The sequence below is a fragment of the Pseudoruegeria sp. SK021 genome, from assembly GCF_002119405.1.
GTDB lineage: Bacteria > Pseudomonadota > Alphaproteobacteria > Rhodobacterales > Rhodobacteraceae > Meridianimarinicoccus.
In genome coordinates this window covers 1-114,527 of the sequence record NZ_MTBG01000007.1, presented here as the reverse complement: position 1 = coordinate 114,527, position 114,527 = coordinate 1, and the positions used below count along the sequence as shown (strand labels likewise).

Here is a 114,527-nt window from a genome sequence, read left to right as displayed (position 1 = left end):
CAGTTCCGGCCCCAGCCGCAAGCCGCCCCCCGAAGGATCACTGATGATCAGCCCTTCGGTCGCCAATGCGCCGGTGATTCTTTGCACGGTGGATCGGGGCAGACTGACGGCCGCAGCGATCTGGCCAAGGCTCAGCCCTGAGCGGTGATCTTTCAGAACCCGCAGGATGGCCGCAGCGCGGGCGATGACCTGAATGCCGGACCGATCTGTTTTCTCTACCATGTCAACCATTCACGTCTGGGCCTCTGTTTGCAGGAACACGTCTTTGTTTGAGATTTCTTACCTTATGTACCGCAATGCGGTGCAAAGCAACCATAAGTGAAGTCTTTATTGACCGCGATGCGGTGGGTATGTATCACTATACGGGCTAGAGGGGAGGAGCTTCTCTGCAATTTCAGGACGCAAAGACGCCTTTCGGGCGAACAAGGGGATGTATCCAATGGTCAAAGTGCGCGGGATCGAGTTTCAGGGAAACACCGACAATGACATGGGGCTCGAGTTCTATAATCTAAGCCACCGCTTCGGCTTTCAGAACCCGAACTGGCCGTATTTTCAGGACACGAAAATCGAGCGGATCCATTACATGGCCAAATCCGGTGTGCTGAGCCAACGCATCACCACAACCATGCATGCCACCACCCATATCGACGCCCCTGCACATGTGGTTCAGGGCACGCCGTTTATCGATGAAGTGCCGCTGCCACATTTCTTTGGCACCGGCATCGTGGTCAGCTTGCCCAAAAAGAAATGGGAGCCGATCACCGGCGAGGATCTGGAAAAGGCATGTGGCCATGTCATCCGCAAAAACGATGTCCTGATCATCAATACCGGCTGGCATCACGACTACGAGGACGGTGATTATTTCGCCTATTGCCCCGGCTTCGTGGAAACGGCCGGCGAATGGATGGTCGAAAAAGGCATCAAGGTTGTCGGCCACGATACGCAGGCCAATGACCACCCGCTGGCCACCGCGATCGGCCCACAGCGCAACGGTCCGCTGCTGCCGCATCTGGAAGAAGAGTACAAGGAATGGTCCGGCGGCGTGGATTGGAAAGACGCCTTCCCGAAATGGGAACCGGTGCACCAGATCCTGTTCAAGAATGGCATTCTCGGCATCGAAAACGTCGGCGGCGATCTGGATGCGGTTACCGGAAAACGTTGCACCTTCGCGTTCTTCCCATGGAACTGGGACCGTGGCGATGGCTGCATCATCCGGCTCGTGGCGATGATCGACAAAAGCCAGAACTTCCGCATCGACGACGGCGCCGAGTTCTAAAGACCCGTTGACCGGCCGCCCGAGGAGGGGTGGCCGGTCTTCCAACCGGGGTGATCAAGGGAGGAGATACCATGCACCTGAAGCGATTTCAGGACGCACAGCCATACAACGCTGTGAACCATTTCGGCTGTCACGGTCTGCGGTTACAGGGTTTTGAGGACAACGGTCCAAAGAACCAGTGGATCGGCTTCAGTCAGTTTCTGCCCGGTGGCGGCGCAGGGCCGGATTCAACCCCGTTCGAGAAGGTCTATATCGTTCTTGAGGGCGAAATGACCGTGATCGTCGACGGCGTCGAAACCGTTCTGCGCAAGTACGACAGCTGCACCATCCCCCCGATAGAAGTGCGCAAGATCGAGAACCGCAGCAACGATGTCTGCAAGATGCTCGTCGTTATCCCCTACCCCTCGACAACCTGAACGGAGGCCAAAGACATGACTGCAATGGCAAACCCCCTTTCCATGTTCGAGGTGAAAGATCAGGTGGCGCTGATCACTGGCGCCTCTGGGGCCTTCGGCATGGTCGCGGCCCGAATTCTGGCAGGCGCTGGCTGTAAGCTGGTTCTGGTCGCAGGCAACCAAGCCGCCCTCACGGATATCGCGGAAGTATGCCGCGGCATGGGGGCCGAGGTCACGGCGATCAACACCCGCCCCACCGACGAAGACATCTGCGCCGATCTGGTGGCACAGGCGATCGCGGCCTATGGCAAGCTCGACATTCTGGTTGTGGCGTCGGGCATGAACAAAGTGGCGCTGATCAACGACATGACGCCAGAGACCTTCACCTCGGTCATGGATGCCAACGTCACCCAAAGCTGGCTTTTGGCCCGGGCCGCCGCCGGTCAGATGAAAGCGCAGGGCCATGGCGGCAAGATCGTTCTGGTGTCTTCGGCACGCGGGCTTCTGGGTCATCCGGCAGGCTATACTGCCTATTGCGCCTCAAAGGCGGCGACAGATGGCATGGTCAAGGCGCTTGGCTGTGAACTTGGTGCGACCGGCATTACGGTGAACGCCATTGCGCCGACGGTATTCCGCTCGCCCCTGACCGCTTGGATGTTTGAAGACACCGAAAAGGCTGCGGCAGTGCGCGCCGGATTTCTGGCACGCGTGCCCAAGGGCCGTCTGGGCGAACCCGAAGACCTTGCCGGGCCGCTGCTGTTTCTCGTCTCGAAGGCCAGCGATTTCTACACCGGGCACATTCTATACGCCGATGGCGGCTATACGGCGGGTTGATCCATGGACACGCACCTTCAGATCGCCGTGATCGGCGCCGGGCTAATGGGGCACGGCATTGCCCTGACGCTGGCACGGGCCGGGCACAGTGTCACTCTTACCGACCCGCATGACGACACCCTACACAGCGCCCCTGCCCGCATCTCGGCCAGCCTGAAAGCGTTGGGGGCGTCAGATGCTGAGACCGGCGCAGCGCTGGCAAACGTTACCCTTAGCGCCACGGTCGAGGCGGCAGTGGGTAAAGCGGATGTCGTGTTTGAAGCCGCGCCTGAAAAACTGGCGCTGAAGCAGGCGATCTTTGCTGAGATCGAGGCGTCTGCGCCAGCCGAAGCGATCCTTGCGTCCAACACCTCGGTCATCCAGATCACCAAGATCATGGACGGGCTTTCCGGTCGCCACCGCGCCCTTGGCACCCATTGGTGGAACCCGCCGCACATGATCCCCCTCGTCGAGGTGATCAAGACCGAGTGGACCGACGCCGCTGTGGCCGATCGGATGCTGGCACTGCTGGCTGACGCCGGCAAGACGCCGGTGATGGTCGAAAAGGATGTGCCGGGGTTCATTGGCAACCGCCTGCAACACGCGCTTTGGCGCGAGGCGATCAGTCTGGTCGAAAACGGAATCTGTGATGCCGCCGCTGTCGATACGGTCATCAAATCCAGTTTTGGCCGCAGACTGGCAGTGCTTGGCCCGCTAGAGAACGCCGATCTCGTCGGCACGGACCTGACGCTGGATATTCATGAGAACGTCCTGTTCGACCTTGAAAGCCGACAAGGCCCCTCGCCCTATTTGCAACAGCTTGTCACGGAGGGACGGCTGGGCATGAAATCAGGGGAAGGGTTCCGCACATGGACCCCGGAAGAGGCCGATGAGGTTCGTGCCCGGGTCGCGCGACACTTGACCCGGCTTGAAGGGATTCTGCACGACTAACGCAGGCACCGCCACAAGGTGCCACTTTCTGGGAGGAGAGAGAGATGAAGATAACATATCCATCGCGCCGCAGCTTTTTAACCGGGGCAACCGCCCTGATCGCCGCCCCGGCGATCCTGCGCAGCACACGCGCCTATGCCGCTACCCCGACCCTGCGCATCGGCCATGTCAGTCCGCGCACAGGCCCGCTGGCGGGCTTCGCCGAGGCGGACGATTACGTCCTCAGCGCCATTCAAGAGGCCTTTGCCGCCGGACTGGACAATAACGGCAAGACCTGGACGGTCGAGATCATCTCGAAGGACAGCCAGTCGAACCCGAACCGCGCCGCCGAGGTGGCCGCGGACCTGATCCTTGGTGATGAGGTTGATATCATCGTTGCCGCCTCAACCCCCGATACGGTGAACCCGGTCGCGGATCAGGCCGAGATTAACGACGTACCCTGCCTCACCACGGATTGCCCGTGGCAGCCTTATTTCTTTGGCCGCAACGGCATTCCGGGCGAAGGATTCCGGTCTACCTATCACTTCTTCTGGGGTCTTGAGGATGTCATCGGCGCGTTCCTTGATATGTGGGACGGATCGGGCGTGCCTAAGACGGTCGGCGGCCTGTTCCCGAACGACGCCGACGGCAACGCATGGGGCGACGCCGAGCTTGGCTTGCCGACACCGCTGGCAGCGGCGGGCTATACGCTGATCGATCCGGGCCGGTATCAGCCATTGTCGGATGATTTCAGCAACCAGATCGCGGCATTCAAGGCGGCTGGATGTGAGATTGTCACCGGCAACATGATCCCGCCGGACTTTGCCACCTTCTGGAGCCAGGCAGCCCAGCAAGGCTTCAACCCCAAGATTGTCACCATCGGCAAGGCGCTGTTGTTCCCATCGGTCATCGACAGCCTTGGGGCCCGGGGCAATGGCCTGTCGTCTGAAGTCTGGTGGTCGCCGAACCATCCGTTCGCGTCGTCGCTGACCGGGGCCAGTGCCCGGGAATTGGCGGAGGGATATACGCTCGCGACGGGGCGGCCTTGGACCCAACCCATCGGGTTCAAACACGCGCTGTTTGAAGTGGTGGCCGACGTGATCCAACGCGCCTCTGATCTGGAAGACCCCGAAGCCATCGTCGAGGCGATTGCCACGACCAACCTCAACACCATTGTCGGGAACGTGGATTGGGCAACCGGTCCGATCAACAACGTCACAAAGACCCCGCTGGTGGCTGGACAATGGCAAAATGACGGCGACGGTTTCGATCTGAAGATCGTGGCGAACGCCTTGGCCCCTGAGATCCCGCTGACCGGTGAATTGGTCCTGCTCAACTGATCGTCGGCGGGCACCGGCCGTTCCGGTGCCCGCGTCACAACCTCCGAGGACCGAAATGTCGACGATTTTGAAATTGGACAACGTGGCCAAGTCCTTCGGCGCGGTCACCGTTGCGGACAATCAAAGTTTTACCTTGGCGCAAGGCGAAGCGCTGGGCGTGATCGGACCGAACGGTGCGGGCAAGACCTCCATGTTCAACCTGATTACCGGCACGTTGATGCCCGACAGTGGCCGGGTGCAGTTCGATGGCCGCGATGTCACCGGCCAATCGGCCGCTACCCGCAGCCGCGCCGGGATCGCGCGCAGCTTTCAGGTGCCGCAACCGTTCTCTGGCCTGACGGTATTCGAGAACGCGATGGTGGCCGCAACGCAGGCGGCGGGCCTCTCCGGCGCGGCGGCAGAGCGCCTTTGCCTTGAGGTGCTGGACCAGACCGAGCTGTTGGCCAAAGCCAATACGCTGGCCGGCAAACTGACGCTGCTTGATCGCAAGCGGCTGGAAATGACCCGGGCGCTTTGTGCCAAGCCCAAGCTGCTGTTGCTGGATGAAATCGCCGGCGGACTGACCGAGGCGGAATGCACATCGCTGGTCCGCACCATCAAAGACATTCACGCATCCGGCGTGTCGATCATCTGGATCGAGCATGTGGTGCATGCCTTGCTGGCGGTTGTCGATCGGCTGATCGTTATCGATTTCGGCAAGAAGATCGCCGAGGGCGATCCCAAAACTGTCATGGCCAGCCGCGACGTGCAGGAAATCTATCTGGGGATTGAAATTGATGCCTGAGCCCATTCTCGACATCCGTGGGCTGGATGCCCATTACGGCGATTTTCAGGCGCTCTATGGGCTGAACCTGACACTTGCCCCCGGCGAGGTGCTGGCGATCATCGGATCGAACGGCGCGGGCAAGACCACATTGCTGCGCTCGATCTCAGGCCTGATGTCCAACGGGGCAGCGCAAATCCGGTATCGCGGCACGCCCATTGGTGCGTTGCGGGCCGATCAGGTGGCCAGTCTTGGCATCGCCCTTGTCCCCGAAGGCCGGCAGCTTTTCCCGTCACTGTCGGTCGAGGAAAACCTGCTGATCGGTGGGCGCGTCAAACGGGCTGGCCCGTGGTCCTTGTCCAAAGTCTATGAGTTGTTTCCGATCTTGCAAGACCGGCGGCATCAGGCCTCAACCTCGTTGTCCGGCGGGCAGCAACAGATGGTGGCTATCGGTCGGGCGCTGATGGCCAATCCGGACCTGATCCTGTTCGACGAGATCAGCCTTGGCCTTGCGCCGATTATCATCCGGGACATTTACGCCGCCCTGCCCGGCATCGTTGGCGGCGGTATGAGCGCGGTCATCGTCGAGCAAGACATCAGCAAGGCGTTGTCGGTATCGAGCCGCGTCTATTGCCTGCAAGAAGGCCGAGTCTCGCTGGAAGGTGACTCTGCAACTGTATCGCGCGACGACATCAGTCGCGCCTATTTCGGGATCGCATGACATGGACTGGGTAAACGCTGTCATTCAAGGGGCATTGCTGGGCGGGCTCTATGCGTTGTTTGCCGCCGGGTTGTCGCTGATCTTTGGGGTCATGCGACTGGTCAATATTGCTCATGGCGATCTGATCGTTATGGCGGCCTATCTTGGGCTGACCACCTCGGTCGCGCTTGGCGTGCATCCGCTTCTGGCGCTTGTGCTGGTGATCCCAATGATGGCCGCCATTGGCTATGTCCTGCAACGGGGCATCCTGAACCACACGCTGGGCGATGATCTTTTGCCGCCGCTTCTGGTTACGTTCGGTCTGTCGGTCATCATCCAAAACGTGCTTTTGGAAGGCTATTCCGCCGATCCGCAAAAGATGAACGGCGGCGCCTTGGAAACGGCCAGCGTGTCGGTCGGAAGCTTGTCGCTGGGCCTGCTGCCGATCTTGACATTCGTTGTCGCTGTCGGGGTGATCGCCGGATTGCAGTGGATGTTCTACCACACCGCGCTTGGTCGGTCGTTCCGGGCGGTTTCTGACAATCAGGACATCGCCCAACTGATGGGGCTGAACAAACGGCACATCTTTGGTCTGGCCATGGCACTGGCGCTGGCAGTCACCGCGATTGGCGGGATTTTTCTGGGTATCCGCACCAGCTTTGATCCGTCCATCGGCGGCGGGCGGCTAATCTTCGGGTTTGAAGCGGTGATCATCGGCGGCCTTGGCAATCTGTGGGGCACGTTGGCGGGTGGCGTCATCTTGGGGGTCGCGCAGACCGTCGGGGCCAAGATCGATCCCGGCTGGCAAATATTGGCGGGCCACATCGTCTTTCTTCTGATCCTTGCGGTGCGTCCCAATGGTCTGTTCCCACGGGTGTCGGCATGAGCGTGCAAGGCTATCGCGTCACGCGCGGATCCAACGCCTCCCGGTTGGCGGGGCTGCTTGGCCTGATCATCCTGCTGATCCTGATCGCCGCCCCGTGGTGGGCAGGCCGCGCCGATATGCGCTTGATGGGTGAGGTATTCTTGTATCTCGCGCTGGCAAGCTTGTGGAACCTGATGGCCGGATATGCCGGATTGGTGTCCGTAGGCCAGCAGGCCTATGTCGGGTTCGGCGGCTACATGTTGTTCGCGTTGACGATCTTTGGCGGGTTAAACCCGGTGGTAGCAATTGCGATTGCGGGCCTGTTGGGGGCGGCGATCTCGGTTCCGGTGGCGGCACTGATCTTTCGGTTGCGCGGGGCCTATTTCGCCATCGGCACATGGGTGATGGCCGAGGTTTTCCGCCTGAGCTTTGCCCAAGTGTCCGCGCTTGGCGGCGGATCCGGGACGTCGTTGCCCGCAAACATCGTTCGCGCCATGGCCGATGGCCGCGACGCGCGTGAGGCGCTAAGCTATTGGCTGGCACTGGGCATGGCCGTTCTGGTGGTCGCCGCGGTCTACCTGTTTCTGCGGTCGCGCAACGGGCTTGCCCTGACCGCGATCCGTGACAACGAACTGGCGGCGCGCAGCCTTGGTATCGACATCTTCCGCACCAAGTTTCTGGTCTATATCGTGACCTCTGCGATGACCGCCATGGTCGGCGCGTTGATCTTTCTGCAAAAGCTTCGGATCTCGCCCGACGCCGCATTCAGCGTCAATGACTGGACCGCGTTCGTGATCTTTATCGTCGTCATCGGCGGCATTGGCACCATTGAGGGTCCGATCATCGGCACCTTGGTGTTCTTTGCCCTGCGCGAGACGCTGGCCGATCTCGGGACGATCTATCTGATGGTTCTGGGGCTGGTCGCCATCGTGATCATGCTGAAGGCGCCCAAGGGCATCTGGGGCCTGATCAAAGACCGGTTCAACCTTCAACTCTTTCCGCTCGGGTATCGCGTTGTGCGCCCCGACAGCACCCGCGACGACCAAAAAGGAGCCTGACCATGGCACGCCAGAAAACAATCATCACCTGCGCAATCACCGGGGCCATTCATACCCCAACGATGTCAGACTCCCTGCCCTATACCTATGATGACATCGCCAAACAGGCGATTGAGGCTGCCGAGGCTGGCGCGTCGATCTTGCACCTGCACGCACGCAATCCTGAGACCGGCGCGCCTTCGGTCGATATCGCGGATTTCTCGCCCTTCTTGCCACGGGTCAAACAGGCGACCGATGCGGTGATCAACATCTCGACCGGGGGTTCGCTTAGTCTGTCGATTCAGGATCGGATCACCCCGGCAAAAACCTTCAGCCCTGAAATGTGTTCGCTGAACATGGGGTCAATGAATTTTTCGTTCCATCCGCTTGCCAACCGCTACAGCGACGACGATTGGAAGTTTGACTGGGAAAAGGATTACGTCAAGAATTCGGACGGCAACATCTTCCGCAATACGTTCCGCGACATCAAGGAAGCCGCCGATACGCTGGCCCCGCATGACATCAAGTTCGAACATGAATGCTATGATGTCGGCCATCTCTATAACCTGAAATTCTGCATGGATATCGGGCTGTTCAAAGCCCCGGTCTTTATCCAGTTCATCTTTGGCATTCTTGGTGGCATTGGCCCTGAGGTCGACAATTTGGTCTTCATGAAGCGCACCGCCGACCGGCTGTTCGGCACCGATTATCGCTGGTCGGTGCTGGGTGCAGGCGGCGCGCAAATGCCGCTTGCCACCACCGCCAGCCAGATGGGCGGCAATGTGCGGGTCGGGCTGGAAGACAGCCTGTTTCTGTCGCGGGGCAAACTGGCTGAAAGCAACGCAGCGCAGGTCACCAAGATCCGCCGGATTGTCGAAGACCTTGGCTGCGAGGTCGCAACCCCAGACGAAGCCCGCGACATCCTTGCGCTGAAGGGCGGCGATCGCGTGGCGTTCTAAGCATCAACGTTCCACATCTCTGGGAGGAGAACACCAATGACACTGAGAACAACTGTTGCGATCGCTGCGCTTCTGGTCGGCGCAAACACCGCTTCGGCCAATACCCGCCTGTTGGTCAATTGCTTTTGGCCGTCGAGCCATTTTGCCTGTAGCGAAATCCTGCCCGGTTGGCTGGATGAGGTTGAGCGGGTGACCGATGGCCGGGTGAAGGGCAACATCCCGCCCAATTCGGTTGCGCCGCCACCGGATCAACTGTCCTCGGTGGAAAATGGCATCGTCGATGTGGCCGTGCAGTTTAACGGCTTGATCGCCAATCGCGTACAAGGCCCACTGGTGGCGATGCAGCCGTTCATCGGCACACATGACGCCGAGCAGATGTCCCGGGCGCTGTGGGCAACCAACCGCGCCTATTTCCCGGACGAGTTTGACAGCGTGCAGTTGCTGTCGCAGTTCGTGATTTCACCGGGCGAGTTGTACAGCCAGACCTCGGCGCCGATTACGTCGATTGCGGATCTGACGGCGCGCAAGATGTGGGCGCTGCCGGGGCCATTGGCCGAGATCCTCAAGCAACTGGGGTCCGGTGTCGTCTCGACCCCGGCGGTTGCGGCAAGCGAGATCATCTCGCGCGGGGTGGTCGACGGCCATATCGGGCTGGACCCGCAGGCGCTTCAGGCGTTCCAGTTGATGCCCTACACCAAATCCAACACCGCATTTGAGGCTGCGGTTTACACCACGTCCTTCTCAGTGGTGATGAACGCCAATACCTGGGCCAGCATTTCCCCCGAAGATCAAGAAGCGATCATGAGCATCTCCGGCGACGTGTTGGGCGCATCTTTCGGGGCGCGCTGGAACGCCGCCGCCGCCGTGGCCGAGGCGGCCTATCCAGAGGCTGGATTGACCGTGGTTCAGGCGGACCCGGCATTTGAGGCCGCTCTGGTCGATGCGTCTGCTTTCGTCACCGAAGGCTGGATTGCGGATGCAACCGCGACCGGCATCGATGCGCAAGCCGCGTTGGGTTTCTACCAAGCGCAACTGGCCGAGTGATCGTCCGTTTCCCCAGTTAGATGGAGTAAGATCATGGCGGCAATTATCCTGACCCGCATCGTTCAAACACTCGAAGTCCTTGCGAGTCTGGTGCTTGCCGGCATGATGCTTCTCACCTTTGTCGATGTGGTCGGCAGATATGTGTTCGGCGCGCCGATCTTTGGCGCAACTGAAATGATCAGCACCATGCTGGCGCTGGTGATTTTTCTTGGCCTTGGACTTGCCAATGCCCAAGATAAGCACGTGGTGGTTGAACTGGTCGATGGCAGGGTGCGCCAGCTTGCGCCCCGCCTGTATGACATCCTCGTACAGGGCTTTTCGATCCTGACCATGTGCCTGATCGTCTATGTCCTGTTCAACCAGGCCAGTGAAGCGGCCCACCGCGGATCGACAACCATCGTTCTAGAATGGCCGCTGCCATGGATTTCAGGCAGTGTCGCCGCCTTAGCTGCGCTTAGTGTCCTGTGTCAGGTTCTGGGCCTGATTGTCGGCAAACCACCCTCCTCAGACCCAACCCCGGAGACCCTTTAATGGCTATCGCGCTGGTGGGCTTCGCCCTGCTGCTCACCCTGTGTTTCTTGGGGTTTCGTGTCGGATTTGCGACCCTTATCGTTGGCTTTCTTGGTTTTGCCTATATCCGCGGCATTGGGCCATCGCTGGCCATGGTCGGTCAGCAGGTCTTTCACGACAGCATGAACTACAATCTCAGCGTGATCCCGCTATTCATTCTGATGGGCGTGTTCATTGTCCATGCCCGGATCAGCAGCGATCTTTATGATGCGGCTTATGGCGCACTTGGGCGGTTTCGCGGCGGGCTCGCGCTGGCCACGGTGCTGGCGGCGGGCGGGTTTTCGTCGGTCTGCGGATCAACGCTGGCCACCGCGGCCACTATGGCCAAGGTCGCAATGCCGCCCATGCGCCACTATAAATATTCCGATCAGCTTGCGGCGGGGACTATTGCCGCTGGCGGCACGTTGGGGATCATGATCCCGCCCTCTGTGCCACTGGTGATCTATGGGTTGATCGCCGAGCAGGATATCGGTCTGCTGTTCATCGCCGGGATTTTGCCGGGACTGTTGCTGGTCACCTTGTTCATGATCGCGGTCGGGATCACCGTGCGCCGCAACCCGGCCTCCGCTCCGCCAGCCCCGCCGCTGGATGCCGCACGGCACAAGCAAGCGGTGCGCGGCACCATGCCGGTTTTGATCCTGTTTCTGGTGGTTCTGGGCGGGATTTACACCGGAGCCTTCACGGCGACCGAGGCCGCCGGGATCGGGTCATTCGGCGCGGCGGTGATTGCCTTCCTACGCGGCCATATGCGCAGTCTGGCCGAATGGCGCGCCTGCCTTGTCGATGCCACAACCACCACCGCGACGATCTTTATCGTGCTGCTTGGCGCCATCGTGTTTTCACAATTCATCAACCTGTCGGGCCTGCCCTATGATCTGTTGGACCTTGTCGATGCGTGGCAGATGTCGCCGTTCCATCTGGTGCTGTTTGTCTGCCTGATCGCGATCGTTATGGGCATGGTCTTTGAATCGATTGGCATTCTGGTCTTGTTGGTGCCGGTGTTCCTGCCTGCACTGTCGATCAGCGGCGTCGATATGATCTGGTTCGGGATCCTTGTGGTTCTGGTGTCCGAGATTGGCCTGATCACGCCGCCCATCGGGATGAATGTCTTTGTGGTCAAATCGGTGCTGCCGGATGTGCGGCTTGGCGCGATTTTCAATGGCGTTTTGCCTTATATTGGCGCGCTGGTTCTGGCGCTGTTAATGGTTCTGATGCTGCCCGGCATTGCGACCTTCCTTCCGGGTCTGATGAGGTAATCCCATGACCAAGATCAAGATCAAGAATATCCTGTTCATCATGGCAGACCAACTGCGCTGGGATTATCTGGGGTGCTATGGTCATCCGCACTTGAAGACGCCCAATATCGACAAGCTGGCAGCGAAAGGCCTGCGCTTTGACCGGGCCTTTGTGCAATCGCCGGTCTGCGGGCCGTCGCGGGCGTCGTGCTACACTGGGCGTACTGCGTTCAGCCACGGCGCGACATGGAACCGGGTGCCGCTGCCCATCGGCGAGCTGACCCTTGGGGATTATCTGCGGCCCTTGGGCATGCGCACTGCTGTGGTCGGAAAGACCCATATGATGCCGGATCGGGACGCGATGGCGCGGCTGGGCATCGACCCTAAGACCGAGATCGGCATGATCGTCAGTCAGCCCGGGTTCGAATCCTATGAGCGGGATGACGGCCTGCATCCGACGCCGCTGTTGCGGAACAAGGGCGGCAAGCTGCGCTATAACGATTGGCTGCGCGACCACGGCTATTGCGGCGAAAACCCTTGGAACGATTATGCCAATTCGGCAGAAGGCCCGGACGGCGCGTTGTTGTCTGGCTGGCACCTGCAACATTCAAACCGTCCGGCCCGGGTCAAGGAAGAGCATTCCGAGACCGCCTATATGACCGACCGCGCCCTCGAATTTATTGCCGAGACCGGCGAGCAGCCTTGGCTCTGTCACCTTAGTTATATCAAGCCGCATTGGCCCTATATGGCCCCGGCCCCCTATCATGACATGTATGGCCCCGAGACGTTCCTGCCCGTCCACCGCGACGAGGCCGAGCGCCGGAATCCAAACCCGGTCTACGCTGCCTTCATGGACATGGAGGTCAGCCAGACCTTTTCGATGGACGGCGCCCGTGACGTGGTGATGCCGGCCTATATGGGCATGATCACCCAGATCGACGATCATTTGGGCCGCGTGTTTGCCATGTTGGAAGAGACCGGCAAGGATCAAGAGACCATGATCGTCTTTACCTCGGATCATGGTGACTACTTGGGCGACCACTGGATGGGCGAAAAAGAACTGTTCCACGAAGCCTCGGTTCGGGTGCCGCTGATCATCTATGATCCCCGCCCTGAAGCCGACGCAACCCGCGGCACCGCCACCGACGCCTTGGTCGAAGCCATCGATCTTGTCCCGACGTTCCTTGATGCCACTGGCGCGCCGCCGGCGGATCACCGTCTCGAAGGCCGGTCCCTGATGCCCCTGATCTGCGGCGAGACACCGGCAGATTGGCGCGATTCGGTGTTTTCGGAAATCGACTACGCTTTCTACGCCGTGCGCGAGGCGTTGGACGTCGGCCCATCTGATGCCCGGGCCTACATGCTGCGGAGCGCGCGATGGAAATACGTTTATTTCCGGGGGTTCCCGCCACAATTGTTCGATCTGGAGGCCGATCCTGACGAGTTCTGCGATCTGGGCCGCGATCCGGCCTATGACGGCGTGCGCAACCAGATGCAATCGGCGCTTCTTGATCGGCTGACGGGGCGCAAAAACCGAGTTTCCATGACCGACGCCGCTGTCTTTGCCATGCGCCGGGACGAAGATAATTCAGGCATCATGATTGGCAAATGGGGTCCAAGCCTGTGACCCCCTGACGAGGCCGGGATGTGTACGATGGGACCCGGCGAACTTCCCGGTTGCCAAACCATGCGGCATCGCTATGGATACTAGTATCCTAAGCAATGTCCATCCGAGGGAGTCGTTCAGGGACCGTCCCGTTTTCCGCCACTGGATCGCAAGACCGGCACCGGAATGGTCCTGTCTGCACGGATCCGACCCGCATTGGCCGAAGGCAGACCCCAAGCGCCCGTACCGCCCTCTTTCAACAGAAAGCACTCCCATGAAAATTACCGATGCAAAAGTGTTCGTCGGCGGGCCCGGCAAAAACTATGTGACCCTGAAAATCATGACGGATCAGGGCATTTATGGCTTGGGCGATGCGACGCTGAACAACCGTGAAACCCTGCCGGCCACCTATCTTCAAGAGTATCTGATCCCGGCGCTGATCGGGATGGACCCACGCAACAGCGAAGACATCTGGCAATACCTCTATCGCGGCGCCTATTTCCGCCGTGGTCCAATCGCGATGGCCGCCTATGGTGCCATCGACATGGCGCTGTGGGACATCAAGGGCAAGCTGGCGAATATGCCCCTGTATCAGCTCTTTGGTGGCAAAAGCCGCGAGGGCGCGATGGTCTATGCCCATGCGACCGGCTCTGATCTGGAAGACCTGATGGACAGCATCGCCCATTATGTCGAACAAGGCTACAAGGCGGTTCGGGTCCAATGTGGCATTCCCGGCATGCCCAGTGCAAGCTACGCCGTTCCAGAGAAACCCGGTGAGGGAAAGCATTACATCAGCGATTTCAGCGGCATTCGGCCCAAGGTCGAAACGTGGGATAGTGGCCGATACATGCGGTATATGCCCGGCGCACTGGCCGAGATCCGTGCACGCTTTGGCCCGGACCTGAACATTCTGCACGACGTGCATCATCGCCTGCTGCCGCGCGAAGCCGCCGAGTTTGCCAAAGCGGTCGAACCGGTCGGTCTGTACTGGCTGGAGGACCCGACCCCCGCCGACGATCAGGACGCCCTGAAATTCCTGCGCCAGCATTCCACCGTTCCCATCGCCATTGGTGAGGTGTTCAATTCGATCTGGGATTGTAACAAGCTGATTGAAAACGAACTAATCGATTTCATTCGCGTCGCCGTCACCTATGCGGGCGGCATCACCCACGTCAAACGCATCGTCGAACTGGCGGGCCTGCATCATGTGCGCACCGGGTTCCACGGCGCACCCAGCCATTCGCCGCTGTGCATGGCGGCGCAAGCCCACTTGAACGCATGGGCGCCGAATTTTGGCATTCAGGAATATCTTGTTCTGGGCACGCCCGAATGTGACGCCCTGTTCCCCTCTGAGCACCGCATGGAAAATGGCATGGTCTATGTCAGCGATGCGCCGGGTCTGGGCGTGGATTTCGACGAAAAAGAAGTGGCGCGGTATTCCTATAAACCCGGCAGCCATCCGATCGTCCGATTGGAAGATGGCACGCTTTGGAACTACTGAAACCAGACCCACGATAAGGCGGTTGTTAGCGGCAGGGGCATCCCTGCCCTTCGCCAAGCCCCGGCAACGCCAAGCCGGGGCCTTCCGGGCATTTCCTATGGGGCGCGTTCGCCCATAACTCCCCGCTGCGCATGACGCATCGGTGGATGTGCTGGCTCATTCTGTGCGTGGTGATCTGCCAAAGGCCGCAGAAAGACCATAGGCCCCGAAGATCACCGGGGCCAACTTAGGTTTTTGATGCAATCAGACGAAAATCTGACTGCGGCTGGCCTGGGTGCCCGCGCCCGTCATCGGTTCGACGTGCGGCGCGGGCATCAGACTTACTTTTCGAGCTTCAGGAAATAATCAAAAATTTCCGGGACGTTGCCGTCACCCAGTCCGGCCTCAACAGCGGCCTGAAGGTTGTGCGATGTGCCCTCGGCAATCTCGGCCCGTGTGCCCAGATCCTCGGCCATCTTGAGGAAATAGCCCAAGTCCTTGTTGGCGTTGTTGATCGAGAAGCCCAGATTGCTGACCCCATCCACGGCGTAATTCTTACAGAACCCCATGAAGGGCGAATTCGACGGACCGGTCGACATGATGTCGAACAACTGCTGGCGATCAACGCCGGCGCGCTCGGCCACGGCAAAGGCTTGGCTCATCGCGCAAACGGTGGTCATGCCCATGAAATTGTTGATCAACTTGGTCGTGTGACCGGCACCCAGAGCGCCGAGGTAGAAGATGTTCTCGCCCTGATCTTCAAGCACGGGCTTGACCTTTTCGAAGGTCTCTTTGTCACCGCCAACCATGATGTTGAGCAGGCCGTCCGTCGCATGCGCAGGCGTGCGTCCCAAAGGCGCGTCCAGCATGCCGACGCCTTTCTTGGCCAAGTCGGCGCCAATCTTGCGGGTCGAGGCCGGGATCGACGTGCCGAAATCGATCAGGGTCATGCCGTCCTTAAAGCCCGCCAGAAGCCCGTCATCGGCATAGACGACCTTTTCGACGACTTCGGACTTGGTGAGGCACAGCATCACGATGTCGCTGACCTCGGCCAGTTCTTTGGCCGATGCGGCTTCGCGTGTGTTGCCACGGTCGGTGGCAGCCTTCACGGCGTCCTTGTTCAGGTCCATGACGACCAGTTCGTAGCCCTTCTTCTGAAGGTTTTCTACCATGTTGGCGCCCATGAGGCCGAGGCCGATAAAGCCGATGACGGGTTTGGTCATGCCGTATTCTCCGTAAATTGTTCTTGAGATGTGTTGGATCAGAGGAAGTCTTCGCGGTGTGGCGTGAAGATATCCAAAAGCGTGCCTGCCTCGAGGCAGGTAGCGCCGTGTTCGATGTTGGGTTGCTTATAAAGCGAGTCGCCGGCGGACACGATGTAGGTGTCGTCGCCAACGGTGAATTCGAACTTACCTGAAATGACATAGGTAATCTGTTCGTGCGGATGGTGGTGACGCGCCGCCACAGTGCCCGTCTCGAAATGGACTTCGACGCACATCGCGTTGTCGTTATAGGCGGCAACCTTCCGTGTCAGTCCGCCCCCGACATCGACAAGCGTATTTTCAGCAGCGGGGAAGTAGTTCTTTACAGTCATTCTTGAATCTCCGGGACGTATTTTGCGGTCAGGCACCGGCCCATGCGGGCCCGTGCCTCTGGTCGCGACAGGTCAGGTGTTTGCCAGTTTCTTCATCACCACCTTGAAGGTGTTTTCGTCGACATCGGTGAAATAGAGATCGGCGTCATAGCCCTGATCGTCCATGAAGTGGAAAATCCGCTTCGGATCGTCCAGTTTGTAGGGCACCAGCAAGGTTGCAATCCGGTGCCGCGTCGATGCCGGGTATTTGGCGTGCAAGCAGGTGCTGACCGGCAGGCCTTCGTATTCTTTCGGATCGACCTCGGGGAAGCCGGTCACTTGGCTGAGTTCCGGTTTGCCGGCCTCGGACCAGACCACCTGCCCGTAAAACCCTGCCCGTTCGCCGGAATAGCGGAACGAGGTTTTGCCAAGGTCATAGGGTGCGTTGGCATGCAGCAGCCAGTCGATGGTCACCGGTGTGGCGGCATCCACCTTGTCAACGATCACGAAATAGCTGTTGCGGACGAAATAGACTTCGCGCTCGGCCAGCGTCACTTCAGGCGACAGGCTTTGGTAAGCCGCCGTCGCGTCGCCCTTGATATAGATGTGATCTTCGCGCTGTTCGGCGGTAACGATCTTGCCGGTGGACGCCATCGCCTTGGACTTGTCCTTGTCCGCGTACTGACCCTTGCCGTTGATCAGGATCGCGTTTTTGGACACGGTCTGGCGCCGCCATTTCTGGTGCATGGTCGAATTGAACGCCACATAGTAGCCCGACTGAATCGCCAGATCTTCGCCATAGGCGGCCATGCAGAACGCATTCTGATCGCCGTGGCTGTGGCTGATAGACCCGAACGGCGACGACTTCATCACAAACTGAACGTGCTTGTCCGGGTCCGCCATTTCGTGCTGAATGCCGACCCAGCCGATCCCTTTGAAGTGGCGCATCCCGCTTTCAGGTGCGGTGGCCTCAACTTGCGGGTAATCGGTGAGATAGGTCAACTCGTCGAAATTGGTGTCCCACCATCCCCAGTTATAGAACGCCATTTCAGTGCCGGGGTTGAGACGGTTCAGTTCCTCGAAATACCACTGATAGGCGCCGTTCCCGGTCACGCCTGCATATTGGCGCAGGTTGATACCGGTCTTCACGCAAGGCAGATCGCCTTGGGTGCTGTCATCGCCAAAGGTCGCGCGGCGGGTGCCCGGTGCTTTGCAGAACAGCGGGAAGTCCCCGGTATTGCGGAAGAACGGCCGCTTATAAAGATCGATCCCGGTATAGGATTTCAGACGGTTCGCGGCTTCGATCAGATAGGCCATGCCCATCATCCAATAGTTGGTGCCTTCAGCCCAACCGCCATCGCTGTCGCCCCAAGGGGAATAGACCGTCGACAAAAACTCGATGCAGTAATTCAGCCAATCCCGGGCTTCATCGGTCTCGTCATCGCCGAGCAACGCAATCAAGGCCGGAACCAAGGTCAGCGACACCGACCGTACCGCATGGCTGTCATAGGGGAACAGATGGATTTTGGCGCTGATGATCGCGTGCTCAGCGATATCACGGGTGCGCTCTAACAAGGCGGCGCGAACTTTGGCGCGCTCGGCCTCGTCCATTTGGTCGTAAAGCCAGTCATAGCCCCATGTCAGCGCGTTGGTGGTCCGATAGGCCCATTCGTCGGTATAAGCGCGCGACGTGGTGCCCATGGGGTCCCATTCGGCAACCGACAACAGCCATTCCTTGGCGCGGGCCAACATGGCCGCATCCTGTGTCACCTGCCCGCCGATGGCAAGATGGCGGATCGCATACATCACCTCTTGCAGGTCGATATAGGTCTGACGCCACACCGGTGCGGTGCGCTGGTGGCCCGGGTAGCCTGCTGGCTCCGGAGTGATCTCACGGTCCATCCAAGGCAGGACGGATTTCTCGTAGAAATTGGCCCAGCTGCAATGGTTTGGATCGGCCTTGACCGCCGCGCGGAAGTCTTTCAAGCGATCGGCGGTCAGCCAGAGCCGCGGATGGTCAAGCGTCGACGCGGCAAACCGAACGTCGCGGGCCGGTAGCGGCGTTTCCGGCAGTTCTGCGGTGATGGTGAAGGTTCGGGTCGAGCTCCAAGTCGTCGCGGGCTTGCCGGTGGCTGGATCGTAGACCGCGTAGGTCCAATAATAGTCCCCCGGCGCAAACGCCACGTCTGGGGTAAAGAAATTCAGCGGAATTCCGGGGAAAACCTGTGTGGATGTTTCGGGGAATTTCGGATCCGTCGAGACGCGCAGCACGTATTGGGCTTCGTCCTCGATCACCGGTAGCCATGTAAAGCGCGGTGGGTTCTCGAAAATTTCAGTGGTCGCTTCGGGCGCGTATTGGATCGTCAGGCGACCGGTCTTGGGTTCGTCAAGTTTGATGGTGGCGGTGCCGGGCATCTGTCGGTGTCCTGTTGCTGGCGGAAAGAGGGAAGGTGCGGCCTGTGTCGGCCGCACCCAAAGTCAGAAAGTACAGCGCAGATTAACCGTACTGACGCTCATAAGCCGTGTTCATGACCTCGATCACTTTTTCGAAGCCCATCTTGTTGAGGGTCGCGATATACGCATCCCAATCGGCTTCGACGTCGCCCGAGCCCAAGATCCAAGCTTGCTGACGCTCCAGCATGTAGGTTTGGATCGACGGCCAGTACTTGTCGTAGACTTCCTGTTCTTGCTTGTTGAAGGCCACACCCAGGAACTGCTCGACCAGCAGGTCTTCGGTGTCATAAAGTTCGATGCCTTCACGCGCTGCGGGCGAGGTCCACTGCCACTCATAGCGGTAGTCCTGCGGATACCCGCGATAGATCTGTGCGCCTTCCAGATACATCTGGCTGTTCACAGGAGAGTCGCTGGTCAGCACTTCTTCCTTATAGATCGGCTCGCCGTCCACCATGTCCCATGTCTTGCCTTCGACACCGAAGTTGGCAAGGTTGCTGCCTTCGGGGGAGAAGAAGAAGTCAAAATACTTGATCGTTTCGACAGGGTGCTTGTTGGTATAGCTGATCGCCCATCCATCCGGTTTGATCGGAATGCGACGGTGCTCTTCCATCCGGACGCCACTGGCCGATTTCGGAGGCAGGTAGGGCACGAAGTTGAAGCCGTCGATCTTTTCGGAAAGCGCCGCGTTGTAGCCCGAGGTCGATGCAAACCAGTCATGGGTCATGCCACCAAGGTTTTCACCCAGCAGATAATCCCGCGAGCTGGAGCCGCGTGTAAAGATCTCCGCGTCGATCAGGCCTTCGCTGTACCACTGGGCAAGATTGGCCATGGCGTCGCGATAGGCCGGTTGCGCATAGGGATGCGCGATCTTCCCGTCTGGGGTGACATAGAAGTCGTGATACGTGTCCGACCCAGAAGTCCGGGCATCCCACAGCGTCATCAGACGCAGCACTTCTTCCCATTCACGGGCGAAATAGGGCACTTCGTCCTTGCGGCCGTTGCCGTTGGGATCCTGATCACGGAACGCCACCAGCACTTCGTGAAGTTCGTCGACATTGTCCGGCTGTTCCAGCCCCAATTTGTCGAGCCAGTCTTGACGGATGTACCATGCCCGACCGTATTTGCCGTCCGGCAGGTAGGGAATGTAGTAATAGTTGCCGTCATAGGCCGAAATCGCCTCGACCAGTCCGGGGTGCTCATCCCAGAATTTCTGGATGTTCGGGGCGTGCTCTTTCACCAGGTCATTCAGTGGCACAAATGCGCCTTCCGGACCGTATTGGTTAACCGGCTGCTGGATGCGGTTGCCACCAACAATATCCGGCAGATTGCCCTGCGCCAGAAGCAGGTTCATCGCCTCGTAGTTGTCTTTGGTGTTCCGACCAGAGGTCTGATCGATCAGGGAGATGCCGGTCATCTCGCGGGCGGCTTCCTCAACCGGGTAGATCTTGCCGACATCACCGCCAACGCCGTAGCCCTGCGCGCGGGGCCAATGCATGTGGATGGTCAGTTCCAGCGGTTCGTCAACGATCATGTGCGTGTCGTCAGCGAATGCCGGAGCCGTTAACGCAGTGGTGCCGAGGATGGCCAAAGATAGTGACAGTTTTCGCATGGTGTCCTCCCTATTGCGATATTCGATATTCATTCTTTCACTCCGCCCAGAAGGATACCCTTCGAGAAGTACTTTTGGAGGAAAGGGTAGATGAGCAAGATCGGAATGATGGAGCAAACGATGATCGCGGCACTGACGGTCTCGAACGAATAGGCCGATGTCAGCAATGTGTTCGCGAACTCTTCATCATCGGATAGATCGGCAATGACCTTCCGCAGATAGACCTGAAGCGGGATCTTGTCTTCGTCCTGCAACAGAACCATCGCCCAGAAAAACCCGTTCCAGCGTGATACGATGCAGAACAGCGCAACCGTCGCGATGGCAGGCTTCGACAGGGGCATGTAGACTTTCCACAGCACCTGAAACTCATTGGCGCCGTCCATCCGTGCGGCCTCTTCGAACGATTGCGGAATGCCCTCGAAGAAGTTGCGCAGCAGGATGATGTTGAAGCCGTTGACCGCGAAGCCGATGATAATGCCGAAATAGCTGTCCAAAAGCCCCAGATCCCGCATGTTCAGGAAGAAGGGGATCAGGCCGGCATTGAACCACATGGTAAAGGCGACCATCAGGTTCCAGAACCGGCGTCCATAAAGCTGCGACCGGGACAAGGCATAGGCACCGGGAATGATGAACGCGAGGCTCATCAATGTCCCGAAGATCGTGTAGATGAACGTGTTCATGTACGACGTCCAGAACAACGGTTCCGACAGGACCTGCTTATAGGCCTCAAGCGTGAAGCCAACCGGGGTCAGGATCACGTTCCCGGCCCGCGCCTCGAACCCGGTACTCATCGACAAGGATGCGATGTAGATAAACGGGTACAGCGTCGAGAGCGTGAACAGCGCGATCAGCACCATGTTGATGATGACGAATAGCTTGTCGCCGCGTGAATAGAGATTCATGTTGGTCATGGTTTTCCCCCCTTACCAAAGCGACGTGCGCGAATAACGCTTCGAGATCGTGTTCGCGGTCATCACCAGAACGAAGGCCACCACGGCGTTGAACAGGCCTGCGGCTGCGGCAAGGTCGTATTGGCCGCCCTGAATACCCTGACGATAGATGAACGTGTTGACGACGTCGGCGGTCGAGTATGTTGCTGGCTGATACAGCAGGATGATCATCTCAAAGCTGACTTCAAGCATGTTGCCGATGCGGATGATCAACATGATGATGATCGTCGGCAAGATCGATGGAACGGTGATCTTCCACATCATCTGCCAGCGGCTTGCCCCGTCCACCACTGCGGATTCATAGAGTGTCGGTGAGACACCTGCGATGGCCGCAAGATAAACAATCGACTGGAAACCGGCCTCTTGCCAAATGCCCGTCCCGACAAAGATCGGACGGAACCATTCCGGCTTGGTCAAGAAGTAGATGGACTCCATCCCGAACCACCCCAAGAAGGTATTCACGATACCGGCACTTGGAGAGAAGGCTGTAATCACGATCCCGGCGATAATCACGGATGACACGAAGTGCGGCAGATAGACGATGGTCTGCGCGGTTTTCTTGAACGTCTGGACCAGAATTTCGTTGAACATCAGCGCCAAGATAATCGGCATCGGAAAGCCGAAGATCAGACCATAGAAGCTGATAATGATGGTGTTTTTCAGGGCGCGAATGAACTGATCATTTCCAAAGAGCGTCTGGAAATGCTCCAGCCCGATCCAAGGGCTACCCGCGACACCGCGGAAAATCGAATAATCTTTGAACGCGATCTGAAGCCCGTACATGGGCTTGTAGAGAAAGACCAGCAACCACAGGATTGTCGGGATCAACATGACATAAAGCTGCCATTCCCGCTTCAGGTGGTCGCCCACCCGCTCCAATTGGCCGACCTTGCGGTGGCGCTGTGCTTCGCGCGCCTCGACAACCAGCGTCTCCGTTTGCCCAACGGTGGGATCTTGCTCTCGGGTCATTGGGCCAGCACCTGTCCGGGCAGCGCCTCACCGGTTTTGGCGTCGAACACGCGGATCAAATGCGGTGCGATCGTGATGCCGGAAATGCCATCAAGGACACTCATCTGGCCAACGGTTTCGGTGCGCACTACAAACGGCTCGCCCATCAGGCTGCCGTGGATCAGTGCTTCGGATCCCAGCGTTTCGATCAGATCCACATCAATGGTCACGCGATCGGTCGATCCTTCTGGCGCAACTTTGACGAATTCAGGGCGAATACCCAGCGTAACCTGTTTGCCGACCGCGTCTTGCAGCGACGGGATCGCCTGCAAGGCCAGACGTTCGCCATTGAATTCCGCAACCGGGCCATGTTCTCCGGCAACGATGGTTGCCTTTACCATGTTCATCGGCGGTGAGCCGAGGAAGCCAGCAACGAAGGTGTTGGCGGGATTGAGGAACAATTCCATCGGCGTGCCGACCTGCTCGATCCGGCCGTCATGCATGACGACAATCCGGTCAGCCAGCGTCATTGCTTCGACCTGATCGTGGGTCACATAGATGGAGGTCACACCAAGACGCTTGTGCAACCGCTTGATTTCGGCCCGCATCTGCGTCCGCAGTTTGGCGTCGAGGTTTGACAGCGGCTCGTCAAACAGGAAGACTTTCGGGCGGCGTACAATCGCGCGGCCCATGGCGACGCGCTGACGCTGACCACCCGACAGGTCGGCCGGACGACGTTCCAAATAGGGCGTCAGGCCAAGGATCGTCCCGACCTCCTCTACCGAGGCGGCGATGTGCTCTTTGCTTTCTTTGCGAATGCGCAGGCCAAAGGCGATGTTTTCGGCGACATTAAGATGCGGGTACAGCGCGTAGTTCTGGAACACCATCGCCACATCCCGATCTTTCGGGGCGACGCGGTTCACGTGGCGGCCGTCAATCGTCAGGTCGCCGCCGCTGATTTCTTCCAGCCCTGCGATCATCCGCAGTGTCGTGGACTTGCCGCAACCCGAAGGGCCAACCAGCACGACGAATTCCTTTTCCTGCACCTCAAGGTCGATTCCATGCACCACCCGCACTTCACCATAGGCCTTTACGATGCCCTCCAAACGTACTCCTGACATCTTTTCTCCTCCTGTAGGGACTAACGTCCGGCTTATGGGCGACATTCGCAGCCCCACGTAAAGCCACCAGCATTCTGATGGAAAAGTAAGGCGATTCGTAGAAAACTTTCGACTGGTATACTAGTAAGGAATCTGGAATACTAGTAGAAACTCGATGATCTGACACAGCAAAACCGGTCTGAATCCGGACGAAAGGGCGGCAATGACAACCGGCACCGCGACGTGGACTGTGACCCTTATCGGCGCGATGTCTACCGCGAACAAATTGCTGTCACCCCATGCGTACCTTCGCAGTTTTGAGCCTAGTCATACTGGGCTGAAAAACGCCATAGACCACTTCATTACCGCCCGGCCCGCGACGGACGGAACCTGCATATTAACGGACGTGATGCTGACTTAAGTCCCCGATTTCATTCGAGAGGTTCCCAAATGGAAAGCCCCCGCGATAGCACCGAAAACTCGGCAATTGGCGATTCCGGAAAACATGACTATAAGCGGGCGATACAAAGGGAAAACCGACGAATGCAGCAAGGCTCGGGCACGGACCGCCGAACAACAGTTGATGAAATTTTTGACCATCTCTTTTCCGAGATCAATGCGCTACGCCTATTGCCCGGGGACCGGATCTCGGAAGCAGAGGTTGCGGCGCAATTTGGCGTGTCGCGCCAACCGGTGCGCGACGCCTTTACCCGCCTTGCTAACCTTGACCTTCTGTTAATTCGCCCGCAACGGGCCACCGAAGTCAAAAACTTCTCGTCACGTGAAATTGAAAAGTCCCGCTTTGTCCGCGCCTCGGTCGAAGCCGAAGTCTTGCGCCGCGCCGCGCACCGCATCGATGCGGCGGGCAAGGACCGGATCGATGCGTGCTTGCAACGGCAACGCGCCGCCATCGCGAAAGCGGATTATCACGCGTTCGGCAAGCTCGACTACGAGTTCCACCAGTGTTTATGCGATCTTGCTGGCGTGGACTTTGCCTTCGAAGTCATTTCGGCCGAGAAAGCCAAGGTTGATCGGCTCTGCATGCTAGGTCTCGCCAAAGAAGACCGGATGCCCCAGCTTCTGGAAGATCATGAGGCCATTGCCGCCGCGATCATCGCTGGCGACGGAGATGGGGCCGTTGAGGTTGGCATGCTGCATTTGTCGCGGCTCGACGCCACCATCGAGATGATCGAGACAACCAATGCGCGGTACTTCGAGCCCTAAGAGGCCCGAGGTCGACCCTAGAGCAGGTCCGCACCCGCGCGCCCTTCCCGCTTTAGCGTCAAGTCACCCGGCCTGCCGCGCCTGCGGTGGCGGCCTTGACGCAGTGAACATTCGGCCTGACCGGCCTGCGAAAGACTGACCCAATGATCATCCACCCGCGCATCCACGACATCCCGTCGTCGCGTGCCGTTTTTAGCCTTGCTTGGCCGATGACCTTTAAGGCCATCATGCTGTACGGGATTGTGGTGATCGACACGTTCCTTGTCTCGTCCCTTGGCGAATCTGCGGTGGCCGTATTGGGCCTGTCGGCAACGATTGCCGGCCTTCTGATCGGGCTTGTCATCGCCTTTTCCAATGCGACGCAAATTCGAATCGCGCAGGCCTACGGGTCGGACGATCCGGTCTTTCTGAAATCGGCCCTGCTGTGCGGCTTGACGATCAACGTCACCGTCGTGCTGTTCGGGCTGATCGGATTGGGCCTGTTTGCTGGGACGGTCATCGACGGTCTGGCCCATGACCCATGGATCGCGGCCGAAGCGCGGCGCTATCTTCTTGTATTCGCGATTGTCATTCTGGCTGAGTCCGTCGGTCAATGCCTGACCAGTTTCTTCAATGGGTGCGGCGAGACCCGCATGCCTGCGTTGAGTTATTTGGTGGCGGTTCCAGTCAATGTCGCGGTCAGCGTCGTTCTGATCCACGGTTTGCTCGGCGCGCCAGAGATGGGGGTCGTGGGCGCGGCGATCGGCAGCGCGGTCGCATCGGTGTTGCAGGTCGGTTTCCTGGTGACCGCCTTGCTGATCCGGCGCGCCCAACTTTTGCGCGTCACCGGCTGGCGCAATGGAACTTTCGCCGCCTCGGTACGTCGCCACCTGATTTTCGCCCTGCCCATCGCCGCCACGTTTGCCAGCGCGGTCATTGCCGTGAATGTCAGCGGGTTGATCTACGCCACATTGCCCATCAATCAATTCGCCGCCATGACGATCATCATGCCGTGGGTCAATGTGGCGGGTACGGTTGGCATGTCTTGGGCGCAGGCCGTGGGAATTGTCGTGGCGCAACTGCTGGCGCGGCGTACCCCTGAGGACCTGATGGACGGCTTCATCGCAATGGCCCGAAAGGGGGCGTTGATCGCCGCCGCCATTGTGGCCGTGATCTTTGCTGCTGTTTGCTTGTCGTCGCCGTGGGTTTATGCGGATCTACACCCTGATACGCAGAAAACCTTGCTCAGCTTCCTGCCCGTTCTGCTGATCTTGCCCTTTCCGAAAGGATTGAACTCCATCTGCGGCAACGCGCTGCGGGCTGGGGATGATACGGTCTATGTCATGCACATCTTCATCTGGTCGCAATGGCTGTTCCGCGTCCCGGCGACGGCGGTGATGGTGTTGTACCTCGACGTATCGGTGACGTTGGTGTTCTCGCTTTTGCTGATGGAAGAGCTGGTCAAGTTTCCGCCGTTCCACCTGCGGATGCGCAAAGGATCGTGGAAGCGGGCGCCGATCCCCCAGTGAGGCAACACGCGTGTGTGCCGGGCGCGGCCTGTGTGCACGCCCGGCGAATGCGGCCTATGCCGGATAGCGCCAAAGACCGGCGCGGGCGCCCTCGGTCAGACCCAGCACGATGTGATAGTGTAGCCGGCTCAAACCTTCTGGCCAGACCGCCTGCCCGCTTGCATCCACTTGATTGATAAACCCGGCGCGCCCGGCGAAATACTGCTGGAACATCACCAAGGCCAACGCCTGCGCTTTATCGGCGTAATCGCCCTGCCCGGCACGCACCGCATGCGCTTTGATGGCTTCGGTCTGCGGCCAGAGCAGGAACCGGTCTTCGCGCCAGCTGACATCGGCAGAGACCGCATCAAAGGCCGCGCCCTGCATGACCCCGGTTTTTGCAAAGCCATGCTGGTCGGCAAAGGCCAACATCCGAGCCGCGACCTGACGCATCGCCGGATCGCCGCCCAAATCCGCCTCGCGGATCAGCAGCCACGCCCATTCGCATTGATGGCCAATCTCGCGGCGCTGGCCATCGCGCCCGGGCAAGATCGTCAGTGCCGGGGCCAGAAATTCGGTGATCGTGCCCGTTTCAGGGTCGAGGAAATACTCCAAACCTTTGGCGCGTTTCGCCGCCGCCCGGTCCATCCAGACCGGCTTTCCGGTCATTTCATAGGCTTGAAGCGCAGCTTCATAAAGATGCATATGCGGATTCTGCGCCCGATTGGGGGCCTCGTCTGCCGCCGGATCACCCACCCCGTCATGTTCCAGCATCAGCCCGGTCACCGGATCGGTCAGCAATGTCTCGACGGCGGACCAGCAGGCTTCCAGTTCCGGTTCTACGTCCTCGTCCGGGTTCAACTTGCCCCATGTCGCCAATCCGAGCACCACAAAACTCTGATCATAGCTGGTTGCCAGGGCGTCGTCGGAATTACCGGTCGCCTGACCGGTCCGGGTTGTGGCGCGGCAATACAGCCCCGGCGCCTTGCGGAAGGCCGGCAGCGCATTCCGGGCAATCTGTGCCGCGTCGCGATAGGCTAAATTACCAGACACCAGCGCCAGATGAGAAAACGTAAACAACAGCCGGGCCTGCGCCAGCAGAGTGCGCCGATCGGGCTGCAACGGCTGCGCCTGCGCATCCAAAAGATCGAAAAAGCCAAGGCCGTCGGAATCTTGGGCGCGGTCAATCCATCCGGGCAGGAACGTCGCCCAATACCAGTCGACCCAGTCTTGCGCGGAGGTCGGGTTGTTTTGAGGATGCGCGGCGATGGCGTCGCCGGAATTTAAGGGGGTCTGGGTCACGTGAGGGCCTCAATATGGTCAAAATAATCCGGATATGCGTCGACGATCCGCGGCAAATCCTTTTTGAATTCCCGCAGGTGGATGCGCATCGCCTGATCGGCCGCATCCGCGTCACCGCGGCGGATGGCGTCCACTACGGCCCCATGCTGATCGACCAGTTTTCCGGGGGCAAACTGCCGGGCGCTGATGTTGCGCACCCGGTTCATCTGAACGTTCAGATTGTCCAGATAGTCCGAGACATCGGGGGCATCAGCGAAGGCGGCCAACATCCGGTGAAACGTCTCATCAAGGCGCATGAAACCAGACGGATCCCCGGCTTCGGCGGTGCCGCGCTGTTGCACGACTTGGTCTTCCAGCGCCGTCACCATTTCCGGCGTCGCACGCTCAACCACCCGCCGCACCAGATCGGCCTCGACCGCTTCACGGATAAACCGCGCCGACAGTGCCGCCGAGACCGAGATCAGCCCGACATAGGTGCCGCGTTGTGGGCGGACGCTGACAAGGTTCTCACCGGCCAGTTTGATGAACGCTTCGCGCACTGGTTGGCGTGACACCCGATACCCGGCGGCGATGTCGGTTTCGGAAATGCGTTGCCCCGGTTCCAACTCACAACTGATGATCCGGTTGCGCAACTGCCTGTGTAGCTGAGGCGCGACCGCACCCTCCTGTGGCAATGGCGCGACTGCGTCGATCCTCATGGGCGTGGCTCCTTGGATTGCGGGCCATGTACCGCCATACTTCCATACTTGTCAACTGGTATGGAAGTATGTTAGCGCCAGCCCAACACTTGCAGGAGGACGATCGATGCAGCAAACGTGGCGCTGGTTTGGGCCGAATGACCCGGTTTCCATTGATGATATGCGGCAGGCAGGCGTGCAAGGCGTCGTCTCGGCCTTGCATCACCTGCCGCCCGGCGTGGTTTGGTCGGCGTCCGAGATCGCCCAGAGGCAGTCCGAAATTGCCACAATGCAGGATGGAACGCCGTCCGGTCTGGGCTGGGACGTTGTCGAAAGCCTGCCGGTTTCCGAAGACATCAAACGCCAAACCGGCGATTGGAAGGCCCATCTTGAGATCTATAAAACCAGCCTGAAAAATCTGCACGCGGCTGGGATTGAGGTGGTGTGCTATAACTTCATGCCGGTGCTTGATTGGACCCGCACCGATCTGGCCTATCGGCTGGATAATGGCGCCACCTGCATGCGGTTCGACCTGATCGACTTCGCAGCCTTCGATCTTCATATTCTGCAACGGCCCGAGGCAGTGAACGACTTCCCCGAGGCGGTTGTCGCCGCCGCCGCAGAACGCTTCGCGGCCATGACAGACGATCAACGCACTGCTCTGGCTGGAAACGTCGTCTGCGGCTTGCCCGGCGCGGCAGAAGCCCTAACGCTTGAAGACGTCCGCCGCCATTTGTCGGCCTATGATCACGTCTCTGCCGAACGCCTGCGCGCCAATCTGATTGACTTCCTGTCCGAGGTTGCACCGGTCGCCCAAGACCTTGGCATGCGGCTGTGCTGTCACCCCGATGACCCGCCCTTTCCGCTGCTCGGCCTGCCGCGCGTGATGTCGACCGAAGCCGATTACCGTCAGGTTTTGGATGCCGTCGATCTGGCGGCAAATGGGGTCACGCTTTGTTCTGGCTCGCTGGGGGCGCGGCCCGACAACGATCTGCCCGGCGCGATGGAGCGGCTTGGGGATCGTGTGCATTTCCTACATCTGCGCAACGTCCAACTGGAAAGCCCGGACGTGATGGGAAGCTTCCATGAGGCCGAACATCTGGGCGGCAACACTGACATGGTGGCCCTGATTGCCGCCGTCGTGCGCGAAGAACGCAAGCGGCGTGCCGCTGGGCGGCGTGATGCGTCCATCCCGTTTCGGCCCGATCACGGTCAGAATATTCTTGACGATCTGACGCGCCGGACCCAGCCCGGCTATCCCGCCATCGGTCGCCTCAAGGGCTTGGCCGAATTGCGCGGCATTATGACGGCACTTGAACACTCAAGCCAAGGCACCCCGCTATGACCGCCGCACGATTGACACAGCTGACCGATCTGACCGGTCCCGCAACCCGTCCGGCCTATGACCCGCAGGCCCATGGCGCGGGCATCGTCCATCTGGGGATCGGCGCCTTCCACCGGGCGCATCAGGCCGCGATGACAGATGACGCGCTGGCGGCAGAGGGCGGCGACTGGCGTATCATCGGCGTCAGCTTGCGCTCAAAAGAGATCGCCGAGAACTTGAACGCCCAGAACGGCCTTTATACGCTGATTGAGCGGGGCGCATCGGGAACCTCGGCCCGGGTGATTGCTGCGATTGACCACGTCATTGCCGCCGATGCCGAGGCCACACTCGCCGCGCTGTGTGAGCCGGCCATTCGCATCGTGACGTTGACCGTCACCGAAAAGGGCTATGGCATCGACCATGCCAGCCGCCTGCCCGACCAGACCAACCCAGTGATTGCGGCTGATCTGGCAGCACCGGACACGCCGCAGGGTGTTTTGGGGCTTTTGGTGGCCGCAATCCGCCGCCGCCGCGCTGATGGGTCGGTGCCCTTAACCTTCTTGTCTTGTGACAACCTGCCAGAAAACGGCGCGTTCCTGCGTGACGGCGTCGTCGGTTTCGCCCGCGCATTGCAAGACGACGCGTTGGCCGATTGGATTGCGGCCACCATCGCCTTTCCCTCGTCGATGGTAGACCGGATCACACCGGCGTCGACCGATGCAACACTGGCCGAAGCGCGGCACCAGACCGGCTGTACCGATTTGGCGGCAATCGAAACCGAACCCTTTACCCAATGGGTCATCGAAGATCATTTCCCGTCAGGCCGCCCCAACTGGGAAGCCGGGGGGGCGCTGTTTGCGGCTGATGTGACGCCCTATGAGCGCATGAAGCTGACGATGCTGAACGGCAGTCATTCCATGCTGGCCTATGCGGGTTTTCTGTCCGGACGATCTTTTGTGCGCGATGTGATGACTGACCCAGACCTGTCGGCACTGGTCAAACGGCATCTGGGCGCTGCGGCTGGGCTGTTGTCCCCGCTGCCGGGGGTGGATTTCGACGATTACGCCGCCGCCTTGGCCGACCGGTTTGCCAACCCCGCGATTGCCCATGAGACCTTTCAGATCGCGACCGACGGCACGCAAAAGCTGACCCAGCGGATTTTCCAACCGGCGCTATCGGCGATGGAGGCCGGGCAAGACCTCCGCCCCTTCGCCTTTGCCACCGCCATGTGGATGCGGTTCTGCATAGGACACCTGGATGACGGCACCGAGTACGCCTTGCGCGACCCGCGCGCGGACGAGGTGATGGCGATGATCCGCCAGACCGAACAGACCGCGCCCGCGCTGTCCGAAGGGTTTCACAAGCTTGCGCATCTGATCCCCGACGCCCTAGCTGGCAATCCGCTCTGGCGCGGGCATATTGAGGATGTTCTGTCCGTGGCACTGGCCGATGGTTGCCACGCGGCTATCCGCCAAGAAGCCCTGCGGACGATGCAGCAGTAAACCTTTGGCGACCGGAGCCACGCGCCATCCCAGCGCCCTCTGGTCGCCAACACCTCTGCCGACCTGCCGCGTTCTATTTCCGGGCGCGTCGGCTTTGCGCCCAAGCAAAGCGTCCGATGCGTAGGGCGAGACATTTACACCCAGCGGCGACGGTGGCACTTGGGGAAAGACGCTCTCCCATGAAAGACCTCCCGATGTTTCCGAGTGCCGCGCCCCGTGTCCTGCTCGCCATCTTCTGTCAGCTCGGAAGTCCCCAAAGACACGCGCCGTCGCTTAATGGCTCAAACATTTACTGCAGGGACCGGCAAAATGCCTGATCCAATGGTCATTTTCAGCCTGTTTCTAGTATTATGCGCGGCTGGGGCCATCGCTGGCATCATCTCGGGATTGCTCGGCGTGGGCGGCGGCATTATTCTTGTGCCCGCCTTCTATTACGCCTTCAACGGACTGGGCTTTCACCCCGACCAACTCATGCAAATCTGTGTTGCGACATCTACGGGGACGATCATCGTCACCTCGCTTCGTTCGGTTACATCACATTTCAAGCGCGGCGCGGTCAGTCTTGAGCTGATCCTCGATTGGGGACCGTTCGTGGCGTTGGGGTCGATCCTTGGCGTCTTAGCCGCCGCCAGCCTGCGCAGCCAACAACTTCAGCTTGTCTTTGGCGGCATTGGGGTCAGCCTTGGCCTATATATGCTGCTGGGAAAGCGTAGCTGGCGGATTTCAGAGGCCTTGCCGGGCCGGATATTAAGCGCCGTCTATGGCACGCTTATCGGGTTTTTCTCGGCGCTGATGGGGATCGGCGGCGGCAGTTTCACAGTGCCGTTGCTGACTGCCTATAACGTGCCGCCGCACCGGGCCGTGGGCACTTCACCGGGGTTCGGGCTGATGATCGCCGTTCCCGGCTTCATCACGTTTCTTCTGACCGGCTGGGGCCTGCCTGACAAACCGCCCTTCACAGTGGGGTATGTCAACCTGCCAGCCGTCGCGCTGATCATGGCCATGTCGGTGGTGACGGTCCCGATCGGCGTCGCGTTGGCGCACCGGCTTAGCCCAGCCCGGCTGCGACTGGTGTTTGCCCTGACCGTGCTGATCCTGGCCGGAAATATGTTGCGCAAGGCCCTGATGGGGTGAGCTTTGGGTGTAAATTCCTTGGCCCAGCTACAAAAAAATCAGCCGAGCAGTTCCTGACACAGTTCCAGCGCATCCAGCAGGACGTCTACCTCGGCTTCGGTATTGTAAAGCCCGAACGAGGCGCGGCAGGTAGCACTAACATTCAGATGCTCCATCAACGGCTGCGCGCAATGATGGCCAGCCCGAACCGCAATGCCCCTTTTATCCAGAATGGTCGAGATATCATGGGGATGCGCGCTGCCGTTCAAGGTGAATGAGAAGATCGCAGCTTTGTCGGCAGCGGTGCCTTGCAGGTTCAACCAATTCAGTCCCGAGAGCCGAGACATGGCATAATCCCGTAACTGCGCCTCATGGGCCGCGATGTTCTCCATACCAAGCGCCATCATATAATCCAGCGCGGCGCCAAGCCCGATCATCTGCACGATCCCGGGGGTTCCGGCTTCGAACTTCATCGGCGGGTCGTTATAGGTCACGCTGTCGCGGTGAACTTCGCGGATCATGTCGCCACCGCCCAGAAACGGTCGCATTTCCGCCATCCGCTCGGGCGTGACATACATTGCGCCGGACCCTGAGGGGCCATAAAGCTTGTGTCCGGTGATCGCATAGAAATCACAACCGATTTCTTGAACATCCACCGGCATGTGCACGGCGGCTTGCGAGCCATCAACCAGAACCGGAACGCCGCGTTCTTGCGCCGCTCGGGTGATGGATTTCACATCAACTATTGTCCCTAAGACATTGGAAACTTGAGTTATCGCCACCAATTTGGTCTTAGGGCCGATGGCGTCAATCACCTGTTGCGGATCAAGATTGCCTGCGGCGTCCACATCGACCCATTTCAGAACGACACCCTGACGTTCCCGTAAAAAATGCCACGGAACGATATTGGCGTGGTGTTCCATCACGCTGAGGACAATCTCGTCCCCGGCCTGCATCCGCGGCATGGCCCAGCTATAGGCAACCATGTTGATGCCTTCCGTGGTGCCGGAGTTCATCACGATGTCATTTTCGCTGGGTGCGTTTAAAAACCGCGCGATGGTGCCGCGCACCGCTTCATAGCGATCGGTTGCAAGGTTCGACAGATAATGCAGGCCGCGATGCACATTGGCATATTCCATCGAATAGGCCTGTGTTACCGCGTCAATCACCACTTGCGGTTTCTGGGCTGACGCACCATTATCCAAGTAAACCAGTGGCTTGCCGTTGACTTCTCGTGTTAAAATCGGAAAGTCGGCACGGATGGTCTGGACGTCAAACATTCGGCACTCCGGGGGTTATGACGCCGACCAAGGTCAGCAGCAATGTAAGGGCGAAAACCAGTCCAAAGGTGCTGACAACGATCATGACAAAGACTGGCGTCAACGCTTTGAATCCGTGTTGGACGGCGACGAAATTGGTCAGCAGCCAAAGGAACATCACCAGACCGACGATGCCAATCAGATCGGCAAACAGCGGCGAAATCACAACCACCACGGTCTGAAGCGTCTGCACCCCAAGCAACACCACTTGCAGCCAGACGATCAACGCCAGCGAGTCATAAAACTGCCCAGTGCCGCCAAAAGCTCGGCCGATCCGGTGAATGGCCACGGCGACCACGGCGAGGATGGCAAACATCAGCACGCACATGGCGAAGGGGCTTGCCAAGATCACAACCGGACCTTCGACATCGCCGCGCAGAACCAGCGCAAGTCCATGAATATACAACATCAGGACCGACACGACGACCACGGTTTGCAAGCCAAGCCACAAGACCCGGCCGGAAAACTTCTGAGCCATGATGAGACGCGCACCCTCTTGCGGGTTGGTCATTGTGGCAATTGCCGCGCGCGTCAAAGCCGGCAGAGAGAATTCCAAATGTTGCGGGGTCATGCCCGTTCCTTTATCTGAGCACCGTTGCCCTTGCGGTCCGGGGTCTGTTCAGCTTCGATCAGCGCCGAGATCCACAAAATTGAGAACACGCCGAGCAACAAAGCACCCGTAGCAGTCAACGCCGGTCCGGCACCGATAAACCCCGCAACCAGACCCTGCAACAGCCATATCGGGCTGACAACCAGCAAGGTCCAGAACAGCGCGAAACGGGCCGAAAACCACGTTCCGCCGCCGCCGAACATCCGTGCCACCAGATGACTCAGCGCCGCCAGAAGGTAGAACACCAGCGGCATGAAAAACACCCATGAGAACATGGTTGCGCCGATCATCGCATCCATCGGCACGTCGCTGCCCATGGCCACGTCACGCGACAGGCGCGGCCACTGGGCGACAAAAATCATGCCGCAGGCCAACATCAGATAGACCAGCGCCCGGTCATCCCGGACGCCGCTCTGTAATTGGCGACGGACAACCCGGCGGGGGTGCCGATAGGCCGCCAGCATGTCCGACGTGACCGACATCAGGACCGTCGACGTGCCAGCCAGCCCTGAAGCCGCGACAACAGATCAGCCGCCAAAGCGGGGTCATCGATCTCGTCGATGGCCTCGGCCAGAAACGCCAGCGTCATCAGATCGGTTGCTTCAGCCACGGGAACCCCGCGCGAGCGGAGGTAGAACAAGCTGTCGGTATCAATCGCCCCAGAGGTCGATCCGTGTGAACAAACCACGTCATCGGCATAGATTTCCAGCTCCGGCTTGGCTAGAAACTGACTGTCCCCGTCCAGCAGCAAGGCTTGACTGATCTGATAGCCATCCGTTTTCTGGGCGTCTTTCTTGACAAGAATCTTGCCCTGAAACACCCCGGTCGCGCCGTTGCGCAGCACTTTTTTGAACACCTGACGGCTTTCGCAATTCAAGGCATCATGGGTAACGAACACGGTGTCATCATGGTGAAAGTTGCCATCGCCGACACTAGCACCGGCCACATGCGCCACCGCATCGTCGCCAGTCAGTTCGATGATGCATTCATTGCGGGTCATCACCCCATTCACCGTCAGGGTAAACGATTTGAACCGGCTTTCCGTGCCCAGGCGCGCAAACGTGTGGGTCACGGCCCGACGTTCGTGGTCGCGCCCTTGCGCCTGAACGTGATGGAACGCCCCGCCATCGCCGATTTCGACTTCCATGACCTTGTTGAGACGGGCCGCACCGGGGCCTTGCTCCAGCAAGGTCAGGTCTGCGCCCGCGTCAATCCGGATCACATGATGCAAAATCGCATCCGATGTGTCGTTCTCATGCAGATAGCTGATCGAAACCGGCTTTCCCGCCTTGCCTGTCACATGCAGCACGATCCCATCAGTGGCAAAGGCGGTGTTCAGCGCCGCCAAGGGCCGGGCCACGGGTGTCTGGCCTGCCGTTTCCAGCTTGCCATACACCTCTTTCGCCCAGTGGATGTCGCGCTGTTGCACCTCTGCCAGCCGCTCGATCACGATCCCGGCCAATGCCGGATCGTCCGACGCCGCCGGATCGAAGACGCCGTCGACAAACACCAGACGAACCTGATCGATCTCGCCAAACATCGGCGCGTCGTCATGGGCGAAGACCGCAGCGGTTGGCACTTCGGCCTGCGTCAGGGTGTCGGGCCGGGTATAGCGCCAATATTCGTCCCGCCGTGTCGGCAATCCGGTTGCGCGCACCCGCGTCAGGGCATCCGCCCGCGCAGCCGCCAGACATCCCGTGTCCGAGACCGCGCCAAGGGCGTCGATCAAGGCGACGACGCCTGCGTCTTTTGGTTGGCTCAACGCCATCAGACCCGCTCCTCCAGAAGATCGGCATAGCCGTTGTTTTCAACTTCAAGCGCCAGCTCGGGTCCACCGGTCTTGATGATTTTTCCATCCGCCATGATGTGCACAACATCCGGCTTGATGTGATCCAGCAGCCGCTGGTAGTGGGTGATCACAAGGAACGACCGCCCCGCATCGCGCAGCGCATTGACCCCATCGGCCACCAATTTCATCGCATCGACATCAAGGCCGCTGTCGGTTTCGTCCAAGATGCACATCTTGGGCTCAAGCATCGCCATCTGAAGGATTTCGTTGCGCTTTTTCTCGCCGCCCGAAAACCCGACATTGACCGGACGCTTCAGCATCTCTGCGTCGATCTGAAGGTCCTTGGCTTTCGCACGAATTACCTTAAGAAAATCCGTCGCGCTTAACTCGTCTTCGCCGCGTGCCTTGCGTTGTGCATTCACGGCCGTGCGCAGGAAGGTCATGTTGCCAACGCCCGGGATCTCAACTGGGTATTGGAACGCCAAGAACAGACCTGCCGCAGCGCGCTCTTCCGGCTCGAGGTCCAAAAGATCGGTGCCATTCAGGGTCGCCGCACCTTCGGTGACCTCATAGCCGCCACGCCCGGACAGGACGTAGGACAAGGTCGATTTGCCCGACCCGTTGGGGCCCATGATCGCGTGCACTTGGCCTGCGCCCACGGTCAGGTTGACACCTTTCAGGATCTGCTTGTCTTCTTCTTCAAGTTTGACGTGCAGGTTTTTGATTTCCAACATTTTCTTTTCCGTTCCGAAATTCGTCTCGCCGCATGTAAGCGGCGGTGATTGTCTGAGGTTGCGTCAGGGACGTCAGGTCAGGCCGTGCGGCCCGTCACCCAACCGACCCTTCAAGGCTGATCGCCACAAGCGCCTGTGCTTCCATGGCAAATTCCATCGGCAAGGCTTGAAGCACCTCGCGGCAGAACCCGTTCACCACCAAGGCGACGGCTTCTTCCTCGTCCATGCCGCGCTGACGGCAATAGAACAGCTGATCGTCATCAACTTTCGATGTCGTCGCCTCATGCTCAACCCGGGACGAGTTGTTGCGGACCTCGATGTACGGCACCGTATGCGCCCCGCAATCGCCACCGATCAGCAAGCTGTCGCACTGGGTGTAATTGCGGCTGTTCTTGGCCTTGGGGTGCATCGACACCAGACCGCGATAGGTGTTCTGGGCTTTGCCGGCGCTGATGCCTTTAGACACGATCCGCGATTTAGTGTTCTTACCCAAATGCACCATCTTGGTGCCGGTATCAGCCTGCTGGTAGTTGTTGGCGATGGCGATGGAATAGAACTCGCCCTGGCTGTCATCGCCGCGCAGAATGCAAGATGGGTATTTCCACGTCACGGCCGAGCCGGTCTCAACCTGCGTCCACATCACCTTGGCCCGGTCCCCCCGGCAATCGGCACGTTTGGTCACGAAGTTGAAAATGCCGCCTTTGCCGTTCTCATCGCCCGGATACCAGTTCTGGACGGTGGAGTACTTCACCTCGGCATCTTCTTCGATGATGATCTCGACGACTGCCGCGTGCAACTGGGTGGTGTCGCGCTTAGGGGCGGTGCAGCCTTCAAGATAGCTGACATACGAGCCCTTATCGGCGATGATCAGGGTGCGTTCGAACTGGCCGGTATTCTCGGCGTTGATCCGAAAATAGGTCGACAGTTCCATCGGGCAGCGGACACCGGGCGGCACATAGACGAACGAGCCATCCGAGAAGACCGCCGAATTCAACGTTGCAAAGAAGTTATCCGACGGCGGCACGACTGTTCCAAGATATTTTTTGACCAGTTCGGGATGCTCGCGGATGGCTTCCGAGATCGAACAAAAGATCACGCCGGCCTTTTTTAACTCGGCCTGAAAGGTGGTGCCAACCGAGACAGAGTCGAACACTGCATCGACAGCCACTTTACGGCCTTCTGCGGGCACATCTTCCGCCCCTTCGACGCCAGCAAGGACCATCTGCTCTTTCAGCGGAATGCCCAGCTTTTCGTAGGTCGCCAGCAATTTCGGGTCGACATCGTCCAACGACTTCGGCTTGACGTCCATGCTTTTTGGACGGGCGTAGTAATACTGGTCTTGGTAGTCGATCGGCGGATAATGGACCATCGCCCATGTCGGCTCGGTCATTTTTTCCCAGCGCGCGTAGGCCGACAGACGCCAATCGGTCATCCACTCCGGCTCTTCATTCTTGCCGGAAATCAGACGTACGATATCGGTGTTCACGCCTTTGGGGGCGTAATCCATCTCGATATCTGTATTCCAGCCGTATTTGTAGGTGCCAGCCATCGACTGCACCGTTTCGACGGTCTCGCGGTCGACGCCGTCGCGCACTTCAGTCTGGTTATCCAAGGCAGTCATGCCGTCTTTCCCTTCGTCTGGCACGCATTCGTGCCGGTAACAGTTAGTGCCCAACCCCAGATAAATCCGGGCTATCAGGCTGCCCGCGCATCGTGGCGAGCAAAGCTTTTCAACCAAGCCTGCGCAAAGCGCCGGACCTGATCTTCGGTTGTGTCGGGGCCGATCGACACCCGCAGCGCCGAAGCGGCCGCCGTATCGTCAAGCCCGATCGCACGCAGCACCCGGCTTGTCCGAACCTTGCCGGAGGAACAGGCCGACCCCGCTGAAACGGCAAATCCCGCCAGATCCATTTGCATGACCTGCGTTTCACCCTTCCAGCCCGGCGTTGCCAGACATGTGGTGTTCGGCAAACGCGGCGCACCTTTCCCGAGTAAAATAGTCTTATTTGCGGCGTCGTCCAGTTCTAATTCTAGAATGTTTCTAAGTTGGGCCACTTCGTCCCAGCGTCCAGCGTCAAGATCCCGCTGCGCCGCCGCCGCTGCCGCGCCGAATCCAGCGATGCCAATCAGGTTTTCGGTGCCCGACCGGCGGCCCATTTCCTGCCCGCCGCCGCGAATTTGGGCCGGCACTTCGGTACCGCGCCGCACCACAAGCGCGCCAACCCCCTTTGGCCCACCGATTTTATGGGACGATATCAGCGCCATCTCGACCCCCGACCAGTCAAAGCTGACCGGCACTTTGCCAAAGGCTTGGGTGAAATCACACACGGCCAGTCCCGGCGGTACCGTTTGTAAGATGCCCGTCTCGCTGTTGGCCGCCTGCACACACGACCGCGCCGGGTCGGGGATCTTTATCTGCCCATCCGGGCCCATCGGCAAGTCCGCCGTTATCCAACTGTGCACCGCGTCGTGCTCAATCTCGCCACCCGACAACGACCGACCGGCCAGCGCCAGAGCGGCGGCCTCGGTCGCGCCAGAGGTAAAGATGATGTCCGCAGCTTGCGCCCCGAAGGCCACCGCCACTTGCTGCCGTGCCCGTTCCATCACAGAGGTCGCCGCCCGCCCCTCGGCATGCACCGAGGACGGGTTGCCCACCAAATCCATTGCGTCGATCATCGCCGCACGGGCCTCTGGCCGTAACGGCGCCGTGGCGTTCCAATCCAGATATGTGCGTCCAGCTTTGGTCATTCGTCGACAATCGCAAAGATATTTGGCACCGCCGGACAGGGCGCAAGATCATTGGCAATCACATCCGACAAACGCGTTTGATGCAAAAACACATAGACATTGGCGCTGAAGCCTTCCCACAACCGATTGGTCAGGGATTGCGCCCGACTGCCCGACAAGCCGCCCGACGCGCCCAGTCCGGTATGTAGTGCGCTGACGGTTTCATCGACGGCTTCGAAAATTTGGCTGACCCGAATCTCGCTTGGCGCCCGCGCCAGACGATAGCCGCCACCTGGCCCGCGCACAGAGTCGACCAGCCCGGCCCGCCGCAGCTTGACAAACAATTGCTCTAGATACGCCAAGGAGATGTTCTGCCTCTTGGCGATTTCGGCCAATGTCACCAGCCCTTCGGCGCTTTGAAGCGCCAGATCGGTCAATGCCACCATGGCGTACCGACCTTTTGTGCTAAGTTTCATGGATGTACCCTCGCTGTCCCATTGACCAATCTCTACAGGATAGTTACTTCCAAAACTCCCGGAAAAGATCTGTCCGAACCCAGTAAGTTAGAATAGTTCTAAAACGGGCTCCGAGGGTCGTCAAGACAGAAGACCAAGACCCACACAGGCAAAGAGAGACCAATCCGACCATGCCAGAGGTAATCTTCCCCGGCCCAGAAGGCCGCCTTGAAGGACGCTATCATCCTCAGAAGGCAAAGGATGCGCCGATCGCGATCGTGCTGCACCCCCACCCACAATTCGGCGGCACGATGAACAATCGTGTGGTCTATAACCTGCATTATGCCTTTTATAACATGGGCTTTACCGTCCTACGCTTCAATTTCCGTGGCGTTGGGCGCAGCCAGGGTGAATACGACCAAGGCATCGGCGAATTGAGCGATGCTGCCTCTGCGCTGGATTATTTGCAGTCGATGAACCAGAATGCCAAGCATTGCTGGGTTGCAGGCTTTTCCTTTGGCGCGTGGATCGGAATGCAATTGCTGATGCGCCGTCCTGAGATCACCGGCTTTATTTCGGTATCACCGCCCGCGAACATGTATGACTTTTCGTTCCTTGCGCCCTGCCCGTCTTCAGGTCTGATGATCAATGGTCTGTCGGACCGGGTTGCGCCACCAGCGGATACGAAAACCCTTGTCGGCAAGTTGCACGAGCAAAAGGGCATCACGATCACCCATCAGGAAGTCGAAGGTGCTGGGCACTTCTTCGAAGATCCGCATATGGACACGCTGATCGATTCCGTCGGCGGCTATGTGAAGAAACGCCTGACTGAAACGTCCCGATGACCCAAGATACGCGCCTGTCTCAGCAACTGACCTTTCTTCTGGAAGCGGACAAGCTGAAACAGGTGCTGAGGGCATCGCCGCTTTGTGACAATTCTCGCCGGGAAAATTCCGGCGAGCATTCGTGGCATATTGCGTTATTTGCGATGGTTCTTGCCGATCAGGCCGGGCCAGATGTGCAAATTGATCGCGTGATCCGAATGCTGCTGATCCATGACATTGTCGAGATCGACGCCGGAGACGCGCCAATTCACGGCAAGTTCGATGTCGCAGCCCAAGAGGCCAAGGAACGGGCGGCGGCTGACCGCCTGTTCGGCCTACTGCCGCCCGATCAGGCGGTCAGCTTTCGGGCGTTGTGGGACGAGTTTGAGGCCGCGACAACCCCGGATGCCGTGTTCGCCAAATCCATCGACCGGGTTCAGCCTTTGCTGTTGAACGAATCCTCCGGCGGCGGCAGCTGGACGGAATATAACGTCACGCTGGACCAGATCGACAGCCGGGTTGGGGTGAAGGTTGCCAAAGGCGCCCCGAAGTTGTGGACGTTCGTGCGCGCCCGGATCGCCCCGTTCTTCTCCCGATAAGGGACCCACGCCTGCCGGGATCCCGGCAGGCTGTGACAATGACACCCGCCGCCTAGAAGTATACAATGGCATACCGCGCTTTGCAGGCCGCATCGAATGCGTTATCAGGCGGGTGAACACGACTCACCCAAATAGCAGGAGGCTCTCCCCAGTGACCAAGATTAAGGTGGACAACCCGGTCGTCGAACTGGACGGCGATGAAATGACCCGGATCATCTGGCAGTTCATCAAGGACAAGCTGATCCTGCCGTATCTGGACATCGACCTGAAGTATTACGACCTTGGGATCGAAGCGCGCGACGAAACCGACGACCAGATCACCGTGGACGCGGCTGAAGCGATCAAGAAATACGGCGTTGGCGTCAAATGTGCGACCATCACACCGGATGAAGACCGCGTCGAGGAATTCGGCCTCAAGCGCATGTATCGCTCGCCCAACGGCACGATCCGCAACATCCTTGGCGGCGTCATTTTCCGTCAGCCGATCATCTGCCAGAACGTGCCGCGCCTTGTGCCCGGTTGGACCAAGCCGATCGTCGTTGGCCGTCATGCCTTTGGCGACCAGTACCGCGCCACCGACTTCCTGTTTCCCGGCAAGGGCAAGCTGACGATGAAATTCGTTGGCGAGGATGGCACCACGATTGAACGCGAAGTGTTCGACGCGCCGACCTCGGGCGTTGCCATGGGCATGTACAACCTCGACGCCTCGATCATCGATTTCGCGCGCGCGTCGATGAACTATGGCCTGAACTTGGGTTGGCCCGTTTACCTGTCGACCAAGAACACCATCCTCAAGGCCTATGACGGCCGCTTCAAGGACCTGTTCCAGAAGGTTTATGAGGAAGAGTTCGCCGACAAGTTCAAAGCGGCTGGCATCACCTATGAGCACCGCCTGATCGATGACATGGTTGCTTGCGCCATGAAATGGAGCGGCGGTTACGTCTGGGCCTGTAAAAACTACGATGGCGACGTTCAGTCCGACACCGTGGCACAGGGCTTTGGCTCGCTCGGGTTGATGACTTCGGTTCTGATGACCCCGGACGGACAGACTGTCGAAGCCGAAGCGGCCCACGGCACCGTGACCCGTCACTACCGTCAGCATCAGGCTGGCAAGGAAACCTCGACCAACTCGATCGCGTCGATCTATGCGTGGACCGGTGGTCTGAAGCACCGCGCCAAGCTGGACAACAACACGCCGCTGATGAACTTTGCAGAAACGCTGGAAAAAGTCATCGTCGACACCGTGGAGTCCGGCTTCATGACCAAGGATCTGGCGCTTCTGGTTGGACCTGAGCAGAAATGGCTCTCGACCATGGGCTTCCTTGAGAAGATCGACGAGAACCTGAATAAGGCTTTGGCCGGCTGATCTGGTCCGATCCTGATTGATTGCGCGAAAGGTCACCCTCCGGGGTGGCCTTTTTCATAAGCGCAATGTCCAAGCACGAACATGGTTTGCCCATTTCTGTGGCGCGGCACCCTTACGTGGTCACAGGCGATAACGAATCTCTGTCCCGGCCTGTATCTCTCGCGTAGATCAGACTTATGCCTGCATCCGTCCCCATCCCGGTTCCTCATACCGTCCGCCACACGCCGCTTGAGGACCTCCAAGGTCTCAGCATCGGCGTGCTGTTAAGCTCGTTTGGGATTGTCCTGTTGGCCCAACTGGGGTTTTTCACCGGGCAGACCGCAGGCATTGCGCTGATCGTGTCCTACGTCACTGGCCTGCCGTTTGGATGGGTCTTCTTTACCATCAACCTGCCGTTCTATTGGCTTGCAAAACAGCGGTTGGGTTGGGAATTTACTCTTAAATCCTTGGGCTGCGTCGCGGCCCTGTCGGTGTTAACCGAAGCCATGCCCCACTGGGTATCGTTCAATTACCTGAACCCCTATCTGGGCGCTTTGCTGTTTGGCGTGATGGTCGGCCTGGGTCTGCTGGCGCTATTCCGGCACAAGGGCAGCATGGGCGGCATTGGTGTTGTTGCCTTGATGATTCAAGACAGCACCGGATTTAAGGCCGGCTATGTCCAGTTCATCGTCGATGCTATTATCTTCACGGTGGCTTTGTTCTTGTTCGACACGCGGGTGGTTTTGTTTTCTTTACTTGGGGCGATCTGCCTGAATGGCGTGATCACGTTCAATCATCGCCGAGACCGCTATATCGCCCCGTGATCTGTCGCAGGCCTTGCCATTCACGGCAGGCCAAGCCGAGTAACCACTAAGACCAGAAGTCATTGGAAAGCGCGACAAAATGCGGTTCGCACTGGACACTGATGCAGTCTACTATAGCGGCAGCTTCCAGCATGGCTTGACCGGCATCCGCCCGAAAGTGCGCCCTGTCGTACGTGGGGTCCGGTTATTTTTTGAGTATTTTTTGACGAGTGAGGTTTCTGACCGCATGAAACTAGATGATATTGACCGAAGAATTCTGTCCGAGTTGCAGGTGGACGCAAGTCTCGCTTTGGAAACCTTGGGTGAGCGGATCGGACTGTCCCGAAATGCCTGTTGGCGCCGGGTCAAAATGCTGGAAAGCAGCGGGATCATCACCCGCAGGGTCGCCATTCTTGATGCCGATGCCATCGGGCGGCCATTGACGGTGTTCATCCAGATTCGCTCCGGACGCCGCGATCAAGAGTGGGTCAACAGCCTGCATCAGAAAATCGACACCATCCCCGAGGTCACCGGCCTGTTTCGCATGACCGGTGATCAGGACTATCTGATGCGAGCGCAGGTCGAAAGTCTGGTCGATTACGACCGACTTCGGAAAGAGTTGATTGCCAGACTGGATCTAAGCGATATATCTGCGAACTTCGTGATGGAACGTATAAAGGACACGACCGCTCTTCCGGTCTGACACAGAATGGCCCTGCCCTATTTCTTTTTGATTCTCGCCATCGCGTCCGAGGTGATGGGCACGGTTGCGTTGCAATCGACGCAGCAATTTACCCGGCTGGGGCCGTCGATCTTCGTTGCGCTGTCCTATGCGCTGTCGTTTTACTTCCTGTCGCTCACGTTAAATCACATTCCTGTTGGCGTCGCGTATGCCATCTGGTCCGGGGTCGGGATCGTCTCGATTGCCGTCATTGGCTATGTTGTTTTTGCGCAAACATTGGATATGCCCGCCATTCTTGGCATGGTGATGATCCTGTGCGGCGTTCTGGTCATCAACCTATTTTCGTCCAGTACAGTGCATTAAACGCAACGTTTCCGCAGTAAATCCCCCCCTGCGACCCGATTCCCACTGGCCAACGCCGCGTCGCCGCATTAACGAGCGGTCAACTTACCCCTTCAAGGCACAATACTCATGGACCTGCGAAACATCGCAATCATTGCGCACGTCGACCACGGCAAGACAACTCTGGTGGACGAGCTACTCAAACAATCGGGCACCTATCGCGAGAATCAAGCGACGACCGAACGCGCGATGGACAGCAATGATCTGGAACGCGAGCGCGGCATCACGATTCTTGCCAAGGCGACCTCGGTGGTTTGGAACGGCATCCGCATTAACATCGTGGACACTCCCGGTCACGCCGATTTCGGCGGCGAAGTCGAACGCATCCTGTCGATGGTCGACGGCGTTGTTCTGCTGGTTGACGCGGCCGAAGGCCCGATGCCCCAGACCAAATTCGTTACCTCGAAAGCACTGAAGCTGGGCCTGCGCCCAATCGTGGTGCTGAACAAAGTCGACAAGCCTGACGCCGAGCCGGACCGTGCGTTGGACGAATGCTTTGACCTGTTTGCTGCGCTGGATGCCAATGACGAGCAGCTAGAATTCCCGCACATGTACGCCTCTGGCCGGTCGGGTTGGGCGGATATGGAACTGGACGGTCCCCGCAAGGATCTGTCGGCGCTGTTCGATCTGATCATCAAGCACGTGCCCGCCCCCAGCCAGGTTGCGCGCAAGGACGAGCCGTTCCAAATGTTGGCTGTGACCCTTGGCGCCGATCCGTTCATTGGCCGCCTGCTGACTGGCCGGGTCGAATCCGGCACGCTGAAGACCGGCGCATCGCTGAACGCACTCAGCGTCACCGGCGAGAAAGTCGAATCCTTCCGCGTGACAAAAATTCTCGCTTTCCGTGGCCTGTCACAACAGCCCATCGATGAAGCGGTTGCCGGCGACATCGTTTCCATTGCTGGCATGAGCAAGGCAACCGTGGCCGACACGCTTGGCGATGCGTCCCTGACCACGCCTATCCCGGCGCAGCCGATCGATCCGCCCACGATCACTGTGACCTTCGGCATCAATGACAGCCCACTGGCAGGCCGTGACGGCAAGAAAGTTCAATCGCGCGTCATCCGTGACCGTCTGTTGAAAGAAGCCGAAACCAACGTCGCCATTAAAGTGACCGACACCCCCGGCGGCGAAGCCTTCGAAGTTGCCGGTCGCGGCGAACTTCAGATGGGCGTTCTGATTGAGAACATGCGCCGTGAGGGGTTTGAGCTGTCGATCTCGCGTCCGCAGGTTCTGTTCCAAGAAATCGACGGTCAGCGCCACGAGCCGATCGAAGAAGTCACCATCGATGTCGATGATGAATATTCCGGCGTCGTGATCGAAAAGCTGACCGGTCCCCGCAAGGGCGATCTGGTGGAAATGCGTCAAGCCGGTGCTGGCAAGACCCGCATCATTGCGCATGTGCCGTCGCGCGGTTTGATCGGCTATCATGGCGAGTTTCTGACCGACACCCGCGGCACTGGCGTGCTGAACCGGGTGTTCCACGCATGGGCGCCGCATCGCGGGTCGATCCCGGGCCGCCGTGCCGGTGTGCTGATCTCGATGGAGAACGGCAACTCGGTGCCGTACGCTCTGTTCAACCTCGAAGATCGTGGTCGGATGTTCATTGGCGCGCAGGTGCCGCTTTACACCGGCATGATCATTGGCGAACACAGCCGTGAGAACGATCTGGAAGTGAACCCGCTGAAGGGCAAGAAGCTGACCAACGTCCGCGCATCGGGTACGGACGAAGCCGTCCGCCTGACCACGCCGATCACCATGACGCTGGAACAGGCCATTGCCTATATCGACGATGACGAACTGGTCGAAGTGACCCCGAACGCCATCCGTCTGCGCAAGCGGTATCTCGACCCGAACGAGCGCAAGCGCATGTCCCGCGCCGCAGGCTAAGGCCACGCAGCAAGAGCTTTTCAAAGCCCCTCGGTCATTCCGGGGGGCTTTTTGCTGACCCATTATCTGTGCGGGTGACGCCCGTCACACGAGGGATTTCGGCAACCCACGGGCACAGCGCAGGCAGCCGTGTGGTTCGAACAGGCCAACGCGGGCGCGCCGAGAAGCGCTGACCGTTAAAGTGTAACAGTGCACGACGACCGATTAGTGATCGCCGTCGCCACCATCGCCGCCGGAATCAAATTGGGCGGCCGTTTGGGCCAGCGGCTGGTATGGACCGAACTTCGCTCCCTGACCGTCTCGGGCCGCAACCTGCGCCAGTCCTTCACCGCCGCGCAACCAAATATCCCGTTGCGGGAACGGAATCACGATGCCTTCTTCGGCAAATCGCTTGGCAATGGCATGGTTGATGTCCGATTGAACGTTCAACAGGAAATTCACATCGCGCAGAATGACCCGCACTTCGAAGTTCAGCGCATGTTCGCCAATACCCCGGAACAAAATTTGAGGTGCCGGGTTCATCACCACAAGTGGTTGGTCTTCAGCGATTTCGTTTAGAATCCGTTCTACTTGCCGAGTATCGCTGTCGAAAGCGACCCTGACTGGCACAATGGCCCGCCCAATCAGATTGCCCCGGGTCCAGTTCGTGACCATCCCTGAGACCAAATCCGCGTTCGGCACGATCACATCGGTTCGGTCGAAGGTTTCGATCCGCGTCGCGCGCACCGAGATTCGCTTAACGATGCCCATCTGGCCGCTGACCTCGATCCAGTCGCCCTCTGACACCGGGCGCTCAATCAACAAGATGATGCCCGACACGAAATTAGAGACGATGGTTTGCAGGCCGAAGCCGATGCCGACGGCCAAGGCGCTGGCCAAAATGGCCAAAGACGACAGATCGATCCCCGCCGTGGTGAAGGCGATCAGACCGGCAAGAAAGACACCGATATAGCCGATCCCGGAATCGAGGGCTGTTCGCGCCCCAAGATCCAACTTGGTCTTTGGCAGGATGGTATTGCGCAGTGCGCTTTGCAGAACGCGCGTGGCAATAAGCATCGCCATGAAGACCAGCAGGAAGGAAAAGATCACTCCCGGTGACACGGTCACACCGCCGACCACCAAACCCGCCTTAAACTTGGTCCAAGCTTCCGTCAGATCGGTAACCCGTCCGCCCCAAAGCAACACTAGGAACGGCAGTGAGGCCAACCCCAATGCAGCGCCAACCAAGGTCGGCAAGAGCGCGCTCTCGTTCGGGGTTTCGGGCGGAAACACGAGATCATAGAATTCATCGACGCCGCGCTGCAGCACCGCCACCAAGCCAAACAGCAAAAAGCTAAACCCGCTGGCGAAAATCAGACGTTCACTCAGCGCCAGATAGCCAACCGCGCCCGCGACCGGCGCGAACAAGCCGATCGCCATGCCCAAATTGGCCAGTACCACGTGGACCCGTGCCATGAACGACACTTCGTCCGAACTGCCTGTGACGTGACGATAGTTGCGCTTAAAGATCCGCGCGATAAGGAACAGCGCGTAGGACGACACCACCGTTAGCGGAAAGAACAGAAAGTTTTCGCTCAGTTCGGGCAGATCGACCTGTTCGGACATCGCCGAAAAGCCGCGACCAAGCGACAGGGTGATCACCAGGATTGTCGAAATCCACCGCGCGAACGCCATCCGACTGGGCTTGAAGCCAAACGGACTGTCGCCGTCGTCATCCAACGGGAACATCTGCCGCACTAGCCAGATGCCGGTGATTACACAAAGGCCAAAGACGCCGAGACTATAAAGCGTGGCCGAGCCGGTGATGCCGAGCACCCCGGTCAGGTTGATCGCCTGCAGAATAAGGACCAGCCCGCCCCAAGGCAGCGCCAGTTGCAGCAAAGCGCTGAGCAGGCGCAGCAAACGGCGCGAGGCCTTGGATTTCACCCGTCCGATGGTGGGTTCAAAGTGCAGGGCCCAAGCCCGTGGCCGGAACACCAAAACCATGCCCAGCAACAGGGCTGCGATGGCGGCGGGTGTGTTCCCGAGGATCGTGTTTGTATCCTCCTCGGACGCGAGGTTCGCCCTTGCTTCGGACCAGAGCTGCACCACAACCGCTTCCACATCGGCCAGCGGCGCCCCCCAGTTCAGCAGGTTGAGGGGACTTGGTCCCCGACTAAGGGTTTCCCGTGCGGCACGATCGCGGATGGTGCGATCAACCCGAGAGACCAAGGCATCGGCCTGAACATAGGCCTCATTGGCCCGCAACATCGGCGCATTGAGACTGGCCATCTGATCCGACAGCTGTTGCCGGCGCAGCGCCACTTCGGGCGGATCGCTTTCCCCGTCTTCGGGCACAGGCCCCAGCGCGCTGATCTGTTTGGCAACCTGATCGACTTGGGTGCGATTGACGTTCTCGGCAGAATTGAACTTGTCGCGATATCCAATCAGTTCGCTGCGTAAGCGTTGCAGCGTGACCTCTTTGGCCTCATCTCTCTCGAAGACCTCTTCAACCCGGTCCACGAAGGTGAGCCAATTGTCGTAATCAGGGCTCGCGGTTTGGTCCTGCGCCAACCCTGCGCCCGCACCAAGCAGCAAGCTGAAGCAAAGGGTCAGGGCCAGCACAACCGGCGCCCAGAATGAACGCACGGTCTGCGATTGTGACATCATTGGTCCTCGAAGGCGTCCGGCAATTGGCGCCACGGCCCATCCAGCCAGCGCGGTACGGGCAAGCCTTTGGACTTCAGGAACGCTGGGTTGAACAGTTTGGACTGATAGCGTGACCCGTAATCACACAGCACCGTGACGATGGTGTGGCCGGGGCCCATATCACGGGCCATCCGCACGGCGGCGGCGATATTAATGCCCGACGACCCGCCAAGAACCAACCCTTCATGCGCCAGCAGGTCAAAGACATAGGGCAGCGCTTCGCTGTCCGGGATCCGATAGCAAAGGTCTGGGGTGAACCCTTCCAGATTGGCGGTGATGCGGCCCTGCCCGATGCCTTCGGTGATCGAGTCGCCCTCGGAGGCCAAGGTGCCGGTCGTGTAATAGCTGTACAGCGCCGCGCCTTCGGGATCAGCCAGTGCAATCTTGACGCCCTTGGGTTGCAGCGCCGCTGCCACCCCGGCCAAGGTCCCGCCCGAGCCAACGGCGCAGGTGAAGCCATCGACCCGGCCCTCGGTCTGGGCCCAGATCTCTGGACCCGTAGTCTCGATATGGGCTTGGCGGTTGGCGACGTTGTCGAACTGATTGGCCCAGATCACTCCGTTCGGCTCGGTCCGGGCCAGTTCGGCCGCCAATCGTTCGGAGTAGCGGATATAGTTGTTGGGATTGCGGTACGGCGCCGCGGGCACCTGCACCAGTTCCGCCCCGGCCAGACGGATCATATCCTTCTTTTCCTGGCTCTGGGTTTCGGGAATGACGATCACCGTCTTGAACCCCATGGAGGCCCCGACCAGCGCCAGACCGATGCCGGTATTGCCTGCGGTCCCTTCGACGATGGTGCCCCCCGGACGCAGGTCGCCGCGGGCCACCGCATCGCGGATGATATAAAGCGCGGCGCGATCCTTCACCGACTGACCGGGGTTCAGAAATTCGGCCTTACCGAGAATTTCACACCCCGTCGCGTCGCTGACTGCGTTCAGGCGGATCAGGGGGGTATTGCCGATGGCCGAGGCCAGATCGTTATAGACGTCCATGGTGACCTCCGAAAGTTGTCCCTGCCTGTCTAGGCAGGGACGCGGAGGGATTCAACCAGCGCCGCGCACCCGGCTCAGATTAGCCTCAAGCCAATAGGCGGAAATCAGCAATGGCGCGTTGCGGATCTGACCGGCGCGCACGCGGTCCATAAACACGGTGCGCGGCAGGATATGGCCACGGATATCCTCGCCCTCGGCGGCGACCCCGCCCAAACCCGCGGCCCCATCCGGCAAATCCGTCAGGCCGATATAAGAATAGACAAATTCCGAAAAGCAGCCCGTCGACGGATAGTAATCCGCCACCGAAAAGAGCTGGCTGAGCGTCACACCGGCTTCTTCTTGCGCTTCTTTATGGGCGGTCTGCTCAGGGGTATCACCCGGTTCGATCCTGCCAGCCACAGCTTCCAGCACCCACGGCTGCCGGTCGCCCCGGGCAATGGGGGCAACCCGGACCTGTTCCACCAGCAGCACCCGGTCGCGGACAGGATCATAGGGCAGTACCGTCACCGCATCCGCCGCAATCATTGCGGCCCGCTCAACGACGGGGCTTTCGCCGCCGTCAAAACGGGTATGGCTAAAGACGTATTCTTCCAGCGCGAAATACTCAGAATAAGGCCGGCGCACCGTCACCATATGAATATCGCTGTGATCCAGACCGCTTTCCCCGCCATGGGTTGTCTGTTGCGCCAGAACCTTGGCATCGGCACGGGACAAGATCATGCCAAGACGCGCTGCCACCTGCTGCGGTGTGCGATCGCCCAGATAGGTCAGGATCTCGGTCGATGCCTCGCGCAAGATCGCGGGCCATCGCCCGTCGCGGCGGACCGATTTCGCGGCTGCCGGGTCGACCTTGAACTGAATTGCCGGGATGGCTGTACCGTCCCGCGTGACTTCAACCGTCGCGGGGTCCAGTCCGAACACCGCCGCCAGATACCCGGCCCGCGTTGCGACCGTTTCGGACACTTGCCATAGCGGCCAAGACTGATCCGGTCCCGCCATGGCAACGTAACGCGGTGACGGTTCCTGCGCGTCCTTGGTCGCATCGCTTGTCGGTGCGCTGGCCAGCCCCTGAACCAGCGCCTCATCATCAAACGGAAACTCGGCAATCACATAGCGGGACATCGCTGCACTCCAGTCAAAAACGGCACAGCGCCCCCTCTGTGGCACGGGCGCAGCGGCGTCCAGTTGACAGATGGTTGCAGGCGGCGTTGGCCTACCGGTTCAGCGGGAAGGTGCACGCATGGTAATTTGCGTCACATCACAGACGCCGCTTTCAAACGCGGCAGCGCAGGAGGTCAGATAGTAGGTCCACATTCGCCGAAACCGCTCGTCAAAGCCGATCTGGGCCAGATCATCCCAGCGACTGTTGAACCGATCACTCCAACGGCGCAGGGTTTGGCTGTAGCTCGGGCCAAATTCGATCGAACCGTCCAACAGAAGCCCGGCGTGTTCAATCTGCGCTTGCAGCACCGATGGGCTGGGAAGAAACCCACCGGGAAAAATATATTTTTGAATAAAATCAATTTGTTTTCTGTATGTCTTAAAGCGCCTATCTTCGACCGTGATGACCTGAAGGGTGGCCGCGCGGTCAGGTTTCAAGTTGCGGCGCAGGGTCTGAAAATAGACCGGCCAAAAGCGCTCGCCCACGGCCTCGAACATTTCGATCGAGGCGATGCCGTCATATTGCCCGCGTTCGTCGCGATAATCCTGAAGCTTAATCTCCACCCGATCTGACAGGCCCGCTGCGGCGATACGCGCCCGGGCATAGTCATGTTGCGCCGCACTGATGGTCAACGCGGTGACCGTGAGCCCTCGTTCGCGGGCCGCATATTCGGCAAATCCACCCCAGCCGCAGCCAATTTCAAGCACATGATCGCCGGGATTCGCCCCCATCCGATCCACGAGCGATGCATATTTCGCGGTTTGCGCCGCCTCGAGGCTTTCCTGTCCCGTCTGAAACAGCGCCGAAGAATAGGTCATCGTCTCGTCCAGCCATGCCCCGTAGAAATCGTTTCCGAGATCATAGTGTTGGGCGATGTTGCGCCGGGCCTGACTGCGGGTATTGCGCGCCAGCCAGAACCGCACCCGTTCGACCGCGCGCACCAGCGCAATGCCGGGAAAGCCCGACAGCATTGCGTCGTTCTCAGAGTGGATCATATCCATAAAGGCTTGCAGGTCTGGGGTCGACCACCAACCATCCATATAGGCCTCGGAAAAGCCGAGATCGCCGTCACGAAGCAGCCGTGCGAACAGATCGGGATTGTGCACGGTCACTTCCGCCACCGGCCCGGGCTGCGATCCTTCGATCCGAAAGCGGCGACCATCAGGCAAGATCACTTCGAGACGGCCATTTTGCATGGCAGCGGCTTGGCTGAAAACCGCGGCGAAATAACGAGGCAGATCAGCTTGGCCGGCAACACTGGTCAGGGGGGGCATAGACGAGGTCATGGGCGCTCCGATAGGGTTCGGTCAACAATGTGAGGCGCGCGGCCCAGTTGGCAAGATCACAGATCGTCGGACGCGTCGGTTTTCCGGCCCGCATAGGCCTCCAGCGCCCGATCCCGCCCGTCTTTCAGGCTGATGACCGGATCAGGATAGGGATCGGTGGGCGACATCCCCCATGACTGAGGAATGGCCTCAAAGTAGGACAGCGCCTCGGGTGCGGGCTGGGACCGGCCTTCGGCGATCCAGCGGTCGGCATAGCCGCCCTTGGGATCGAACTTGTCCAATTGGGTCACCGGATTGAAGATCCGGAAATAGGGCGAGGCATCGGGCCCCGATCCGGCCACCCATTGCCACCCCATGGCGTTCGAGGCTGGGTCCCAGTCGATCAGACATGCGGCAAACCACGCCTGCCCGATCTTCCAATGTGCCAGAAGATGCTTGGTCAAATATGAGGCGGTGATCATTCTGGCCCGATTATGCATCGTGCCGGTCACATAGAGTTCGCGCATCCCGGCATCGACGAACGGAATGCCGGTGCGGCCCTGCTGCCACGCCCGGATCGCCGGATCGCTGGCATCGGTTGTCCACGGGAAGCCGTCCCAGTCGGGTTTCCAATTGCCGGTGATCAGATGCGGCGTGTGATAGGCCAGATGGTGGGCGAAGTCGCGCCATGCCAGTTCCCGAAGGAAAGTCTCGGTCCCGGGCACGCCGTCATAAAGGGCACGGCGGGCTGCGTGCCAACAGGTGGCGGGGCTGATCTCGCCATAGGTTAAATGCTCACTGAGGCCAGAGGTCCCATCCAAAGCGGGCCGGTCGCGGTCTTGCGCATAGGTGGCGACCCGTGTCTCAAGGAACGTGTCGAGCCGGTCTTGAGCGGCCTCCGCGCCGGGGCGGGCATGACGGGCAACGATTGCGGCGCCGCGATGCATGCCAGCACCCAACTGCCACGCGTTCAAATCGTCCGAGGCAGGCCAACGCTCTGGGCTGGGCCATCTGCACGGTGCCGGTTGCGGCTCGGCCACTGGCCGGTCGCGGACGTTGCGCCAATAGGGGGTGAAGACGCGGTAATAGCCGCCGGTCTTGGTGGCGACCGTCCACGGATCAAACAACAAATGGCCGGAAAAGCTGCGCGCCTCGACGCCCTCGGCGGTCAGCGCGGTTTTCACCGCCGTGTCACGGGCGATTGCGGCAGGATCAACCAGACGCGACCAATAGACCGCCTTTGCCCCGGTCTCGGCGATGAGTGCGCGCAAACAGTCCAACGCCACGCCGCGTCGCAGGACCAAACCGCTTCCATGATCGTTGAGTGTCGTGGCAAAGACGTCAAGCCCCAGCCCCAGACGCCAGCGGGGCGCCGCGCCAAGGTCCTCGGTTTCCGCATCCAGCACAAACACCGGGATCACTGGCCGACCTGTGGCCACAGCCGCCGTCAGCGCCGGGTTATCGGCCAACCGCAGATCGCGGCGCACCCACCAAATTACCGGCGCCCGATCAGCCATCATGGCACCAGCGCACCGGGACCCAGCACACGGGGACCATGTCCGGATCGCAACTCATTTCCGGACATCAACGACCACGCGCCCTTGCACCTGGCCCTTCAGGATATCAGCGCCAAGTTGCGGCAGATCGGCCAAGGTTGCGGGCTGAACCATCGCCTCAAGCTTGTCCATCGGCAGATCAGCCGCCACCCGTTGCCAAGCCCGCAGGCGATCAGGATAGGGTTTCATCACGCTGTCGATCCCCAGCAAGTTAACGCCGCGCAGCAGGAACGGGATTACGGTTGCAGGCAGCGCGGTGCCGCCGGCCAGACCCACCGCCGCCACCGACGCCCCATATTTCATCTGTCCAAGGATCCGAGCCAGCATCGCGCCGCCCACCGCATCAATGCAGCCTGACCACGTTTCACTTTCCAACGGGCGTTTGATGGTGTCGGCCAGATCAGCGCGCGGAATGATTTGGCTGGTGCCAAGGCCGCGCAGATAATCGCCGCCCTCTGGCCGCCCTGTCACCGCTGCCACCTCATACCCAAGATTGGCCAGAATGGCGGTCGCAACCGAGCCGACGCCACCAGAGGCCCCAGTGACCAGCACCGGACCGGTCCCCGGCTTCAACCCGTGATCTTCTAAAGCCATCACCGCCAACATCGCAGTAAACCCGGCGGTGCCCACGGCCATGGCTTGCGCTGTGCTCAGCCCCTCGGGCAATGGCACCAACCAGTCGGCCTTGACCCGGGCCTTTTCGGCATAGCCCCCCCAATGCGCCTCGCCAACGCGCCACCCCGTCTGCACCACCTTGTCACCGGGGCTGTAGCGCGGATCATCCGACGTCTCGACCGTCCCGGCGAAGTCAATTCCGGGCACATGCGGATAGGTCCGCACCAACCCGCCACCCGGACCGATACACAAGCCGTCTTTGTAATTGACCGTGGAATATTCGACGGCAACGGTCACCTCGCCCGCAGGCAAACGATCTTCGGACAGGGATTGCACCGATGCTGTGGTGTCGCCGCTGTCGGATTTTTCGACCAGTAATGCCCTGAACATTGGTGTCCTCCTGTGTGACGTCACACCGACGCCTGGATTGGTCCATCAAGCGGATCCACGGACCCGACCGTCGAACGGTTTGGTGCCAGCCGCAGTCCTGTCGCAGGTCCGGCCAAGTTCTGAGACTACAGTTGGCCCATTTTACGGGCGTTTTAAAGGGTGTTGAGGCGAAAGGCACAGAAGTTGTCCTGAGCGAAGAGTTTTCGCTTCCCGCAAGGCAACCCTGCCCCTATAGATTCGGACGCCTTCACATCCGGAGAGATTTCATGGCGTCATTTTCCACCCGTTTCCTCTGCAGCACCGCTGTCGTGCTGGGCCTGTCCGGCCCGCTTCTGGCCGCCGATTCCGAGCTTTTGATCTTTGACTGGTCCGCCTTTGAAACGGACGGATTTTCAACCCTTTACGGTGAGACTTACGGGGTACACCCGACCTATACGTTCTTTGGTGACGAAGAAGAGGCCTTTCAAAAGCTACGTTCGGGCTTTCGCGCCGATGTGGCGCATCCCTGTACGCAATCCATCTCGAAATGGCGTGCGGCAGACCTGATCGAACCCTTTGATCTGTCCTTGATCCCCAGCTATGGAACAGTTGCCGAAGTCTATCGGACCAACCCGATTTTCGCTGATGACAGCGGGGTTTATTTCATCCCCACCGACCTTGGCGCAACCGGGATCGCCTATAACAGCGCCGAAGTGCCCGAGGCGGATGTCCAAACCTTGCAGGTCTTTCAGGATCCAAAATATGCCGGGCGGATGTCTTTGCCCGACAATGTCGATGATATCTACGCCTTGGCCTTTCTTGCCAATGGTGTGACCGACTGGACCACGGCCACCCCAGACGATGTCGAGGCCGCAAGCGCGTGGTTGCGGCAAGTTCATGAAAACGTGCGCGCTTATTGGACCGATGGGGCGGAATTGGCCCAACTGATGGCCACCGGCGAAATTCTGGTGTCGTGGTCGTGGAATGAAACCCCAGCGATGTTGAAGGCCGAGGATTTCCCCGTCGCCTTTGAGCGCGAGCCCGTCGAAGGCTCGTCACTGTGGTTCTGTGGTTACGTCAACTTGAAGGACGGCCCGGGCAGCGAAGAAAAGGCGAACGTCTTCGTCGAGAGTTTTCTGCAGCCGTCCGTTGCCGACCACATGCTGCAAGAACTGGGCTATGCGAGCGCGAATACAGACGCCATGGCGGACATCGATCCGATGCGTCTGGAAGAAGCCGGACTGAACCCGATCTCCGTGCCGATCCTTGCGCAACTGCCCATGGACAACGCCATCCGCGAAAAGATGATTGCGGATTTCGAACGCATTAAAGCCGGCTTCTAACCAATTGACTTCAAACAGGTGACGCCCCGCTGACCGGGGCGTTATCCGCTACCGATCAAGACACCAGCGGCCAGAACTAGCGCGCCTCCGATCACCACTTGCAGCGACGCCCGGAAAAACGGCGTGTCCATATATCGGCTCTGGATCCATGCGATGGCCCAAAGTTCGACGAACACGACGATCCCGGCGATGGTGGTTGCGGTCCAGAAGTGTGGAATGAGATAAGGAAGCGCGTGACCGAGGCCACCGATGGTCGTCATGACCCCTGACGCGATCCCCCGCTTCAACGCGGATCCCCGCCCTGACAGTTGGCCGTCATCGGACGCGGCCTCGGTGAAGCCCATAGAAATGCCCGCACCAATCGACGCCGCAAGGCCGACCTGAAAGGTCTGAAAGGTGTCTTGAGTCGCGAAAGCCGCCGCGAAAATCGGCGCAAGCGTCGACACTGACCCGTCCATCAAGCCCGCCAGCCCCGGCTGCACCCATGTCAGAACAAACTTGCGATGTCGGGTTTGGTCCTCATGGCTACGGGCGTCGTCAGGCAAGTGCGTTGCGGCCAGATCGGCAGCGATGTTTTCATGTTGAGCCTCGGCCGCGGCCAACTCGTTCAACAGCGCACGGGTGTTGGCATCACTTGAGCGTCGCGCCGCAAGTTCATAAAAACGCTGGGCTTCCTGCTCCATCCCTTCGGCTTGTCCGCGAATATCATCCAATGACAGCTTGTCGAGCAACCAGATCGGCTTGCGGGCGTAATACCCCGCCACATGTTCGCGCCGGATCAAGGGAATGGTGTCGCCAAACCGCTGCTGATGCAGTTTGATCAGGCGCTGATTGTGGCCCTCTTCCTCGGCGGCCATGCCATCGAAGATAGCCGCAGTCGCCGCATAGTCCGCCCTAAGCCGAGCCGCAAAACTGCGGTAAATCCGGGCGTCGTCTTCTTCGGACGAAATCGCAAGGGCCAGAACCTCTTGTTCACTGAGATCCGCAAACCGTCGGCGGGACGAGAAATAGGACAGCATGGGCGCTCCATCAATTTGGAATGGTTCTAAGTTGAAAGCATTTTAGGCGGCATGCAAGAGCTTTAAAGCCGCATCTTTGCATCGAAGGGGATTGCAAATGCCGGCACGCCACCCTAAATCTGAATTGTTCTTCGGAACTATGGTGATAAACGCGCTCGTAATAAGCGGCTCGGACCCGGGGGCGGTACCCGGCGACTCCACCAAACGCCCTTCATTTGGGGCCATGGGGTCGAAACAGGATCGACGAACGTCTAAAGGGGTTTGCTTTTGCCCGGTGAGGAACCACCGTTATCGGTCCGTTAAAGCTAGTTGCAAATGACAACAAAGCTCCGATGGCGCTCGCAGCGTAAGCTGTGCGCAATATCAAATCTTAAGTCCTTGCCCCTAGCAGGGTAAGGCGGGGTTCGCAGGTACCTGGCAACAGAAACCTGCACTTACACCCACATCTTCATTCAATCGAACGGCCGGTTTGCCGTGTCGTCAACTTGTCACAAGATGGCGTGTTGACAGACATGGGCCGGACTTGCCATCTGGGGCTGCGGTCGACCCTGCGGGGTCGGTGCCGCATCGACCCTGTCTTTAACAGGCCCGCACATCCCCTTGATCCCGGGAAAGAGACCCTGATGGCCGCCCATGCGACGACCAACCCGCCGCCCCAACCAAAGGCCGCGCCGGACACATCCATCATTCCTTTGCGCGAGTTGGTGCGGGTGTTTCTCCGTATCGGCCTGCTGTCGTTCGGCGGACCTGCCGCGCAAATTGCGGTGATGCATCGCGAACTGGTCGAGGAGCGGCGCTGGCTGACCGAGGACCAATACCTCGGGGCGCTGTCGTTTTGCATGCTGCTGCCCGGCCCCGAAGCGATGCAACTGGTCACCTATGCCGGATGGCGGCTGCGCGGCACCCTTGGCGGATTGATCGGCGGGTTGCTGTTCGTCTTGCCCGGCGCGGCGGTCATGGCATTGGTTTCGCTCTGTTATGCGTGGTACGGCGCGGTGCCACTTGCAGCGGCAATGTTCTTGGGCATCAAGGCAACGGTGGTCATCATCGTATTGCAGGCGCTTTTGAAAGTCAGCCAGCGCGCCTTGAAATCAACGGATCGCTGGGTCATTGCCGGCCTGTCTTTTGTGGGCATCTTTGCCCTGAACTTGCCGTTTCCGCTGATCATTCTGGCGGCTGGCGCCTATGGGTACTGGCGCGCCCCGGCGGCCACCCTGCCGCCGCCGGATCTGGCATCGCCGCGCACCCTGCGGACGGTGGCGATCTGGGGTGGCTTGTGGCTGGCTCCGGTCGCGCTGCTATGGGCGTCGGGTGCCACTTTCCTGACAGAACTGGCACTGTTCTTTTCCAAACTGGCCGTCGTGACTTTTGGCGGCGCTTATTCGGTGTTGGCCTATATGACCCAGCGCGTCGTCACCGATCTGGGCTGGATTTCCACCGCACAAATGATGGACGGTCTCGGTCTTGCGGAAACCACCCCCGGCCCGCTGATCCTTGTCACCCAGTTCGTCGCGATGCTGTCAGGTGTTCAGCAGGGCGGCACTGGTCTGGCGCTGTTGGCGGGCGCGATCGCCCTTTGGGTGACGTTCGTGCCGTGTTTTTTATGGATCTTTGCCGGCGCGCCTTATGTCGAATGGATTGCCACACGGCCACGCTTGTCCGGCGCGCTGTCGGCCATCACCGCCGCTGTGGTTGGCGTCATCCTGAATTTGTCGATCTGGTTTGCCTTACATGTATTCTTTGGCACCGTCGAGACAACGACCCTTGGGCCAATTCAAATCGCCTTACCCCATCTCACCAGCTTTGATCCGGTCGCCGCAGGTTTGGCGGTTCTGGCGGGGTTTGCCCTTCTGCGCCAACGCTGGTCACTGCCCGTTGTTTTGGCGCTGGCGGCGCTTGCCGGCGCGCTTGTCGAACTGCTGGGCTAAAAAACGTGATTTCACGGCCCCGGCCCCTTTTCATTCCTCCCCACATTCCGGTAAACCGGTCGGCAAGAAAACAAAGGTCGCCTCGCCATGTCCAGAACAATTGACTACGGCAATCTCATGCACCGCGCCATGCGGTCCCTGATTCAACAGGTATTGCAGGGAATTGCTGATACCGGCCTGCCCGGCGATCACCACTTCTTCATCACCTTCGACACCATGCATCCCGATGTCGAAATCGCCGATTGGCTGTCTGATCGGTATCCTGAAGAAATGACCGTGGTCATCCAGCATTGGTTCGACAATCTGACCGTGACCGACGAAGGCTTTGCCATCACCCTGAATTTTGGTGACAGCCCCGAGCCGCTGTACATCCCTTATGATGCGATCCGCACCTTCGTTGATCCGTCGGTCGAATTCGGTCTGCGCTTTGAAACGCAAGACACCGATGGCGACGACCCCGAGCCCGAAGGCGCGCCGATGATCGAGGATGTCGAGGCGGATAGTGACAGGACCACGCGGGACGCCGAAATCGTGCGCCTGGACAGTTTCCGGAAATAGGACGCGGCGGCCATCCGCCTGCCCTGACCCTCAAGACGGCTGCCGCGCGCAGCCGTGCCCCTGCCTTAGGAGTTTCCCGATGACCGAGACCCGTACCGAAACCGACAGCTTCGGCCCGCTCGAAGTCCCTGCCGACAAGTATTGGGGCGCGCAGACGCAACGCTCGATCCTGAATTTTCCAATCGGTTGGGAAAAGCAGCCCATCGCGATTGTCCGGGCCTTGGGCGTCATCAAACAGGCGTGCGCGCAGGCCAATATGGCCAATGGCGATCTGGACACCACGGTTGGCGAGGCCATTGTGCAGGCCGCGAGCGAAGTAGTTGCCGGTAAGTTCGACGACAATTTCCCGCTGGTGGTCTGGCAGACCGGCTCCGGCACCCAGTCGAACATGAACGCCAATGAAGTCATCGCCAACCGTGCTATCGAAATCCTTGGCGGCGTCATCGGATCGAAAGACCCGGTCCACCCGAACGATCACTGCAATATGGGGCAGTCGTCGAATGACACGTTCCCGACCGCCATGCACATCGCCACCGCGATGACGGCGCGGGACGTGCTGATCCCCGGCTTGGAAAAGTTGCACGCCGCCTTGCAGGCCAAGGTCGAAGAGTTTGACGGAATCATCAAGATCGGCCGCACCCATACGCAAGACGCGACGCCGCTGACCCTTAGTCAGGAATTCTCGGGCTACACGCATCAGGTTGCCATGGGCATCAAGCGCGTCAAAGCTGCGCTGGCGCATATCAATGAATTGGCGCAGGGCGGCACCGCGGTCGGCACCGGCTTGAACACCAAGCACGGCTGGGCCGAGACCGTCGCAGCCAATATGGCCGAGATTACCAGCCTGCCCTTCGTCACCGCGCCGAACAAGTTCGAAGCCTTGGCCGCGCATGATGCCATGGTCGAAATGTCGGGCGCGTTGAAAACCGTCGCCGCCAGCCTGTTCAAGATTGCCAATGACATTCGGCTGCTGGGCTCTGGCCCGCGCTGCGGTCTGGGCGAGTTGATCCTGCCCGAGAACGAACCGGGTAGCTCGATCATGCCGGGCAAAGTCAATCCGACCCAGTGCGAGGCGCTGACCCAAGTGTGCGCCCATGTCTTCGGCAATGACGCGGCGGTTGGATTTGCGGGCTCGCAAGGGCATTTCGAACTGAACGTCTATAAGCCAATGATGGCCTATAACGTCTTGCAATCCATGCAACTTCTGGGTGACAGCGCCAGCGCCTTCACCGACAATCTGGTGGTCGGCCTGCAGGCTGACAAGGTGCGGATCGAAAAGCTGATGCATGAAAGCCTGATGCTGGTGACAGCACTGGCCCCCAGCATTGGCTATGACAACGCGACCAAAGTTGCCAAGACGGCGCATAAGAACGGCACCACCCTGAAGCACGAGGCAATCGCGCTTGGGTTCGTGGACGAGGCCACTTTCGACGCGGTGGTGCGGCCCGAAAACATGATCGGTCCGAAGGGCTGATCCGTGGCCGAAGGGCCCATTAACCTCAACCGGGCGCGCAAAGCGCGGGCCCGGGCGGCGGCCAAGGTGCAGGCCGACAGCAACGCGGTGAAATTCGGGCGCAGCAAGGTTGAACGCAATATCGACGCCGATAAGGCCGCTCGGGACGCGCAGCATCTGGACGGCCATCACCGAGACCGTCCAGAATGACCGGAAGCCGGCCCCGCAAACATTCCCTGACATTGCATAAGCATCAAACCAGCGTGTCGTTGGAGGATGACTTCTGGCACGCTTTCCTGACCATCGCCAAAGAGCGCGGCCTGTCGATCAACGCCCTTGCTGCCGAAATCGATGCCGAGCGCGGTTTGGAAATGGGGCTCGCCACCGCCATCCGCCTGCATGTGCTGCGCTATTATCGGTCGCGCGCCGAATCCCGCGACACGCCTTGAACTGACCCTGAAAACCCGGCAAACATGCAATGCCCTGCCGGGAAGGAACTGCACACATGGCCGACATCCGGATCGACACGCTGCGGGGGTTTACCCTGCCGGCCTCAGTGCCATACCGGCGCGATCCCGTCGTTCCCGAGGCATTCCAGACCGACAAATATCGGCAGGACTATGACGATCGCACCTTGTTTTATGACTGCTGCACCTTGGATCAGTCCGGGCAAATTCTGTTGACCGCGCCACCGTTGTCCGGCCTGTGGCCGCTGGTTCGCCGGGCACTTCGTATCGATGGCAAACCGGTTGGCTGGATGCGGCAACGGCGGTCAGGGCGCAGCGCGCAAGTGCTGCTTCGCGCCCGTGCCGGTGCCAGCGTGGGGCTGGAAATCGACGGACAGACCTATCCACTGGCACCGCGTCCGTCGCTTGCGTCGATGTTTTCTGGCCTGAATTGCGCGGTCACCGTCAATAAAAACAACGATTTGAACTGGATCCGGGATTGGGTACGCTATCACATCTCGGCCCATGGTCTGGAAGGGGTGGTGATCTTCGACAATGGCTCCACCGCCTATGACCCTTCGGCGATTGCCGAAGTTCTGGATCCGTTGCCCGGGTTGAAATCGGCAGCAATCCTGTCCGCTCCTTATCATTGGGGCGGCAATGTCGACGGGCCGACCGGCATGGTGCGCTATAAGTTTCTTCAAACTGCGCTGATCAATCTGGCGCGGCGGAGCGAAGTCTCGCAGGCGCGGGCCGTGATCGGCATGGATATTGATGAACTGGTCTTGGGCCCTAATGGTGCATCCGTCTTTGACGCCGCCGAATCGCGGTGGCTGTCCTATGTCAAGCTCGGCGGGCAATGGGTCTTTCCCGAGGCCGCCAATGGTGCGCCCACCGGCCAGTCAGACCATGTCTACCGCCCGGAACCGGCACGACCCTGTAAACCAAAATGGTGTGCGCGCCCAGATTCTCTGTTGAGCCGCTTGGGCTGGAACGTCCACAATGTCGGCGCCGAGCAGGGCCGCAGGGTCAAAGCCGACCGGCAATTTTCACTGATCCATTGCTCGGCATGCAGCACGGGATGGAAGCCGGCCTCGCGCCGCTATTCGCCGCCCGCAGCGGTGGTTCAAGACCCGGCCCTTGTCAGATTGATGGCGCGGCACCTGCCAAAGTTGGCCGACGATGCGTGATCCTGTCGCCGGCCTGACTGTGCCGCTCTCAGGGTTCACCCTTCCCGAGGGCAGCCCGGTGTTGCGCGATCACGTCCGCAAACCCAAGCGTCGGTCGGACCATTACCATGCCGCCTTTGACCGTCGGACCCTGATCTATGATTGCGTTTGGCAGCCAGATCACAATCGCTATCTGCTGATGACGCCAATGTTGAGCAACCTGTGGCCAACGTTGCGCGATGGGTTGCGCCAGAACGGCGCGCCGGTTCAAGGCTTACGCCGCAAGCGGATGGGGAAATACGATCTGGTGATGGTGCCGGGGGCGAAAGTGGACCTCTCTCTGGTCCTTGGCGACAAAGAGTATCCCCTGACGCAGCGCGCGTCGGTGGCTGAAAACTTCGCCGGAATGAACTGCGCCGTAACGATGAACCGGAACAATCCGCTGGATTGGATCACCGATTGGGCCGCATGGCACGTGGCGTTGCACGGCTTGCAGGGGGTGCTCATCTTCGACAATGGCTCAGACGCCTACAGCCCTGATGAACTGGCGGCGGCCTTGGCCGGGGTGCGGGGACTGCAGCAGGTGGTCGTGGCCAGCGCCCCCTATCCCTATGGCACCACCGACCGGGTGGAGCGCGGTGAAATCCGGCCCAATTTCTTGCAACCGGCGATGCTAAACCTTGCGCGAACCGATTTTCTAAGGAAGGCGCGTGCCGTGTTGAATGCCGATTTTGACGAGTTGGTGATGAGCCGGGATGGCAGTTCCGTCTTTGATGCGGCGGTGGCCCGACGCCATTTGGCGGTTCGCCTTCCGGTGTATTGGGCCTATCCCGACCCCGATGTGTCCGGCCCTGCCCGCCAGCTTGACCACCAGTTCCGCAATGATCCGAAACGGCGGACGCCGCGCAAATGGTGCGTCGCGCCGGGGGGCCTGTCCAGCCGCTTTGGTTGGCACGTCCACCATGTCGGCGGCGAAGTGTTCAAGCTGAACCGCGAAAGCACCGATCATGAGGTGATCCATTGCCGGGCGGCATCCACCGGCTGGAACGCCCGGCGGGGCCGCCATCAAACTCTGGAACGGCGGGTGCCGGATCCGGAACTGACCGAATTGATGGCGCGAATGCAGTGCCGCTTCGACGAGGGCGCACTATGAGCGGCACCGCCATCGGCCAGGTGATCCACAGCACGGGGCGGGTTTTGCCCGAAACCAGTGCCCTATTGCGCGACCATGTCCGCCCTGCCGCCCGCCGAAGCGCGCATTATCTCGACCGGTACGACCGGCACACCCTGTATTTCGACTGCGTGTATCTTCCCGAAGACGGCAGCTATCTGTTCACCGCGCCACGGCTGCTCAATCTCTGGAAACCGTTCCGCGCCGGTCTGTCTGTGGACGGGAAACCTGTCGGCAGGGTGCGCCGCCGCACGTGGCTGCGCTATGAGCAGGTCACGGTGCGTGCGCCAGCGGGACGTCTGCGACTGAATTTTGACGGCGATGATCAGCCGGTTGTGGCGCGGCCGTCGCTTGCTCCGGCGTTCGCAGGGTTGAACTGCCTGTTGACGGTCAACAAGAACAACGATCTGGACTGGATCGCGAACTGGGCCGCCTATCATGTCGCCGCCCAAGGCGCCAACGGAGTGATCCTGTTCGACAACGGCTCGACCGCTTATGGGGTTCAGGACATTTGCGCCGCGCTGTCCGGGCTGGCCGGATTGAAAACCGCCGTGGTCTATGCGGCACCCTACCCTTATGGCCCCTCCGACAAGTCGAGCCGCTTTGAAGTCAGTCCACGCTTTTTCCAAAGTGCGATGCTGAACATTGCCCGGCGCGATGCTTTGTCCGGGGCACGGGCCGTGCTGAACATCGACATTGACGAAGTGGTGCGCCGGACTGATGGCGGGCCATCGGCGTTTGATCTGGCGACGCAAAACCCATTGGGAATGGTGATGATTGACGGCACATGGGCCTATCCCGGCCCAGAGGCCACCGGCCCGGTTGGCCACGCAGCGCATGTCTGGCAACAGGTGCCGCCGCGCGGCTGTAATCCGAAATGGTGCGCCGTACCCGGTGGCTGGATGAGCCGCCTTGGCTGGTCAGTGCATCAGATCGGGCCGGTGAGGGTGCCGCCGACCACCGCCCAGACACAGGTGCAATTGCTGCATTGCCGCGGCACCTCGACCGGCTGGAAATCACAGCGGTTCAAGACGCCGAAGACGCTGGAACACTCCGCCGAATTGGCCCGGTTCATGGCGCGAAACTTTCCGTGCATATAACGGCGCGTATTAGCCAAGCGCCGCAAGACCCGGGAAGGTTTCCAACAACCACCAGCTGAAGGTGGTGAACGCCCCTGTCAGCAAAGCCAGACCGACCAGCAGCAGCAACGCCCCCATGATCCGTTCAATCAGGCGCATATGCCGTTTGAGCCGCGTCATCACGCCCACTGCCCGGTTCATGAACAGCGCCGCCAGCAAAAACGGGATGCCCAGTCCCGCTGCATACACCCCCAACAGCGCGGTGCCGCGGGCGATGGATGCCTCAGAGGCGGCAATCGACAGGATCGCCCCCAGCTGCGGGCCAATACAGGGGGTCCAGCCGAACGCGAACGCCAAGCCAAGAACATAGGCGCCGAATGCCGATCCGCCGCGATCTCCGGCATCGACCCGCACATCGCGATCAAGCATCGGAATGCGGAAGACGCCGAGAAAATGCAGGCCAAATACAATCACCACCAGCCCGGAGATTTTTGAAAACAGATCCTGATTCTGCAGGAAGAAGGCACCAAAGACCGATGCGGTAAAACCGAGGAACAAAAAGACCGTCGATAGCCCCATGACGAAGAACAACGCCGCGAGCAGCGCCTTGCCCCGCGCAGCACGACCGTCCCTCATGTCGCTGACAGAAATGCCGCTCATATAGGCCAGATAAGGCGGCACGATCGGCAGCACACATGGGGACAGGAAGGACAACATGCCCGCAAGCAGCGCCACGATGATCGCCGGAAGCAGACCGGCATCGATGAGTTCAATTCCAAACATGCCGCAAGCCATAACGCATGGTGCGCCGAGCGTCATCGCCCGGATTGTCACATTCGCGTGGCCTAAGCTGGCGCGCGCCGTTGCCAGCACCGGTCGGACGAAACTGGGCCGAGGCGCACAAGCACGGACGCCCCTGCGACAGTCATAAAAATGCCCCGCTTCTGATCAGAAGCGGGGCATTTTTGTTTTCAATTCGCTAGGTTGGGCGATGCGGAGCGGTCGTTGCGCCGCGTGCTTTACCCCCGAAGGATCAGGCGGACCACCACCCGCGACGCTTGGGCTTTTCTGCCGGAGCGGGCTCTGGCACGGCGGCCAATTCCAACTGCGGTTCCGGCGTGACCTCGGCTTGTGCTGGCACCTCTGCTGCGGGTGCAGCAGCCGGTTCGGCCTCAACGCTGGTCTGAACGGTTTCTGGCGCAGGCGCGGCGACCACTGTTTCAGCCGCAACGGGTTCCGGGGTCGGATCGGCCTGAACAGTCTCTGGCGCGGCAGGTGCCGGAGCGGCCTCTGCCACAGGAGCCGGCTGTTGCACGGTTTCCGGGGCGACGTCGGTTGCATCGGCCTCAGCATTGGCAACGGGCACCGTTTCGACGGCAGGTTCTACCGGCGCAATTGCCACCTCTGTGACCGGTTCGGCCGGAGTGTCGGTTGCGGGGCTATCGCCGCCGACAGGGGCAGTCTCTACCGGCACCGTGTCGGACTTTGCAGCCTCATCGGCAGCAGCAGGTTCAGCCTCGGACACGGCAACCGGCGCGATGCCCTCTGCTGCAACAACGCCCGCGACGGCGGGATAGGTGCTGCGATCTGCATCAGACGACGCATCGCCCTCAGCTTGATCGTCACCGTCCCCATTCGAGCCGTTTTCATCATCCGCACCACCCCGCCGCCGACGACGCCGACGACGACGCTTTTTCGGCTTGGGCTGTTCGTCTTCCGCACTGGGCGCTGGGGCCGGAGCCGGGGCCTCGGCCGCCGCTTCCGCCTCGTCGGCGGTGTCCTGATCGTCTTCGTCTTCGATCTCGGGAAGCGCTTCGTCGTCTTCGTCTTCCATCATCGCCGAATAGCTGGAGATGACCGGAGCCAGAAGTTCGACCTTCCGCGTCGCCGTCTTGAACTTCTCAACCGAGAAGTCAGGATTGATCATCTTCGGGTCGGCTTCGATCCGCACCGACAGACCATACCGGCCTTCGATCTGGGCAATGTGGTCGCGCTTGGCGTTGATCAGGTAATTGACGATGCCAATGGGGGCCCGAACCAACACTTCCTTGCTGCGATCCCGCACGCCTTCTTCTTCCAACTCGCGCAGGATGCTGAGGGCGAGGCTGTCATCCGAACGGATGAGCCCGGTGCCGTGGCAGTGGTGGCACGGTTGGGTCGTGGCCTCAATCATGCCGGGGCGCAGACGCTGGCGCGACATCTCAAGCAGACCGAAGCCTGAAATCCGGCCAACTTGAATGCGGGCGCGGTCGGTCTTCAGCTTGTCTTTCAGGCGCTTTTCGACGGCAGCGTTGTTCTTGCGTTCGTCCATGTCGATGAAATCGATCACGATCAGACCGGCAAGATCGCGCAAACGCATCTGGCGGGCCACCTCTTCAGCGGCCTCCAAATTGGTCTTCAGCGCGGTATCTTCGATCGACCCTTCTTTGGTCGATTTGCCAGAGTTCACGTCAACCGCCACCAAGGCTTCGGTGACGCCGATCACGATATAGCCGCCGGACTTCAGGCGCACCGTCGGATTGAACATCTCGGTCAGATACGTCTCGACCTGGAACCGAGCAAACAACGGCTGCGGGTCAATATAGTGTTTTACGTTGCGCGCATGGGACGGCATGATCATTTTCATGAAGTCCTTGGCGGTGCGATACCCGGCCTCGCCTTCGACAAACACCTCGTCGATCTCACGATTGTACAAGTCGCGGATCGAGCGTTTGATCAGGTCGCCTTCCTCGTAAATCTTGGCCGGAGCCACCGATTTCAGGGTCAGTTCCCGGACCTGCTCCCAGAGCCGTTGCAGGTATTCGTAGTCGCGCTTGATTTCAGCTTTGGTCCGCTTTGCGCCAGCGGTACGGACGATCAGGCCCGCGCCTTCCGGCACATCAATTTCGGTCGCAATCTGCTTCAGCTTCTTGCGATCAGCAATGTTGGTAATCTTGCGGCTGATGCCGCCGCCGCGTGCCGTGTTCGGCATCAACACGCAGTAACGACCGGCAAGGCTGAGATAGGTGGTCAGGGCTGCACCCTTATTGCCGCGCTCTTCTTTAACCACTTGCACCAGCAGAATTTGCCGGACTTTGATGACTTCCTGAATCTTGTAGCGGCGCGCCCGCGGACGGCGCGGCGGGTTGATGTCTTCGGGCGTGTCATCGTCGGCAACGGATTCGATGTCGTCAGCCGGTGTGTGGCTGTCATCGTCGACCATGTCGTTGCGGGCTTCATCGGCGGCCGGGGCTTCGTCATCCTCTGCGGCGGGCGCATCGGCGGTCGCTTTGACATCCGCGTCACCTTCCGGCGCGGCAGCCGGTTGTTCTGCCGTAGCGACAATGCCGCTGTCGTGGTCGGCCCCGTCCTGGTCTGAACCCAGATCGACCACATCCATTCCCTGAATGCCGGTCTTGGTTTCGGCACCGCTGAGGTCTGTGGCGGCAACCGCGCGGGTTTCCACCGCATCGTCGCTGTTGGACTTCGCGGCGCGGGTGCGGCTGCGGGTCCGGGTGCGTCGTGGTTTTGTGGCTGGTTTGTCCTCGGACGGATCGGCCTGTGCGGATGTATCCGACGTGTCGTCAGCATCGTCTTCTGCACGAAGCGAGTCCGTATACGCCTTTTCCTCGGCCATCAAAGCCTGACGGTCGGCGATCGGGATCTGGTAATAATCCGGGTGGATCTCTGAGAAAGCCAGAAATCCGTGGCGATTTCCGCCGTAATCGATGAACGCCGCCTGCAAGGACGGCTCGACCCGGGTTACTTTTGCAAGATAGATGTTGCCAGATAACTGGCGTTTATTTTCGGATTCAAAATCGAATTCTTCAACTTTGGTTCCGTCGACAACAACCACGCGCGTTTCCTCGGCGTGGGTGGCATCGATGAGCATTTTTTTGGCCATGAAGTCTCTTCGCACCATTGCCGCGAGGGCGGATGCCGATGGCGATCGGTCCCGGACGACAGGTGTCTTGTTGATGCGATGCTATGGACGATCAGGACATCGGACCCACGATCCGGCTGGTGAGCCGGCGCTGTATCCAAGATGTTCCTTATGGGTCCCATCGCGTTTTTCCTTGGCACATGACTGTGCCTGTGAATGTGTCCGTCTCTCCGATCTGGGAGCAGGACAGAGATTTGGCCCAGAGGTCGGGCGCCTTTCAACTGCTTCCGCGTCGGCCTAACGTTCTGGACCAAGGCGCGAAAAAACAGGGAAATCCTGATGACGGGAGTCCCGCCATTCCCCCATTAAACCTGTCAAGCGCCCGATGACAATGGCGATTATCGTCTCAGCGCAAATTCACAGGTAATCTGACCGGGTCAGACCGTATTTTGCCATCTTCTCATTCAAAGTCCGCCGCGGCAGGCACAGCTCATCCATGACCTTGGCCACCGCCCCTTGATGGCGGCGCATGGTATTGTCGATCAGCATCCGCTCAAACGCTTCGACATACTCTTTCAGCGGCTTGCCCTCTGGCGTCAGAGTGACTGGCACCGCTTCGTTATCGGCGATGAGAAGCGAGGTGATCGAGCCCGACCCGCGACGGCTTTGCAACACCGCGCGTTCAGCCACGTTCATCAACTGGCGCACATTGCCCGGCCATGGTGCCTGCAACAGTTGCGCCGCCTCCTGCCCGCTGACCTTGGGTGCGTCACAGCCATACTCATCCGCGAAACTGCTGGTGAACTTATTGAACAGAACCAGGATGTCATCGCCGCGATGGCGCAGCGGCGGCAAGCCGAGCTTGAGTTTAGAGATGCGATGGAACAGATCCGGGCGCAGGGTTCGCTCGCAGCGTTTGTCCATTTCTTGCGAGCTGCAGATCGAAATGATCCGTGGCAGCACGCCGTCATCGGTATTCAGCACCGCCAGCAACCGGGCTTGGGTATCGGGACCGAGGCTTTCGGCATCTTCCAGCAACAAGGTGCCGCTGCGGGCTTCAACCAAGGCGCCGCCGGGTTGATCATCGCCATCGGCACCGAACAACTTTTGACTTTGCTCGGCGTCGCTCCATTGGGCGCACATCAAGGTCACCAAGGGGCGCGCCGCCCGGGCACCCACCGCATGCAAGGCCCGTGCGACAAGGGTTTTTCCGGTGCCGGTTTCGCCGTCGATCAGAACGTTGCCGTCGGCCTGTCCGATATCCAGAATATCCTCGCGCAGACGCGACATCGCCCCGCTGGTCCCCAACAACTGGGTCATGGCATCGGTGCCCGTGGCCAGTTCGCTGCGCAGGGCGCGGTTTGCCAACGCCTGCTTGCGCGCTGCACAGGCCCGGGTCACGATCTCGGTCATCCGGTCGGGATCAAACGGCTTTTCCAGAAAATCGAAAGCGCCGATCCGCATCGCCTCGACGGCCATTGGCACATCGCCATGTCCGGTGATCAGGACCACTGGCAACGCACTGTCGAGATGCATCAGACGCTTGAGAAAGCTCATGCCGTCCATTTCCGGCATTTTGATATCGCTCAACACGATTCCGTCATACCCGGCCTTGACCGTCGCCAAAGCCTCGCGGGCGCTTTTGAACGTCACAGTCTCGAAGCCCGACAAAACCAGCCATTGGCTGATCGACTGGCGCATGTCGAGTTCATCGTCCACGATTGCGACCTGCATTTTTGTCTCTCCGTTCATTCTTCCGCCAGATCCTCCTGGCCGTACAGGGGAAGCTGGACTTCAAACGCTGCGCCGCCGCCTTCCCGATTCCGGGCCATCAATCGCCCATCAAGATCGGAAACTATGCTGCTAGAGATCGCAAGGCCAAGCCCAAGCCCCTCACCTGGGGATTTCGTGCTATAGAACGGTTCGAACAAGGCTTCCAGATCTTCGATCCCAGCACCGTTATCGAGGACCATAAAGGACACTTTTCTGCCGATGGACAACACCAGACCGATTTCAGGGTCGTTGTTGTCACGGGTGGCGTCCACCGCATTGCGCAACAAATTGACGATCACTTGCTCCAACCGGAACCGATCCGCCAGCACCGGCACCTCGGTGTTCGGCTGGGTGATGGTGATGCGAATCCGGCGACTGCGGAACTGCGGCTCCATCATCGCCACCGACGAACTGACCGCTTCGCGCATGTCGACCCGGCGCAACCGGTCGCTGCTTTTGCTGGCATAGGATTTCAGCTGACGGGTGATCGCCGCCATACGGTCGATCAAGTCGTTGATCCGCTGCAGCGAGGCCACCGCCTCGTCCGACCGCCGTCGTTGTAACAGCAGGCGCGCCCCCGCCAGATAGGTTTTCATTGCGGCAAGCGGCTGATTTAACTCATGACTGACCGCGGCTGACATTTCGCCCAACGCGGTCAGTTTCGACGATTGAGCCAGCGTCTGCTCGGCCACTTCCAGATTGCGCTCGGCTTTTTCCCGTTCTGAAATCTCGCGCTGCAGCATGGCATTGAGCCGCTTTAATTCATCGGATTCCCGTTGCAGCCGGGCCGAGTGCCGTTCAGCCTGACGGGTGGTGAGATAGAATACGCCCGCCGCCAAGATCGCAAAGCCCATGACTTCCACAGCAATGGCAGCGCGCACCCGTTCCCGCACCGGTCCGAAGGTCGAATAGCTGACGATCCGCCAGCCTTGAAACGGGATCAGCCCTTCGCTGCGCATCACGCCCGCGCCGCCTAGAACCGGATCATCGTCGCGACTGAACCAATTGGCCCGCGCCCGGATCGCCCGCAGAAACGCATTTTCAGCCGGGCCCGTCCCCAAGGCCTCGGTTTCGGTGCGACCGCGCCAGCGTGGTTCTGTGGCCAGCAAGATGCGGTCCGCACTATCCTTGACGATCACCGCTTCGGTGATCCCGGCCCAACTGCGTTCGTATTTTTGCAGATCCACCTCGACCACGATCACGCCCATTTCCTCGCCCTGCCGGTCGATTTTGCGCGAAAAATAGAATGTGGGCAGGCCATTGTCGTTCAGTACAGAGGTGAACACCGTGGTATTAGAGACCACCGCTTCGACCATATAGGGCTGCGACAGGTGATCCGAAGCCAGATCGGCCCGGTCGCTGGACGCCACCGTCAAGCCGTTTCGATCCAGCAGCATGATCCGGGTCGCCCCGATTTCTTCGCGGTATTCGATCAAGCGTTGCGAGCTTTGGGAATAATCGCCCGACCCCAAAGCGCCAATCAGCAGCGGGTCCCGGGACAGCAACTGCGGGACAATCGAATTGCGCCGCAGCTCACTCATGACGCTGCCGGAAAATAGCGCCAGACGGACTTCGGACTGGTTGCGCGTGGTGGTGGTGTAACGCTCGGTCAGGACGGCGTTGGTAAACCAGATGATGACCGCGGCTGCCACAGTGAGCAGTCCAAGGAACAGCCGCAGACGATGGCGCGTCTGCGCTGGCGGCACTGGGGTAGGATTCGGAAGTGACGCATCAGCGATTTGTGTCATTCTTCAAGCCATATCCGGGGCGAACGGGAAATGACAACCACAAGATGGAGCCGCGCCTTGGCGGGCGAAGGCTTGCTGATGGCTGCCGGAACGAATGTCCGGCAGCATCAAATCAGGCGGCGACGAGGGCTTGTGCAACAGAGGCAAAGACCCCCCGCCCGTCGGTGCCGCCAAGGGCCGCATCTACCGCCCGTTCGGGATGCGGCATCAGCCCCAATACCCGGCGATTTTCCGACAGAATGCCGGCGATATCGTCCACTGACCCGTTTGGGTTGTCGACATAGCGGAAAGCGACGCGATCTTCGTCGCGCAGCTGCGCAACCAATTCAGGCGACGCAGTATAATTGCCGTCGTGATGCGCCACCGGAAACACCGGCGTATCGCCGGTTGAAAAGGCGTTGGTAAACGGGCTGGCCGAAGTGGCCACGGTCAGTGCAACCGGCTTGCAGACAAACCGGATCCCGCTGTTGCGCATCAGGGCGCCCGGCAACAAACCGGATTCGGTCAGCACCTGAAAGCCGTTACAGATGCCCAGAACGTGCCCGCCACGATTGGCAAATTCGACAACCGCGCGACAAATCGGCGACCGCGCGGCAATGGCGCCGCAGCGCAGGTAATCGCCAAACGAAAACCCACCCGGCACGCCGATGATATCGAGACCTGCGGGCAAGCTGGTGTCTTTGTGCCAGACCATAACCGGGTCGGTCCCGGTCAGTTCGCGAAAGGCCGCGGCCAGATCCCGGTCGCAGTTTGATCCCGGAAAAACGATGACTGCTGCGCGCATCAGACGATCTCGACCCGGTAGCTTTCGATCACAGTATTGGCGAGCAGCTTTTCGCACATCTCAGCCACCTGCGCCTCGGCAGTTTTCGGATCATCACCCGCAAGCTCAAGTTCGATGACTTTGCCCTGCCGGACCCCATTGACCCCATCGAAGCCCAAGCTCCCGAGGGCGTGGCGCACGGCCTCACCTTGGGGATCCAGGACTCCGGGTTTCAACATCACATGCACGATTGCCCTCATGACGGTTCCTTAGTTGATCAGTGTCGGCTTGGTAATTGGTGTGGACATCTTTGGCAAAACGCCCAGACGCCGCGCCAGTTCAGAATAGGCATCGGCAAGTGAGCCGAGGTCTTGGCGAAACACATCTTTGTCCAGCTTCTCGCCGGTTTTGATGTCCCACAGACGGCAGTTATCGGGGCTGATCTCGTCAGCCACCACCAACCGCTGGTAATCGCCATCCCAGATCCGGCCAATCTCAATCCTGAAATCGACCAGGCGGATACCGACGCCCATGAAGACGCCGCCCAGAAAATCGTTACAGCGCAGCGCCAGCGCCACCATGTCGTCCAAATCTTGCTGACCGGCCCAGCCAAATGCCGCGATATGTTCTTCGGTGACCATTGGATTTCCCAATGCATCGTCCTTGAGATAGAACTCTACGATCGGGCGCGGCAACACAGTGCCCTCTTCCAGACCCAACCGTTTCGCCAACGACCCGGCTGCCCGGTTGCGCACCACCACTTCTAACGGAATAATCTCAACCGCACGGATCAACTGCTCGCGCATATTCAGGCGGCGAATGAAATGAGTCGGCACACCGATCCCATTGAGGCCGTCCATGAAAAATTCCGACAAGCGGTTGTTCAACACGCCCTTGCCTTCGATCACTTCATGCTTTTGCGAGTTGAAGGCGATCGTATCATCCTTGAAGTATTGCACAAGTGTACCGGGCTCGGGACCTTCGTACAAAATTTTGGCTTTGCCTTCATAAACCTTTTTGCGGCGTGCCATGGGGTCTCCGATCTGGGAAATGGCGCGCAGTGCAGCGCCGGTCATCCGGCCGTATACGGCAATGCGGAATGTGTCGCAAGAACAGCAGGCGTTGGGCCTTGTCGCCGGGGGGACAAGACACCATAACTCAGGAAAGCAAACCGCTAGGAGGACCGAAATGACCACCTTTGACGATCGTGAAAACGCGTTCGAAGCCAAATTCGCGCATGATGAAGAAATGCAGTTCCGTGCCGTTGCCCGCCGCAATCGCCTTGTCGGCCTCTGGGCCGCCGCCCTTCTGAACAAGACCGGAGACGACGCAGACGCCTATGCAAAGTCCGTTGTCAAAGCAGATTTCGAAGAAGCCGGCCATGAAGATGTGGTGCGCAAGCTTGTCAGCGATCTTGGCACGCGGACCGATGACGCCACGATTCGGGCCAAGCTGGAAGAATGTCTGATTTTGGCCAAGCAACAGCTGGCAACCGAGGCCTAAGGCCGACACCCTCTGCTTGCGCCGCCGATCAGGCGGCGCTTGTGGCGGCAGCGGTCGTTATGATCCGCTCGACCATGGCCCGCAATCCATTGGACCGCTGGGCCGACAGATGGTCGTTCAATCCCAGACGCGACAATTCCCCGTTGGCATCGACCTCAAGCACGGCGCGCACGGACAGACCAGCATACAGCGCATGCAAGATCGCAATCAGCCCCCGCACGATCATAGCATCGCTTTCACCCTGAAAGTCGAACTGCGCGTCAGGGCCCTGCCCGTCAATCAGCGGTCTGATCCAGACCTGACTGGCGCATCCATCGACCTTGGTGGCCGCGACACGAAACGCAGGATCAAGCGGCGGCATCGCCTTGCCAAGCTCGATCACGTGGCGGTACCGGTCTTCCCAGTCATCCAGAAACTCAAATGTATCAGCAATATCTTCAAACGCGGGACTAGCCATGAACAGACGCTCCTTTCAGGCCCCTCAGGTAAGCCGCCCGGCCCCCGAGGTCCAGTGGTCGCGACGGCTTTCCATAGCGTGCAGTTTGGGCTAGCACAGGCGCAGGAGACCTGCTGATGACACGACGCCTTGTTGTAATTTCCCTCACCGCCCTGTTGTTGCAGGGATGCTCTGGCAATTCCGGAGGCTGGTTTTCCGAACCCGTCGCCACCAGCCTCGAGCCGAAAGACGGCTATGCGCCGGAAACCGTGGACACACGGCCGCTGATCGATGATATCACCGCGCTGCGGGTCGAACCGACGGTGGGCGGGCTTATCCTGTGGGCAACCGGGCTGCCACCGACCCAAGGCTATTGGGATGCCACATTGGTCAAGGTGGGCGACGCCGACACGTCAGCCACCGCCCTGACCTATGAATTCCGCATCCGACCGCCGGTATCGCCGCAACTCACCAGCAGCCCGGATTCGCGTGAAATTCAGGCCGGCGTCTTTGTGTCCGACATTGCCTTGCGCGACATTCGAACCTTGACCGTCATCGGCGCGCGCAACTCTCGCAGCGTCAACCGCTGACCCGCCAAGGCAAGATCGGCGCCGGACTAACCAATCATCGGACCAAAACGTCCGTGGGCGTCCAAGTAGTGCCGCTTCAGGCGTTGCAGGGCGATGCGCAAAACGATCTTCCCTGACCGCGCCGACCAGCCCATCGTTTTTTCGGTGGTCTCGATCCCTTCCAAAAAACAGCAACAGCGTAAGGCCACATCGCCAAGTCCGGGTCCAAGATCGCTCAGCGCATGGGACACCCGATCACGGGCACCTTGCGAACCGCCACAAGGGGTTGATCCGCCCGCAGCGCCAGAGGCGCCGCCTCCGGTCAAGAACCGCTCCCAATTCTGGGTCACCCGCGCGCCCATCTGCGCCAGTTCAAAATCTTCCCGCAAACGCTCGCCTGCGGCGATTAGGTCGTCTGACAGAAACGGCTCGCCATTCTTGTCCTTGCGGCGTCCCATCGCCGTCAATGGCGACTCGGCAATGTTGTGCTTGACCCGGCGCATTTGATGCGTGTCGGGGTCCGCGATGCGGCGGTCTTCATACTGCCGCGGCCCATCAAATGTGTGGGCAGCTTCGCTCAAGCCTTGAGGCGCCTGTTCATGGCGCATCAACCGCTTCAGCGCGTCCCGGCCCTGCCCTGTGATCCGATAGCGGGCGATCCGGCCCGGCTCCGAGCAACTGATCCAGTCGTTCAACGCCATGACCTCGGCAATCTCGCGGTCGACGATGGTTGTCCGCGTCGTCTTCCCTCCGGGCAATTCGCGCACCACGACGGCCTTATCCATGTCTTTGGCAACCGCCAACACCGCGCCGGTTTCGGCCAGACGCCGGAGCACCCGTTGCGTGTCCGCAGACAGGCTGGCTGTGTCGGTCTTGCTGAAGTCTACCTGAAGAGATGCATTCATCTTGGAAGGTTCCTTTTTCTCACACCCAGAAAGGTCTTTGCAGACCTTGGCAGCACCAAGCCGGTCGAGCGCACCATCCACCAACGGATCGTCCCGGCGGTTTTCATAACGGCGAACCCGCCGCAGAATGGTTGACGGATGATGGCCACTGTCACGCGCGATATCCCGCAACGACCGCCCCAACTGTATATGGCTTAAATAATGTATCGCGGAGTCCGGGATCCCGACCTCGTCAGACTGCTCCTGCCTTGCCGTCTTCGCGCATTTCACCTGCAACCGGCTGTCCCCCAAATTCTGCTTTTGCACTGACGAAACTCACTGCAACTGCGCTTCAGCAACCTGAAGTCGATTGTCTTTCAGGTTTGTTAAAATTGTTACAATCTTAAACATTGTTTATATTAGCTAAATTATCGTGATGGGAACGCCCGGGAACATCCGGGAAATGCAACACCCACAGCTTGTGCAGGAAACTCGGTCCAGTAACGGTGAAAGGAACCACCCATGACCGATGTTCTGACCCTGCTGAAATCCCTGCACAGACCCCGCCTTCTGGTGCGCGCTGCCCGCTTTGCCCAATCTGATTATCGCCGCGAGATTGTCCTGCGCCGGCTGCTGAAAGCCCCGCTTCCAGCCGGATCTAACGAAGTCGTCATCCGGCTGCTGGAAATCGAAGCCTACCACGAAGAAACCCGTCAGTTGGGCGAGGCCCGCTACAGCGCCCTGCGCCATATTGAAGTTCTGGCCGCCCTGATGGTCGAATTTCGCAGACTGCAAAGCCGGGTATTGCCAGCGCTGATGTCGGACAGCGCCCCATTGCCCAAAACCTGATCCCTCTGCAGTGGTGCCGCGCACAGGGTGCGAAAAAGACGCGGGGTCGGCACCTCTGGGATCTTGAATTGCACGCGGCTTGGCCCTAAGCCCACGCAATGACCCAGATCGCCCATGACCGTTTGCTTATCATCGACTTCGGCAGCCAGGTAACGCAGCTCATTGCGCGTCGCCTGCGTGAGCTGAATGTCTATTGTGAAATCCACCCGTTCCAGAACGTGACGGATGCCTTTCTGACCGAATTCGCCCCTAAGGCGGTCGTGCTCAGCGGCGGACCGGCCAGCGTTCTGGACCCGGACTCGCCGCGCGCACCACAATCGGTGTTTGAACTTGGCGTTCCAGTTCTGGGCATCTGTTATGGCCAACAGGTGATGATGACCCAGCTGGGTGGTGAAGTCAGCCGTGGTCATGGAACCGCCGAATTCGGTCGCGCCTATGTCACCCCGTCCAACAACCGCCTCGATCTGCTGGACAAGTGGTTCAAGGCCGGACCGGAACAGGTCTGGATGTCGCATGGGGACAATGTGCGCGCACTGGCCCCCGGGTTCGAAGTGTTCGGCACCTCGCCCAATGCCCCCTGCGCCATTGTCGCTGATCCGGCACGGCACTTCTATGCCGTCCAGTTCCACCCAGAAGTCTATCACACGCCGAACGGGGCCAGCCTGTACGAGGCCTTTGTCAAGCTGGCCGGGTTTACCGGCGACTGGACCATGGGCGCGTACCGCGAAGAAGCCATCCGGCAGATCCGCGAACAAGTGGGCGATGCCCACGTCATCTGCGGCCTGTCCGGCGGCGTCGACAGTTCTGTTGCTGCCGTTCTGATCCACGAAGCCATTGGCGACCAATTGACCTGCGTATTCGTCGATCACGGTTTGCTGCGCATGGGCGAGGCTGATCAGGTTCTCAGCATGTTCCGGGACAATTACAACATTCCGTTGATCCATGCGGACGAAACAGAATTGTTCCTGTCAGCATTGGACGGCATGAGCGATCCTGAGACCAAGCGCAAAACCATCGGCAAGCTGTTTATTGACGTCTTTGAAAAACACGCAAAATCCGTCGGCGGCGCCAAATTCCTTGCGCAAGGGACGCTGTATCCCGACGTGATTGAATCGGTCAGTTTCTCGGGAGGGCCGTCGGTCACGATCAAGTCCCATCACAATGTCGGCGGATTGCCCGACCGGATGGATATGAAGCTGGTCGAACCGCTGCGCGAATTGTTCAAAGATGAAGTGCGCGCGCTGGGTCGTGAGCTAGGATTGCCGGAAAGCTTTGTCGGTCGGCACCCGTTCCCCGGCCCCGGCCTTGCCATCCGCTGCCCCGGCGAGATCACCCGCCCTAAGCTGGAAATTCTGCGTCTGGCGGATGCGGTGTATCTGGACCAGATCCGCAAGCATGGCCTTTACGATGAGATTTGGCAGGCATTTGCAGTCATTCTTCCTGTCCGTACCGTGGGCGTCATGGGTGATGGCCGGACCTATGATTTTGCCTGCGCATTGCGTGCGGTGACGTCGGTCGACGGTATGACGGCGGATTACTATCCATTCTCGCACGAGTTTCTTGGCGAGACCGCGACGCGGATCATCAACGAAGTTCCCGGCATCAATCGCGTCACTTACGACATTACGTCCAAACCTCCGGGCACCATCGAGTGGGAATAGCCACTTTATTAGCCGTTTCGATTTTCCGCGTCTCGAAACGGCTGACATCACCGCTTCCTTAACACAATCCATGTTACCCTCCGGCCCAACTAATCGTTGGGTCGTTGTCCGTTTAGAGGGGCTGTTGTGGCGAGGTTTTTCCGTTGTTTAAACTGCAATCACCGAATGCGGCAGTCGGGTGACCGCTGTGGAAAATGTCTCACTCCTAAAAAGATGATCCAGACGAATGCGTTTCTGGTGGTTTCTATGGTGGCCCTTGTCGCCTGTTTTGCACTGATCGCGCTTCTTGCCGGGACGGTGCAACAATAATAGGCACAAACGGCATTCTGCCCGTTGACAGAGGCCCGCAGTCGGGCGACCCATGAGGCATGGAACATTCCCGTCAAAGTGTTGGTTTCTCTCCGGTTCTTAAAGCTGCGTTCTGGATGGCCGGGACGATCACGGCCTTTTGCTTTATGGCCATTTCCGGACGAATGGTTGGCAATGCCCTCGATACGTTCGAGATCATGGCCTATCGCTCGCTGCTTGGAATTGGCATTGTGGTGGCGGTTGGGGCCTTTTCGGGAAAGCTTCACCAAGTGAAGGTCAATCGCTTGCCGTTGCACCTTGTGCGCAACATCAGCCATTTTACCGGCCAAAACCTGTGGTTTTTTGCCCTCACCGTCATTCCACTGGCCCAACTGATCGCGCTGGAATTCACCTATCCGATCTGGGTAACTATTTTGGCGCCGTTTTTTCTGCATGAACGTCTGACGCGCATGCGGGCACTGGCCGCAGTGGTGGGCTTCATCGGCATTTTGATCGTGGTCCGGCCAGGGATGACGACCCTGAACGTCGGCACCATCGCGGCGCTGTTCTGCGCGTTGGGCTTTGCTGGCTCGGCCATGGCCACCCGCAAGCTGACCGAAGATCAAAGTATTCTCTGCATCCTGTTCTGGCTGGCGGTCATGCAAGCGGTGCTTGGCTTGATCTGCGCCGGAATCGACGGCGATATCGCGCTGCCATCGCTTGCTGTTGTGCCGTGGCTGATCGTGATCGGCTGTTCGGGGCTGACCGCGCATTTCTGCCTGACCAACGCCCTCGCGCTGGCACCGGCCACAATCGTCACCCCGATGGATTTCGCCCGCCTGCCCGTTCTGGCTGTGGTTGGCGCCGTGTTCTACGGCGAAGCGTTGGACCCGTTTCTGTTCCTCGGCGGGGCGATCATTTTCGCCGCAATCTATACGATTTTGGTGTCTCCATCCGCACCTAAACCACCCAAACCCCTTTAGCCCGTCGCCCCGTGCTGGGCGGCCCAAGACCGGGCAACGCCTCCTAAGAACAGCGGCGCCTCCAGCTGCACTCCGGTTTTGGCATCCAGACCGGTCGTATCAATGCATTTCCCGTTGAACCCCCTGCCACGCGCCTGATACGAAACGCCGATACCGCAGAACAGGAACCGGCAATGGCGATACCCACAGCGGCGCAGTGGCGCGGAACGGATCACAAGCAGCTGCTGCTATTCGGCATGTCTGGTTTGGGAAAGACCCATGTCTCGAACCTGCTGCGCGCCACCGGCGGCTGGTTCCACTACTCGGTCGATTACCGCATCGGCACCCGGTATATGGGCGAGCACATTGTCGACAACTTCAAGCGCGAGGCCATGCGCAACGCCTTTCTGGCCGAATTGCTGCTGAGCGATTCGATCTACATCGCCTCGAACATCACCTTCGACAATCTTGCGCCTCTCTCGACCTATCTGGGCAAACCCGGAAACCCCGACAAGGGCGGGCTGCCTTTCGCGGAATACCTTCGCCGGCAGGAACAGCACCGGACCGCAGAGATTGCGTCCTTGCTGGACACCGGGCATTTCATCGAACGATCCCGCGACATCTATCGCTATGAAAACTTTGTCTGCGACAGTGGCGGGTCGATCTGCGAAGTGGTGGACCCCGAAGATCCCAACGACCCGGTTCTAACCGCGCTGGCCAGCCAATCACTGATGGTCTGGATCGAAGGCACCGAGGCGCATACCGCAGATTTGATCCGCCGGTTCGACCGCGCCCCGAAGCCGATGTACTATCACCCCGACTTTTTGACGGCAAAATGGGCCCAGTATCTCAGTGAAACCGGGCACACCGAGACGGAAGTGGACCCCGATGCCTTTGTGCGCTGGACCTATGCGCAAGCGTTGGCCCATCGTCATCCCCGCTATGCCGCGATGGCCCGAAATTGGGGCGTCTCTTTGCGGGCCGCCGACCTGAACGGCATCACCTCGGCCGCCGAGATCAATGCTTTGATCGAACAGGCCCTTGAGGACCGACAGCGCGATCGTTAAATACGCCCCCCTGACTGTTCAAGGATATCCAAGATGCCCATCAAGATCCCCGCAGACCTTCCCGCCTTCGACGTGCTGTCACGCGAAGGGGTCATGGTCATGTCGGACAACCGGGCCGCGACGCAGGATATCCGGCCATTGCAGATCGGCCTGCTGAACCTGATGCCGAAGAAAATTCAGACCGAAACGCAGTTTGCCCGCCTGATCGGGGCGACGCCGTTGCAGATCGATCTGACCCTGATCCGCATGACCGAACATGAAAGCAAGAACACCTCGGCCGAGCATATGGAAGCGTTCTATCGCCCATTCGAAGAGATCAAGCACCGCAAGTTTGACGGCTTGATCATCACCGGTGCGCCGATTGAACATATGCCGTTTCAGGACGTCACCTATTGGGACGAACTGTGTCAGGTGTTTGACTGGACCCAGACCAATGTCCAATCCACCCTCGGCGTCTGCTGGGGCGGCATGGCGATGATTCACTATTTTCATGGGGTCGGAAAGCACCTGCTCGATCACAAGGCCTTCGGCTGCTTCCGCCACAACAATCTGGAACCAGCCTCGCCGTTCCTGCGCGGGTTTTCCGATGATTTCGTGATCCCGGTTAGCCGCTGGACGGAAATGCGCCAGTCCGAGATCGATCAGGTCGCGGGCCTGACCACCCTGCTGGGCAGTGACGATGTCGGCCCCTGTCTGGTCGAAGATCCGGCCCATCGCGCGCTCTATATCTTCAACCATTTTGAGTATGATCGCGGCACTTTGAAAGAAGAATATGACCGTGATGTCGAGGCTGGCAAACCAATCAACGTGCCGGGCAATTATTACCCGAACGACGATCCCAGCCGCGCGCCTCTTAATCGCTGGAGATCCCACGCGCACCTTCTATATGGCAACTGGTTGAACGAAATTTATCAATCTACCCCGTTCAATCTGGATGATATCGGGACCTAACCACATGTCACTGGCCGCCACTGCCGCCGTTCTGTCGCTCTGTATCGGGGCGGTCTGGCTGCGCGCGGCCCGGAACGAGGCACAGGCTGAAGCGCAATTCCCCCCCGTGGGACAGATCCTTCAGGTGAACGGCACCCCGGTCCACGTGATGATCGGCGGCACCGGACCCGATCTGGTGCTGATCCACGGCGCAGGCGGCAATTTGCGTGACATGCGCTTTGATCTTCTTGCCCAGTTGCGCGACCGCTATCGCGTGATCCTGTTTGATCGTCCCGGCCATGGCTATACCGGCCATCCCGGCGACGCCCAGCGGCGGCGCAACGAAAGCCCCCGCGAACAGGCCCAATTGTTGCAGGCCGCGGCGCAGCAGTTGGGCGTGAAGAACCCGATCGTGCTGGGGCACAGCTTTGGCGGTGCGGTGGCGATGGCATGGGCGCTGGAGTTTCCGGCACAGGTCTCGGCACTGGTTCTGTTGGCGGGGGCGACGCTGCCGTGGGACTGCCCCCTCAAACCCAGTTACCGCATCAACGCCCATCCGCTGATTGGCGCGGTGGTCGTGCCCCTGATCACTGCGCTTGTGCCGGACCGCATCACCCGGCGCGTGATGGCAGCGATCTTTGCGCCGCAAGAAATGCCTCCGGGCTATCTGGACGCTTTCGGCCTTGCCCTGACCCTGCGCCGCGACACGATGATCGCCAATGCCCGTCAGGTTAACGCATTGCGCGCCCATCTTGCTGAGATGTCGGTGCACTATCCCTCGATCACGGTTCCTATCGAACTGTTGCACGGCACCGCCGACCGTATTGTCGGTCTGGATGTCCATTCCAAAGCGCTTGCCGCTCGGATGCCAAACGCGCACCTGACCGTCCTAGAGGGCATCGGCCATATCGTGCATCATGCCCGGCCCGCCCAGGTCACGGCTGCAATTGATCGCGCCGCGTCGCGTGCCGGATTGTCAGCTTCGGCGCAGGCGGCTAGTCTGAACGAATGACTGATCTCACCTCCCTGCCCTTCGGGGGCGCCATCACCGAATTTTACAAAACCGAAGCGCCGGATCGGATCCGAAAGGCGGTCAAGAAGTCGGATGGGAAAACCATCCTGACCGATGGCTACCCCTATGATCGCCGCATGGATGCGGACGAGTACGAAGACACCCTCTACGCGCTTCAGATCGAACTGGCGAAGTTTCAAACTTGGGTCCACACATCGGGCGCCAAGGTCGTGGTTCTGTTCGAAGGCCGGGACGCCGCTGGCAAAGGCGGCACGATCAAGCGCTTCCGCGAAAACATGAACCCGCGCGTGGCGAAACTTGTCGCCCTTCCCAAACCCAGCGAAGCAGAACAAACGCAATGGTATTTCCAGCGTTATATCAGCCAGTTGCCCTCGGCAGGACAGATCACGCTGTTCGACCGCTCATGGTACAATCGCGCCGTGGTGGAACGCGTGTTCGGGTTCTGCACCGACGATCAGGCCGATCTGTTTTTCCAACAGGTCCCGGGGCTTGAACGCGCCTTGCAACAAGATGGCGTGCGTTTGATCAAGCTCTGGCTCAATGTCAGCCGGGCAGAACAGTTGCGCCGGTTTCTCGACCGGGAACACGATCCGCTGAAGCAGTGGAAGCTGTCGGATATTGACGTCAAAGGCCTGCGCCGCTGGGATGCCTACACCAAGGCAATCGAGGAAATGTTCGACCGCACCCATCACGACACGGCACCGTGGACGGTGATCCGGTCCGATGACAAACGCCGCGCCCGCATCGCCGCCATTCGGGCGGTTCTGTCCCAAATTCCCTATGAGGGGCGCGACAACACCGTGGTGACGCCCCCGGATCGCACGATCTGCGGCGGCCCCGACATCTGGAATGCCTAAACGCGGATATCACCACGGAAATCTGCGTCAGGCATTGGTCGACGCAGCCTTGGTGTTGATCGCTGAACGCGGACCGATGGGCTTCACCCTGTCCGAAGCTGCCAAACAGGCTGGCGTCACGCCAGCGGCGGTGTATCGGCATTTCGACGGGCGCGAGGACCTGATCGCCGAAGGGGCGCTTCAGGGCTATGCCATCTTTGCGGATCTGATGGATTACGCGTTCGACACCGGGCAACCTTCGGCCTTGTCGGCCCTAGAATCAGTCGGACGGGCCTATTTGGCTTTCGCCCGAAAATACCCCGGCCATTACATCGCGATGTTCGAAAGCGGCGTCTCGGTCAATGCCTCACCAGCGCTGGCCGCAGCATCGTCCCGGGCACGCGGGGCCTTGGAACGGGCGGCCCGAAACCTCTCAGACCACATCCCGCCCGAGAAACGGCCCCCAGCCGCCATGATCAGCGATCACATCTGGGCCCTCAGCCACGGGGTTGTTGAGTTGTTTTCACGGGGCGCACCCGGATCGCAATCACCCTATCCGCCCGAGGACCTGCTGGAAGCCGGAATTGGCATCTATCTGCGCGGGCTTGGCCTGATCGCAGCCGACGCCTGATCGGACCCATCCATCACGCCGCATCGAAAACGATCAACGCGCCCGGCTCCCATGCCAAGCGGGTCCGCGCGCCAGCATCCAGCACTGGCCTGCTAACGAGGTTCTTCATCGAACAGGTCACCGGGGCGGTGCCGCCATCCAGCAGCACCTCGTAATAGGTCATGTCACCGTAATAGGCGCGCTCAACCACCGTGCCGTCGACAAACTTCCCGGTCGGCAACTCACCATTGAAAACCAACGACATGGATTCCGGCCGGATACCGAAGGTGCAGTCCCCCGGTCCCTGCCCGTCGGTCAGTAAATCGGGCACAATCGGCAACCGGCCTAGCCCCGGAATGTCGCCGATCATCTGCGACCCGTCACGATCCATGCGTCCCGGGATCAGGTTCATCATGCCAATAAATTCCCCGACACGGCGGCTGTTCGGCCTCAGATACAGGTCCTGCGGCGTCGCCAGTTGCGCAATTTCGCCCTCAAACATCACAGCGATCCGATCCGACATGATCAACGCCTCTTCCTGATCATGGGTCACCAGAACGAAGGTGATGCCAACCTGTCGCTGCAACTGCCGAAGCTCCGATTGCATCTGTTCGCGCATCTTCTTGTCCAGCGCCGATAACGGCTCGTCCAGCAACAGCACCTTCGGTTTCAAGATCAGCGCCCGGGCCAGTGCCACCCGCTGGCGTTGACCACCGGACAGGGCATGCGCGGCGCGCGCGCCATAGCCGCCCAACCCGACCATTTCCAACGCGGCCCCAACCTCTCGGGCCTTTTCCGCCTTGGTCAGATCGGACCGGCGCAGGCCAAATCCGACATTCTGGGCCACCGTCAGATGCGGGAAGATTGCATAGCTTTGAAACACCATGTTGGTGGGCCGCCGGTTCGCCGAGACCCGGGCCATATCGCGCCCGTCGATGGTCAAAACGCCTTTATCCGGGGTCTCGAATCCGGCAATCGTGCGCAGCAACGTGGTCTTGCCGCACCCGGACGGGCCGAGCAGCGAGAAAAACTCGCCGCCCTCAATCTCCAACGAGATGTCCCGCAGCGCATGATACGTGCCGTAATACTTGTCGATTCCTGAAAGCGAAATCAGCGCCATTACAAGAAGCCTCCGTTATCTTGTTGTCCACGGCGGGCCACGCCGCGCCGTCGCGCCACTTCGGCGATTGTCAAAAGCACGACCGAGGCCAGCACCAGCAACGTCCCCAAGGCCATCACAACCGGCAGGCGCTGCGGAAACCGCAACTGGCCCCATAGGTAGACGGGCAGCGTTGCTTCCGACCCGGACAGGAAAAACGCGATGATGAATTCGTCCATGGAGATCGTAAAGGCGATCAACAGCGACGAAATGATCCCCGGCATCACCAGCGGCAGAATGATCAGACGAAAGGTGCTCCACCCGGTCTCGCCCAGATCAATCGCCGCCTCTTCTAGGGAAATGTCCAGCGATTGAAACGCCCCATTCAAGATCGCCACACAAAACGGGGTGCAGATCAGCACATGCCCCAGCACCACGGTCAATGATCCCAACGGCAGGCCGATCTGAAGGAACACCACCAGCAGCGACACCGCCACGATGATTTCCGGCAGGACCAGCGGCAGCATAATCAGCCCCATAATGGTTCCCTTGAAGGCAAACCGGTACCGCGCCGCCGCCCGTGCCGCGCACACCCCCAGCAGGGTCGACACCAGTGCAGTCAGCACCGCAATCTTCAAGGACACCCACAGCGCATCCCGCAATGCCGGAACACGCGGCAATTCCGCAAACCATTCGGTGGTAAAACTGGCCAATGGAAACGCGATGATGGTTGAGGAATTGAACGCAAAGACCGGCAACAACAGGATCGGCAGATACAAAAAGACCAGATAGATCACCGCATAGATGCGCAAACCGCCGCCTCTCATGATCGGCCCTTCAAAAAGCGCCGGTTCAGCAGGACAAAGGCCGTGGCGACCACCGTAACCATAATCATTGCAATCACCGCCAAAGCGGCCCCCATCGGCGCGTTGTTCAGCTTCAGAAACTGGGTCTGGATCATGTTCGCTATCATCAGTCCGCCGGGCCCGCCCACCAATCGCGGCGTCACGTAATCACCGATGGTCGGGATGAACACGATCAACACCGCTGCAACAATCCCCGGCATTGCCAGCGGCAGCGTCACCCGTAAAAAGGCACTGACCTTGGTCTCGCCCAGATCCAGCGCGGCTTCCAGTAGTGATCGATCAATGCGCTCCAGCGACACGAAAATCGGCAGAATTGCGAAGGGCGCAAAGGCATGCGCCAAGGTAATCACCACCGCATTCAGATTATACAGAATGAAGGTCAGCGGCGCGTCAATGACACCGATCCCAAGCAGACCCGAATTCAGAACCCCATTATAGCCAAGGATCACTTTCCACAGGAACACCCGGATCAGGTAAGAGGTCCAAAACGGGATCGTGACGAGGAAAATCCACAAGGATTTATGGCCCGGCGCCACATGGAACGAAATAAAATAGGCGATGGGAAAAGCCGTGACCACGGTGATCACGGTGACCACCAACGAAATCCACAAGGACCGGGCCAGTAGCTGGCCATAGATCGGGTCAGCCGCGGCTTCGCGATAATTTTTGAGGGTCAGGGTGGTGTCCAAGTCCAGATAAGACTGGCTCCAGAAGCTGAACATCACGATGGCTGCAACCGGCACTGCCAACAGCAGAACGGCATACAAGAACGGCGCGCTGACCAAGGCAAGCCCTGACCGCTGTTCTGACGAATAACCCGATTTCATTTATGTTGGGCGCCCCTGCTCGGCCTGATTTGCTCCAGACTATTCACATTCGGTAACGCTATGTAAACTGAAACCGAGATAGCTCTTCTGAAACAATCGCACCGCCGGAGTGTTTGCTTGTTTTCATTGCGGCCGATCGGAAGCGCGCGTCTGTCTCTGACCCTTGGATAAGAAGACGTTATAGGACTGATCATGGTGCCCAAACCCAAGGCAGACGATGACGACCGTCTCTGTGTGCCCCGCATCCATTCTTACAAGCAGGGCGTTACCGTTCAACAAACGTAAAAGGGACCGCAAATTGCGGTCCCTTAGCAGAAGTATGTAGCGGATCGTACCGAAGCGACTTAGCGCTTGGAGAACTGGAAGCTCCGACGTGCTTTGCGCTTACCGAATTTCTTCCGTTCGACGACGCGGCTGTCGCGTGTCAGGAAGCCGGCAGCTTTCAGCGCAGGCCGCAAGGACGGATCATAAAGCTGCAGTGCTTTCGAAACACCGTGCTTAACCGCACCTGCTTGGCCCGACAGACCACCGCCCTTAACCGTAGCGGTGACGTCGAATTGACCGTCGACGCCAGCCACCGAAAAGGCCTGACGCAGGATCATCTGCAGAACCGGACGCGCGAAATAGTCATTCAGCGCCTTGCCGTTGACCATGACCTTGCCGGAACCGGGACGGATCCAGACGCGGGCAACCGCATCTTTCCGCTTGCCAGTTGCATAGGCACGACCCAGCTCGTCACGGACGGGCTCACGGTGGATCGTAGCTTCGGCCAGCGCTGCAGTTGCGGTCACGGCTGCCGGAGAAGAAGCGACAGCGCCCTTGAGCGCGTCGAGCGATTTGATATCTTCAGCCATTCTCAGCTCCGGGTGTTCTTAGGATTCATGGATTTCACGTCCAGCACTGCAGGCTCTTGTGCCTCGTGCGGATGCTCGGTCCCGGCATAAATGCGCAGGTTGGTCATCTGCTTGCGGCTCAGCTTGTTGCCCGGCAGCATCCGCTGCACAGCCTTCTCAAGCACGCGACCAGGGAATTTTCCGTCCAAGATTTTATCGGCAGTGACCGACTTAATCCCGCCCGGGTGACCGGTATGGCGGTAGTAGACTTTGTCGGTACGCTTGCGACCGGTCATCTGCACCTTATCGGCGTTGATGACGATCACGTTGTCGCCCATATCCATATGCGGTGTGAACGTCGCTTTATGCTTGCCGCGCAAACGCATCGCAACAATCGACGCAAGCCGACCCAGAACGACGCCTTCGGCATCGATCAGGATCCATTTCTTGTCAATATCAGCCGGTTTGGCTGTAAAGGTTTTCATAGTGCAGGCCCTTTGTGGCGGGGGCCAGGCCGATGCCTGGACCCGAAGAACTGATGTCCGGGTTCTAACGGTTTCTGCGGCACGGTCAAGGCACATAAATCTGAAATAAATACGTAATTTCAATCACTTATAAATTAGGTATCATAATACCCTATGCCTATTGCCTTAACCGCTGATTGAAAGAACCCGACAGCCCTAACCGTCACCGACGATGAACGACGCGGCGCAAAGCGTAAAATGCCCCGAACAATAAAATCAGCGTGTAAGGCAGCGGCACCGCCGCAATCTCGGGTGTGGGCGTCAGTTTCCCTGAGGACCCACCGATGGTGCCACCCGACCCGCCGCCGAAATCGCCGCCATTGCCGCCGCCGCCAAAGCCGCCGCCCCCGCCAAGTCCAACCGATGATCCCGGCGTTGCGGATGCCGGGATTAGCCCGGCTGGACCACCGACAATGGCGGGGATTTTGAAGGGTGGAACCGGCCCAGCGACCTTTTCGCCGACCGCTGCGCCATCGGCAAAGACACCTTTTGGCGCAAGGCTGGCAATATCCACGATCAGGGCACGTCCAGACGATAGATCGGCAACCGTAATCGCCTCGTCTTCCGATGCGCCACGTGCGGCCCCGCCAAGATCGTCGCTCCGCAAACGGACCAAAAGACCGTCATTTGCGGCACCGCCGGCTTCAAGCGCAGCGGCGGGCGAAACTACCGGCGCTGTCACCGCGGCGGCCGCACAGCCGCCACTTTGATCTATCATCGTTACAGTTGGCGGCGATGTCAGGCTGACCCCAGGAGACAGGCTGAGCAAAGGACACCCATCAAGATACACATAAAATGTATCGACCACGGTCTCATCGCCATCCCGGACCAACCGTTCAGTTGAGGGTGCCGTCAGCAGCATTTCGGGGGTCGGTCCAATATCCTCAATCGCGACAGCTTCGCCGTCCGCCAAAGCGGCTCCAAAACTTAATCCCATTACAAGACCAGTCAAGGCGAAGGGCACACGCCCCCAGAAACGATGTGTCACCACGGCAAACCTCCCAAATCCTTAAGGATCGGCTTAGATCATAAAAGCAGAGTATCGATTAAATTCGGATTAATCTGACACGTGAAACTCGCAACCCATTTATCGGGGATGCAGAACCCTTAAATCAAAAACAAACTTCGCATTTTTCGCAGCCCAATTATCAACGCAGTGAAAAGGCGCAGAGAGCATTTGGATCAAACGACGTAGAAAACTCACTCTTGATCGCGGTAGCCAACAACGACCGGATCAGCATGATTAGGTAAATGACTATATAGGTATAGTCGGTCTAATTTCAATAGACTGGTATTGAATAGGTTAACGATGCCCGGGCAATTAGCCGATTCATATCGTTTTCGGAAAACACTTTTACGTCAACGACGGCAAGCGTCTTACCAAGCTTCAACAAATCGGCTGTGGCGATCATATCAATTTCCGCCGCCGGTTTGCGCATAAAATCAATAGACGCACTGGTGGTCACAGCCAAAGCCACCGGGCCGATTTGTGACAGAACCGCCAAATAGGCCGCCACATCGGCCAATTCAAACATTGCCGGTCCAGAGACCGTACCGCCCGGGCGCAATTGCGCCGGACCGACGTGCAATCGAAGGCTCACCCCCATAGCGCGCACATCGCTGAGCGCAAGCCGTTCGGCAACTTGCGGAAATTCAGCGCGCAAAAATGCGTTCAGCGCAGCATGCGTCATTTCCGGATCAATTGGTGTCGACATCCCGGCTCAGCGCCCTTCGAATTGGGCGGGGCGTTTTTCTAAAAAGGCCACCACGCCTTCCGCAAAATCCCGGGTCTTGCCGCACCGGCCTTGAAGTTCGGCCTCTAGCAGCATCTGCTGATCCAACGTGTGATCATAAGTGCCACGCAGGGCCTGCTTGGCCATGGCATAGGCCAGAGTTGGTCCATTGGCCAAATGATCCGCCCGCCGCGTGACGTGGTCGGAAAATTCGGCATCCGGGACCGCCTCCCAGATCATACCCCAATCGGCCGCTTGTCGGGCTGGGATCGGCTCAGAAAATAACGCCGCCCCCATCGCCCTGGCCGAGCCGATCTGCCGCGGCAACCAATAGGTGCCACCAGCATCTGGAATTAACCCAATCCGGGTAAAGGCCTGCAAGAAAACCGCCCGCTCGGAGGCAATGACCACATCCGCCGCCAAGGCAAGATTGGCGCCCGCACCGGCCGCCGCGCCATTTACCGCCGCGATGGTCGGGATCGGACAGTCAAGGATCGCCCGCACCATCGGCGTGTATTCATCCCGCAAGACCTGCTCGATATCCAAACTGGCCGCAGAGCCATTGCCGCCCAAATCCTGCCCCGAGCAAAAGGCATCCCCGGCGCCGGTTATCACCAGCACCCGCGCTTGATCTTGCGCCACCTTGACCGCATGGGGAATTTCGGCCCGCATCTGACTGTTGAGCGCGTTCTTGACCTCAGGCCGGTTCAAGGTCAGACGCGCAACCCCGGCCGCGATCTCAAGCTCAATCGTCTGATAGTCCATCCAACGCCCCCGGTGGTTCCCTGCGTCCTCGCCGCAGATTGGAACCCTAACGCCGCATCCCCCACATGGGAATAGAAACGCACCGTCACATTCGGCGGGCCCCGGGGTCAGTCCTTGAGAATTTGCTGCAACCGGGCGGTTTCCTCGGGTGTCAGACTGTCAGAATCGTCCGGCGCATCGGCCCGTCGCCGCAGCGATAGCACCGCAATGGCCAAGCCCGCAGCCAACATGGCCGGTCCGGCAAGCCACAGGATCAGGTTCACGCCGTTGGTCTGCGGGGTCAGCAGGACATATTCGCCGTAACGGTCGACGACAAAGGCCATCACTTCGGGGTCAGTATCGCCATCCACCAGACGTTCGCGCACCAACAACCGCAAGTCCCGGGCCAGATCGGCGTTGGATTCGTCGATATTCTCATTACGGCACACCAGACACCGCAGCTCTTTCGAGATCTCGCGCGCCCGGGCCTCCAAGGCGGCATCCGGCAAAATTTCGTCCGGCTGCACTGCCAGCGCGGCCATCGGCGACAAGCACAGCACCAACGCGAGCCTCAGAATGGTTCTACGCATGGCCCTACTCCGCCGGAATCGCAGGGCGCACAGGCGTTGCCCGCGCCGCCCCGGCACCAACGCGATAGCGCCGGTCCGACAGGCTCAATCCCCCGCCCAGCGACATCAGGATGGCCCCGGCCCAGATCCAGTTGGCGAAGGGCTTAATATAGGTGCGCACGGCCCATCCCCCCGCAGCTTGCGGATCGCCGATCACCAGATACAGGTCCCGGAACACGCCGTTATCAATCGCCGCCTCTGTGGTGCCCATCGAGGCCACCGGATAGAACCGTTTCTCAGGATGCAACTCTGCCACCTCGCGGCCCGCGCGGCTGACCCGCATCTCGGCGATGGTCGTGCGATAATTCGGTCCCTGCGCCTGAGACACATCGGCCAGCGTCACCTCATAGGCGCCAACCGCGAAGGTCTCGCCCACCTGTGCGACGCGGATATCTTCTTGCTGCCACGCGGTCATGGCCGAGATACCAAGGATCGTCACGCCCAAACCAATATGGGCGAACGCCTTACCCCAATCGGCACGCGGCAACCGGGTCAACCGGCCCAACCGGTTGGCCACAGATCCGCGACCACATCGCGCCAACAGATCAGCGATCGATCCGGCAATCACCCAAACCGCCAAGGCGCAGCCCACCGGGGCCAGAATGCTGCGCTCTGTCTGCAAGGTCCAGATCAGGGCCGCGACCAGAAACGCCAACACCAGCGGCAGCGCCGCCAGACGCAAGGCCCGATCCAGCTTGGCCCGCTTCCACGGCAGCACCGACCCCACCGGCAGGATCACCGCCAGCGCGATCATGAACGGCGTAAATGCGGCATCGAAATAGGGCGGACCGACCGACAATTTGCGATCAAACAACAGCTCCGCCACCAACGGCCAAACGGTGCCGACGAATACCACCAAACACGACACTGCCAGCAGAATGTTATTCGCGACCAAGGCGCTTTCGCGGCTCACCAAGCCGAAGACACCCTTCGCCTGCATCACCCCGGCCCGCGCAGCAAACAAGGTCAACGCCCCGCCAATAAACACCGCAAGGATCAGCAGGATGAACACCCCCCGCTCGGGATCGGTGGCAAAGGCATGCACACTGGTCAAGACGCCCGACCGAACAATGAAAGTGCCGATCAGCGAAAATCCGAAGGCCAGAATGGCCAGCAGGATGGTCCAGGCCTTCAGGCTTTCACGCTTTTCGACCACCACGGCGGAATGCAACAAAGCTGCCGTTAACAACCACGGCATGAACGACGCATTCTCAACCGGGTCCCAGAACCAATAGCCGCCCCAGCCCAACTCGTAATAAGCCCACCACGAGCCCAAGGCGATTCCCACAGTTAGAAACAGCCACGCCGTCAGGGTCCAAGGCCGGACCCAGCCACCCCAAGCCGCATCGACGCGCCCCTCAATCAAGGCAGCAACCGCGAAGCTAAAGGTCAGCGACAGGCCGACATAGCCCAGATACAGAAACGGCGGATGAAACGCCAAACCGGGGTCTTGCAACAATGGGTTCAGATCCTGCCCGTCCAGCGGCGGGATCGCCATGCGCAAAAACGGATTAGACGTGAACAGGATAAACGTAAAGAACGCCACAGCGATAGATGCCTGCACCGACAGCACCCGCGCCTTCAAGGTCGGCGGAAGGTTGCCGCCGAACCATGCGGCCATCGCGCCAAACAGCGTCAGGATCACCACCCAAAGCAGCATCGACCCTTCGTGATTGCCCCAGACACCCGAGATCTTATAAATCATCGGCTTGAGGCTGTGCGAATTCTCGACAACCACTTTCAAAGAGAAATCCGACGTTACAAACGCATGGGTCAGGGCCGCAAAGGAAAACGCAGTGAGGAAAAACTGCGCCGACGCCGCAGGCACCGCCAGCGCCATCCAGCCCTGCCAACCTTTATATGCGCCAATCATCGGCACGACGGTCTGAACCACTGCAACAAGCGCGGCAAGGATCAGGGCAAAATGTCCAAGTTCTGTAATCATGCAGGCGTTCTAATCCTCGGCACCGACATCGCCAAGCCCGTTCTTCGCCACAGTCCGCCACAGTTCACAGCCGGCCCGTGGTCTTGGCCGTGTCCACCGCGCGATTATTGGCCGTTCTGGGGGATCTCATGGCGATCCAAGCGCCGCCTGCGGCCGATCCTGCCCCGCGGCACTGCCGGACTTCACGATAGTTTGACCCGGGCGCGATCCCAAGCCCAAGACGCCGCGCTCGACGCCCTTTGCTAAAATCGGCCCGACAAAAGTCCGACGAAAGTCCGATAAAAGTCCGACACCAGATTTTGGCCGGTAAAACGCTCCGCCCGAACCCCTTGATCGGCGTTCGGCCCGCGCGGGTTTAAAGGTTGTGCGGCGGGTTTAGCTGTCAGTCTCTTTATAGGTGCCTTGCGCTTTCAGCGCATCAATCACCTCTTTTGGCATGTAGGTTTCGTCATGCTTGGCCAGAATTTCAGTCGCGGCAAACACGCCGTCGACGTAATATCCCGTGCCGACCATGCCTTGGCCTTCTTCGAACAAATCCGGCAATACGCCCGTGTAACTCACCGGAATGTTTGCGCCGCCATCGGTCACTTCGAACGTCACCGTTTTGCCTTGGCCGCGCACCAATGTCCCGGTTTCAACCAGCCCCCCGATCCGAAATCGCTCGCCCGGGTGGGGCGGCGATTCCGCGATCTGACTGGGGCTGCGGAAATAGTTGATGCCGTCGCGCATAGCATAGCCAACCAAGCCCGTCGCCGCGGCAAGCGCGATGCTTGCCACAACGATCAATTGAATACGGCGCTGTTTTTTCAGTGTTTTCATAACGTCAAGGAAAGACCGGGGCCAGCATCAGACCGGCGGTCTCGTCTTCTCCCAACATCAGATTGGCATTCTGAAGCGCTTGGCCCGACGATCCTTTGGTCAGGTTATCCAACGCCGCCACGATCAGGGCACGCCCGTCTCGCCGGTCAGCGACCACGCCAAGATGGACGAAATTCGATCCCCGCACATGCCGGGTCGATGGCAGCTCGCCCTTGGGCAACACCACCACGAACGGCTCGTCCGCATAGGCCTGCGCCAGCGTCGCGTGCAGCGTGTCGGCATCGCCGCGCACATAGACCGTCGCCAGAATGCCCCGGTTGGCGGGTATCAGATGCGGCGTGAACTGAACCTCGACAGGTCGCCCGGCCAGTTTCGAAAATTCCTGATCGAACTCGCCCAGATGCCGGTGGGTGCCGCCCGCCGCATAGGCATGGGTGCCTTCAGACAATTCAGCGTGCAGCAGGTTCTCTTTCAACGACCGCCCGGCCCCGGACACCCCGGCTTTCAGGTCGATGATGATGTCGTCCAGATCGATCACCCCGGCTGCGATCAGCGGACGCAGCGCGAACTGTCCGGTCGCCGCGTTGCATCCGGTACCTGCCACCAGGCGCGCAGTCTTGATCTCTTCGCGGTAAAACTCGGTCAACCCATAGACAGCCTCGGCTTGCAGGTCGACAGCATCATGGGCCTTACCGTACCACTTCCGATAGGCCTCAGGGTCGCGCAGCCGGAAATCAGCGGACAGGTCGACCACTTTAACGTGACGAGGCAACTCACTGATAACGCTTTGAGACGTCACATGAGGAAGTGCACAGAACACCAGATCAATCGCACTGAAATCGATCTCGGAAATGGTGACCAATGACGGCAGGTCCAGATGGCGAAGATGTGGAAACACCTGCCCCATTTCCATCCCTGCCTTACGATCGGCAGACAAGGCCTTGATCTGCATTGTGGGATGCGTGGCGATCAGTCGGACCAGCTCAGCCCCCGTATAGCCGCTGGCGCCCAAAATGGCGATCCTGTGGGTCATGCGCAGTCTCCTGTTTGGTACGATGTATTTAAGGCGCGCGGCCTGCGGCTGCAATCACGCAGCCTGAAAGGTGATCTTGCGGCGCAAGAAAAGGGTCGCCTTGTTCGACACCTTCGCCGGATCGCCGGTGGTCAGGAACATCGGGGCTGGACCGGTTCCCAGCATCCCCGGATGCCGGCGCAAATAATCTTCTAGGCTGGCCGCGACCAGATCGGCTTGGGAATAGACCCGGACATCTGCGCCAAGCGCCGACTGAAATGCGGCCGCCATCAACGGATAATGGGTGCAGCCAAGCACTGCGGCCTCGGGAAACGGCATCCGGCGCTTCAAGGCCTCGACATGGCTTTGCACCAATGCCTCGGCCAATATTTCATCTCCAGATTCGATCGCATCGACAACGCCACCGCATGGCTGGGCTTCCACATCCACCCCGATGGCGCGAAACGCCAATTCGCGTTGAAACGCCCGGCTGGAGACCGTGGCAGGCGTTGCGAACAGGGCCACGTTTTTCAGGGCGACCTCGCGCGGCGGCGAGTTGTCGCCCCATTGCCGTTCGGTCAAGGCCTCGATCAGCGGCACCATCACGCCCAGCACGCGCTTTCCCTGCGGCACCCCGGCCTCCTGCATGCGGCGCAGCGCCGCCGCCGAGGCGGTGTTACAGGCCAAAATCACCAGATCGCAGCCCGCCTGCCACAGGCGGTTCACCCCGGCCACGGTCAGGGCGTGGATTTCATCGGCGCTGCGAACCCCGTAGGGCGCATTGGCGTTGTCGCCCAGATAGACGAACGGCACCTCGGGCAACCGCCGCGACACCGCATCCAGTACTGTCAATCCGCCAAGCCCGGAGTCGAATATGCCAACCGCCATCTACTGTTTATACCTGTCTTCGAATTCGAATCCGTAGCCGAATTCCCGGCCCGGAACAGATGACAGCTTGTAGGTCTCGCTGCGCAGAAAGTCCATCATCGCACGGGTGTCGCGCGCGTGGCGATCCAGCGCGGTGCGATCGATGGGCTGGCCGATCACCACATCCACCGGCTTGTTCACGCGGGCATTGAATTCCTTGATCAACAGACCCAACCGCAAGGTGTTGTGCAGATGACTGGCAACCTGAAACATCCGGGAATTGTGGCCGCTGAAATAGATCGGCACCACATGCGCCGGCGACCGAGCGATCATCCGGGCGGTAAAACCGCGCCAGCCGGGATCCAAGGGTTCGGAAAACGGCTTCGCCGAGGTCGAGACGGTCCCACCCGGAAAAATGCCAATCGCGCCGCCTTGCGCCAGAAAGCCGAGGGCGGCCTTGCGGGTGTCGAGGTTCTGCTGCATCGCCTCGCGCGTTTCATCGAACGAGATCGGCAAGATCACCCGATCCAGATCCGCCGCCTTGCGAAACACCTTATGGGCCAGGATACGGAAATCGCCGCGCAGTTTGGACAGGATCAGCCCCATGATCAGCCCGTCACAAATGCCGAATGGGTGATTGGCAACCAGCACAAGCGGCCCTTCGCGCGGGATGCTGTCCAAGCTGCCGCCGATCACATTGATGCTCAGCCCATACCGTTCGGCCATCACCTCCCAGAAGTCGCGCCCGCAGGCGACCTCGTCTTCATATCCTCGGGCCTGCCGGATCAGTTTGAGCCGCCCGGTCGCATTTTCCAAAGCGCGGATCATCACCCGACCGCTGCGCGTCTGGGCGCCGTGGGCATAGCTGATTTCGCGCGCGACTTCATGACGGTGCTTCATGGACTCTCCCTAGGAACGGCACGCCGGTGCGATCGAATATCACTTCGAATGGCCAACTATCAAGACAGAGCGTCAGGCCGGTACGATGCCAAAAATGTCGCGATCCTCGGGTGGTAACGCAAGGCGTATTAAAAGCACCCGCCGGCGCCGGCCCCCGCGTTGCTGCACAAACCAGCCACGGGGCAATCCACCGATGTCGGGTTCGATTGCGGATTAAAGGACCGACGGCGCGAAAAATCACAGAATTTCAAATGTGTAAAATGGGGCAGATCGAAAACCGTATCATGTCAGCAACGACTCCGTGACTTCTAGGACGGCAAGATAGGTGTTACAGCCATGATCGGATACTATGAGCAGATCCCGATATCGTGATGTCGGGAAGGGCGTTACAAGTGAGGACCCCATGGACTGGGACAAATTACGGATTTTTCATGCTGTCGCCGATGCGGGCAGCCTGACCCATGCAGGGGATGCGCTTCACCTGTCGCAATCGGCTGTCAGCCGCCAAATTCGTGGCTTGGAAACCAGTCTGAACACCACCCTGTTCCACCGCCACGCGCGCGGGTTGATTCTGACCGAACAAGGGGAGTTGCTGTTCGACGCCACGGTGGCTATGGCCAAGCGCCTTGATACAGCGGCCGCACGCATTCGCGACAGCGAGGAAGAAGTGTTCGGTGAATTGCGGGTCACGACCACGACCGGCTTCGGGTCCTTATGGCTTGCGCCGCGCCTGTCCAAACTGTTCGAACGGTTCCCGAATCTGAAAATCGACCTGATGCTCGAAGAACGCGTTCTCGACCTTCCCATGCGTGAAGCCGATGTCGCGATCCGAATGAAAGAGCCCAGCCAAGCCGACCTCGTGCGCAAACGCCTTATGAATGTGCAAATGCGGCTCTATGCGTCGCCGAAATATTTGGCCGCGCGGGGAACCCCCGAAACCGTGACAGATATGAGACACCACCGCCTGATCTGTCAAAATCCGAAAAGTGTTCAGGTCACAGCCGCCGCGCAAATGGTGCAGACATTGCTGGCCGATGACATCACCTCGCTCTTGACAGTCAATAATTATTTCGGGGTGCTGCAAGCGGTCATCAATGACTTGGGAATTGGCGTTCTTCCAAACTACATCATCGAAGATTTTCCAACTCTTGTCAGAGTCTTACCAGACTTCCAAAGCTCGGAAGTTCCGGTGTTCCTCGCCTATCCCGAAGAGCTTCGGCAATCGAAACGTATTGGCGCATTTCGGGATTTCGTGTTGGAAGAACTGGCCCAAACCCGACGCGTGACGCAGGATTAGGCAGCGTAAGAATCCCCGTCCGGGCCCCTCTATGCAGTCAGTGCATACCTGTCATGCTGTCTTTGCGGCATGTTTATCCTTGATTGCCCAACCTTGCGTGACTAGTTCGGGGTCAGAAGAGTGAAGTAATCCTTCCTTTTCTACCTCCCTGTTGGACTTAGGCCGAGCATTGTCTCGGCCTTTTTTTTGCGCCACGCACCCTGCCCGCGCTTCATGCACGGTTTCTACGCAGTGGACCGCATCCATTTGAGGCAGTTTTTTAACAGCTGACAGCCACATTCCTGCGGGCCAGATCATACGCTTGACTGGGCACGCGCCGATTTGCGCTTTGCCCTTGGCCCTCCCATGTCATAAGAAGCCCCCGTCATAACCAGAACGGGTCCCAAGATGCCGCTTTCCGAGCCCCAGATCACCGAAGACCTTATCGCCAGCCACGGGATCAATCCCGAAGAGTATGCGCGCATCCTCGACCTGCTTGGCCGCGTACCCAGCTTTACCGAGTTGGGGATTTTTTCCGCCATGTGGAACGAGCATTGCTCCTATAAATCGTCGAAGAAATGGCTGCGCACCCTGCCAACCACCGGACCGCAAGTGATTTGTGGGCCGGGTGAGAATGCGGGGGTGGTGGATATCGGCGATGGACAGGCCATCGTGTTTAAGATGGAAAGCCACAACCACCCGTCTTACATTGAGCCCTATCAAGGCGCAGCAACCGGTATGGGCGGGATCCTGCGCGACGTCTTTACCATGGGCGCCCGCCCGATCGCGGCGATGAATTCGCTTAGCTTTGGCGAAAAGTCCCACCCGAAGACCTCGCAGCTTGTTCATGGCGTCGTGGCGGGCATCGGCGGTTACGGCAATTGCTTTGGCGTCCCCACCGTTGGCGGCGAAGTGCGCTTTCACGCCGCGTATAACGGCAACTGTTTGGTCAATGCCTTTGCAGCGGGCCTCGCGGATGCCGATGCGATTTTTTACTCGGCGGCGTCCGGCGTCGGCATGCCCGTCGTCTATCTTGGTGCAAAAACCGGGCGTGATGGCGTCGGCGGCGCGACCATGGCCAGCGCTGAATTTGACGACACCATCGAAGAAAAGCGCCCCACCGTGCAAGTCGGCGATCCGTTCACCGAAAAATGCCTGATGGAAGCCTGCCTTGAGCTGATGCAGACCGGGGCGGTGATTTCCATCCAAGACATGGGCGCCGCCGGCTTGACCTGCTCGGCGGTCGAAATGGGCGATAAGGGCAACCTTGGCATTCACCTGATCCTTGATCAGGTGCCAGTGCGTGAAAATGCCATGTCGGCCTACGAGATGATGCTGTCGGAAAGCCAAGAGCGAATGCTCATGGTCCTGAACCCCGACCGCGAAGATCTGGCCCGGGCCGTCTTTGATAAATGGGACCTCGACTTTGCCATCGTCGGCCACACCATTGCCGAGGACCGCTTCCTTGTGGAACTGAACGGCGAGATCAAAGCCGATCTGCCGCTAAAAGCCCTGTCCGGCACGGCGCCAGAATATGACCGCCCTTGGGTGGAAACCCCGGCCCCAGAGGATATGGAGCCGATCCCAGAGGTTGATGCGATCGACGCGTTGACCGCGCTGCTGTCCAGCCCCAACTATGCCTCCAAGCATTGGGTCTATGAGCAATATGACCAATCTGTCATGGGCGACACCATTCGCACTCCCGGCCTTGGGGCGGGCTTGGTGCGGATCCACGGAACCAACAAAGCCGTGGCCTTTACCAGCGATGTGACCCCGCGCTACGTGCTTGCCAATCCCTATGAGGGCGGCAAACAGGCCGTGGCCGAAGCCTATCGCAACCTCAGCGCCGTAGGCGCATTGCCGTTGGCCTCGACCGACAACCTGAACTTTGGCAACCCGGAAAAGCCGCAGGTCATGGGCCAGTTCGTCGGCGCGATCCGCGGCATCGGCGAGGCCTGTCTGGCCCTCGACATGCCCATCGTGTCGGGCAATGTCAGCCTCTATAATGAAACCGACGGCACCGCCATTTTGCCCACCCCGACCATCGGCGCAATCGGCCTGCTGGAGGATGCCAGCCAAGTGATCGGCACCGCCCCCAACGCAGGCGATCTTGGCCTCGTTATCGGCGACAGCCATGGCCATCTGGGGCAGTCGGCGCTGTTGGCCGAGGTGTTCAACCGTGAAGACGGTGACGCGCCAACGGTCGATCTGGAAGCCGAGCGGCGCCATGGCGAATTCCTGCGCGCCAACCGTCACCTAATCACGGCTGCAACCGACCTATCCGATGGCGGCCTCGCCATGGCGGCGTTTGAAATGGCCGAAGCTGGCGACATTGGCATCACGCTGGATGCGGCAAACATGGCCGAGCTTTTTGGTGAAGATCAGGCGCGCTATCTTGTGTCCTGCATATTCGATGCCGCTGAAGGCCTGTTTGTGGCGGCGGCGCAGGCTGGCGTGTCCATTCATGCGGTGGGCCGGTTCGGCGGCGACAAGGTGCGCATGGGCGGATCGGAAGCCGATCTGACGGTCTTGCGCGACCTCTATCGCACCAGCTTTGCGGCCTCGGTCACCTGACCAAAGCCCTCCGGAACAAATCCCTCTGCCCATGGTTGAACCCCCAACACCATGGACAGAGGAGCACATTAATGACCGATCTGAAACACGAGTTCTGGGATCGAATGAGCAAGGTCCGGGCCGGAATGCTTGGGATCAAAAGCCAAAACCGGCTGGTCGCCATGTCGCCGCAGATCGACGCTGATCATCCCGGGGATGTGTGGTTCATCACCGCCAAGGGTACCGATTTGGCGGTGGCCGTTGAAACCAGCCCGCAACCGGCCCGACTTGTCATCGCGGATACCAGCACCGGCCTGTACGCCGATGTGTTCGGCACCCTCGCCCATTCCGCTGACCGTGACACCTTGGACGACGTCTGGAACTTCGTCGCCGATGCGTGGTTCGAGGGCGGCCAGACCGATCCGGATGTTCGGCTTCTGCGCTTTACCCCGGCCACTGCCGAGGTTTCGGTCACGCCCGGCGGTGGACCACGTTTTTTATATGAGATCGCCAAGGCCAATATCACCGGCGATAAGCCCGACGCGGGCCATCAGGGTACCGTGACCTTTTAAGTCCTCAGCACAGCTTGGCCTCGCGGCGTGAATACGGCCTGACGGACCCAAGGCCCGGCGATCCCTAGGGCGCCGGGCCTTAATCTTTTGGGGCGCGCTGCAATCGGTCGTGTTGGGAACTGATTGGGAACTGATCTTGCAGCCGCGGCGCGACGGGCCTACATTCAAGGGGCAACGAAGGATCCCCGTACTATGCCCATGCAAGCCCAGGAAATCGAAGCCCTGCTGAAGCAAAGCTTCCCGGACGCCCGGATCACGATCACCGATATGGCAGGCGATGGAAATCATTTTGCAGCCGAGGTCATCGACGAAAGTTTTCGTGGTCTGAACCGGGTGCAACAGCAGCGCGCCGTCTACGCAGCCCTGAAGGGCAAAATGGACGGTGCCAATGGTGATTTGCACGCGCTGGCCCTGACCACAAAAGTGCCGGACTGACGCCCGGACACGTTAGCTATTCCCCCGCTTCCGACTATCGACGCCCGCGTCGCCCGACATCGCAAGGATACCAAGATGACGACTACCGCCGAAGACCAGATCAAGGACACAGTGACCAAGAACGACGTGGTCCTGTTCATGAAAGGGACCAAGTCCATGCCGCAATGCGGGTTTTCCAGCCGCGTTGCCGGGGTCCTGAACTATATGGGCATCGACTATACTGATGTGAATGTCCTTGATAACGCCGACATTCGTCAGGGCATCAAGGACTATTCGGATTGGCCGACCATCCCGCAATTGTACATCAAGGGCGAGTTTGTCGGCGGCTGCGATATCATCACCGAAATGACCCTTTCCGGTGAGTTGGATCAGCTTTTGTCCGCCAAGCAGATCACCTTCGACACCGAAGCTGCCGCGAAAATCCGCGAAGCCAACGCCTAATCTTGAAGCGCGGCGCCCTTAGGACGCCGCGTCTTCCTCGATCTCGTCATCCTCGTCTGATGGCGCGGTCTCGTCACCTTGATCACCGTTTTGATCGTCATCTTGAACACCATTACGGATTGGTGCCGCGTCATGCGACCGGTCGTCGATGTCGGACAACAAGCCTGCCACTTCCACGTCGCCTTCTTCCATTTCTGCCGCTAACGCTTCGGCCCGCGTGGCAAGATCGGCCATGGTTGCGCCAACCGCTGCCGGGATCACTGGCACCTCGACCCGCTGCGGAGGCCGCGACTTCAAGTCCGCAATCAGCGCGTCCCGCCGCGCCACTTGCTCGGTCAGATCGGCCATCTGGTCGTCAATGCCCACGACCTTATCGGCCAGCATCAACCCAGCCATCAGCAGCATTCGGCTTTCCGGCAAGCGCCCGATCTGCTCGGCCATGACCGCAGCCTCGGCGTCCAGAAGTTTTGCCGCCGCTTCCAAGTAAGACTGCTCGCCCTCTTGGCATGCCACCTCGAACACCCGTCCGCCGATGGAAATATTCACTTCAGGCATCTTCAGTTTCCTCTACCAGCGACTTCAGCGCCGCGAGGACGCTGTCGATTTCAGCGCGATCCGCCGCACGGACGGCCTGCAAGGCTTCGATCTCGGCTTTCAAACTGTCATTGACCAGTTCCGGGTCCGGCAATCCGGCTTCATGGAATTCCCGAAGCGCAGCATTGTTGCGGCGCAACTGACCGTTTACTAGTTGCAACTGTTGCAGTGCGATCTCAAGATCGGTGATCCGGCCTTGCATTTCTTCGGTCAATGCCCCCGCCTGCAAGTCACCCAGACGGCCGCTGGCCTGCGCGGCCACCTGCACCCGGGTCAGACCAGCAAGAGCGGCCTTATCGGCCTCGCTCTCTTCTGTGATGGCGGCGACCTTGCCCTGCTCGACCTCAAGCGCTTCGGTCACGGCCTCTACTTCGGTGCGGGCGGATGCCAATTCGTCTTGCAGCACTTCGATCTGCGCTTCGCTCGCGGTCAGGGCCTCGGCCAGACTGTCCCTCTCCTGACGCAGCGCGGCTTGCACTTCGACTGCAGATGTCGATTGTGCCTCCAGCCGCGCTTGTGCGGCCTTTACCGCCGCATGGGTCGCTTGATGCGACTTGCGCATGCGGTCCAGCGCGCCGGTCAGCCGCCGCTCCAGATCGGAAATTTCGGTCATCGGATCTTCCTTCGACTGCCTTGCCACTGCGCCCCGCTGTCCTGTTGCATTCTTTCGGGCCGCACCGGCGAGCCAATCGGTACATCCACGTCGTCTGCTAGGGGCGCGATTCGCCTCAATTTTATCGAATCAGAGAACGGCGATTTGAACAAGCCCCGCCACCGGATTCCTACGAAGACTTGCACTTCTGCGCCCAGTCGTTAAGACGCTGGCGTCAAGCATCCATCATGACACGATGTCCATTCCATAGATGTTCTGCGAATAAAGAACAACAGATCAGGAGCTGCCCCAGTGAACCTACAATCCCTGCGCGAGCGCAACCCAGACCACTGGATGAAAGCTTGCGCCATCCGCACCCTAACCCTTGACGCGGTTGCTGGTGCGAATTCCGGGCACTCAGGTATGCCGATGGGCATGGCCGATGTTGCCACCGTCTTGTTCGAAAAGCACCTGAAGTTTGATGCCGCCGATCCAGCATGGCCCGACCGCGACCGGTTCATCCTGTCGGCTGGGCATGGCTCAATGTTGCTGTATTCGCTGCTGCATCTCACCGGCACCGAAGACATGACCCTCGACCAGATCAAGGCGTTCCGCCAATGGGGTGCTAAGACGGCCGGTCACCCGGAATTCGGTCACGCGGCGGGTATTGAAACCACGACCGGCCCCTTGGGTCAGGGTCTGGCCAATTCCGTCGGGTTCGCCTTAGCCGAAGAAATCCTGCGGGCCCAGTTCGGGCGCAAAGTGGTGGATCACTACACCTATGTCATGGCTGGCGACGGCTGCTTGATGGAAGGCGTAAGCCAAGAAGCCATCGCATTGGCCGGCCGTCAGGAACTGAGCAAGCTGATCGTGTTCTGGGACAATAACGGCATCACCATCGACGGACGGGTCGATATCGCCGACTCCACCGATCAAGTGGCGCGCTTTAAGGCCAGCGGCTGGTCGGTGCATGAATGCGACGGGCACGACCCCGAAGCAATCGACGCTGCGATCGTCGCTGCCAAGAAGACCGCGCAACCGTCGATGATCGCGTGTAAAACCCATATCGCCATCGGATCCGCCGCGCAGGATACGCCGAAAGGCCACGGGGCGTTGACCGACGCGAAAGTCGTTGCCGACACCAAAGCCGCTTACGGCGTCGACTGGCCCGCCTATCACGTCCCTGCGGACATCAAAGCCCAGTGGGAAGCAATCGGCCAACAAGGCGCTGCTGCCCGCGCCGACTGGCAAGACCGCTTTGCGGCCCTGTCCACAGCGCGCCAAGCTGAATTCACCCGTATGATGTCGGGCGGCGCCCCCAAGCGCCTGTCCGCGACCATCAAGGCGTTGAAGAAAACCTTTGCCGAGACCAAGCCCGCCGTCGCCACACGTCGGTCGAGCGAAATGGTGCTCGAAGCGGTCAATCCGCTGATGAAGGAAAACGTTGGCGGTTCGGCGGACCTGACCGGATCGAACAACACCAAGACCGCGGATCTGGGTATTCATCTGCCCGAGTCGCGCGACGGCCGCTATATTCACTATGGCATCCGCGAGCACGGCATGGCGGCGGCGATGAACGGCATGGCCCTGCATGGCGGCCTGCGGGCCTATGGCGGCACTTTCATGTGCTTCACCGATTACGCGCGCCCCTCCATGCGCTTGTCGGCCCTAATGAAGCTGCCCGTGACCTATGTCATGTCCCATGACAGCATCGGTCTGGGCGAAGATGGCCCGACCCACCAGCCGGTCGAGCATCTGGCAATGCTGCGCGCCACGCCCAACATGAACGTCATCCGTCCTGCCGACGCCGCTGAAACGGCCGAAGCGTGGGAGCTGGCGCTGACCAGCATGGAAACACCGACAGTTCTGGTCGTCTCGCGCCAGAACCTGCCGACCCTTCGGACCGAGTACAAGACCGCCAACATGGTCTCCAATGGCGCCTATGTTCTGGCCGAAGCAACCGGCAAGCGCGAAGCCATTTTGCTGGCAACCGGGTCGGAAGTGGCCATCGCCATGGCCGCCCGCGACCTGCTTGAGGCCGACGGCATCGGCACCCGGGTCGTCTCCATGCCATGCTGGGAACTGTTCGAAGCCCAGCCCGAAACCTATCGCCGCCGGGTTCTGCCCGCAGGCCCGGTTCGGGTTGCGGTCGAAGCCGCTGTGCGGTTCGGCTGGGACCAGTGGCTGTTTGGCGAACGTGGCCGCCGTGACAAGGGCGCCTTCGTCGGCATGGACGGCTTCGGCGCATCGGCCCCGGCAGATGTGCTTTACAAAGAGTTTGGCATCACCGCAGAGAACGTGGCCAACAAAACCCGCGCGTTGCTTGGCAAAGGCTGACACCAGCCCTCAGTGATCAGACTACAGACGGGTGCCTGCGAAATCAGGCGCCCGTTTTGCGTTTCGGGACCGCGCCAGATGTGTCGCCATGGCCGGTTCACCACAGCAGTCATCGCGAAGAATTGTAGCTCGCCCTGCCGCTGCCTGTCACAGGACGGCCTCGCGGTCTTGACCGTCCACTGGAAATCAGCCAGTTGGCTAGGGTCGGCCCGATCGGGCAGGATTCCAATGGAGGACATGATGACCGTCAAACTAGCCATCAACGGATTTGGGCGCATTGGCCGCAACGTGCTGCGCGCCATCGTCGAAAGCGGCCGCACCGACGTACAGGTTGTGGCTATCAACGACCTCGGTCCAGTTGAAACCAACGCTCACCTGCTGCGCTATGACAGTGTCCATGGCCGCTTCCCCGGTCAGGTCAAGGTTGACGGCGATACCATCGATATTGGCTACGGCCCGATCAAGGTTACGGCGATCCGTGATCCGCGCGAATTGCCTTGGGGCGACATCGACGTGGCGCTGGAATGCACCGGCATCTTCACCGCCCGCGACAAGGCCGCAATTCACCTTGAGAACGGCTCCAAGCGGGTACTGATCTCGGCCCCCGGCGCCAATGCCGACAAGACCGTCGTCTTCGGCGTCAACGACAGTGTGTTGACCGCCGATGACCTGGTGGTCTCGAATGCGTCCTGCACCACCAACTGCCTCAGCCCAGTGGTCAAAGTTCTGAACGACGCCATCGGCATCGAGTGGGGCTTCATGACCACGATCCACAGTTACACTGGCGACCAGCCGACGCTCGACACCATGCACAAGGATCTCTATCGCGGCCGCGCCGCAGCCATGTCGATGATCCCGACCTCGACCGGTGCTGCCAAGGCAGTCGGTCTTGTGCTGCCAGAACTGAACGGCAAGCTGGACGGCGTTGCGATCCGGGTTCCGACCCCGAACGTGTCGGTTGTCGACCTGACATTCCAGACCCCGCGCGATACGACCGTCGAAGAGATCAACGACGCGATCCGTGCCGCAGCGAACGGTCCGATGAAAGGCATCCTTGCCTACACGGACGAAAGCCTTGTCTCCATGGACTTCAATCACGACCCGCATTCTTCGACCTTCCACACCGACCAGACCAAGGTGATGATGGGCCGCAACTGCCGGATCCTGACATGGTATGACAACGAATGGGGCTTCTCGAACCGCATGGCCGACACAGCCGCTGCGATGGCAAAGTTCCTCTAAAGCCGCAACGCAGCATAACTGACTAAAGAGAAAGCGCCTTGGAAACAGGGCGCTTTTTTATTTGGCGCGCTAAAAAAACTGAAATCCCAGCCATGACATTGCTGCAATGCGGCATTGCCGAACTGTGCGTTGTCCACCGGCACATGGAGGTCCATTTAGAGATCAAAGAGAACAACCAACAACTGGATATCACAATGACCTTCATCACCCGTTTGCAATCCGCAGTCTCCAAGCGCGCTGAGTATCGCCGCACTTTGTCCGAACTGAACCAAATGGACGCCGGCACTTTGAACGACCTCGGCCTGTCGCGGAACCGCCTGCCCGAAATCGCACGCAACGCCGTTTACGGCAACTGATCAATCGATCAGTTTGCGACACCATCACAGCTCGCTCCGCCACGCGCGGAAGCGGGCTGATGTAGGTTTGATTATGATGACAGCCGGGCGATCAATGCGTCGTTGACGGCTGGCGAGACAAATTTTGAGACATCGCCGCCCAGTCGCGCGATTTCTTTCACAAGGCGCGACGCAATCGCCTGATGTTGTGCTTCGGCCATCAAGAACACCGTCTCGATCGTGTCATCGAGAACGCGGTTCATACCAACCATCTGAAATTCATATTCAAAATCTGATACCGCGCGCAATCCGCGGATGATGACCTGCGCCCCCACATCCCGGGCGCAATCAATCAGTAGATTTTCGAACGGATGCACTACGACCTCACATCCCGTTCCCTCAGAGATCGCCGCGCATTCTCCAAGGATCATGGCCACACGCTCTTCCAGCGAAAACAGCGGCCCCTTGTCGCGATTGATCGCGACACCAATGACCAATTTGTCCACCAGAGCACAGCTGCGCCGGATGATATCCTCATGGCCAAGCGTCAACGGATCGAAGGTTCCGGGGTAAAGACCTATACGCATGGGATTCCCCCGAAATCATTAACATTTATGGTCGTCGAGCAACATTATTTCGCGGGACGCGGCGAAGCAAGACCCGCAATTGCGCAATCGTCCCTGAAATTCTGTCAGCGCCCCATGATCATGCCTTCCAGCGCATCCTTTTCCATCGCCAGTTCGGACAACCTGGCCTTGACCACGTCTCCGATCGAAATCAAGCCGATCATCACGTTGTCTTCGACCACCGGCAAATGCCGAAACCGCCCATCGGTCATTTTGCGGAACACATCGTCGCTATCATCGCCGCGTGTGCAGGTGACCGGGTCTTTCGTCATCAGCGAGTCGACGGTGTCGTCCATACATGCAGCGCCCTTTCGTCCCAATTCACGAACGATATCCCGCTCTGACAAAATACCGGCGCAGGCCTTGCCGTCCGGGGACACAATCACCGCACCGATCCGCTTGGAAGACAGCAGTTTCGCCGCCGCCGAGACCGAGCTGCCCGGCACGACGGTAATGACGTCAAAGGCTTCCTTGGAATTGAGAATTTGTTGAACCTGCATGCGATGTCCTCCTGTCGCCTGAGCGGCCGCGTCCCACAAAGGTCGCTGGCGTGCGACCATCCTGTCAAGTCCATTCGGTCATTGGCCATGTGGGTATGTTTATTTCGTGCCGCTCTGGCGTTCCGGGATCTGCACCGCCGCGACCGCGCAGCGAATAAAAAAAGCCCCAGAGTTACGTCTGGGGCTTTGTCTTAATCTGTCTGGCCGCAAGGATCACCGGAGGCGGCGACGCAGTCCGGCCATGGCCCCTGCGGCGGTGAGCAGCAACAGACCCGCTGCGGGCACAGGCACCGCCGGAACGGCAACGCTTTGCAGGAAAAACTGTTCGCGACCACCGTTCTTAATCGGCATGCTCATCGCGAATTTCACCCGATCCGTCGCAGCTAACCCTGCCAGCGAAAAGCCGGACAGAAAGTAGTCAGAGTAGCCATTGCCGGGATTATTGACGGCGGGAATTGGCGTGCCCGCCGGGGCGACGTATTCGGCAAGCAGCCCCCCCCCGACAAGAGACATAGAGAACAGACTGAGGGACTGCGCGCCCTGCCCGCGCGCTTCATTGACGTCGATCTGAATGTTGAACAGGTCGCTCTGCAACACGCCTCGCAAGTTCGAGACCAGATAGTTGGGCGACATGATATTGCTGTAGCTGCCCGGACCACCGCTTGGCAGGGTGGTGAAGCCTTCGGGCAGCAGAACATTCGATACGCAGGACGGGTCCCCGATCACACAAGGTCCCTGCGCACTTTGCTGGATCCCGCCATTGGGCGCCGCTGCCAGCGACAAGGTCGTCACCGCCTGCGCGGCCCCGGCAATAGCCACCCACCCAACAGACAAAAGTGGCAGCACAATAGCCCTGAATGTCGTCATGTTCATCCCTCACCCGTTGCCGCAGAGCACCATGCTCATGCGCCGGATAAGAGATTACCGCCCGCCCTTGTTTTGGGTATAGTTTAATCAAAACACAGGGTTAATGCGCCCGTCATTCAATCAAAAACGGAAACAGTCAAAGGATTTTGATGACGTCGAGGCCGGTAACAGGGTTAAAACGGCCTGCGCGTTGCTAGGCACAGACATCGCAGCCTGCCCAGTCGCCGCACCGGGACTAGCCCGGGTACCCGAGAATCGCCCGCACATAATTTTGCGTCTCGCGATATGGGGGGACCCCGTTGTGTTTTTGAACCGCCCCCGGACCGGCATTGTAGGCAGCCAGCGCCAGTTGCCATGACCCAAACTTGTCGTACTGCTGCCGCAAGTATCGCGCCCCACCCAAAAGGTTCTGCTCCGGATCGGACGGATCGACCCCCAACATCCGCGCCGTATCCGGCATCAGCTGGGCCAGACCCATCGCTCCTTTGGGGGATACCGCCGTGGGGTTCCAGCCGCTTTCTTGCTGCACTAGCCGCACAAACAGAGACTCGGGGATTTTGTGACGCCGCGCCGCAGCTTTCGCGACCGGCAGATACTTGCCGCGATAGATGACCGGTTTGCCGCTGGGCACAAAGATCGCATCCGGCAAATCGGTCTGCGGTTGCAGCCGAGTGGAATAGGAATACTGACTGGCGCCGCGGCTATCCAGAAACTTGGTCTGGGACTTAAAAATGCGATTGCGCGCTTGCGCCGATACCTTTGCGCTGTCCGCATAGGCGCCCGCACCCAGCAACACCGCGAGGACTGCGATCCCCGTGACTATCCTGCCTCTCAAACCATACCCTCGCCTGGCCTTCGTTGCGGCGCTTATAGCGATTTTATCCACCCACGACTAGACCTTGCGACTTTTGCGCACCGGAACCATCCCTTTTTTCGATCCTGCGTGTTGATTCACATGCAACAAGAGGTGTCTATACGCGCTAATTGCTAAGAATCGTCGAAGGGACATCGCATGGCAGGCTCGGTCAACAAAGTCATTCTGGTCGGCAATCTGGGGCGAGACCCGGAAGTCCGCACTTTCCAAAACGGCGGAAAAGTCGTCAACCTGCGGATCGCCACCTCCGAGCGCTGGCGCGACCGCAGCACCGGCGAAAACCGCGAGCGGACTGAATGGCACAGCGTCGCGATCTTCTCAGAACCGTTGGCAAAAATTGCCGAGCAGTATCTGCGCAAGGGCTCGAAAGTGTACCTCGAAGGCCAACTTGAAACTCGCAAATGGCAGGATCAGTCCGGGGCCGACCGCTATAGCACAGAGGTCGTCCTGCGTCCGTTCAAGGGCGAATTGACGATGCTGGACGGCCGTAGCGACGGAGGCAGTGCGGGTGGCGACTACGACTCCGGAAGCGACGATCGCTTCGGCGACAGCCAATCTGGACGCCGAAGTGGTGGCGGTGCCAGCAGTGACGGCGGCCGCGCATCGGGCCCGGCTGGCGGCAGCGCAGGCGGATTTGGCGGCGGTAGCCAGATCGAGGATGACGAAATCCCCTTCTAAGGACAAATAGAACCAAAAAGACTGAAAGCAGGGGCGAAATCCCCTGCTTTTTTTTATAACTAAGCAACATTTGAGAGCGCGCTAATACCGCACTCTCCGGCAGGACCTGGCACGCGGAAATCGCACTGGATTCAGTCACCGCACTTAGCCACACCCGGGTCGATCGCTACTGATTGGAGGAAGCCAACCTTCAAACGGTCCAGTCCCAGACCGGGAATGTGATTCCGCGCAGCAGACGATGGTACGGACCCGCAAAATTCTCTTCACCGTGCTTTTTGCCCCTTGGCGCGCCGCCGCCAAAATCGCACGCTGCAGCCAGACCCGAGCGACACTTGTCGCCCGGTGCCGCCGGTTCCCCCGACAGACCTTTGCGATCTGTCCGGGCCCGGGCGCCTCAGCTAGGAAGCCAGCATGCCGATCTCAGAGACCAGTCAATTTTCACCGTTCAGATACAAAGCGTTTGCTATGATCTGGAGCACAGCACTGGTTTCGAATGTCGGCACGCAATTTCAGCAGGTCGGCGCGGGCTGGATGATGACCAGTCTGACCAATTCTCACGATATGGTGGCGCTGGTACAGGCGGCGGCGACCTTGCCGTTGATGTTGTTCGCCCTGCTGGCTGGCGCGTTGGCGGACAATATTGATCGGCGCAGTATCATGCTGACCGCGCAGGGCTTCATGCTCTGCGCGGCCTGTCTGTTATCGGTGCTGGCTTGGGCCGATCTTCTGACCCCTTGGAGCCTGCTTGGCCTGACCTTTCTACTGGGATGTGGGCAGGCGATGCACAATCCCTCATGGCAGGCCTCGGTCGGGGATCTCGTGCCGCGCAAGGAAATCCCGCAGGCGGTCTTGCTCAATTCCATCGGCTTTAACATGACGCGCAGTTTCGGCCCGGCTTTAGGCGGTCTGATCGTTGCGGCGGCAGGTGTGGCCTCTGCTTTCGCGCTGAATGCCCTCAGTTTCTTGGTGATGCTGGGTGGCTTGTTGTCTTGGCATCCCGAGCCCCGCAAATCCACACTGCCACGCGAGGATATCGGCCGCGCTTTGATGGACGGAATCAGCTATGTCGGCATGTCGCCACATCTGCTGCGCGTCCTGCTGCGCGGCTTTATCTTCGGTGTCGCCGGGATTTCGCTGCTGGCGCTGATGCCGGTGATGGCCCGAGACGTGCTGGATGTGGGCGCCCTGAGCTATGGTCTGATGCTGGGCTTTTTCGGCATCGGCGCCATCCTTGGCGGTGTCGTTAACGCCCGGTTTTTGTCGGCGATGGATACCGAAACCCGGATCCGCATCGGCTTCATCGGCTTCGCCCTGTCGCTGCTTTGGCTCGCGGCCAGTCGCAACCTATGGCTCAGCGCTCCGGCCCTCGCTCTTGCGGGGGGCTGCTGGGTGCTGAACATGTCGCTGTTCAACGTGGTGGTTCAGATGTCCGCCCCCCGCTGGGTGGTGGGGCGCGCGATCTCGTTGTTTCAGACGGCGGTGTTTGGCGGCATGGCCCTTGGGTCGTGGATTTGGGGGGCGCTGTCAGATTCTGTCGGGATCCAATGGTCTTTGGCATTCTCCGGTGTCGCGATGATCGGCGGCGGCCTGATTGGACTGCTGCGGCCCATGCCTGACCCGGCCCGCGAAGACCTCGACCCTCTTGATCGGTTCCGGGAACCTGAGTTGCAACTGGGGCTCGAAGCCCGCAGTGGCCCCATCGCGATCAAGGTCGAATATATCATTCGGCACGAAGACATCGACGAATTTCTATCCCTGATGTCGCAGCGGCGGCGGATCCGATTGCGCGACGGCGCCCATCGCTGGGCCTTGCTGCGGGATCTGGAACAGCCCAACATCTGGACAGAAAGCTACCGGGTGGCGACATGGACCGAGTATCTGCGCCATAACATGCGCCGCACCAAAGCTGATGCGGATGGGATCGACCGAATTCGCCTGTTGCATCAGGGCGAGGCCCCGCCACGCGCCCGGCGGATGATAGAACGCCCCACCGTGCCGCGCCACGATCCCCTGCCCTTGCGGCCCGGCCCCGAGGTGCCGCACTGACCCTTGCGGGTGGCCAGCACGCTTAAGATGCTGGCGGCACCGCAGCGGTCACTTCCACCTCGACCAAAAATGACGTTCGGCTGAAACCGGTCACAATCACCAAGGTCGAGGCGGGCAATCGCGTGACCCCTTCAAGCCAAGCGTCTCGCGCCGTCATATAGCCCGCCATATGCGCCTGATCAGTGACAAAGGCGTTGATCCGGACGACATCGGCGCGGCCTGCCCCGCCTTCGGCAAGGATCGCATCAATATTGGCAAAGCAGATCTCGGCCTGCGCTCGGGCCGATGCCGGGATGGTCCCATCCGCCGCGATCCCCAACTGACCCGATGTCAGAATCAGCCCGAACCCAGCCGGAACCTGCACCCCATGCGTGTACCGGGCGAAGGGCGGGGCAATCGACTTTGGGTTCAACTCTTTCATCACGATCTCCTGTTGTGTTTCCGGCACAGGCCACCAAACCGAAGGCGTCCGCAGCAAAAATTGCCCTTAGTCCGAAAAGCAACGTCCTGACCGCCGAGTTTCTAGGCGACATGCCTCAGGAAAGCATAGTTTCTGGGCGAAAGGCACGCCAATTCATGTACCCTAAGACCGGCTTTTGGTTTCGACGGCAGACCCAAGAGGCCACCATCGTTCACGTGAGGGGCACCGACAGGATCGCGCCCCTGTGCTTTCGGTCGCCGCGGCACTCGCGCGGGTTGCAGATGCCCCCCCCACACAT

The 114,527-nt window shown here is 59.6% G+C and carries 111 protein-coding genes and 1 other RNA gene (1 of these 112 running past the window's edge); 57 read left to right on the top strand and 55 right to left on the bottom strand.

Going from position 1 to position 114,527, the window contains the following annotated elements; genetic code table 11:
• A protein-coding gene (locus BV911_RS07040; protein ID WP_205963812.1) for an IclR family transcriptional regulator crosses the window boundary here: on the bottom strand, positions 1 to 222 show its beginning. The gene continues 537 nt to the left of window position 1, outside the view; the window shows 222 of its 759 coding nt (coding positions 1-222); the start codon lies at positions 220 to 222; its stop codon lies beyond the left edge, outside the window.
• Positions 223 to 439: 217 nt separating this feature from the next.
• Between BV911_RS07040 and BV911_RS07035 the strand changes: the two genes are divergently transcribed.
• The 15 genes from BV911_RS07035 to manD all read left to right on the top strand — a co-directional run bounded on the left by BV911_RS07035 (position 440) and on the right by manD (position 15,034).
• Positions 440 to 1,276 carry a cyclase family protein gene (locus BV911_RS07035; protein ID WP_205963811.1) on the top strand — a complete coding sequence of 279 codons (837 nt, stop codon included), beginning with the start codon at positions 440 to 442 and terminating at the stop codon, positions 1,274 to 1,276.
• A 71-nt stretch (positions 1,277 to 1,347) separates the two neighbouring features.
• A complete protein-coding gene (locus BV911_RS07030) occupies positions 1,348 to 1,692 on the top strand; it encodes a cupin domain-containing protein (protein ID WP_086052890.1) in 345 nt (114 codons plus the stop codon).
• Positions 1,693 to 1,716: 24 nt separating this feature from the next.
• Positions 1,717 to 2,505, top strand: coding sequence for an SDR family NAD(P)-dependent oxidoreductase (locus BV911_RS07025; RefSeq protein WP_240512175.1), 789 nt, complete (start codon positions 1,717 to 1,719; stop codon positions 2,503 to 2,505).
• Between the two features lie 3 nt (positions 2,506 to 2,508).
• Positions 2,509 to 3,435 carry a 3-hydroxyacyl-CoA dehydrogenase family protein gene (locus tag BV911_RS07020; protein ID WP_086052888.1) on the top strand — a complete coding sequence of 309 codons (927 nt, stop codon included), beginning with the start codon at positions 2,509 to 2,511 and terminating at the stop codon, positions 3,433 to 3,435.
• A gap of 44 nt (positions 3,436 to 3,479) precedes the next feature.
• Positions 3,480 to 4,754 (top strand): ABC transporter substrate-binding protein, encoded by a 1,275-nt coding sequence (locus BV911_RS07015; protein WP_086052887.1) that lies wholly within the window; start codon positions 3,480 to 3,482, stop codon positions 4,752 to 4,754.
• Positions 4,755 to 4,809: 55 nt separating this feature from the next.
• Entirely contained in the window at positions 4,810 to 5,538 is a 729-nt protein-coding gene (locus BV911_RS07010) for an ABC transporter ATP-binding protein (RefSeq protein WP_086052886.1), read from the top strand.
• Entirely contained in the window at positions 5,531 to 6,238 is a 708-nt protein-coding gene (locus tag BV911_RS07005) for an ABC transporter ATP-binding protein (RefSeq protein ID WP_086052885.1), read from the top strand. The genes BV911_RS07010 and BV911_RS07005 overlap by 8 nt, the downstream gene beginning before the upstream one ends.
• A 1-nt stretch (position 6,239) precedes the next feature.
• Positions 6,240 to 7,103, top strand: coding sequence for a branched-chain amino acid ABC transporter permease (locus tag BV911_RS07000; protein ID WP_086052884.1), 864 nt, complete (start codon positions 6,240 to 6,242; stop codon positions 7,101 to 7,103).
• Positions 7,100 to 8,140 carry a branched-chain amino acid ABC transporter permease gene (locus BV911_RS06995; RefSeq protein WP_086052883.1) on the top strand — a complete coding sequence of 347 codons (1,041 nt, stop codon included), beginning with the start codon at positions 7,100 to 7,102 and terminating at the stop codon, positions 8,138 to 8,140. The genes BV911_RS07000 and BV911_RS06995 overlap by 4 nt, the downstream gene beginning before the upstream one ends.
• A gap of 2 nt (positions 8,141 to 8,142) precedes the next feature.
• Positions 8,143 to 9,078: a 3-keto-5-aminohexanoate cleavage protein gene (locus BV911_RS06990; RefSeq protein ID WP_086052882.1), complete on the top strand. Its 936-nt coding sequence runs from the start codon at positions 8,143 to 8,145 to the stop codon at positions 9,076 to 9,078.
• Positions 9,079 to 9,114: 36 nt separating this feature from the next.
• Positions 9,115 to 10,122 carry a TRAP transporter substrate-binding protein DctP gene (gene dctP, locus BV911_RS06985; protein ID WP_086052881.1) on the top strand — a complete coding sequence of 336 codons (1,008 nt, stop codon included), beginning with the start codon at positions 9,115 to 9,117 and terminating at the stop codon, positions 10,120 to 10,122.
• A 33-nt stretch (positions 10,123 to 10,155) separates the two neighbouring features.
• Positions 10,156 to 10,653, top strand: coding sequence for a TRAP transporter small permease (locus BV911_RS06980; RefSeq protein ID WP_086052880.1), 498 nt, complete (start codon positions 10,156 to 10,158; stop codon positions 10,651 to 10,653).
• A complete protein-coding gene (locus BV911_RS06975; protein ID WP_086052879.1) occupies positions 10,653 to 11,948 on the top strand; it encodes a TRAP transporter large permease in 1,296 nt (431 codons plus the stop codon). Before BV911_RS06980 ends, BV911_RS06975 begins: the two co-directional genes overlap by 1 nt.
• 4 nt (positions 11,949 to 11,952) lie before the next feature.
• On the top strand, positions 11,953 to 13,554 hold the full coding sequence (locus BV911_RS06970) for an alkaline phosphatase family protein (protein ID WP_086052878.1): 1,602 nt from the start codon (positions 11,953 to 11,955) through the stop codon (positions 13,552 to 13,554).
• A gap of 253 nt (positions 13,555 to 13,807) precedes the next feature.
• Positions 13,808 to 15,034, top strand: coding sequence for a D-mannonate dehydratase ManD (gene manD / locus BV911_RS06965; RefSeq protein WP_086052877.1), 1,227 nt, complete (start codon positions 13,808 to 13,810; stop codon positions 15,032 to 15,034).
• A 320-nt stretch (positions 15,035 to 15,354) separates the two neighbouring features.
• On the opposite strand, the gene BV911_RS06960 is transcribed toward manD, so the two are convergent.
• The 7 genes from BV911_RS06960 to BV911_RS06930 form a co-directional block, all read right to left on the bottom strand.
• On the bottom strand, positions 15,355 to 16,236 hold the full coding sequence (locus BV911_RS06960) for an NAD(P)-dependent oxidoreductase (protein ID WP_086052876.1): 882 nt from the start codon (positions 16,234 to 16,236) through the stop codon (positions 15,355 to 15,357).
• A gap of 38 nt (positions 16,237 to 16,274) precedes the next feature.
• Positions 16,275 to 16,607: a cupin domain-containing protein gene (locus BV911_RS06955; protein ID WP_086052875.1), complete on the bottom strand. Its 333-nt coding sequence runs from the start codon at positions 16,605 to 16,607 to the stop codon at positions 16,275 to 16,277.
• 72 nt (positions 16,608 to 16,679) lie between these two features.
• Positions 16,680 to 19,001 (bottom strand): DUF4962 domain-containing protein, encoded by a 2,322-nt coding sequence (locus BV911_RS06950; RefSeq protein ID WP_086052874.1) that lies wholly within the window; start codon positions 18,999 to 19,001, stop codon positions 16,680 to 16,682.
• Positions 19,002 to 19,083: 82 nt separating this feature from the next.
• Complete coding sequence (locus tag BV911_RS06945) at positions 19,084 to 20,682, bottom strand: extracellular solute-binding protein (RefSeq protein WP_240512174.1); 1,599 nt, start codon at positions 20,680 to 20,682, stop codon at positions 19,084 to 19,086.
• The gene (locus BV911_RS06940; RefSeq protein ID WP_086052873.1) at positions 20,679 to 21,560 is read right to left on the bottom strand and encodes a carbohydrate ABC transporter permease; all 882 of its coding nucleotides are present in this window, start codon (positions 21,558 to 21,560) and stop codon (positions 20,679 to 20,681) included. The genes BV911_RS06945 and BV911_RS06940 overlap by 4 nt, the downstream gene beginning before the upstream one ends.
• A 12-nt stretch (positions 21,561 to 21,572) precedes the next feature.
• Positions 21,573 to 22,568, bottom strand: coding sequence for a sugar ABC transporter permease (locus BV911_RS06935; protein ID WP_086052872.1), 996 nt, complete (start codon positions 22,566 to 22,568; stop codon positions 21,573 to 21,575).
• Entirely contained in the window at positions 22,565 to 23,668 is a 1,104-nt protein-coding gene (locus tag BV911_RS06930) for an ABC transporter ATP-binding protein (RefSeq protein ID WP_086052871.1), read from the bottom strand. Before BV911_RS06930 ends, BV911_RS06935 begins: the two co-directional genes overlap by 4 nt.
• Before the next feature lie 522 nt (positions 23,669 to 24,190).
• Here BV911_RS06930 and BV911_RS06920 point away from each other — a divergent pair.
• Both BV911_RS06920 and BV911_RS06915 read left to right on the top strand, forming a co-directional pair.
• Positions 24,191 to 24,871 carry a GntR family transcriptional regulator gene (locus BV911_RS06920; RefSeq protein ID WP_086052869.1) on the top strand — a complete coding sequence of 227 codons (681 nt, stop codon included), beginning with the start codon at positions 24,191 to 24,193 and terminating at the stop codon, positions 24,869 to 24,871.
• A gap of 143 nt (positions 24,872 to 25,014) precedes the next feature.
• Entirely contained in the window at positions 25,015 to 26,379 is a 1,365-nt protein-coding gene (locus BV911_RS06915; RefSeq protein WP_086052868.1) for an MATE family efflux transporter, read from the top strand.
• 54 nt (positions 26,380 to 26,433) lie between these two features.
• Here the strand turns inward: BV911_RS06915 and BV911_RS06910 are convergent, their stop codons facing one another.
• Together BV911_RS06910 and BV911_RS06905 are read right to left on the bottom strand one after the other, a co-directional pair.
• The gene (locus BV911_RS06910) at positions 26,434 to 27,660 is read right to left on the bottom strand and encodes an AGE family epimerase/isomerase (protein ID WP_086052867.1); all 1,227 of its coding nucleotides are present in this window, start codon (positions 27,658 to 27,660) and stop codon (positions 26,434 to 26,436) included.
• Positions 27,657 to 28,358 (bottom strand): GntR family transcriptional regulator, encoded by a 702-nt coding sequence (locus tag BV911_RS06905; protein WP_086052866.1) that lies wholly within the window; start codon positions 28,356 to 28,358, stop codon positions 27,657 to 27,659. The genes BV911_RS06910 and BV911_RS06905 overlap by 4 nt, the downstream gene beginning before the upstream one ends.
• 106 nt (positions 28,359 to 28,464) lie before the next feature.
• Between BV911_RS06905 and uxuA the strand changes: the two genes are divergently transcribed.
• From uxuA to BV911_RS06890, 3 genes are all read left to right on the top strand, one after another.
• Positions 28,465 to 29,682 carry a mannonate dehydratase gene (gene uxuA / locus BV911_RS06900; RefSeq protein WP_086052865.1) on the top strand — a complete coding sequence of 406 codons (1,218 nt, stop codon included), beginning with the start codon at positions 28,465 to 28,467 and terminating at the stop codon, positions 29,680 to 29,682.
• Positions 29,679 to 31,163: a mannitol dehydrogenase family protein gene (locus tag BV911_RS06895; protein ID WP_086052864.1), complete on the top strand. Its 1,485-nt coding sequence runs from the start codon at positions 29,679 to 29,681 to the stop codon at positions 31,161 to 31,163. The genes uxuA and BV911_RS06895 overlap by 4 nt, the downstream gene beginning before the upstream one ends.
• 309 nt (positions 31,164 to 31,472) lie before the next feature.
• A complete protein-coding gene (locus BV911_RS06890; protein WP_086052863.1) occupies positions 31,473 to 32,297 on the top strand; it encodes a sulfite exporter TauE/SafE family protein in 825 nt (274 codons plus the stop codon).
• Positions 32,298 to 32,335: 38 nt separating this feature from the next.
• Here BV911_RS06890 and BV911_RS06885 read toward each other — a convergent pair whose 3' ends face one another.
• The 8 genes from BV911_RS06885 to BV911_RS06850 all read right to left on the bottom strand — a co-directional run bounded on the left by BV911_RS06885 (position 32,336) and on the right by BV911_RS06850 (position 39,931).
• Positions 32,336 to 33,556 carry a cysteine desulfurase gene (locus BV911_RS06885; RefSeq protein WP_086052862.1) on the bottom strand — a complete coding sequence of 407 codons (1,221 nt, stop codon included), beginning with the start codon at positions 33,554 to 33,556 and terminating at the stop codon, positions 32,336 to 32,338.
• Positions 33,549 to 34,166 (bottom strand): YIP1 family protein, encoded by a 618-nt coding sequence (locus tag BV911_RS06880; RefSeq protein ID WP_086052861.1) that lies wholly within the window; start codon positions 34,164 to 34,166, stop codon positions 33,549 to 33,551. Before BV911_RS06880 ends, BV911_RS06885 begins: the two co-directional genes overlap by 8 nt.
• A complete protein-coding gene (locus tag BV911_RS06875) occupies positions 34,163 to 34,687 on the bottom strand; it encodes a YIP1 family protein (protein WP_086052860.1) in 525 nt (174 codons plus the stop codon). Before BV911_RS06875 ends, BV911_RS06880 begins: the two co-directional genes overlap by 4 nt.
• Positions 34,687 to 35,973: a SufD family Fe-S cluster assembly protein gene (locus BV911_RS06870; protein WP_086052859.1), complete on the bottom strand. Its 1,287-nt coding sequence runs from the start codon at positions 35,971 to 35,973 to the stop codon at positions 34,687 to 34,689. Before BV911_RS06870 ends, BV911_RS06875 begins: the two co-directional genes overlap by 1 nt.
• Complete coding sequence (gene sufC, locus BV911_RS06865) at positions 35,973 to 36,728, bottom strand: Fe-S cluster assembly ATPase SufC (protein ID WP_086052858.1); 756 nt, start codon at positions 36,726 to 36,728, stop codon at positions 35,973 to 35,975. Before sufC ends, BV911_RS06870 begins: the two co-directional genes overlap by 1 nt.
• 94 nt (positions 36,729 to 36,822) lie before the next feature.
• Positions 36,823 to 38,349 (bottom strand): Fe-S cluster assembly protein SufB, encoded by a 1,527-nt coding sequence (gene sufB / locus BV911_RS06860; RefSeq protein WP_086052857.1) that lies wholly within the window; start codon positions 38,347 to 38,349, stop codon positions 36,823 to 36,825.
• A gap of 74 nt (positions 38,350 to 38,423) precedes the next feature.
• Entirely contained in the window at positions 38,424 to 39,476 is a 1,053-nt protein-coding gene (locus BV911_RS06855; protein WP_086052856.1) for a cysteine desulfurase family protein, read from the bottom strand.
• Entirely contained in the window at positions 39,473 to 39,931 is a 459-nt protein-coding gene (locus BV911_RS06850) for an Rrf2 family transcriptional regulator (RefSeq protein ID WP_086052855.1), read from the bottom strand. The genes BV911_RS06855 and BV911_RS06850 overlap by 4 nt, the downstream gene beginning before the upstream one ends.
• Positions 39,932 to 40,101: 170 nt before the next feature.
• Between BV911_RS06850 and BV911_RS06845 the strand changes: the two genes are divergently transcribed.
• From BV911_RS06845 to typA, 7 genes are all read left to right on the top strand, one after another.
• On the top strand, positions 40,102 to 40,755 hold the full coding sequence (locus BV911_RS06845; RefSeq protein ID WP_086052854.1) for an alpha/beta hydrolase: 654 nt from the start codon (positions 40,102 to 40,104) through the stop codon (positions 40,753 to 40,755).
• Entirely contained in the window at positions 40,752 to 41,333 is a 582-nt protein-coding gene (locus tag BV911_RS06840; RefSeq protein WP_086052853.1) for an HD family hydrolase, read from the top strand. The genes BV911_RS06845 and BV911_RS06840 overlap by 4 nt, the downstream gene beginning before the upstream one ends.
• A gap of 151 nt (positions 41,334 to 41,484) precedes the next feature.
• Entirely contained in the window at positions 41,485 to 42,699 is a 1,215-nt protein-coding gene (locus BV911_RS06835; protein ID WP_086052852.1) for an NADP-dependent isocitrate dehydrogenase, read from the top strand.
• A gap of 176 nt (positions 42,700 to 42,875) precedes the next feature.
• Positions 42,876 to 43,502 carry a YitT family protein gene (locus BV911_RS06830; protein ID WP_086052851.1) on the top strand — a complete coding sequence of 209 codons (627 nt, stop codon included), beginning with the start codon at positions 42,876 to 42,878 and terminating at the stop codon, positions 43,500 to 43,502.
• A 226-nt stretch (positions 43,503 to 43,728) separates the two neighbouring features.
• A complete protein-coding gene (locus tag BV911_RS06825) occupies positions 43,729 to 44,184 on the top strand; it encodes an Lrp/AsnC family transcriptional regulator (protein WP_086052905.1) in 456 nt (151 codons plus the stop codon).
• A gap of 6 nt (positions 44,185 to 44,190) precedes the next feature.
• Positions 44,191 to 44,526: a multidrug efflux SMR transporter gene (locus tag BV911_RS06820; protein WP_086052850.1), complete on the top strand. Its 336-nt coding sequence runs from the start codon at positions 44,191 to 44,193 to the stop codon at positions 44,524 to 44,526.
• 108 nt (positions 44,527 to 44,634) lie between these two features.
• The gene (typA, locus tag BV911_RS06815) at positions 44,635 to 46,455 is read left to right on the top strand and encodes a translational GTPase TypA (protein ID WP_086052849.1); all 1,821 of its coding nucleotides are present in this window, start codon (positions 44,635 to 44,637) and stop codon (positions 46,453 to 46,455) included.
• 204 nt (positions 46,456 to 46,659) lie between these two features.
• On the opposite strand, the gene BV911_RS06810 is transcribed toward typA, so the two are convergent.
• The 6 genes from BV911_RS06810 to acuI form a co-directional block, all read right to left on the bottom strand.
• Positions 46,660 to 49,101 carry a DUF3772 domain-containing protein gene (locus BV911_RS06810; protein ID WP_168184004.1) on the bottom strand — a complete coding sequence of 814 codons (2,442 nt, stop codon included), beginning with the start codon at positions 49,099 to 49,101 and terminating at the stop codon, positions 46,660 to 46,662.
• Positions 49,101 to 50,135, bottom strand: a complete 1,035-nt coding sequence (locus tag BV911_RS06805; RefSeq protein ID WP_086052847.1) for a cysteine synthase A — start codon at positions 50,133 to 50,135, stop codon at positions 49,101 to 49,103. The genes BV911_RS06810 and BV911_RS06805 overlap by 1 nt, the downstream gene beginning before the upstream one ends.
• Positions 50,136 to 50,186: 51 nt before the next feature.
• Positions 50,187 to 51,257 carry an NUDIX domain-containing protein gene (locus tag BV911_RS06800; RefSeq protein ID WP_086052846.1) on the bottom strand — a complete coding sequence of 357 codons (1,071 nt, stop codon included), beginning with the start codon at positions 51,255 to 51,257 and terminating at the stop codon, positions 50,187 to 50,189.
• Positions 51,258 to 51,356: 99 nt separating this feature from the next.
• Positions 51,357 to 52,571, bottom strand: coding sequence for a cyclopropane-fatty-acyl-phospholipid synthase family protein (locus tag BV911_RS06795; protein ID WP_086052845.1), 1,215 nt, complete (start codon positions 52,569 to 52,571; stop codon positions 51,357 to 51,359).
• Between the two features lie 68 nt (positions 52,572 to 52,639).
• Positions 52,640 to 54,079: a deoxyribodipyrimidine photo-lyase gene (locus tag BV911_RS06790; protein WP_086052904.1), complete on the bottom strand. Its 1,440-nt coding sequence runs from the start codon at positions 54,077 to 54,079 to the stop codon at positions 52,640 to 52,642.
• A 54-nt stretch (positions 54,080 to 54,133) separates the two neighbouring features.
• Entirely contained in the window at positions 54,134 to 55,123 is a 990-nt protein-coding gene (acuI, locus tag BV911_RS06785) for an acryloyl-CoA reductase (protein ID WP_086052844.1), read from the bottom strand.
• Between the two features lie 266 nt (positions 55,124 to 55,389).
• Here acuI and BV911_RS06780 point away from each other — a divergent pair, with 266 nt between their 5' ends.
• Positions 55,390 to 56,445 carry an extracellular solute-binding protein gene (locus tag BV911_RS06780; protein WP_086052843.1) on the top strand — a complete coding sequence of 352 codons (1,056 nt, stop codon included), beginning with the start codon at positions 55,390 to 55,392 and terminating at the stop codon, positions 56,443 to 56,445.
• Positions 56,446 to 56,486: 41 nt separating this feature from the next.
• Here the strand turns inward: BV911_RS06780 and mbfA are convergent, their stop codons facing one another.
• Positions 56,487 to 57,464: an iron exporter MbfA gene (gene mbfA / locus BV911_RS06775; RefSeq protein ID WP_086052842.1), complete on the bottom strand. Its 978-nt coding sequence runs from the start codon at positions 57,462 to 57,464 to the stop codon at positions 56,487 to 56,489.
• A gap of 87 nt (positions 57,465 to 57,551) precedes the next feature.
• Here mbfA and ssrA point away from each other — a divergent pair.
• The 9 genes from ssrA to BV911_RS06730 all read left to right on the top strand — a co-directional run bounded on the left by ssrA (position 57,552) and on the right by BV911_RS06730 (position 65,289).
• Positions 57,552 to 57,899, top strand: a transfer-messenger RNA (tmRNA) gene (gene ssrA / locus BV911_RS06770).
• A 188-nt stretch (positions 57,900 to 58,087) separates the two neighbouring features.
• Positions 58,088 to 59,392, top strand: coding sequence for a chromate efflux transporter (gene chrA / locus BV911_RS06765; protein ID WP_086052903.1), 1,305 nt, complete (start codon positions 58,088 to 58,090; stop codon positions 59,390 to 59,392).
• A gap of 87 nt (positions 59,393 to 59,479) precedes the next feature.
• Positions 59,480 to 59,950, top strand: a complete 471-nt coding sequence (locus BV911_RS06760) for an SspB family protein (RefSeq protein WP_086052841.1) — start codon at positions 59,480 to 59,482, stop codon at positions 59,948 to 59,950.
• Positions 59,951 to 60,029: 79 nt separating this feature from the next.
• A complete protein-coding gene (fumC, locus tag BV911_RS06755; RefSeq protein WP_086052840.1) occupies positions 60,030 to 61,424 on the top strand; it encodes a class II fumarate hydratase in 1,395 nt (464 codons plus the stop codon).
• A 3-nt stretch (positions 61,425 to 61,427) separates the two neighbouring features.
• Positions 61,428 to 61,613 carry a DUF4169 family protein gene (locus BV911_RS06750; protein ID WP_086052839.1) on the top strand — a complete coding sequence of 62 codons (186 nt, stop codon included), beginning with the start codon at positions 61,428 to 61,430 and terminating at the stop codon, positions 61,611 to 61,613.
• Positions 61,610 to 61,852, top strand: coding sequence for a ribbon-helix-helix domain-containing protein (locus BV911_RS06745; protein ID WP_086052838.1), 243 nt, complete (start codon positions 61,610 to 61,612; stop codon positions 61,850 to 61,852). Before BV911_RS06750 ends, BV911_RS06745 begins: the two co-directional genes overlap by 4 nt.
• Positions 61,853 to 61,908: 56 nt before the next feature.
• On the top strand, positions 61,909 to 63,039 hold the full coding sequence (locus BV911_RS06740) for a hypothetical protein (protein WP_086052837.1): 1,131 nt from the start codon (positions 61,909 to 61,911) through the stop codon (positions 63,037 to 63,039).
• A complete protein-coding gene (locus BV911_RS06735; RefSeq protein ID WP_086052836.1) occupies positions 63,032 to 64,171 on the top strand; it encodes a hypothetical protein in 1,140 nt (379 codons plus the stop codon). The genes BV911_RS06740 and BV911_RS06735 overlap by 8 nt, the downstream gene beginning before the upstream one ends.
• Complete coding sequence (locus BV911_RS06730) at positions 64,168 to 65,289, top strand: hypothetical protein (protein WP_086052835.1); 1,122 nt, start codon at positions 64,168 to 64,170, stop codon at positions 65,287 to 65,289. The genes BV911_RS06735 and BV911_RS06730 overlap by 4 nt, the downstream gene beginning before the upstream one ends.
• 9 nt (positions 65,290 to 65,298) lie before the next feature.
• Here the strand turns inward: BV911_RS06730 and BV911_RS06725 are convergent, their stop codons facing one another.
• The 7 genes from BV911_RS06725 to purC all read right to left on the bottom strand — a co-directional run bounded on the left by BV911_RS06725 (position 65,299) and on the right by purC (position 74,445).
• Positions 65,299 to 66,051 carry a cytochrome c biogenesis CcdA family protein gene (locus BV911_RS06725; RefSeq protein WP_086052834.1) on the bottom strand — a complete coding sequence of 251 codons (753 nt, stop codon included), beginning with the start codon at positions 66,049 to 66,051 and terminating at the stop codon, positions 65,299 to 65,301.
• A 250-nt stretch (positions 66,052 to 66,301) separates the two neighbouring features.
• Positions 66,302 to 69,151 carry a ribonuclease E/G gene (locus tag BV911_RS06720; protein ID WP_086052833.1) on the bottom strand — a complete coding sequence of 950 codons (2,850 nt, stop codon included), beginning with the start codon at positions 69,149 to 69,151 and terminating at the stop codon, positions 66,302 to 66,304.
• A 396-nt stretch (positions 69,152 to 69,547) separates the two neighbouring features.
• Entirely contained in the window at positions 69,548 to 70,882 is a 1,335-nt protein-coding gene (locus tag BV911_RS06715) for a sigma-54 dependent transcriptional regulator (RefSeq protein WP_240512172.1), read from the bottom strand.
• Entirely contained in the window at positions 70,879 to 72,651 is a 1,773-nt protein-coding gene (locus BV911_RS06710; protein WP_086052831.1) for an ATP-binding protein, read from the bottom strand. The genes BV911_RS06715 and BV911_RS06710 overlap by 4 nt, the downstream gene beginning before the upstream one ends.
• A gap of 112 nt (positions 72,652 to 72,763) precedes the next feature.
• Positions 72,764 to 73,435 carry a phosphoribosylformylglycinamidine synthase subunit PurQ gene (purQ, locus tag BV911_RS06705; RefSeq protein ID WP_086052830.1) on the bottom strand — a complete coding sequence of 224 codons (672 nt, stop codon included), beginning with the start codon at positions 73,433 to 73,435 and terminating at the stop codon, positions 72,764 to 72,766.
• Entirely contained in the window at positions 73,435 to 73,674 is a 240-nt protein-coding gene (purS, locus tag BV911_RS06700; RefSeq protein ID WP_086052829.1) for a phosphoribosylformylglycinamidine synthase subunit PurS, read from the bottom strand. Before purS ends, purQ begins: the two co-directional genes overlap by 1 nt.
• Before the next feature lie 9 nt (positions 73,675 to 73,683).
• Positions 73,684 to 74,445: a phosphoribosylaminoimidazolesuccinocarboxamide synthase gene (gene purC, locus BV911_RS06695; RefSeq protein ID WP_086052902.1), complete on the bottom strand. Its 762-nt coding sequence runs from the start codon at positions 74,443 to 74,445 to the stop codon at positions 73,684 to 73,686.
• Between the two features lie 157 nt (positions 74,446 to 74,602).
• Between purC and BV911_RS06690 the strand changes: the two genes are divergently transcribed.
• Positions 74,603 to 74,917 carry a DUF1476 domain-containing protein gene (locus BV911_RS06690; protein ID WP_086052828.1) on the top strand — a complete coding sequence of 105 codons (315 nt, stop codon included), beginning with the start codon at positions 74,603 to 74,605 and terminating at the stop codon, positions 74,915 to 74,917.
• A gap of 28 nt (positions 74,918 to 74,945) precedes the next feature.
• Here the strand turns inward: BV911_RS06690 and BV911_RS06685 are convergent, their stop codons facing one another.
• A complete protein-coding gene (locus BV911_RS06685) occupies positions 74,946 to 75,374 on the bottom strand; it encodes a SufE family protein (RefSeq protein WP_086052827.1) in 429 nt (142 codons plus the stop codon).
• A gap of 116 nt (positions 75,375 to 75,490) precedes the next feature.
• On the opposite strand from BV911_RS06685, the gene BV911_RS06680 reads away from it, so the two are divergent.
• The gene (locus BV911_RS06680) at positions 75,491 to 75,943 is read left to right on the top strand and encodes a hypothetical protein (RefSeq protein WP_086052826.1); all 453 of its coding nucleotides are present in this window, start codon (positions 75,491 to 75,493) and stop codon (positions 75,941 to 75,943) included.
• Positions 75,944 to 75,969: 26 nt separating this feature from the next.
• Here BV911_RS06680 and BV911_RS06675 read toward each other — a convergent pair whose 3' ends face one another.
• The gene (locus tag BV911_RS06675; protein ID WP_371587918.1) at positions 75,970 to 76,827 is read right to left on the bottom strand and encodes a DUF6456 domain-containing protein; all 858 of its coding nucleotides are present in this window, start codon (positions 76,825 to 76,827) and stop codon (positions 75,970 to 75,972) included.
• 501 nt (positions 76,828 to 77,328) lie between these two features.
• Here BV911_RS06675 and BV911_RS06670 point away from each other — a divergent pair.
• The 8 genes from BV911_RS06670 to BV911_RS06635 all read left to right on the top strand — a co-directional run bounded on the left by BV911_RS06670 (position 77,329) and on the right by BV911_RS06635 (position 85,063).
• The gene (locus BV911_RS06670; RefSeq protein WP_086052825.1) at positions 77,329 to 77,655 is read left to right on the top strand and encodes a DUF6477 family protein; all 327 of its coding nucleotides are present in this window, start codon (positions 77,329 to 77,331) and stop codon (positions 77,653 to 77,655) included.
• A gap of 98 nt (positions 77,656 to 77,753) precedes the next feature.
• The gene (gene guaA / locus BV911_RS06665; RefSeq protein ID WP_086052824.1) at positions 77,754 to 79,316 is read left to right on the top strand and encodes a glutamine-hydrolyzing GMP synthase; all 1,563 of its coding nucleotides are present in this window, start codon (positions 77,754 to 77,756) and stop codon (positions 79,314 to 79,316) included.
• 368 nt (positions 79,317 to 79,684) lie between these two features.
• A complete protein-coding gene (locus BV911_RS06660; RefSeq protein WP_086052823.1) occupies positions 79,685 to 80,587 on the top strand; it encodes a DMT family transporter in 903 nt (300 codons plus the stop codon).
• 173 nt (positions 80,588 to 80,760) lie between these two features.
• Positions 80,761 to 81,633: an ATPase gene (locus BV911_RS06655; RefSeq protein ID WP_086052822.1), complete on the top strand. Its 873-nt coding sequence runs from the start codon at positions 80,761 to 80,763 to the stop codon at positions 81,631 to 81,633.
• 33 nt (positions 81,634 to 81,666) lie between these two features.
• Positions 81,667 to 82,584, top strand: a complete 918-nt coding sequence (gene metA / locus BV911_RS06650) for a homoserine O-succinyltransferase (protein WP_086052821.1) — start codon at positions 81,667 to 81,669, stop codon at positions 82,582 to 82,584.
• 4 nt (positions 82,585 to 82,588) lie between these two features.
• Positions 82,589 to 83,575 (top strand): alpha/beta fold hydrolase, encoded by a 987-nt coding sequence (locus tag BV911_RS06645; protein ID WP_086052820.1) that lies wholly within the window; start codon positions 82,589 to 82,591, stop codon positions 83,573 to 83,575.
• Entirely contained in the window at positions 83,572 to 84,453 is an 882-nt protein-coding gene (ppk2, locus tag BV911_RS06640) for a polyphosphate kinase 2 (protein ID WP_086052819.1), read from the top strand. The genes BV911_RS06645 and ppk2 overlap by 4 nt, the downstream gene beginning before the upstream one ends.
• Positions 84,446 to 85,063 (top strand): TetR/AcrR family transcriptional regulator, encoded by a 618-nt coding sequence (locus BV911_RS06635; RefSeq protein ID WP_086052818.1) that lies wholly within the window; start codon positions 84,446 to 84,448, stop codon positions 85,061 to 85,063. Before ppk2 ends, BV911_RS06635 begins: the two co-directional genes overlap by 8 nt.
• A gap of 13 nt (positions 85,064 to 85,076) precedes the next feature.
• Here the strand turns inward: BV911_RS06635 and BV911_RS06630 are convergent, their stop codons facing one another.
• The 14 genes from BV911_RS06630 to BV911_RS06565 form a co-directional block, all read right to left on the bottom strand.
• Positions 85,077 to 86,162: an ABC transporter ATP-binding protein gene (locus tag BV911_RS06630; RefSeq protein ID WP_086052817.1), complete on the bottom strand. Its 1,086-nt coding sequence runs from the start codon at positions 86,160 to 86,162 to the stop codon at positions 85,077 to 85,079.
• Positions 86,162 to 86,968: an ABC transporter permease gene (locus BV911_RS06625; RefSeq protein ID WP_086052816.1), complete on the bottom strand. Its 807-nt coding sequence runs from the start codon at positions 86,966 to 86,968 to the stop codon at positions 86,162 to 86,164. Before BV911_RS06625 ends, BV911_RS06630 begins: the two co-directional genes overlap by 1 nt.
• A complete protein-coding gene (locus tag BV911_RS06620) occupies positions 86,965 to 87,834 on the bottom strand; it encodes an ABC transporter permease (RefSeq protein WP_086052815.1) in 870 nt (289 codons plus the stop codon). The genes BV911_RS06625 and BV911_RS06620 overlap by 4 nt, the downstream gene beginning before the upstream one ends.
• A gap of 344 nt (positions 87,835 to 88,178) precedes the next feature.
• Positions 88,179 to 88,688, bottom strand: a complete 510-nt coding sequence (gene rpsI / locus BV911_RS06615; protein ID WP_086052814.1) for a 30S ribosomal protein S9 — start codon at positions 88,686 to 88,688, stop codon at positions 88,179 to 88,181.
• Between the two features lie 2 nt (positions 88,689 to 88,690).
• Positions 88,691 to 89,152: a 50S ribosomal protein L13 gene (rplM, locus tag BV911_RS06610; RefSeq protein WP_086052813.1), complete on the bottom strand. Its 462-nt coding sequence runs from the start codon at positions 89,150 to 89,152 to the stop codon at positions 88,691 to 88,693.
• A gap of 202 nt (positions 89,153 to 89,354) precedes the next feature.
• Positions 89,355 to 90,128 carry a hypothetical protein gene (locus tag BV911_RS19755; protein WP_086052812.1) on the bottom strand — a complete coding sequence of 258 codons (774 nt, stop codon included), beginning with the start codon at positions 90,126 to 90,128 and terminating at the stop codon, positions 89,355 to 89,357.
• Positions 90,129 to 90,471: 343 nt separating this feature from the next.
• Positions 90,472 to 90,906 (bottom strand): PaaI family thioesterase, encoded by a 435-nt coding sequence (locus tag BV911_RS06600; protein WP_205963810.1) that lies wholly within the window; start codon positions 90,904 to 90,906, stop codon positions 90,472 to 90,474.
• Between the two features lie 6 nt (positions 90,907 to 90,912).
• Positions 90,913 to 91,689, bottom strand: coding sequence for an enoyl-CoA hydratase-related protein (locus tag BV911_RS06595; protein ID WP_086052811.1), 777 nt, complete (start codon positions 91,687 to 91,689; stop codon positions 90,913 to 90,915).
• A gap of 107 nt (positions 91,690 to 91,796) precedes the next feature.
• Positions 91,797 to 92,258: a cytochrome c-type biogenesis protein gene (locus BV911_RS06590; protein ID WP_086052810.1), complete on the bottom strand. Its 462-nt coding sequence runs from the start codon at positions 92,256 to 92,258 to the stop codon at positions 91,797 to 91,799.
• Positions 92,259 to 92,262: 4 nt separating this feature from the next.
• Positions 92,263 to 94,242 (bottom strand): heme lyase CcmF/NrfE family subunit, encoded by a 1,980-nt coding sequence (locus tag BV911_RS06585; RefSeq protein WP_086052809.1) that lies wholly within the window; start codon positions 94,240 to 94,242, stop codon positions 92,263 to 92,265.
• A 375-nt stretch (positions 94,243 to 94,617) separates the two neighbouring features.
• Complete coding sequence (gene ccmE, locus BV911_RS06580) at positions 94,618 to 95,061, bottom strand: cytochrome c maturation protein CcmE (protein WP_086052808.1); 444 nt, start codon at positions 95,059 to 95,061, stop codon at positions 94,618 to 94,620.
• Between the two features lie 4 nt (positions 95,062 to 95,065).
• The gene (argC, locus tag BV911_RS06575) at positions 95,066 to 96,094 is read right to left on the bottom strand and encodes an N-acetyl-gamma-glutamyl-phosphate reductase (protein ID WP_086052807.1); all 1,029 of its coding nucleotides are present in this window, start codon (positions 96,092 to 96,094) and stop codon (positions 95,066 to 95,068) included.
• Positions 96,095 to 96,148: 54 nt separating this feature from the next.
• The gene (locus tag BV911_RS06570; protein ID WP_086052806.1) at positions 96,149 to 96,961 is read right to left on the bottom strand and encodes a glutamate racemase; all 813 of its coding nucleotides are present in this window, start codon (positions 96,959 to 96,961) and stop codon (positions 96,149 to 96,151) included.
• Complete coding sequence (locus tag BV911_RS06565) at positions 96,962 to 97,840, bottom strand: lysophospholipid acyltransferase family protein (protein WP_086052805.1); 879 nt, start codon at positions 97,838 to 97,840, stop codon at positions 96,962 to 96,964. It abuts the gene before it with no gap.
• A gap of 403 nt (positions 97,841 to 98,243) precedes the next feature.
• Here BV911_RS06565 and BV911_RS06560 point away from each other — a divergent pair, with 403 nt between their 5' ends.
• The 5 genes from BV911_RS06560 to grxD all read left to right on the top strand — a co-directional run bounded on the left by BV911_RS06560 (position 98,244) and on the right by grxD (position 103,117).
• Complete coding sequence (locus BV911_RS06560; protein ID WP_086052804.1) at positions 98,244 to 99,137, top strand: LysR family transcriptional regulator; 894 nt, start codon at positions 98,244 to 98,246, stop codon at positions 99,135 to 99,137.
• A 387-nt stretch (positions 99,138 to 99,524) separates the two neighbouring features.
• Positions 99,525 to 101,690, top strand: coding sequence for a phosphoribosylformylglycinamidine synthase subunit PurL (gene purL, locus BV911_RS06555; RefSeq protein WP_086052803.1), 2,166 nt, complete (start codon positions 99,525 to 99,527; stop codon positions 101,688 to 101,690).
• Positions 101,691 to 101,761: 71 nt separating this feature from the next.
• The gene (locus BV911_RS06550) at positions 101,762 to 102,241 is read left to right on the top strand and encodes a pyridoxamine 5'-phosphate oxidase family protein (protein ID WP_086052802.1); all 480 of its coding nucleotides are present in this window, start codon (positions 101,762 to 101,764) and stop codon (positions 102,239 to 102,241) included.
• A gap of 192 nt (positions 102,242 to 102,433) precedes the next feature.
• A complete protein-coding gene (locus tag BV911_RS06545; RefSeq protein WP_086052801.1) occupies positions 102,434 to 102,676 on the top strand; it encodes a BolA family protein in 243 nt (80 codons plus the stop codon).
• A gap of 75 nt (positions 102,677 to 102,751) precedes the next feature.
• The gene (gene grxD / locus BV911_RS06540; protein WP_086052800.1) at positions 102,752 to 103,117 is read left to right on the top strand and encodes a Grx4 family monothiol glutaredoxin; all 366 of its coding nucleotides are present in this window, start codon (positions 102,752 to 102,754) and stop codon (positions 103,115 to 103,117) included.
• An 18-nt stretch (positions 103,118 to 103,135) separates the two neighbouring features.
• Here grxD and BV911_RS06535 read toward each other — a convergent pair whose 3' ends face one another.
• Positions 103,136 to 103,672, bottom strand: a complete 537-nt coding sequence (locus BV911_RS06535; RefSeq protein ID WP_086052799.1) for a cell division protein ZapA — start codon at positions 103,670 to 103,672, stop codon at positions 103,136 to 103,138.
• Entirely contained in the window at positions 103,665 to 104,324 is a 660-nt protein-coding gene (locus tag BV911_RS06530; protein WP_086052798.1) for a hypothetical protein, read from the bottom strand. The genes BV911_RS06535 and BV911_RS06530 overlap by 8 nt, the downstream gene beginning before the upstream one ends.
• Positions 104,325 to 104,657: 333 nt before the next feature.
• On the opposite strand from BV911_RS06530, the gene tkt reads away from it, so the two are divergent.
• The 3 genes from tkt to BV911_RS19750 all read left to right on the top strand — a co-directional run bounded on the left by tkt (position 104,658) and on the right by BV911_RS19750 (position 108,238).
• Positions 104,658 to 106,640 (top strand): transketolase, encoded by a 1,983-nt coding sequence (gene tkt, locus BV911_RS06525; RefSeq protein WP_371587937.1) that lies wholly within the window; start codon positions 104,658 to 104,660, stop codon positions 106,638 to 106,640.
• A gap of 240 nt (positions 106,641 to 106,880) precedes the next feature.
• The gene (gene gap, locus BV911_RS06520) at positions 106,881 to 107,882 is read left to right on the top strand and encodes a type I glyceraldehyde-3-phosphate dehydrogenase (RefSeq protein WP_086052899.1); all 1,002 of its coding nucleotides are present in this window, start codon (positions 106,881 to 106,883) and stop codon (positions 107,880 to 107,882) included.
• Between the two features lie 38 nt (positions 107,883 to 107,920).
• On the top strand, positions 107,921 to 108,238 hold the full coding sequence (locus tag BV911_RS19750; RefSeq protein WP_086052796.1) for a DUF1127 domain-containing protein: 318 nt from the start codon (positions 107,921 to 107,923) through the stop codon (positions 108,236 to 108,238).
• A gap of 71 nt (positions 108,239 to 108,309) precedes the next feature.
• Here the strand turns inward: BV911_RS19750 and coaD are convergent, their stop codons facing one another.
• The 4 genes from coaD to BV911_RS06495 all read right to left on the bottom strand — a co-directional run bounded on the left by coaD (position 108,310) and on the right by BV911_RS06495 (position 111,045).
• Complete coding sequence (gene coaD / locus BV911_RS06510; protein WP_086052795.1) at positions 108,310 to 108,804, bottom strand: pantetheine-phosphate adenylyltransferase; 495 nt, start codon at positions 108,802 to 108,804, stop codon at positions 108,310 to 108,312.
• Between the two features lie 104 nt (positions 108,805 to 108,908).
• Entirely contained in the window at positions 108,909 to 109,343 is a 435-nt protein-coding gene (locus tag BV911_RS06505) for a CBS domain-containing protein (protein WP_086052794.1), read from the bottom strand.
• 213 nt (positions 109,344 to 109,556) lie between these two features.
• Positions 109,557 to 110,210, bottom strand: coding sequence for a hypothetical protein (locus tag BV911_RS06500; protein ID WP_139840047.1), 654 nt, complete (start codon positions 110,208 to 110,210; stop codon positions 109,557 to 109,559).
• A gap of 235 nt (positions 110,211 to 110,445) precedes the next feature.
• Complete coding sequence (locus BV911_RS06495; RefSeq protein WP_371587913.1) at positions 110,446 to 111,045, bottom strand: lytic transglycosylase domain-containing protein; 600 nt, start codon at positions 111,043 to 111,045, stop codon at positions 110,446 to 110,448.
• A gap of 177 nt (positions 111,046 to 111,222) precedes the next feature.
• On the opposite strand from BV911_RS06495, the gene ssb reads away from it, so the two are divergent.
• Both ssb and BV911_RS06485 read left to right on the top strand, forming a co-directional pair.
• Positions 111,223 to 111,762 (top strand): single-stranded DNA-binding protein, encoded by a 540-nt coding sequence (ssb, locus tag BV911_RS06490; RefSeq protein WP_086052792.1) that lies wholly within the window; start codon positions 111,223 to 111,225, stop codon positions 111,760 to 111,762.
• A 411-nt stretch (positions 111,763 to 112,173) separates the two neighbouring features.
• A complete protein-coding gene (locus BV911_RS06485; RefSeq protein WP_086052791.1) occupies positions 112,174 to 113,808 on the top strand; it encodes an MFS transporter in 1,635 nt (544 codons plus the stop codon).
• A 22-nt stretch (positions 113,809 to 113,830) separates the two neighbouring features.
• On the opposite strand, the gene BV911_RS06480 is transcribed toward BV911_RS06485, so the two are convergent.
• Complete coding sequence (locus BV911_RS06480; RefSeq protein ID WP_086052790.1) at positions 113,831 to 114,229, bottom strand: RidA family protein; 399 nt, start codon at positions 114,227 to 114,229, stop codon at positions 113,831 to 113,833.
• Positions 114,230 to 114,527 lie beyond the last annotated feature (298 nt).

Coding starts and splice junctions, on each gene's coding strand:
- BV911_RS06855 (WP_086052856.1), bottom strand. CDS start 39,476: ATGACCAAAGCTGGACGCACATATCTGGATTGGAACGCCACGGCGCCG.
- gap (WP_086052899.1), top strand. CDS start 106,881: ATGACCGTCAAACTAGCCATCAACGGATTTGGGCGCATTGGCCGCAAC.
- BV911_RS07005 (WP_086052885.1), top strand. CDS start 5,531: ATGCCTGAGCCCATTCTCGACATCCGTGGGCTGGATGCCCATTACGGC.
- manD (WP_086052877.1), top strand. CDS start 13,808: ATGAAAATTACCGATGCAAAAGTGTTCGTCGGCGGGCCCGGCAAAAAC.
- ppk2 (WP_086052819.1), top strand. CDS start 83,572: ATGACTGATCTCACCTCCCTGCCCTTCGGGGGCGCCATCACCGAATTT.
- dctP (WP_086052881.1), top strand. CDS start 9,115: ATGACACTGAGAACAACTGTTGCGATCGCTGCGCTTCTGGTCGGCGCA.
- BV911_RS06895 (WP_086052864.1), top strand. CDS start 29,679: ATGACCGCCGCACGATTGACACAGCTGACCGATCTGACCGGTCCCGCA.
- typA (WP_086052849.1), top strand. CDS start 44,635: ATGGACCTGCGAAACATCGCAATCATTGCGCACGTCGACCACGGCAAG.
- BV911_RS06890 (WP_086052863.1), top strand. CDS start 31,473: ATGCCTGATCCAATGGTCATTTTCAGCCTGTTTCTAGTATTATGCGCG.
- BV911_RS06800 (WP_086052846.1), bottom strand. CDS start 51,257: ATGTCCCGCTATGTGATTGCCGAGTTTCCGTTTGATGATGAGGCGCTG.
- BV911_RS06585 (WP_086052809.1), bottom strand. CDS start 94,242: ATGATTACAGAACTTGGACATTTTGCCCTGATCCTTGCCGCGCTTGTT.
- metA (WP_086052821.1), top strand. CDS start 81,667: ATGCCCATCAAGATCCCCGCAGACCTTCCCGCCTTCGACGTGCTGTCA.
- BV911_RS06820 (WP_086052850.1), top strand. CDS start 44,191: ATGGCCCTGCCCTATTTCTTTTTGATTCTCGCCATCGCGTCCGAGGTG.
- BV911_RS06745 (WP_086052838.1), top strand. CDS start 61,610: ATGACCGGAAGCCGGCCCCGCAAACATTCCCTGACATTGCATAAGCAT.
- BV911_RS06980 (WP_086052880.1), top strand. CDS start 10,156: ATGGCGGCAATTATCCTGACCCGCATCGTTCAAACACTCGAAGTCCTT.
- BV911_RS06995 (WP_086052883.1), top strand. CDS start 7,100: ATGAGCGTGCAAGGCTATCGCGTCACGCGCGGATCCAACGCCTCCCGG.
- BV911_RS06960 (WP_086052876.1), bottom strand. CDS start 16,236: ATGACCAAACCCGTCATCGGCTTTATCGGCCTCGGCCTCATGGGCGCC.
- BV911_RS06595 (WP_086052811.1), bottom strand. CDS start 91,689: ATGGACTATCAGACGATTGAGCTTGAGATCGCGGCCGGGGTTGCGCGT.
- BV911_RS06780 (WP_086052843.1), top strand. CDS start 55,390: ATGGCGTCATTTTCCACCCGTTTCCTCTGCAGCACCGCTGTCGTGCTG.
- BV911_RS06845 (WP_086052854.1), top strand. CDS start 40,102: ATGCCAGAGGTAATCTTCCCCGGCCCAGAAGGCCGCCTTGAAGGACGC.
- BV911_RS06590 (WP_086052810.1), bottom strand. CDS start 92,258: ATGCGTAGAACCATTCTGAGGCTCGCGTTGGTGCTGTGCTTGTCGCCG.
- BV911_RS06655 (WP_086052822.1), top strand. CDS start 80,761: ATGGCGATACCCACAGCGGCGCAGTGGCGCGGAACGGATCACAAGCAG.
- BV911_RS07015 (WP_086052887.1), top strand. CDS start 3,480: ATGAAGATAACATATCCATCGCGCCGCAGCTTTTTAACCGGGGCAACC.
- BV911_RS06795 (WP_086052845.1), bottom strand. CDS start 52,571: ATGCCCCCCCTGACCAGTGTTGCCGGCCAAGCTGATCTGCCTCGTTAT.
- grxD (WP_086052800.1), top strand. CDS start 102,752: ATGACGACTACCGCCGAAGACCAGATCAAGGACACAGTGACCAAGAAC.
- BV911_RS06825 (WP_086052905.1), top strand. CDS start 43,729: ATGAAACTAGATGATATTGACCGAAGAATTCTGTCCGAGTTGCAGGTG.
- BV911_RS06880 (WP_086052861.1), bottom strand. CDS start 34,166: ATGACCCCGCAACATTTGGAATTCTCTCTGCCGGCTTTGACGCGCGCG.
- BV911_RS07010 (WP_086052886.1), top strand. CDS start 4,810: ATGTCGACGATTTTGAAATTGGACAACGTGGCCAAGTCCTTCGGCGCG.
- BV911_RS07030 (WP_086052890.1), top strand. CDS start 1,348: ATGCACCTGAAGCGATTTCAGGACGCACAGCCATACAACGCTGTGAAC.
- BV911_RS06645 (WP_086052820.1), top strand. CDS start 82,589: ATGTCACTGGCCGCCACTGCCGCCGTTCTGTCGCTCTGTATCGGGGCG.
- coaD (WP_086052795.1), bottom strand. CDS start 108,804: ATGCGTATAGGTCTTTACCCCGGAACCTTCGATCCGTTGACGCTTGGC.
- BV911_RS07020 (WP_086052888.1), top strand. CDS start 2,509: ATGGACACGCACCTTCAGATCGCCGTGATCGGCGCCGGGCTAATGGGG.
- BV911_RS06480 (WP_086052790.1), bottom strand. CDS start 114,229: ATGAAAGAGTTGAACCCAAAGTCGATTGCCCCGCCCTTCGCCCGGTAC.
- BV911_RS06920 (WP_086052869.1), top strand. CDS start 24,191: ATGCAGCAAGGCTCGGGCACGGACCGCCGAACAACAGTTGATGAAATT.
- purL (WP_086052803.1), top strand. CDS start 99,525: ATGCCGCTTTCCGAGCCCCAGATCACCGAAGACCTTATCGCCAGCCAC.
- BV911_RS07025 (WP_240512175.1), top strand. CDS start 1,717: ATGGCAAACCCCCTTTCCATGTTCGAGGTGAAAGATCAGGTGGCGCTG.
- BV911_RS06935 (WP_086052872.1), bottom strand. CDS start 22,568: ATGACCCGAGAGCAAGATCCCACCGTTGGGCAAACGGAGACGCTGGTT.
- BV911_RS06955 (WP_086052875.1), bottom strand. CDS start 16,607: ATGACTGTAAAGAACTACTTCCCCGCTGCTGAAAATACGCTTGTCGAT.
- BV911_RS06630 (WP_086052817.1), bottom strand. CDS start 86,162: ATGGCGCTGATTTCGCTTTCAGGAATCGACAAGTATTACGGCACGTAT.
- BV911_RS06635 (WP_086052818.1), top strand. CDS start 84,446: ATGCCTAAACGCGGATATCACCACGGAAATCTGCGTCAGGCATTGGTC.
- sufB (WP_086052857.1), bottom strand. CDS start 38,349: ATGACTGCCTTGGATAACCAGACTGAAGTGCGCGACGGCGTCGACCGC.
- BV911_RS06830 (WP_086052851.1), top strand. CDS start 42,876: ATGCCTGCATCCGTCCCCATCCCGGTTCCTCATACCGTCCGCCACACG.
- BV911_RS06570 (WP_086052806.1), bottom strand. CDS start 96,961: ATGGCGGTTGGCATATTCGACTCCGGGCTTGGCGGATTGACAGTACTG.
- BV911_RS06565 (WP_086052805.1), bottom strand. CDS start 97,840: ATGAAGCACCGTCATGAAGTCGCGCGCGAAATCAGCTATGCCCACGGC.
- tkt (WP_371587937.1), top strand. CDS start 104,658: ATGAAAGCTTGCGCCATCCGCACCCTAACCCTTGACGCGGTTGCTGGT.
- BV911_RS06505 (WP_086052794.1), bottom strand. CDS start 109,343: ATGCAGGTTCAACAAATTCTCAATTCCAAGGAAGCCTTTGACGTCATT.
- BV911_RS06840 (WP_086052853.1), top strand. CDS start 40,752: ATGACCCAAGATACGCGCCTGTCTCAGCAACTGACCTTTCTTCTGGAA.
- BV911_RS06950 (WP_086052874.1), bottom strand. CDS start 19,001: ATGCCCGGCACCGCCACCATCAAACTTGACGAACCCAAGACCGGTCGC.
- BV911_RS06740 (WP_086052837.1), top strand. CDS start 61,909: ATGGCCGACATCCGGATCGACACGCTGCGGGGGTTTACCCTGCCGGCC.
- BV911_RS06500 (WP_139840047.1), bottom strand. CDS start 110,210: ATGACGACATTCAGGGCTATTGTGCTGCCACTTTTGTCTGTTGGGTGG.
- rplM (WP_086052813.1), bottom strand. CDS start 89,152: ATGAAAACCTTTACAGCCAAACCGGCTGATATTGACAAGAAATGGATC.
- BV911_RS06715 (WP_240512172.1), bottom strand. CDS start 70,882: ATGAACGGAGAGACAAAAATGCAGGTCGCAATCGTGGACGATGAACTC.
- BV911_RS06675 (WP_371587918.1), bottom strand. CDS start 76,827: ATGAATGCATCTCTTCAGGTAGACTTCAGCAAGACCGACACAGCCAGC.
- BV911_RS06905 (WP_086052866.1), bottom strand. CDS start 28,358: ATGAGGATCGACGCAGTCGCGCCATTGCCACAGGAGGGTGCGGTCGCG.
- BV911_RS06970 (WP_086052878.1), top strand. CDS start 11,953: ATGACCAAGATCAAGATCAAGAATATCCTGTTCATCATGGCAGACCAA.
- ssb (WP_086052792.1), top strand. CDS start 111,223: ATGGCAGGCTCGGTCAACAAAGTCATTCTGGTCGGCAATCTGGGGCGA.
- BV911_RS06680 (WP_086052826.1), top strand. CDS start 75,491: ATGACACGACGCCTTGTTGTAATTTCCCTCACCGCCCTGTTGTTGCAG.
- BV911_RS06940 (WP_086052873.1), bottom strand. CDS start 21,560: ATGACCAACATGAATCTCTATTCACGCGGCGACAAGCTATTCGTCATC.
- BV911_RS06945 (WP_240512174.1), bottom strand. CDS start 20,682: ATGAATATCGAATATCGCAATAGGGAGGACACCATGCGAAAACTGTCA.
- BV911_RS06535 (WP_086052799.1), bottom strand. CDS start 103,672: ATGCCTGAAGTGAATATTTCCATCGGCGGACGGGTGTTCGAGGTGGCA.
- BV911_RS06805 (WP_086052847.1), bottom strand. CDS start 50,135: ATGGACGTCTATAACGATCTGGCCTCGGCCATCGGCAATACCCCCCTG.
- BV911_RS06850 (WP_086052855.1), bottom strand. CDS start 39,931: ATGAAACTTAGCACAAAAGGTCGGTACGCCATGGTGGCATTGACCGAT.
- BV911_RS06660 (WP_086052823.1), top strand. CDS start 79,685: ATGGAACATTCCCGTCAAAGTGTTGGTTTCTCTCCGGTTCTTAAAGCT.
- purQ (WP_086052830.1), bottom strand. CDS start 73,435: ATGCGCGCAGCAGTCATCGTTTTTCCGGGATCAAACTGCGACCGGGAT.
- BV911_RS07000 (WP_086052884.1), top strand. CDS start 6,240: ATGGACTGGGTAAACGCTGTCATTCAAGGGGCATTGCTGGGCGGGCTC.
- BV911_RS06885 (WP_086052862.1), bottom strand. CDS start 33,556: ATGTTTGACGTCCAGACCATCCGTGCCGACTTTCCGATTTTAACACGA.
- sufC (WP_086052858.1), bottom strand. CDS start 36,728: ATGTTGGAAATCAAAAACCTGCACGTCAAACTTGAAGAAGAAGACAAG.
- argC (WP_086052807.1), bottom strand. CDS start 96,094: ATGACCCACAGGATCGCCATTTTGGGCGCCAGCGGCTATACGGGGGCT.
- BV911_RS06530 (WP_086052798.1), bottom strand. CDS start 104,324: ATGACCGAAATTTCCGATCTGGAGCGGCGGCTGACCGGCGCGCTGGAC.
- BV911_RS06990 (WP_086052882.1), top strand. CDS start 8,143: ATGGCACGCCAGAAAACAATCATCACCTGCGCAATCACCGGGGCCATT.
- BV911_RS06870 (WP_086052859.1), bottom strand. CDS start 35,973: ATGGCGTTGAGCCAACCAAAAGACGCAGGCGTCGTCGCCTTGATCGAC.
- BV911_RS06550 (WP_086052802.1), top strand. CDS start 101,762: ATGACCGATCTGAAACACGAGTTCTGGGATCGAATGAGCAAGGTCCGG.
- rpsI (WP_086052814.1), bottom strand. CDS start 88,688: ATGGCTGAAGATATCAAATCGCTCGACGCGCTCAAGGGCGCTGTCGCT.
- purC (WP_086052902.1), bottom strand. CDS start 74,445: ATGGCACGCCGCAAAAAGGTTTATGAAGGCAAAGCCAAAATTTTGTAC.
- BV911_RS06720 (WP_086052833.1), bottom strand. CDS start 69,151: ATGGCCAAAAAAATGCTCATCGATGCCACCCACGCCGAGGAAACGCGC.
- BV911_RS06710 (WP_086052831.1), bottom strand. CDS start 72,651: ATGACACAAATCGCTGATGCGTCACTTCCGAATCCTACCCCAGTGCCG.
- BV911_RS06685 (WP_086052827.1), bottom strand. CDS start 75,374: ATGGCTAGTCCCGCGTTTGAAGATATTGCTGATACATTTGAGTTTCTG.
- BV911_RS07035 (WP_205963811.1), top strand. CDS start 440: ATGGTCAAAGTGCGCGGGATCGAGTTTCAGGGAAACACCGACAATGAC.
- BV911_RS06875 (WP_086052860.1), bottom strand. CDS start 34,687: ATGTCGGTCACGTCGGACATGCTGGCGGCCTATCGGCACCCCCGCCGG.
- BV911_RS06690 (WP_086052828.1), top strand. CDS start 74,603: ATGACCACCTTTGACGATCGTGAAAACGCGTTCGAAGCCAAATTCGCG.
- BV911_RS06930 (WP_086052871.1), bottom strand. CDS start 23,668: ATGTCAGGAGTACGTTTGGAGGGCATCGTAAAGGCCTATGGTGAAGTG.
- BV911_RS06625 (WP_086052816.1), bottom strand. CDS start 86,968: ATGAGAGGCGGCGGTTTGCGCATCTATGCGGTGATCTATCTGGTCTTT.
- guaA (WP_086052824.1), top strand. CDS start 77,754: ATGACCCAGATCGCCCATGACCGTTTGCTTATCATCGACTTCGGCAGC.
- fumC (WP_086052840.1), top strand. CDS start 60,030: ATGACCGAGACCCGTACCGAAACCGACAGCTTCGGCCCGCTCGAAGTC.
- BV911_RS06975 (WP_086052879.1), top strand. CDS start 10,653: ATGGCTATCGCGCTGGTGGGCTTCGCCCTGCTGCTCACCCTGTGTTTC.
- BV911_RS06560 (WP_086052804.1), top strand. CDS start 98,244: ATGGACTGGGACAAATTACGGATTTTTCATGCTGTCGCCGATGCGGGC.
- BV911_RS06600 (WP_205963810.1), bottom strand. CDS start 90,906: ATGTCGACACCAATTGATCCGGAAATGACGCATGCTGCGCTGAACGCA.
- BV911_RS06730 (WP_086052835.1), top strand. CDS start 64,168: ATGAGCGGCACCGCCATCGGCCAGGTGATCCACAGCACGGGGCGGGTT.
- BV911_RS06810 (WP_168184004.1), bottom strand. CDS start 49,101: ATGTCACAATCGCAGACCGTGCGTTCATTCTGGGCGCCGGTTGTGCTG.
- uxuA (WP_086052865.1), top strand. CDS start 28,465: ATGCAGCAAACGTGGCGCTGGTTTGGGCCGAATGACCCGGTTTCCATT.
- BV911_RS06545 (WP_086052801.1), top strand. CDS start 102,434: ATGCCCATGCAAGCCCAGGAAATCGAAGCCCTGCTGAAGCAAAGCTTC.
- BV911_RS19755 (WP_086052812.1), bottom strand. CDS start 90,128: ATGGGATTAAGTTTTGGAGCCGCTTTGGCGGACGGCGAAGCTGTCGCG.
- BV911_RS06735 (WP_086052836.1), top strand. CDS start 63,032: ATGCGTGATCCTGTCGCCGGCCTGACTGTGCCGCTCTCAGGGTTCACC.
- purS (WP_086052829.1), bottom strand. CDS start 73,674: ATGAGGGCAATCGTGCATGTGATGTTGAAACCCGGAGTCCTGGATCCC.
- BV911_RS06620 (WP_086052815.1), bottom strand. CDS start 87,834: ATGAAATCGGGTTATTCGTCAGAACAGCGGTCAGGGCTTGCCTTGGTC.
- ccmE (WP_086052808.1), bottom strand. CDS start 95,061: ATGAAAACACTGAAAAAACAGCGCCGTATTCAATTGATCGTTGTGGCA.
- BV911_RS06725 (WP_086052834.1), bottom strand. CDS start 66,051: ATGTTTGGAATTGAACTCATCGATGCCGGTCTGCTTCCGGCGATCATC.
- BV911_RS06485 (WP_086052791.1), top strand. CDS start 112,174: ATGCCGATCTCAGAGACCAGTCAATTTTCACCGTTCAGATACAAAGCG.
- BV911_RS06915 (WP_086052868.1), top strand. CDS start 25,015: ATGATCATCCACCCGCGCATCCACGACATCCCGTCGTCGCGTGCCGTT.
- BV911_RS06790 (WP_086052904.1), bottom strand. CDS start 54,079: ATGGCTGATCGGGCGCCGGTAATTTGGTGGGTGCGCCGCGATCTGCGG.
- chrA (WP_086052903.1), top strand. CDS start 58,088: ATGGCCGCCCATGCGACGACCAACCCGCCGCCCCAACCAAAGGCCGCG.
- acuI (WP_086052844.1), bottom strand. CDS start 55,123: ATGTTCAGGGCATTACTGGTCGAAAAATCCGACAGCGGCGACACCACA.
- BV911_RS06760 (WP_086052841.1), top strand. CDS start 59,480: ATGTCCAGAACAATTGACTACGGCAATCTCATGCACCGCGCCATGCGG.
- BV911_RS06670 (WP_086052825.1), top strand. CDS start 77,329: ATGACCGATGTTCTGACCCTGCTGAAATCCCTGCACAGACCCCGCCTT.
- mbfA (WP_086052842.1), bottom strand. CDS start 57,464: ATGCTGTCCTATTTCTCGTCCCGCCGACGGTTTGCGGATCTCAGTGAA.